The sequence below is a fragment of the Conexibacter sp. JCM 18997 genome (assembly GCF_055391915.1).
In genome coordinates this window covers 3,643,089-3,752,945 of record NZ_AP043885.1, presented here as the reverse complement: position 1 = coordinate 3,752,945, position 109,857 = coordinate 3,643,089, and the positions used below count along the sequence as shown (strand labels likewise).

General features: G+C 73.5%; 113 protein-coding genes (2 of these 113 running past the window's edge). 59 read left to right on the top strand and 54 right to left on the bottom strand.

Translation table 11 applies throughout. The features are described from left to right. The 4 genes in view from ACZ5UI_RS18935 to ACZ5UI_RS18920 are tightly spaced (at most 35 nt apart) and all read right to left on the bottom strand, a layout consistent with a single transcriptional unit that may run on beyond the window. Positions 1-34, bottom strand: the start of a protein-coding gene (locus ACZ5UI_RS18935; protein ID WP_464189805.1) for a glycosyltransferase. The gene continues 1,124 nt to the left of window position 1, outside the view; the window shows 34 of its 1,158 coding nt (coding positions 1-34); its start codon is at positions 32-34; its stop codon lies beyond the left edge, outside the window. Continuing rightward, on the bottom strand, positions 31-390 hold the full coding sequence (locus tag ACZ5UI_RS18930; RefSeq protein ID WP_464189803.1) for a PIN domain-containing protein: 360 nt from the start codon (positions 388-390) through the stop codon (positions 31-33). Before ACZ5UI_RS18930 ends, ACZ5UI_RS18935 begins: the two co-directional genes overlap by 4 nt. A gap of 35 nt (positions 391-425) precedes the next feature. Further along, positions 426-707, bottom strand: a complete 282-nt coding sequence (locus tag ACZ5UI_RS18925) for a type II toxin-antitoxin system Phd/YefM family antitoxin (RefSeq protein ID WP_464189801.1) — start codon at positions 705-707, stop codon at positions 426-428. Positions 708-732: 25 nt separating this feature from the next. Beyond that, positions 733-2,370 (bottom strand): glycosyltransferase family 2 protein, encoded by a 1,638-nt coding sequence (locus tag ACZ5UI_RS18920; protein ID WP_464189799.1) that lies wholly within the window; start codon positions 2,368-2,370, stop codon positions 733-735. A 126-nt stretch (positions 2,371-2,496) separates the two neighbouring features. Here ACZ5UI_RS18920 and ACZ5UI_RS18915 point away from each other — a divergent pair, with 126 nt between their 5' ends. Together ACZ5UI_RS18915 and ACZ5UI_RS18910 are read left to right on the top strand one after the other, a co-directional pair. Continuing rightward, complete coding sequence (locus tag ACZ5UI_RS18915) at positions 2,497-2,679, top strand: hypothetical protein (protein ID WP_464189797.1); 183 nt, start codon at positions 2,497-2,499, stop codon at positions 2,677-2,679. A 26-nt stretch (positions 2,680-2,705) separates the two neighbouring features. After that, the gene (locus ACZ5UI_RS18910) at positions 2,706-3,809 is read left to right on the top strand and encodes a glycosyltransferase family 4 protein (RefSeq protein ID WP_464189795.1); all 1,104 of its coding nucleotides are present in this window, start codon (positions 2,706-2,708) and stop codon (positions 3,807-3,809) included. Here the strand turns inward: ACZ5UI_RS18910 and ACZ5UI_RS18905 are convergent. Beyond that, positions 3,797-4,276, bottom strand: coding sequence for a universal stress protein (locus ACZ5UI_RS18905; protein ID WP_464189793.1), 480 nt, complete (start codon positions 4,274-4,276; stop codon positions 3,797-3,799). The two genes, ACZ5UI_RS18910 and ACZ5UI_RS18905, sit on opposite strands and share 13 nt — an antisense overlap. 43 nt (positions 4,277-4,319) lie before the next feature. Here ACZ5UI_RS18905 and ACZ5UI_RS18900 point away from each other — a divergent pair, with 43 nt between their 5' ends. Then, positions 4,320-5,249, top strand: a complete 930-nt coding sequence (locus tag ACZ5UI_RS18900; protein WP_464189791.1) for a type I phosphomannose isomerase catalytic subunit — start codon at positions 4,320-4,322, stop codon at positions 5,247-5,249. A 6-nt stretch (positions 5,250-5,255) separates the two neighbouring features. On the opposite strand, the gene ACZ5UI_RS18895 is transcribed toward ACZ5UI_RS18900, so the two are convergent. The 6 genes from ACZ5UI_RS18895 to ACZ5UI_RS18870 all read right to left on the bottom strand — a co-directional run bounded on the left by ACZ5UI_RS18895 (position 5,256) and on the right by ACZ5UI_RS18870 (position 9,646). Continuing rightward, a complete protein-coding gene (locus ACZ5UI_RS18895; protein ID WP_464189789.1) occupies positions 5,256-5,492 on the bottom strand; it encodes a hypothetical protein in 237 nt (78 codons plus the stop codon). A 92-nt stretch (positions 5,493-5,584) separates the two neighbouring features. Beyond that, positions 5,585-5,851 carry a hypothetical protein gene (locus tag ACZ5UI_RS18890; RefSeq protein WP_464189787.1) on the bottom strand — a complete coding sequence of 89 codons (267 nt, stop codon included), beginning with the start codon at positions 5,849-5,851 and terminating at the stop codon, positions 5,585-5,587. A 102-nt stretch (positions 5,852-5,953) separates the two neighbouring features. Continuing rightward, positions 5,954-6,271, bottom strand: a complete 318-nt coding sequence (locus ACZ5UI_RS18885; RefSeq protein WP_464189784.1) for a hypothetical protein — start codon at positions 6,269-6,271, stop codon at positions 5,954-5,956. Between the two features lie 135 nt (positions 6,272-6,406). Beyond that, on the bottom strand, positions 6,407-7,108 hold the full coding sequence (locus ACZ5UI_RS18880) for a hypothetical protein (RefSeq protein WP_464189782.1): 702 nt from the start codon (positions 7,106-7,108) through the stop codon (positions 6,407-6,409). 231 nt (positions 7,109-7,339) lie between these two features. Continuing rightward, positions 7,340-8,068: a fibronectin type III domain-containing protein gene (locus ACZ5UI_RS18875; RefSeq protein WP_464189780.1), complete on the bottom strand. Its 729-nt coding sequence runs from the start codon at positions 8,066-8,068 to the stop codon at positions 7,340-7,342. A gap of 111 nt (positions 8,069-8,179) precedes the next feature. Beyond that, positions 8,180-9,646, bottom strand: a complete 1,467-nt coding sequence (locus ACZ5UI_RS18870; protein WP_464189778.1) for a sugar transferase — start codon at positions 9,644-9,646, stop codon at positions 8,180-8,182. A 233-nt stretch (positions 9,647-9,879) separates the two neighbouring features. On the opposite strand from ACZ5UI_RS18870, the gene ACZ5UI_RS18865 reads away from it, so the two are divergent. Next, on the top strand, positions 9,880-10,647 hold the full coding sequence (locus ACZ5UI_RS18865) for a tyrosine-protein phosphatase (protein WP_464189776.1): 768 nt from the start codon (positions 9,880-9,882) through the stop codon (positions 10,645-10,647). Between the two features lie 126 nt (positions 10,648-10,773). After that, positions 10,774-11,529, top strand: a complete 756-nt coding sequence (locus tag ACZ5UI_RS18860; protein ID WP_464189774.1) for a hypothetical protein — start codon at positions 10,774-10,776, stop codon at positions 11,527-11,529. Here the strand turns inward: ACZ5UI_RS18860 and ACZ5UI_RS18855 are convergent. Continuing rightward, positions 11,513-12,619 carry an alcohol dehydrogenase catalytic domain-containing protein gene (locus tag ACZ5UI_RS18855; RefSeq protein ID WP_464189772.1) on the bottom strand — a complete coding sequence of 369 codons (1,107 nt, stop codon included), beginning with the start codon at positions 12,617-12,619 and terminating at the stop codon, positions 11,513-11,515. The two genes, ACZ5UI_RS18860 and ACZ5UI_RS18855, sit on opposite strands and share 17 nt — an antisense overlap. Positions 12,620-12,648: 29 nt before the next feature. On the opposite strand from ACZ5UI_RS18855, the gene ACZ5UI_RS18850 reads away from it, so the two are divergent. Then, positions 12,649-15,204 (top strand): AMP-binding protein, encoded by a 2,556-nt coding sequence (locus ACZ5UI_RS18850; protein WP_464189770.1) that lies wholly within the window; start codon positions 12,649-12,651, stop codon positions 15,202-15,204. Here the strand turns inward: ACZ5UI_RS18850 and ACZ5UI_RS18845 are convergent. The 3 genes from ACZ5UI_RS18845 to ACZ5UI_RS18835 are packed head-to-tail and all read right to left on the bottom strand — an operon-like array spanning position 15,185 to position 18,474. Continuing rightward, complete coding sequence (locus tag ACZ5UI_RS18845) at positions 15,185-16,516, bottom strand: wax ester/triacylglycerol synthase domain-containing protein (protein WP_464189768.1); 1,332 nt, start codon at positions 16,514-16,516, stop codon at positions 15,185-15,187. The two genes, ACZ5UI_RS18850 and ACZ5UI_RS18845, sit on opposite strands and share 20 nt — an antisense overlap. A 4-nt stretch (positions 16,517-16,520) precedes the next feature. Further along, positions 16,521-17,294: a hypothetical protein gene (locus tag ACZ5UI_RS18840; RefSeq protein ID WP_464189766.1), complete on the bottom strand. Its 774-nt coding sequence runs from the start codon at positions 17,292-17,294 to the stop codon at positions 16,521-16,523. Continuing rightward, entirely contained in the window at positions 17,287-18,474 is a 1,188-nt protein-coding gene (locus tag ACZ5UI_RS18835; protein ID WP_464189764.1) for an asparagine synthase-related protein, read from the bottom strand. Before ACZ5UI_RS18835 ends, ACZ5UI_RS18840 begins: the two co-directional genes overlap by 8 nt. Between ACZ5UI_RS18835 and ACZ5UI_RS18830 the strand changes: the two genes are divergently transcribed. After that, positions 18,455-18,724 carry a PqqD family protein gene (locus ACZ5UI_RS18830; protein ID WP_464189762.1) on the top strand — a complete coding sequence of 90 codons (270 nt, stop codon included), beginning with the start codon at positions 18,455-18,457 and terminating at the stop codon, positions 18,722-18,724. The two genes, ACZ5UI_RS18835 and ACZ5UI_RS18830, sit on opposite strands and share 20 nt — an antisense overlap. A 16-nt stretch (positions 18,725-18,740) precedes the next feature. On the opposite strand, the gene ACZ5UI_RS18825 is transcribed toward ACZ5UI_RS18830, so the two are convergent. Further along, on the bottom strand, positions 18,741-18,875 hold the full coding sequence (locus ACZ5UI_RS18825; protein WP_464189760.1) for a lasso RiPP family leader peptide-containing protein: 135 nt from the start codon (positions 18,873-18,875) through the stop codon (positions 18,741-18,743). A 133-nt stretch (positions 18,876-19,008) separates the two neighbouring features. On the opposite strand from ACZ5UI_RS18825, the gene ACZ5UI_RS18820 reads away from it, so the two are divergent. Beyond that, positions 19,009-19,728 carry an ABC transporter ATP-binding protein gene (locus ACZ5UI_RS18820; protein WP_464189757.1) on the top strand — a complete coding sequence of 240 codons (720 nt, stop codon included), beginning with the start codon at positions 19,009-19,011 and terminating at the stop codon, positions 19,726-19,728. Continuing rightward, on the top strand, positions 19,725-20,531 hold the full coding sequence (locus ACZ5UI_RS18815) for an ABC transporter permease (protein WP_464189755.1): 807 nt from the start codon (positions 19,725-19,727) through the stop codon (positions 20,529-20,531). Before ACZ5UI_RS18820 ends, ACZ5UI_RS18815 begins: the two co-directional genes overlap by 4 nt. A gap of 4 nt (positions 20,532-20,535) precedes the next feature. On the opposite strand, the gene ACZ5UI_RS18810 is transcribed toward ACZ5UI_RS18815, so the two are convergent. Then, the gene (locus ACZ5UI_RS18810) at positions 20,536-21,939 is read right to left on the bottom strand and encodes a hypothetical protein (RefSeq protein ID WP_464189753.1); all 1,404 of its coding nucleotides are present in this window, start codon (positions 21,937-21,939) and stop codon (positions 20,536-20,538) included. Between the two features lie 91 nt (positions 21,940-22,030). Between ACZ5UI_RS18810 and ACZ5UI_RS18805 the strand changes: the two genes are divergently transcribed. Genes ACZ5UI_RS18805 through ACZ5UI_RS18795 form a run of 3 tightly spaced genes read left to right on the top strand, consistent with a single transcriptional unit; the run spans position 22,031 to position 24,766 of the window. Next, on the top strand, positions 22,031-22,516 hold the full coding sequence (locus ACZ5UI_RS18805; RefSeq protein ID WP_464189751.1) for a hypothetical protein: 486 nt from the start codon (positions 22,031-22,033) through the stop codon (positions 22,514-22,516). Then, the gene (locus ACZ5UI_RS18800; protein WP_464189749.1) at positions 22,486-24,510 is read left to right on the top strand and encodes an O-antigen ligase family protein; all 2,025 of its coding nucleotides are present in this window, start codon (positions 22,486-22,488) and stop codon (positions 24,508-24,510) included. The genes ACZ5UI_RS18805 and ACZ5UI_RS18800 overlap by 31 nt, the downstream gene beginning before the upstream one ends. Before the next feature lies 1 nt (position 24,511). Further along, positions 24,512-24,766, top strand: a complete 255-nt coding sequence (locus tag ACZ5UI_RS18795) for a hypothetical protein (protein WP_464189747.1) — start codon at positions 24,512-24,514, stop codon at positions 24,764-24,766. On the opposite strand, the gene ACZ5UI_RS18790 is transcribed toward ACZ5UI_RS18795, so the two are convergent. After that, positions 24,767-25,705 (bottom strand): IS481 family transposase, encoded by a 939-nt coding sequence (locus ACZ5UI_RS18790; RefSeq protein ID WP_464189744.1) that lies wholly within the window; start codon positions 25,703-25,705, stop codon positions 24,767-24,769. It abuts the gene before it with no gap. Positions 25,706-25,848: 143 nt separating this feature from the next. Then, entirely contained in the window at positions 25,849-26,361 is a 513-nt protein-coding gene (locus ACZ5UI_RS18785) for an RNA polymerase sigma factor (protein WP_464189742.1), read from the bottom strand. A 29-nt stretch (positions 26,362-26,390) separates the two neighbouring features. Between ACZ5UI_RS18785 and ACZ5UI_RS18780 the strand changes: the two genes are divergently transcribed. Continuing rightward, positions 26,391-27,464, top strand: coding sequence for a glycosyltransferase (locus ACZ5UI_RS18780; RefSeq protein WP_464189739.1), 1,074 nt, complete (start codon positions 26,391-26,393; stop codon positions 27,462-27,464). On the opposite strand, the gene ACZ5UI_RS18775 is transcribed toward ACZ5UI_RS18780, so the two are convergent. The 3 genes from ACZ5UI_RS18775 to ACZ5UI_RS18765 are packed head-to-tail and all read right to left on the bottom strand — an operon-like array spanning position 27,453 to position 30,859. Further along, on the bottom strand, positions 27,453-28,550 hold the full coding sequence (locus ACZ5UI_RS18775; protein WP_464189737.1) for a glycosyltransferase family 4 protein: 1,098 nt from the start codon (positions 28,548-28,550) through the stop codon (positions 27,453-27,455). The genes ACZ5UI_RS18780 and ACZ5UI_RS18775 overlap by 12 nt on opposite strands. A 6-nt stretch (positions 28,551-28,556) precedes the next feature. Further along, positions 28,557-29,744 carry a glycosyltransferase family 4 protein gene (locus tag ACZ5UI_RS18770; RefSeq protein WP_464189735.1) on the bottom strand — a complete coding sequence of 396 codons (1,188 nt, stop codon included), beginning with the start codon at positions 29,742-29,744 and terminating at the stop codon, positions 28,557-28,559. After that, positions 29,741-30,859: a glycosyltransferase family 4 protein gene (locus ACZ5UI_RS18765; protein WP_464189733.1), complete on the bottom strand. Its 1,119-nt coding sequence runs from the start codon at positions 30,857-30,859 to the stop codon at positions 29,741-29,743. The genes ACZ5UI_RS18770 and ACZ5UI_RS18765 overlap by 4 nt, the downstream gene beginning before the upstream one ends. Before the next feature lie 18 nt (positions 30,860-30,877). Here ACZ5UI_RS18765 and ACZ5UI_RS18760 point away from each other — a divergent pair, with 18 nt between their 5' ends. The 4 genes from ACZ5UI_RS18760 to ACZ5UI_RS18745 all read left to right on the top strand — a co-directional run bounded on the left by ACZ5UI_RS18760 (position 30,878) and on the right by ACZ5UI_RS18745 (position 36,395). Further along, positions 30,878-32,071 (top strand): glycosyltransferase, encoded by a 1,194-nt coding sequence (locus ACZ5UI_RS18760; RefSeq protein ID WP_464189731.1) that lies wholly within the window; start codon positions 30,878-30,880, stop codon positions 32,069-32,071. A gap of 199 nt (positions 32,072-32,270) precedes the next feature. Next, positions 32,271-33,857 carry a tyrosine-protein kinase domain-containing protein gene (locus tag ACZ5UI_RS18755; protein ID WP_464189729.1) on the top strand — a complete coding sequence of 529 codons (1,587 nt, stop codon included), beginning with the start codon at positions 32,271-32,273 and terminating at the stop codon, positions 33,855-33,857. Positions 33,858-33,907: 50 nt separating this feature from the next. After that, positions 33,908-35,281 carry an O-antigen ligase family protein gene (locus ACZ5UI_RS18750; RefSeq protein ID WP_464189727.1) on the top strand — a complete coding sequence of 458 codons (1,374 nt, stop codon included), beginning with the start codon at positions 33,908-33,910 and terminating at the stop codon, positions 35,279-35,281. 1 nt (position 35,282) lies between these two features. Beyond that, complete coding sequence (locus tag ACZ5UI_RS18745) at positions 35,283-36,395, top strand: glycosyltransferase family protein (protein WP_464189725.1); 1,113 nt, start codon at positions 35,283-35,285, stop codon at positions 36,393-36,395. Here the strand turns inward: ACZ5UI_RS18745 and ACZ5UI_RS18740 are convergent. Then, positions 36,370-37,551, bottom strand: coding sequence for an acyltransferase family protein (locus tag ACZ5UI_RS18740; protein WP_464189723.1), 1,182 nt, complete (start codon positions 37,549-37,551; stop codon positions 36,370-36,372). The genes ACZ5UI_RS18745 and ACZ5UI_RS18740 overlap by 26 nt on opposite strands. 121 nt (positions 37,552-37,672) lie before the next feature. On the opposite strand from ACZ5UI_RS18740, the gene ACZ5UI_RS18735 reads away from it, so the two are divergent. Both ACZ5UI_RS18735 and ACZ5UI_RS18730 read left to right on the top strand, forming a co-directional pair. Next, complete coding sequence (locus tag ACZ5UI_RS18735; RefSeq protein WP_464189721.1) at positions 37,673-39,409, top strand: ABC transporter ATP-binding protein; 1,737 nt, start codon at positions 37,673-37,675, stop codon at positions 39,407-39,409. Next, positions 39,406-40,563, top strand: coding sequence for a glycosyltransferase family 4 protein (locus tag ACZ5UI_RS18730; protein WP_464189719.1), 1,158 nt, complete (start codon positions 39,406-39,408; stop codon positions 40,561-40,563). The genes ACZ5UI_RS18735 and ACZ5UI_RS18730 overlap by 4 nt, the downstream gene beginning before the upstream one ends. Here the strand turns inward: ACZ5UI_RS18730 and ACZ5UI_RS18725 are convergent. The 4 genes from ACZ5UI_RS18725 to ACZ5UI_RS18710 form a co-directional block, all read right to left on the bottom strand. After that, on the bottom strand, positions 40,551-41,504 hold the full coding sequence (locus ACZ5UI_RS18725) for a sulfotransferase family protein (RefSeq protein ID WP_464189716.1): 954 nt from the start codon (positions 41,502-41,504) through the stop codon (positions 40,551-40,553). The genes ACZ5UI_RS18730 and ACZ5UI_RS18725 overlap by 13 nt on opposite strands. Next, positions 41,501-42,637 carry an acyltransferase family protein gene (locus ACZ5UI_RS18720; protein ID WP_464189714.1) on the bottom strand — a complete coding sequence of 379 codons (1,137 nt, stop codon included), beginning with the start codon at positions 42,635-42,637 and terminating at the stop codon, positions 41,501-41,503. The genes ACZ5UI_RS18725 and ACZ5UI_RS18720 overlap by 4 nt, the downstream gene beginning before the upstream one ends. 5 nt (positions 42,638-42,642) lie before the next feature. Further along, on the bottom strand, positions 42,643-43,467 hold the full coding sequence (locus ACZ5UI_RS18715) for a sulfotransferase family 2 domain-containing protein (RefSeq protein WP_464189712.1): 825 nt from the start codon (positions 43,465-43,467) through the stop codon (positions 42,643-42,645). Positions 43,468-43,555: 88 nt separating this feature from the next. Continuing rightward, positions 43,556-44,176 (bottom strand): serine acetyltransferase, encoded by a 621-nt coding sequence (locus ACZ5UI_RS18710; protein WP_464189710.1) that lies wholly within the window; start codon positions 44,174-44,176, stop codon positions 43,556-43,558. A gap of 57 nt (positions 44,177-44,233) precedes the next feature. Here ACZ5UI_RS18710 and ACZ5UI_RS18705 point away from each other — a divergent pair, with 57 nt between their 5' ends. From ACZ5UI_RS18705 to ACZ5UI_RS18680, 6 genes are read left to right on the top strand one after another with little or no spacing between them, the layout of a single operon-like run. After that, complete coding sequence (locus ACZ5UI_RS18705; RefSeq protein WP_464189708.1) at positions 44,234-44,890, top strand: DapH/DapD/GlmU-related protein; 657 nt, start codon at positions 44,234-44,236, stop codon at positions 44,888-44,890. Positions 44,891-44,894: 4 nt separating this feature from the next. Next, entirely contained in the window at positions 44,895-45,983 is a 1,089-nt protein-coding gene (locus tag ACZ5UI_RS18700; protein WP_464189706.1) for a glycosyltransferase family 4 protein, read from the top strand. Then, positions 45,980-46,651 (top strand): phosphatase PAP2 family protein, encoded by a 672-nt coding sequence (locus ACZ5UI_RS18695; protein WP_464189704.1) that lies wholly within the window; start codon positions 45,980-45,982, stop codon positions 46,649-46,651. Before ACZ5UI_RS18700 ends, ACZ5UI_RS18695 begins: the two co-directional genes overlap by 4 nt. A gap of 10 nt (positions 46,652-46,661) precedes the next feature. Continuing rightward, a complete protein-coding gene (locus tag ACZ5UI_RS18690) occupies positions 46,662-47,192 on the top strand; it encodes an acyltransferase (RefSeq protein WP_464189701.1) in 531 nt (176 codons plus the stop codon). Positions 47,193-47,202: 10 nt separating this feature from the next. After that, positions 47,203-47,649: a serine O-acetyltransferase gene (locus ACZ5UI_RS18685; RefSeq protein WP_464189699.1), complete on the top strand. Its 447-nt coding sequence runs from the start codon at positions 47,203-47,205 to the stop codon at positions 47,647-47,649. Between the two features lie 14 nt (positions 47,650-47,663). Then, on the top strand, positions 47,664-48,611 hold the full coding sequence (locus tag ACZ5UI_RS18680) for an NAD-dependent epimerase/dehydratase family protein (protein ID WP_464189697.1): 948 nt from the start codon (positions 47,664-47,666) through the stop codon (positions 48,609-48,611). On the opposite strand, the gene ACZ5UI_RS18675 is transcribed toward ACZ5UI_RS18680, so the two are convergent. Continuing rightward, a complete protein-coding gene (locus ACZ5UI_RS18675; RefSeq protein ID WP_464189695.1) occupies positions 48,608-49,558 on the bottom strand; it encodes a GDP-L-fucose synthase family protein in 951 nt (316 codons plus the stop codon). The two genes, ACZ5UI_RS18680 and ACZ5UI_RS18675, sit on opposite strands and share 4 nt — an antisense overlap. Further along, entirely contained in the window at positions 49,555-50,562 is a 1,008-nt protein-coding gene (gene gmd, locus ACZ5UI_RS18670; RefSeq protein WP_464189693.1) for a GDP-mannose 4,6-dehydratase, read from the bottom strand. Before gmd ends, ACZ5UI_RS18675 begins: the two co-directional genes overlap by 4 nt. 66 nt (positions 50,563-50,628) lie before the next feature. On the opposite strand from gmd, the gene ACZ5UI_RS18665 reads away from it, so the two are divergent. Next, positions 50,629-51,369 carry an SGNH/GDSL hydrolase family protein gene (locus ACZ5UI_RS18665; protein WP_464189691.1) on the top strand — a complete coding sequence of 247 codons (741 nt, stop codon included), beginning with the start codon at positions 50,629-50,631 and terminating at the stop codon, positions 51,367-51,369. Between the two features lie 9 nt (positions 51,370-51,378). Beyond that, positions 51,379-52,356, top strand: a complete 978-nt coding sequence (locus ACZ5UI_RS18660) for a GDP-mannose 4,6-dehydratase (RefSeq protein ID WP_464189689.1) — start codon at positions 51,379-51,381, stop codon at positions 52,354-52,356. A gap of 30 nt (positions 52,357-52,386) precedes the next feature. Here ACZ5UI_RS18660 and ACZ5UI_RS18655 read toward each other — a convergent pair whose 3' ends face one another. Then, positions 52,387-53,229, bottom strand: a complete 843-nt coding sequence (locus ACZ5UI_RS18655) for a hypothetical protein (RefSeq protein ID WP_464189687.1) — start codon at positions 53,227-53,229, stop codon at positions 52,387-52,389. A gap of 71 nt (positions 53,230-53,300) precedes the next feature. After that, positions 53,301-55,820 (bottom strand): hypothetical protein, encoded by a 2,520-nt coding sequence (locus tag ACZ5UI_RS18650; protein ID WP_464189685.1) that lies wholly within the window; start codon positions 55,818-55,820, stop codon positions 53,301-53,303. Positions 55,821-55,917: 97 nt separating this feature from the next. Here ACZ5UI_RS18650 and ACZ5UI_RS18645 point away from each other — a divergent pair, with 97 nt between their 5' ends. Beyond that, the gene (locus ACZ5UI_RS18645; RefSeq protein WP_464189683.1) at positions 55,918-56,829 is read left to right on the top strand and encodes a nucleotidyltransferase family protein; all 912 of its coding nucleotides are present in this window, start codon (positions 55,918-55,920) and stop codon (positions 56,827-56,829) included. A gap of 4 nt (positions 56,830-56,833) precedes the next feature. On the opposite strand, the gene ACZ5UI_RS18640 is transcribed toward ACZ5UI_RS18645, so the two are convergent. Continuing rightward, complete coding sequence (locus tag ACZ5UI_RS18640; RefSeq protein WP_464189681.1) at positions 56,834-57,250, bottom strand: hypothetical protein; 417 nt, start codon at positions 57,248-57,250, stop codon at positions 56,834-56,836. A gap of 89 nt (positions 57,251-57,339) precedes the next feature. On the opposite strand from ACZ5UI_RS18640, the gene ACZ5UI_RS18635 reads away from it, so the two are divergent. Then, positions 57,340-57,639 (top strand): hypothetical protein, encoded by a 300-nt coding sequence (locus tag ACZ5UI_RS18635; protein ID WP_464189679.1) that lies wholly within the window; start codon positions 57,340-57,342, stop codon positions 57,637-57,639. A gap of 1 nt (position 57,640) precedes the next feature. Here ACZ5UI_RS18635 and ACZ5UI_RS18630 read toward each other — a convergent pair whose 3' ends face one another. From ACZ5UI_RS18630 to ACZ5UI_RS18610, 5 genes are all read right to left on the bottom strand, one after another. Further along, on the bottom strand, positions 57,641-58,594 hold the full coding sequence (locus ACZ5UI_RS18630; protein WP_464189677.1) for an NAD-dependent epimerase/dehydratase family protein: 954 nt from the start codon (positions 58,592-58,594) through the stop codon (positions 57,641-57,643). After that, a complete protein-coding gene (locus ACZ5UI_RS18625; RefSeq protein WP_464189674.1) occupies positions 58,591-59,838 on the bottom strand; it encodes a nucleotide sugar dehydrogenase in 1,248 nt (415 codons plus the stop codon). Before ACZ5UI_RS18625 ends, ACZ5UI_RS18630 begins: the two co-directional genes overlap by 4 nt. A gap of 11 nt (positions 59,839-59,849) precedes the next feature. Next, the gene (locus ACZ5UI_RS18620) at positions 59,850-60,674 is read right to left on the bottom strand and encodes a WecB/TagA/CpsF family glycosyltransferase (RefSeq protein ID WP_464189672.1); all 825 of its coding nucleotides are present in this window, start codon (positions 60,672-60,674) and stop codon (positions 59,850-59,852) included. A 90-nt stretch (positions 60,675-60,764) separates the two neighbouring features. Continuing rightward, positions 60,765-61,163, bottom strand: coding sequence for a type II toxin-antitoxin system VapC family toxin (locus ACZ5UI_RS18615; RefSeq protein WP_464189670.1), 399 nt, complete (start codon positions 61,161-61,163; stop codon positions 60,765-60,767). A 5-nt stretch (positions 61,164-61,168) separates the two neighbouring features. Beyond that, positions 61,169-61,396 carry a FitA-like ribbon-helix-helix domain-containing protein gene (locus tag ACZ5UI_RS18610; protein ID WP_464189668.1) on the bottom strand — a complete coding sequence of 76 codons (228 nt, stop codon included), beginning with the start codon at positions 61,394-61,396 and terminating at the stop codon, positions 61,169-61,171. 59 nt (positions 61,397-61,455) lie between these two features. Here ACZ5UI_RS18610 and ACZ5UI_RS18605 point away from each other — a divergent pair, with 59 nt between their 5' ends. Beyond that, positions 61,456-62,883, top strand: coding sequence for an oligosaccharide flippase family protein (locus ACZ5UI_RS18605; protein WP_464189666.1), 1,428 nt, complete (start codon positions 61,456-61,458; stop codon positions 62,881-62,883). Here the strand turns inward: ACZ5UI_RS18605 and ACZ5UI_RS18600 are convergent. After that, a complete protein-coding gene (locus tag ACZ5UI_RS18600) occupies positions 62,861-63,181 on the bottom strand; it encodes a hypothetical protein (protein WP_464189664.1) in 321 nt (106 codons plus the stop codon). The two genes, ACZ5UI_RS18605 and ACZ5UI_RS18600, sit on opposite strands and share 23 nt — an antisense overlap. Positions 63,182-63,297: 116 nt before the next feature. Here ACZ5UI_RS18600 and ACZ5UI_RS18595 point away from each other — a divergent pair, with 116 nt between their 5' ends. From ACZ5UI_RS18595 to ACZ5UI_RS18575, 5 genes are read left to right on the top strand one after another with little or no spacing between them, the layout of a single operon-like run. Then, positions 63,298-63,837, top strand: a complete 540-nt coding sequence (locus ACZ5UI_RS18595; RefSeq protein WP_464189662.1) for a hypothetical protein — start codon at positions 63,298-63,300, stop codon at positions 63,835-63,837. Between the two features lie 43 nt (positions 63,838-63,880). Further along, on the top strand, positions 63,881-65,542 hold the full coding sequence (locus ACZ5UI_RS18590) for a phosphodiester glycosidase family protein (RefSeq protein WP_464189660.1): 1,662 nt from the start codon (positions 63,881-63,883) through the stop codon (positions 65,540-65,542). Positions 65,543-65,572: 30 nt separating this feature from the next. Next, the gene (locus ACZ5UI_RS18585) at positions 65,573-66,820 is read left to right on the top strand and encodes a nucleotide sugar dehydrogenase (protein WP_464189658.1); all 1,248 of its coding nucleotides are present in this window, start codon (positions 65,573-65,575) and stop codon (positions 66,818-66,820) included. Next, complete coding sequence (locus ACZ5UI_RS18580) at positions 66,817-67,800, top strand: Gfo/Idh/MocA family protein (protein ID WP_464189655.1); 984 nt, start codon at positions 66,817-66,819, stop codon at positions 67,798-67,800. Before ACZ5UI_RS18585 ends, ACZ5UI_RS18580 begins: the two co-directional genes overlap by 4 nt. Next, positions 67,793-68,485, top strand: a complete 693-nt coding sequence (locus ACZ5UI_RS18575; protein ID WP_464189653.1) for an acyltransferase — start codon at positions 67,793-67,795, stop codon at positions 68,483-68,485. Before ACZ5UI_RS18580 ends, ACZ5UI_RS18575 begins: the two co-directional genes overlap by 8 nt. 9 nt (positions 68,486-68,494) lie before the next feature. On the opposite strand, the gene ACZ5UI_RS18570 is transcribed toward ACZ5UI_RS18575, so the two are convergent. Further along, entirely contained in the window at positions 68,495-69,580 is a 1,086-nt protein-coding gene (locus ACZ5UI_RS18570; RefSeq protein ID WP_464189651.1) for a hypothetical protein, read from the bottom strand. Between the two features lie 164 nt (positions 69,581-69,744). Here ACZ5UI_RS18570 and ACZ5UI_RS18565 point away from each other — a divergent pair, with 164 nt between their 5' ends. The 8 genes from ACZ5UI_RS18565 (at position 69,745) to ACZ5UI_RS18530 (ending at position 80,516) form a co-directional block, all read left to right on the top strand. Beyond that, complete coding sequence (locus tag ACZ5UI_RS18565; protein WP_464189648.1) at positions 69,745-71,565, top strand: PKD domain-containing protein; 1,821 nt, start codon at positions 69,745-69,747, stop codon at positions 71,563-71,565. Between the two features lie 87 nt (positions 71,566-71,652). After that, entirely contained in the window at positions 71,653-72,366 is a 714-nt protein-coding gene (locus ACZ5UI_RS18560) for a PASTA domain-containing protein (protein ID WP_464189646.1), read from the top strand. 103 nt (positions 72,367-72,469) lie between these two features. Further along, positions 72,470-73,282, top strand: a complete 813-nt coding sequence (locus ACZ5UI_RS18555) for a hypothetical protein (protein WP_464189644.1) — start codon at positions 72,470-72,472, stop codon at positions 73,280-73,282. Positions 73,283-73,619: 337 nt separating this feature from the next. After that, on the top strand, positions 73,620-75,032 hold the full coding sequence (locus tag ACZ5UI_RS18550) for an amino acid permease (protein ID WP_464197844.1): 1,413 nt from the start codon (positions 73,620-73,622) through the stop codon (positions 75,030-75,032). Between the two features lie 40 nt (positions 75,033-75,072). Beyond that, positions 75,073-75,816: a sulfotransferase family protein gene (locus tag ACZ5UI_RS18545; RefSeq protein ID WP_464189642.1), complete on the top strand. Its 744-nt coding sequence runs from the start codon at positions 75,073-75,075 to the stop codon at positions 75,814-75,816. Continuing rightward, the gene (locus ACZ5UI_RS18540) at positions 75,777-77,336 is read left to right on the top strand and encodes a sulfatase family protein (protein ID WP_464189640.1); all 1,560 of its coding nucleotides are present in this window, start codon (positions 75,777-75,779) and stop codon (positions 77,334-77,336) included. The genes ACZ5UI_RS18545 and ACZ5UI_RS18540 overlap by 40 nt, the downstream gene beginning before the upstream one ends. Next, entirely contained in the window at positions 77,336-78,859 is a 1,524-nt protein-coding gene (locus tag ACZ5UI_RS18535) for a sulfatase-like hydrolase/transferase (RefSeq protein WP_464189638.1), read from the top strand. The genes ACZ5UI_RS18540 and ACZ5UI_RS18535 overlap by 1 nt, the downstream gene beginning before the upstream one ends. Beyond that, positions 78,843-80,516: an MFS transporter gene (locus tag ACZ5UI_RS18530; protein WP_464189636.1), complete on the top strand. Its 1,674-nt coding sequence runs from the start codon at positions 78,843-78,845 to the stop codon at positions 80,514-80,516. Before ACZ5UI_RS18535 ends, ACZ5UI_RS18530 begins: the two co-directional genes overlap by 17 nt. Here the strand turns inward: ACZ5UI_RS18530 and wecB are convergent. Both wecB and ACZ5UI_RS18520 read right to left on the bottom strand, forming a co-directional pair. Next, positions 80,459-81,520 (bottom strand): non-hydrolyzing UDP-N-acetylglucosamine 2-epimerase, encoded by a 1,062-nt coding sequence (gene wecB / locus ACZ5UI_RS18525; protein WP_464189634.1) that lies wholly within the window; start codon positions 81,518-81,520, stop codon positions 80,459-80,461. The genes ACZ5UI_RS18530 and wecB overlap by 58 nt on opposite strands. Before the next feature lie 8 nt (positions 81,521-81,528). Continuing rightward, positions 81,529-82,623, bottom strand: a complete 1,095-nt coding sequence (locus ACZ5UI_RS18520) for a DegT/DnrJ/EryC1/StrS family aminotransferase (RefSeq protein WP_464189631.1) — start codon at positions 82,621-82,623, stop codon at positions 81,529-81,531. Positions 82,624-82,651: 28 nt separating this feature from the next. Here ACZ5UI_RS18520 and ACZ5UI_RS18515 point away from each other — a divergent pair, with 28 nt between their 5' ends. Further along, positions 82,652-84,091: an oligosaccharide flippase family protein gene (locus tag ACZ5UI_RS18515; protein ID WP_464189629.1), complete on the top strand. Its 1,440-nt coding sequence runs from the start codon at positions 82,652-82,654 to the stop codon at positions 84,089-84,091. Here ACZ5UI_RS18515 and ACZ5UI_RS18510 read toward each other — a convergent pair. Beyond that, entirely contained in the window at positions 84,041-85,252 is a 1,212-nt protein-coding gene (locus ACZ5UI_RS18510) for an MFS transporter (protein WP_464189627.1), read from the bottom strand. The two genes, ACZ5UI_RS18515 and ACZ5UI_RS18510, sit on opposite strands and share 51 nt — an antisense overlap. 41 nt (positions 85,253-85,293) lie before the next feature. Here ACZ5UI_RS18510 and ACZ5UI_RS18505 point away from each other — a divergent pair, with 41 nt between their 5' ends. After that, complete coding sequence (locus ACZ5UI_RS18505) at positions 85,294-85,896, top strand: TetR/AcrR family transcriptional regulator (RefSeq protein WP_464189625.1); 603 nt, start codon at positions 85,294-85,296, stop codon at positions 85,894-85,896. Positions 85,897-85,910: 14 nt separating this feature from the next. After that, positions 85,911-86,804 carry a glycosyltransferase family 2 protein gene (locus ACZ5UI_RS18500; RefSeq protein ID WP_464189623.1) on the top strand — a complete coding sequence of 298 codons (894 nt, stop codon included), beginning with the start codon at positions 85,911-85,913 and terminating at the stop codon, positions 86,802-86,804. A gap of 878 nt (positions 86,805-87,682) precedes the next feature. Here the strand turns inward: ACZ5UI_RS18500 and ACZ5UI_RS18495 are convergent. Beyond that, positions 87,683-88,741 carry an NAD-dependent epimerase/dehydratase family protein gene (locus ACZ5UI_RS18495; RefSeq protein WP_464189621.1) on the bottom strand — a complete coding sequence of 353 codons (1,059 nt, stop codon included), beginning with the start codon at positions 88,739-88,741 and terminating at the stop codon, positions 87,683-87,685. Positions 88,742-88,800: 59 nt separating this feature from the next. Between ACZ5UI_RS18495 and ACZ5UI_RS18490 the strand changes: the two genes are divergently transcribed. From ACZ5UI_RS18490 to ACZ5UI_RS18470, 5 genes are read left to right on the top strand one after another with little or no spacing between them, the layout of a single operon-like run. Beyond that, the gene (locus ACZ5UI_RS18490; RefSeq protein ID WP_464189619.1) at positions 88,801-89,445 is read left to right on the top strand and encodes a glycosyltransferase family 2 protein; all 645 of its coding nucleotides are present in this window, start codon (positions 88,801-88,803) and stop codon (positions 89,443-89,445) included. Next, entirely contained in the window at positions 89,442-90,056 is a 615-nt protein-coding gene (locus tag ACZ5UI_RS18485; RefSeq protein ID WP_464189617.1) for a TIGR04282 family arsenosugar biosynthesis glycosyltransferase, read from the top strand. The genes ACZ5UI_RS18490 and ACZ5UI_RS18485 overlap by 4 nt, the downstream gene beginning before the upstream one ends. Next, entirely contained in the window at positions 90,043-90,669 is a 627-nt protein-coding gene (locus tag ACZ5UI_RS18480; RefSeq protein WP_464189615.1) for a class I SAM-dependent methyltransferase, read from the top strand. Before ACZ5UI_RS18485 ends, ACZ5UI_RS18480 begins: the two co-directional genes overlap by 14 nt. Next, positions 90,666-91,916 carry a molybdopterin-dependent oxidoreductase gene (locus ACZ5UI_RS18475; protein ID WP_464189613.1) on the top strand — a complete coding sequence of 417 codons (1,251 nt, stop codon included), beginning with the start codon at positions 90,666-90,668 and terminating at the stop codon, positions 91,914-91,916. Before ACZ5UI_RS18480 ends, ACZ5UI_RS18475 begins: the two co-directional genes overlap by 4 nt. Continuing rightward, a complete protein-coding gene (locus ACZ5UI_RS18470; RefSeq protein ID WP_464189611.1) occupies positions 91,913-92,395 on the top strand; it encodes a hypothetical protein in 483 nt (160 codons plus the stop codon). Before ACZ5UI_RS18475 ends, ACZ5UI_RS18470 begins: the two co-directional genes overlap by 4 nt. Here ACZ5UI_RS18470 and ACZ5UI_RS18465 read toward each other — a convergent pair. Next, positions 92,309-93,322, bottom strand: a complete 1,014-nt coding sequence (locus ACZ5UI_RS18465; RefSeq protein WP_464189609.1) for a YncE family protein — start codon at positions 93,320-93,322, stop codon at positions 92,309-92,311. The genes ACZ5UI_RS18470 and ACZ5UI_RS18465 overlap by 87 nt on opposite strands. 28 nt (positions 93,323-93,350) lie before the next feature. On the opposite strand from ACZ5UI_RS18465, the gene ACZ5UI_RS18460 reads away from it, so the two are divergent. From ACZ5UI_RS18460 to ACZ5UI_RS18450, 3 genes are all read left to right on the top strand, one after another. Next, complete coding sequence (locus ACZ5UI_RS18460) at positions 93,351-94,640, top strand: hypothetical protein (RefSeq protein WP_464189606.1); 1,290 nt, start codon at positions 93,351-93,353, stop codon at positions 94,638-94,640. Between the two features lie 108 nt (positions 94,641-94,748). Further along, positions 94,749-95,423, top strand: coding sequence for a hypothetical protein (locus tag ACZ5UI_RS18455; RefSeq protein WP_464189604.1), 675 nt, complete (start codon positions 94,749-94,751; stop codon positions 95,421-95,423). Positions 95,424-95,477: 54 nt separating this feature from the next. Next, positions 95,478-96,212, top strand: a complete 735-nt coding sequence (locus ACZ5UI_RS18450; protein ID WP_464189602.1) for a class I SAM-dependent methyltransferase — start codon at positions 95,478-95,480, stop codon at positions 96,210-96,212. A 3-nt stretch (positions 96,213-96,215) separates the two neighbouring features. Here the strand turns inward: ACZ5UI_RS18450 and ACZ5UI_RS18445 are convergent, their stop codons facing one another. After that, positions 96,216-96,584 carry a hypothetical protein gene (locus ACZ5UI_RS18445; RefSeq protein ID WP_464189600.1) on the bottom strand — a complete coding sequence of 123 codons (369 nt, stop codon included), beginning with the start codon at positions 96,582-96,584 and terminating at the stop codon, positions 96,216-96,218. Positions 96,585-96,608: 24 nt separating this feature from the next. On the opposite strand from ACZ5UI_RS18445, the gene ACZ5UI_RS18440 reads away from it, so the two are divergent. After that, positions 96,609-97,619, top strand: a complete 1,011-nt coding sequence (locus tag ACZ5UI_RS18440; protein WP_464189598.1) for a glycosyltransferase family 2 protein — start codon at positions 96,609-96,611, stop codon at positions 97,617-97,619. Between the two features lie 3 nt (positions 97,620-97,622). Here ACZ5UI_RS18440 and ACZ5UI_RS18435 read toward each other — a convergent pair whose 3' ends face one another. Next, on the bottom strand, positions 97,623-98,099 hold the full coding sequence (locus ACZ5UI_RS18435; protein WP_464189596.1) for an SRPBCC family protein: 477 nt from the start codon (positions 98,097-98,099) through the stop codon (positions 97,623-97,625). Continuing rightward, positions 98,096-98,449 carry an ArsR/SmtB family transcription factor gene (locus tag ACZ5UI_RS18430; protein ID WP_464189594.1) on the bottom strand — a complete coding sequence of 118 codons (354 nt, stop codon included), beginning with the start codon at positions 98,447-98,449 and terminating at the stop codon, positions 98,096-98,098. The genes ACZ5UI_RS18435 and ACZ5UI_RS18430 overlap by 4 nt, the downstream gene beginning before the upstream one ends. Before the next feature lie 41 nt (positions 98,450-98,490). Between ACZ5UI_RS18430 and asnB the strand changes: the two genes are divergently transcribed. Both asnB and ACZ5UI_RS18420 read left to right on the top strand, forming a co-directional pair. Continuing rightward, entirely contained in the window at positions 98,491-100,290 is a 1,800-nt protein-coding gene (gene asnB / locus ACZ5UI_RS18425; protein WP_464189592.1) for an asparagine synthase (glutamine-hydrolyzing), read from the top strand. Then, positions 100,287-101,333, top strand: a complete 1,047-nt coding sequence (locus ACZ5UI_RS18420; protein WP_464189590.1) for a glycosyltransferase family 4 protein — start codon at positions 100,287-100,289, stop codon at positions 101,331-101,333. The genes asnB and ACZ5UI_RS18420 overlap by 4 nt, the downstream gene beginning before the upstream one ends. Here ACZ5UI_RS18420 and ACZ5UI_RS18415 read toward each other — a convergent pair. Genes ACZ5UI_RS18415 through ACZ5UI_RS18395 form a run of 5 tightly spaced genes read right to left on the bottom strand, consistent with a single transcriptional unit; the run spans position 101,270 to position 105,907 of the window. Beyond that, complete coding sequence (locus ACZ5UI_RS18415; protein ID WP_464189588.1) at positions 101,270-101,812, bottom strand: DoxX family protein; 543 nt, start codon at positions 101,810-101,812, stop codon at positions 101,270-101,272. The genes ACZ5UI_RS18420 and ACZ5UI_RS18415 overlap by 64 nt on opposite strands. A gap of 15 nt (positions 101,813-101,827) precedes the next feature. Next, positions 101,828-102,622: a glycosyltransferase family 2 protein gene (locus ACZ5UI_RS18410; protein ID WP_464189585.1), complete on the bottom strand. Its 795-nt coding sequence runs from the start codon at positions 102,620-102,622 to the stop codon at positions 101,828-101,830. Continuing rightward, a complete protein-coding gene (locus tag ACZ5UI_RS18405; RefSeq protein WP_464189583.1) occupies positions 102,619-103,767 on the bottom strand; it encodes a glycosyltransferase family 4 protein in 1,149 nt (382 codons plus the stop codon). The genes ACZ5UI_RS18410 and ACZ5UI_RS18405 overlap by 4 nt, the downstream gene beginning before the upstream one ends. Before the next feature lie 12 nt (positions 103,768-103,779). Further along, positions 103,780-104,487 (bottom strand): hypothetical protein, encoded by a 708-nt coding sequence (locus ACZ5UI_RS18400; protein WP_464189581.1) that lies wholly within the window; start codon positions 104,485-104,487, stop codon positions 103,780-103,782. Next, complete coding sequence (locus ACZ5UI_RS18395) at positions 104,480-105,907, bottom strand: DUF2142 domain-containing protein (protein WP_464189579.1); 1,428 nt, start codon at positions 105,905-105,907, stop codon at positions 104,480-104,482. The genes ACZ5UI_RS18400 and ACZ5UI_RS18395 overlap by 8 nt, the downstream gene beginning before the upstream one ends. Before the next feature lie 288 nt (positions 105,908-106,195). On the opposite strand from ACZ5UI_RS18395, the gene ACZ5UI_RS18390 reads away from it, so the two are divergent. Then, positions 106,196-107,374, top strand: coding sequence for a glycosyltransferase family 2 protein (locus ACZ5UI_RS18390; RefSeq protein WP_464189577.1), 1,179 nt, complete (start codon positions 106,196-106,198; stop codon positions 107,372-107,374). Between the two features lie 11 nt (positions 107,375-107,385). Further along, entirely contained in the window at positions 107,386-108,153 is a 768-nt protein-coding gene (locus tag ACZ5UI_RS18385) for a class I SAM-dependent methyltransferase (RefSeq protein WP_464189575.1), read from the top strand. On the opposite strand, the gene ACZ5UI_RS18380 is transcribed toward ACZ5UI_RS18385, so the two are convergent. Beyond that, entirely contained in the window at positions 108,135-108,845 is a 711-nt protein-coding gene (locus ACZ5UI_RS18380) for a hypothetical protein (RefSeq protein WP_464189573.1), read from the bottom strand. The genes ACZ5UI_RS18385 and ACZ5UI_RS18380 overlap by 19 nt on opposite strands. Further along, positions 108,842-109,857: the 3' portion of a glycosyltransferase family protein gene (locus ACZ5UI_RS18375; protein WP_464189571.1), read on the bottom strand. It continues 466 nt past the right edge of the window; only the last 1,016 of its 1,482 coding nucleotides appear in the window; its start codon lies beyond the right edge, outside the window; its stop codon occupies positions 108,842-108,844. Before ACZ5UI_RS18375 ends, ACZ5UI_RS18380 begins: the two co-directional genes overlap by 4 nt.

The window sequence follows — 109,857 nt, the reverse complement described above, 5'->3', positions numbered from 1 at the left end:
AGGGGTAGAACTCGGCGACGACGAGCGCCTTCATCCCGGGCTCCGCACGGTCAACCCCGCAGAGGCGGCAGCGGCACCCAGGCGCTCGTCGTAGGTGAACACGACGCCGACCTCGTCGCCCAGGCTCAGCGCGGTGGCCAGATGCAGAGCGTCCAGCGTGCGCAGCTCGCGCGGCTCCAACGCGGCCGCGGTGGCCAGCACCGCGGAGTCGAGCGGGATCAGCGCCACGGCGTCCAGCGCGTCGGCCGCGGCTTGGGCGTAGCTGGGTCCGTACCGCGCGCAGGCGCGCACCGCCTCCACCGAGAGCAGGGCGCTGGAGACGAAACCCTCCCAGGCCGCGAGCTCCTGGCGGAGGGCCTCGTGGCCGTCCTCCTCCAGGGGCAGCTTCACCAGGGCGGACGTATCGAGATACGCGAGCCGGCCGGCTATTGCCGTTCCTCACGCAGTTCGTCGATGACGGTCGCGCTGGGTGGTCCGCCGGCCGGCGTGCCGCCGGGTGCCCGGACGGCGAGCAGGTCGCCACGCGGCAGCGTCGCTCCGCGTTCGGTGACGAGGCGCGCGATCGCGGAGTCCTCCGGCCCGGACGGCGTCAGCCGGGCGACCTCGCGTCCACGCTCTGTGACGATGAACGTCTCGCCCTGCTTGACCTGGTCCAGGTACCGAGAGAGGTTCTGCCGCAGCTCGCGGACACCGACCGAACCAGCCATGTGCGTCAGCGTAGCACCTGGGCTGTCACCAGCGCCAGGTGTGCAACGTGTGGTTGGCGGCGTCCCGGGAGACGTACTCGTGGTCGGCCAGGAAGGCGCGGGCCTCGGCCTCGGCGCCAGCGCGCGAGTAGTTGCTGGCCGCGGGCGCCGCCGCGTGCAGGATCGGCACGGCGTCGACCACGCCCTCGCGCCAGCCGCGGGACCGGGCCACCCATGACCAGTGCACGTCCAGCCCCCAGCCCATGCGCAGCGCCGGGAAGGGCAGCAACACGGGCAGCGCGGCCGCGCCGATCAGCGTGACCGGGCCGATCTCGACGAACGCCGTCTGGCGGGCCAGGGTGGCGGCGCGCCGGTGGGTGACCGTCCAGGCGGCGTGCGAGTGGCGGCGGTGGGCGGGCTGGGCCAGCGTCAGGTCGAAGCGCTCGGCGGCGGCGATCAGGTCGTCCAGGAACCCGCCGGGCAGCACGACGTCGTCGTCGAGCACCAGCAGCCAGTCGACGCCGGCCAGCGCCGCGCGCTCCAACAGCGCGTTGAGGTTCTCGAACTTCCCGCGCTCGCCGGGTGGCCCGCTGACCAGCTCGAGCGCGTGGCGGCTGCGACGCAGCTCGGCGGCCGCCGCGTCGAACAGGGCGCGGTGCTCGTCGCGGACGATGGCCAGCGCCAGCACGCGGCGCCGGGGCGGGCGGCGCGCGGCCGCGCGCAGCCGGGCCCGGGCGGGCAGCGCGAGCACGTCCAGCAGGCGGTCGGTGACCGCGCGCAACGCCCCGCGCCGGCCGCCCACCGTGCCCGACCGGCCGGCCAGGAAGTCGGGCGTCGAGGGATCGGGCGCGCCGCGCCAGGCGACCTCCAGGCGGCCCAGGCTGTGCGCGGCCAGCACCGGACCGTTGGCGCAGCGGTACCGGGGGCCGTGGGCGAGGCAGCCGGCCAGCACGCGCAGCTCGTGGGCCAGCGACGGCGCCCGGCCCTGGTGCACGTCGTAGCGGCGGCTGGCCCGGCCGCGGGCCCGCGCGGCGCGCATCAGCGAGCGCAGCCGCGCGTCGTCGCCGGCCCGCCGGTGATCGAGCCCGGCGCCGGCCAGGTACCGGATGCGCGGCCGGGCCGACGCGCGCAGGCGGTCCTGCCATTCCTGCTCGTCGCCGTACAGCTGGTGGTCGGCGTCGAACGGCCCGATCCGGTCGAAGGCGCTGCGGCGGATGGCCATGTTGGCGCCCCACGCGTGCTGGGCGTCGGCGTCGGCCGCCCCGAGATCGAGCGACGTGATCGGCGCGCCCTCGCGCCCGCACATCGGGAACGCGTGATCCTCGATGCGGGCGACGATCGGGCCGGTGAAGCAGTCGACGTCGGGCGCCGCGTCGGCCCCGGCGGCCAGCGCGGCCAGCCACCCGTCGTGCACGTGCACGTCGTCGTCGAGGAAGGCGACCAGCTCGCCGGACGTGTGCGCCAGCGCGGTGTTGCGCGCGGCGTTGAGCCCGCGCGAGGCGTCGTGCACGACGGTGGGGACGCCCAACCCGTCCGCGACGGCCGCGCTGGCCGGGTCCGGGCCGTCGATGACCACGAGCACCTCGGCGCCCTGGGCCCGCGCCTGGGGCAGCAGCGATTCCAGCGCGACGCGCAGGTAGTCGGGGCGACCGCGGGTGGGGATGACGATCGAGATGCTGGGCAACCCCACGGACGCTACTTGCGTCGGCGGCCTGTCAGGTTCTGGCGCGTCGGCGCGTATGCCTGTGCGGAGCTGGAACACGGGAGGTTCGGCTCGGTCCAGAACCCATACACCTCGGAGCTGACCCCCGTGGCCCGTACCCGCCGTACCCGACGGCACGTCCCGCACCTGCTGCTGGTCGCGCTGAAGCCGTTCTTCCGTCGTAGCTACTCCCGGGACGCCTACGTCCTGCGCCTGGTGGGCAATCGGTTCGGTCCGGTGCTGATCGCGTCGGAGAAGGACGTGGAAAGCGGCGCCGGTCTGTCGCACTGACGTCCGCGGGCCGTAGCGTTCGGCCCGTGATCCTGGTCCTGCACAACCGCTACCGCGTGGTCGGGGGCGAGGAACGCTCGGTGCAGGAGCTGCTGTGGCTGGTGCGCGAGCGGCTCGGCGAGGAGGCCGAGCTGCTCGAACGCCCGCCCACCGAGAGCGGCCTGCGGGCGGCCGCCGGCCTCCTGCGCGGCGGCCTGGACGCCGACGCGGTCGGCGACGCCGTGCGGCGCACCGGCGCGCGCGTGGTGCACGCCCACAACCTGCATCCCACGTTCGGCTGGCGCGCGCTGGCCGCCGCCCGGGCCGCCGGGGCGCGGACCGTGCTGCACCTGCACAACTACCGCCTGGTCTGCGCGGTGGGCACATGCTTCACCGACGGCGCCGACTGCACGCGCTGCCACGGGCGCGACACGCGGCCCGGCCTGCGCCGCAACTGCCGCGGCGCGCGCGGCGAGGCGGCGGTGTACGCGGCGGGGCTGGCCGTCCAGCAGCCGCACATCGTCGAGCTGGCCGACCACGTGGTCGTGCCCAGCGTGTTCGCGCGCGACCGCCTGCTGGCGCTGGGCGCACCGATCGAGCCGGCGCGCGTCAGCGTGATCGGGCACGTGGTGCGCACGGTGGCCGACGCGCCGCGCTTCGACCCGCACGGGCCGGCGCTGGTGGCCGGCCGGCTGGCCCCGGAGAAGGGCTTCGACGTGGCCATCGCCGCCTGCCGCGCGGCGGGCCGGCCGCTGGTCGTGGCCGGCGACGGACCCGAGCGCGGGGTCCTGGAGGCGGTCGCCCGCGGCGCGGACGTGCGGTTCGTCGGGCGCGTGGACGACGCCGAGCTGGCGGCGTTGCGGGCGGCGGCGTCGGTGGCGCTGGTGCCCTCGCGCTCGGCGGAGACGTTCGGGCTGGCGGCGGCCGAGGCGATGGCGGCGGGGCTGCCGGTGATCGCCTCGGCCATCGGCGCGCTGCCCGAGCTGGTCGGCGACGCCGCGGCGCTGGTCGCGCCCGGCGACCCGCGCGCGCTGGCCGCGGCGCTGGCCGCGATCGCGCCCGATGCCGCCCAGCGCGGCCTGGACCGCGTGCGCGCGGTGTGCGACCCCGGCGCGGCGGCCAGCGCGCTGCGGGCGGTCTACGCCGGCTGAGCGGCGGGCACCACGACGACCGGGCAGGGCGCGTGGCTGAGCAGGCGCGTGCTGGTCGAGCCGACCAGGCGCGTGCGCAGCGCGCCGTGCCCGTGCGAGCCGGTGACGATCGCGCAGGCGCCGCGTTCGCGGGCCACCTGGGCCAGCGTCTCGGCCACGCTGAGCGCGTCGGGCATCGTCTGCGCCGCGGCGTCGGCGAAGCCCACCTCCAGGGCCAGGCGCACCCCGGCGGCGGCGATCTCCGCCGAGCGCTTGGTCGAGACGTCGTCCAGCAGCTCGGCGCTCTGCGGATCCAGGGGCATGTCGATGCCGATCACGCCCTCTCCGGCCAGCGGGAGCGTGGCCAGCGCCGGCTCCCACACGGTCACGATCACCGCGCCGGTCGCGTTGACCAGCGCGTGCGCCGTGCGCAGCGCGTGCTCCGAGGAGGGGGAGCCGTCGAAGCCGATCACCACGGGGCCGTGCATGGGCACCATCCTTTCAGCCCGCGGCCATGAGAGGGTGTGCCGCATGTTCGACGCGCCGATCGTCTTCGAGCCCTTGTTCATGGAGCGCGTGTGGGGCGGCCGCTGGCTGGAGGAGGCCTACGGCAAGCCGCTGCCGCCGGGGGCGGTGATCGGGGAGTCGTGGGAGCTCGTCGATCGCCCGGAGGCCGAGAGCGTGGCCGAGGACGGCACCAGCCTGCACACGCTGTGGACCGACCATCGCCAGGCGGTGTTCGGCGCCCGCGGCGTGGCCAACGCCGCGCCGCGGTTCCCGATCCTGATCAAGCTGCTGGACGCCGAGCAGGCGCTGTCGGTCCAGGTGCATCCGCCGGCCGACGTCGCGCCCGGGCTCGGCGGCGAGCCGAAGAACGAGTGCTGGGTGCTGGCCGACGCCCGGCCCGACGGCTACCTGCTGGTCGGCCTGCGCGAAGGCGTCGACCGCGCCGCCTTCGAGGCCGCGCTGACCGCCGGACAGGACGTCTCGCTGATGCTCCAGCGGATCCCGGTCACGCGCGGAGACGCGTTGGACATCCCGTCCGGACGCGTCCACGCGATCGGCGGCGGCTGCCTGATCGCCGAGATCCAGCAGAACAGCGACACCACCTACCGCGTGTACGACTTCAACCGCCCGGGCCTGGACGGCCGGCCGCGCGAGCTGCACGTGCCCCAGTCGCTGGCCTCGATCGACTTCGACGACGTCGAGCCCGAGCTGGTGCCGCGCGACAGCGAGACGATCGCCCACACCGACTTCTTCGCCGTCGACCGCTGGCGCCTGGACGGCGAGCGCGGAGCCGCACCGCAGGGGGAGTGCGCGGTCGTGCAGGTGCTCGAGGGCACGGTGACCACCGCGACGGGCCGCAGCTTCGCCCCGGGCTCGCTGTTCCTGCTGCCCGCGTCGGCCGACGCGACGCTCCGCGGCGACGGCGCGCTGGTCCTGCGGACGCTGCTGCCCTAACGGGCCCTAACGGCTGAGCACGCGCTCGTCGAGGCGCGCGGCCAGCACCAGGGCGACGGCGCCGACGATCACGAAGGCCATCAGGCCGAGCGGCAGAGCCGGTACCAGCCCGAGTTGCGCGGCCGAGAGGGTGAACGCGTGATAGGCCGCGACGAGGGCGACGGCGAACGCCGCGCCGACGCCGAGGAAGGCCTGGCGGACGGACGGAAGGGGTGACCGGGACGGCGGGGTGGGACGAGCCAAGACAGCCATCGCTCCGGTTGTCGTACCCGGCGGCCGATCCTTGAATCCCGCGTTTGGTCGTGCGGAAGACAACCAGCCCGGAGTTTGGGCGATCAGGAGCCGGGCGGAATGACCGTCGGCGCCGAGTCGCGCCGGTGCGTGACCTGATCCACCACCCAGGCGGCCAGCGCCACGACCAGCAGCGCGCCCGCGCTCAGCGCGGCCCCGCGGGCGGCCGACAGGCTCAGCCCCGCGAGGTGGGCCAGGGCCAGGAGCGCGGCAACGAAGGCGAGGGCGTAGGCGCCCAGGGCACAGCTGATCGCCGCCTGGCGAAGCCGGGTACGCCGGCTGCTTGAGCCCATCCATGACCCGTGCTGCATCGATCCCTCGCTCCTCGACCCGCAGGCGCACCCGCCTGCAGGGCGAACGGTAGCGTTCACCGCGCCTCGCGTCGAGGGTTGATCGCGAGAAATCTGAGACAGCTAGTTCGCGATGCGGCGCGGTGTGGCGAGCGACAGCGGAGCGCTCGCACCGCGGGCCCGCAGCGGGGTCACCGTGGCCATCGTCTGGCGGCGGGCGGCGACCGTGTCGACGGCCCACACGGCGCCGGCCAGGCCGAGCAGCAGCGTCCCGACGATCGCGACCACGACGGCGGCCGTCGCGGTGGGCAGCGCCAGCGCCGCCACGGTCAGGGCCCCGGCGGCGAACAACGCCAGATACGCGCCCAGCGCGCAGGCGAAGATCGCCTGGCGACGTGCCGAGCGACGCGCGCGGGGAACGTACGGCGTCACGAGATCCATGCGCTCTTCAGCGGCAGGTCCTCCCGTGCGCGCGAGGCCGGCCACGCGGGTCTGGACGTTTGTTGGAGGGTCGAGAACTGCCGAGGGCCCGCCGGATGGCGGGCCCTCGGGCCAGACGCGGTGCGGAGACGTCCGCTAGCTGAGCGAGTACCCGACCTTGATGGTCTTCGACTTGGCCTTGTTCAGCGAGTCGTTGCCCTCGAAGCGGGCGACGACGTTGACCTTGGAGCCGTCGTCCGTCAGCAGGCGGCGGACGTTCGCGGTGCGGGTGTAGCTGCAGTCAGACTTGACGCGCGCGTTGACCGTCGACACGCGGCTGGAGCCGCGCGAGAACTTGATCTGCACGACGCCGGTGCACTGCGAGTCGTCGGTGACCTCGCCGAGCTTGCCGGAGATCGTGTAGCGGTAGGGCGAGCTGCTGCGGTTCGTCGGCGTCGACTTGATCGAGAGGGTCGGCGTGACCTTCTCGTTGGTCGACGGCGTGCCGCCGGTGCCGCCCGTGCCGCCGCCGCCGCCGGACGCGCCGGTGGCCAGGGTCGTGAAGCCGACCGGGGCGCCGAAGGACTGGCCGCCGATGCCCGTGGCCGTGACCACGTAGCTGTAGGCCGTGCTCGCGGTCAGGCCGGCGGCCACGCCGCTGACGGCGATCGGGCCGGCGTTGTCCGGCGCGACGCCGGTGGCGATCGTGGTCGTGCCACCCGGGCCGGTCAGCACGATCGCCCAGTTGGCGTCGCCGCCGGCGTTCGAGTTGACCGTGCCGGTCAGGACCGCCGTGGTGTCGGTCACCTGCGTGGCCGGACCGGTGACCGCGGTCGGGGCCGGGCAGTAGGGGTTCACACAGGCCGCAGAGGCCGTGCTGGTGAGCCCGAGGAGAGTCGCGACTGCAAGAGCCGCGAGGAGAAGCACCTTCTTCATGCTGTTCCTTCGATCGTGGATGTTCCGCACCTGCGTTGACTTCCTGTACGCGGCAGACGCGGAATCGCTGACGCCGTTTGGAAAATTCTGTGCTCAAACACCGAGAGCCCGCGTTCCCGCGGGCTCTCGGGTTGGAGCTGGTGCTGCTGGTGCCTAGCGGAAGCGCACCTTGATGGTCTCCGACGACGCGGCGTTGAGCGCGTCATTGCCGGCGAACGAGGCGCGGACGTTGATGCGCCCGCTGCGGCGACGCGGCAGCTCGTCGCGCGGCACGCCCACCGTCGCCGTGTAGCCGCAGTCGGCCTCGAGGGTCACGGTCTTGGTCACCAAGGTGCGGCCGCGGGAGAAGCGGATCGTCACGTCGCCACCGGACGCGCACAGCGCGCCGTTGTCGACCTCAACGCCACCGGTGATGGTGTAGCGGAACGGGGCCCGGCGGTCGCGCCGCGGGCTCGCCGAGATCGAGACCTTGTTCGGGTCGACCTTGGTCGGGTTGGTCGACGGCGTGCCGCCACCGCCCGAGGCGCCGGTGGCCAGCGTGGTGAACGTCAGCACGTCGCCGTAGCGCGGGCTGGAGCCGTTGCTGCCGATCAGGCGGTAGCTGTAGGTCGTCGACGGCGCCAGGTTGGTCAGGGTCGTGGACACGACCGAGCCGGCGTTGCCGTCCGGCACCGTGCCGGAGCCGTAGACCACGCTGAAGTCCGGCGACGTGAAGTTCCACTGGACCGGCCCGCCCAGATTGGGGTTGATCGCGCCGGTCAGGGTCGCCGACGTATCGGTGATGTTGATGGCCTGACCCGTCACGATGGTCGGTGCCGGGCAGTACGGCGCGACACAGGCCGCCGAAGCGGTCCCGCCGATGGCCAACATTGAGGCGACCATCGCGGCCGCCAACAGCAATAGTCGCTTCATGCGATCCTTCGCTCGGGGGTGGAAACAGGACTCATGCCGTCACCGTGTACGTGACGGTCCCGCGGTTCCTGACGGACAAGCTCAGAGCCCTCGTCGGGCCAGCATGTACGGCACGGTGCGCACGAGCAGCTTGATGTCGGACCACAGCGTCCAGCCGGCCACGTAGAGGTAGTCGATCTTGACCATCTCCGACAGCGGCACGCGCGACGATCCGAGGATCTGCCAGTGGCCGGTCATGCCGGGCGTCAGCGCCAGGCGCCGACGGTCCCAACCCGTGATCTGCGCGTCCTCGTCGACGACCAGCGGCCGGGGTCCGACCAGGCTCATCTCGGCCAGCAGCACGTTGATCAGCTGGGGCAGCTCGTCCAGCGACGTGCGGCGCAGGAAGCGCCCGACCCGCGTGATGCGCGGATCGTGGGCGATCTTGAACAGACCGTCGGCCTCGTTGTGCTCGAGCAGGTCGGTCTTCATCGCGTCCGCGCCCTGGCACATCGTGCGGAACTTGTAGATGCGGAAGGCCCGACCGCCGCGGCCGATGCGCGTCTGGCGGAAGAACACCGGGCCGGGACTGTCGAGCTTGATGGCCAGCGCGATGGTCAGCATCGCGGGCCCGGCGACCAGCAGCGCCAGCGAGGCGCCCACGAGGTCGAAGCTGCGCTTGAGCAGCCGCGAGGAGCGGCTCAGGCCGAAGCGGCGGATGCCCAGCACCGGCAGGCCGTACAGGTCGTCGTACTCGGTCGAGGAGCCGACGACCTCGAGGATGCGGGGCAGCAGGCTCACGCGCACGCCGAGCGCCTTGGCCGTGCGGATCATCTCCAGCGTGGAGTCGCCCTCGGCCGCGGCCGACGCGATCACGATGCGCTGCACGTCGAGGCGGTCGACCACGTCCTTGACGACCTCGAACTCCGAGCCGGTCGGATGCGCGTGCGGCCAGTCGTTCATCGACACGCGGCCGACGAGCACGGCGCCGACGCCGTTGTCGGTGACCTTGGCCTTCAGTCGCTGGTAGGACGTGGCGTCGCCGACGACGAGCACGCGCTCGGGCGCGAAGATGCGCAGCGCGATGCGGCGGGCGGCGAAGCGGCTGAGCAGCGTCAGCCCGAAGATGGCCATCCACATGACGACGACCTGGCCCTTGCTCAGCGAGCCGTCGACCAAGGTCGTGTCCAGCAGCCAGAAGACGAGCGTGTAGACGGTGGCCAGCTCGAACAGCGTCGGCGCCTCGTCCAGCGTGGTCTTGCGGATCAGCACGTCGTCGCGGTCGTACAGGCCGATGATCTTGCTGGCCAGGACGATGAGCGGGAGGCTCAGGACGCTGGCCAGCCGCAGCTGATCGTCGCCCAGCACGCTGATCACCAGCAGCAGCGCGAGGCCGGCGGCGAACATGTCCGCGACGGCCAGCGCGCGCCGGTAGAAGGCCTCACGCGAGGCGACGCTGGCGTTGACCGTGCGCTCGCTGCGCGTGGAGCGCGCGGGGCGAACCGGCTCGACCGCCGTGGTGGCGGTCTCGACGTCGCTCAGGTGAATGGGAAGGGCCTGGGCTTCCAAGAAGTCCGTTTCTATAACGCGCTGAGGAGAAAAGGGTATGCGCGGCTTGGGGGCCCCAGATGGGTTCCCGGCACCTCCGCGAGAACCAACCTAGCCACCTCGACCGGTACGTGTCCAGATGTGTCACGGCCAATCAACATCGACTATCCGTCCAGGTGGGCTCAAGATCACTCAACGCCGGAGGCCCATGGCCGATCCCGCGGGCGCGTCGCTGACGGTTACGCTGGCCCAGCGTGATCGACCTCCACTGCCACCTGCTGCCCGGGATCGACGACGGCCCGCCGGACGTCGAGGCGGCGATCGCGATGGCCCGCGCGCAGGTCGCCGCGGGTGTGCAGATCGTCGCCTGCACGCCGCACGTGGACTGGTCGATGCCCAACGGATCGGCCGCGATCGCCGCCGGGATCGAGGACCTGCGCGCTGCCCTGGCCGAGGAGCGGATCCCGCTGGAGCTGGTGATGGGCGCCGAGGTCGGTCTGACCCGCGCGGCCGACACGCCCGACAGCGAGCTGCAGGCGCTGCACCTGGCGGGCGGCCCGTGGTTGCTGCTGGAGGCCCCGCTGGACGCGACCGTCGGGATCGACGGGATCGTGCGCAGCATCGCCGACCGCGGCCATCGCATCCTGCTCGCCCATCCTGAGCGCTGCCCCGCGTTCCATCGCGACCGCGCCGCCCTGGCCGGCCTGGTGGCCGAGGGCGTGCGCTGCCAGGTGACCGCGACGGCGCTGACCGGCTCCTTCGGGCGGACGGTGGCCGGCGTGGCCCGCGAGATGATGAGCGAGGGCCTGATCCACGTCGTCTCCTCCGATGCGCACGACGCGGTGCGTCGCCCGCCCGGCCTGGAGGAGCACGTGCAGGAGGCCGGCTTCGGCGTGCTGTCGGGCTGGCTGACGCGCGACGCGCCCGCGGCGATCCTGGCCGGCGAGCGCGTCCCCGGGCCGCCGGCGCTGCCGGCCCCCGCCCCGTCATCGGCGCGCAAGCGCTGGTGGCAGCGCGGCTGAGCGCGACCCCGCTCGATCAAACGGCCAAAGTCCGGCGCAGGACAGCGCGGTCGTGCGCGCGCCTGCCGATGACCTGCTCAGGCGGGGCCATGGAGGCCCCAGCGCAGAGCAAGGAGCGACGGCGCCATGGACGGCGGGCAGGTCATCTCACGGATCAGGACGGCTGCTGGCAGCACGAAGCTGCTGTTGGCGCTCTCGGCGGCGATGATTCCGGCCGCGTTCTTCGCCACCGCCTCGCCGGGCAAGGCCGACGACGTCCCGCCCGCGACGAAGTTCGCGGTGGGCTCGCCGGCCATGCAGATCGCCCAGGGCATCTCGACCGCCAACTGGGGCGTGGACGCCTGTGGCGGCCAGGTCCTGATCGAGTGGGGCACCGACGACGCGAACATCAACGCCCGCTCCTACTGGGCCAACCCGGTCTCCTCCTACGACGCGCCGGCCCAGAACAGCCAATGCCGGATCGTCTTCAACGCCGGCATGTCGTTCACCTGGCCGAAGTTCTGCACGGTGCTCGTCCACGAGTACGGCCACCTGACGGGGCACCCGCACACCGCCGACGGTCCGGACGTGATGTCGCCGATCTACCGCGCGCCGCTGCCGGCCTGCATGACGGCCGATCCGAGCGCCCCGGCGCCGACGCCCGCGCCCGCGCCGGCGGCCACCACACCGGCCGGCACGGCCACGCCGCCCGCGGCGGTGGTCGACGCGCCGACCACCGCGACCAAGCGGGCGACCAAGCGAGCCAAGGCCCGCGACCGGGGCAAGGCCAAGGCCCGCTCGAAGGCCAAGGCGCGCATGGCGGTGGCGCCGCTGAAGTACTACAGCGACGCCGACGCCGAGCTGATGCCCTGGGAGCCCTGGCTGGTCACACGTACTGGATGACGCTGCGGATGCCGTCCTGGTGGTGCATCAGGTCGAAGCCCTTGTTGACCTCGTCCAGCGTGATCCGGTGCGAGATGAAGGACTCCGCGTCGATGTCGCCGTCCAGGTAGCGCTGCACGAGCTGGGGGACGTTGTCGCGCCCCTTGGCGCCGCCGAAGCTCGAGCCGGCCACCCGGCGACCCTGGATCAGCCAGCGGGGGATCACGTCCAGCGTCTCGCCCTTGCCGGCCACGCCGCACACCGTGCACAGGCCCCAGCCCATGCGCGCCGTCTCGACGGCCTGCTGCATGACGCCGACCAGGCCGGTGCACTCGAACGTGTAGTCCGCGCCGTACCCGTCGGTCATCTCGAGGATCGCGTCGGTGGCCTCGGGGCCGCCCTTCATCACGTGCGTGGCGCCGTGGTTGCGGGCCAGCTCGAGACGGTCGTCGCTCATGTCGACGCAGACGATCCGCTCGGCGCCCTGCAGGCGCGCGCCCACGACCGCGCCGAGGCCGACCATGCCGGCGCCGAACACGACGGCGGTCGAGCCCTCCTCGAGCTTGGCCGTGTACATCGCGGCGCCCAGCCCGGTGGTCAGGCCGCAGGCGAACAGCGCGGCGGCCTCCAGCGGGGCCTCGGGCGAGACCTTGGCCAGGGCGATCTCGGGCATGACCGTCGCCTCGGCGAACGTCGAGGTGCCCATGAAGTGGCGGATCGGGTCGCCGCCGCGGGACAGGCGCGTGCTGTGGTCGGGCAGGTAGCCCTGGTTCTGCTCGGCCCGGATGGCCATGCACAGGTTCGTCTTGGGCGACACGCAGTGGATGCACTCGCGGCACTGGGGCGAGAACAGCGTCACGACGTGGTCGCCGGGCTTGACGCTGGTCACGCCCTCGCCGATCGCCTCGACGACGCCGGCGCCCTCGTGGCCGAGCACCGCGGGCGCGTAGCCGGACGGGTCGGCACCGGACGCCGTGTACATGTCGGTGTGGCAGACGCCGCAGGCGTGCAGCCGCACCAGCACCTCCCCGGCCTTGGGCCCAGCGAGGTCGACGTCCTGCACGACCAGCGGCTGACCGAACTCCTCGAGCACTGCTGCACGGATCTGCATGGGCGGGATCCTAATTACGCTCTGCCCCGGTGGATGTGACCGACCCCGAAGCCCCGCTGTCGGCCTCGGGTGCCCTGCGCCTGTTCGCCGCCGACGCCCCCGACCGCGTGGCCCTCGAGGTCGACGACGCCCGCTTCACCTACGCCGAGCTGGACGCCGCCGCCGACGCGGTCGCGGGGCGGCTGCTGCACGAGCTCGGCGATGGCCACCACCACGTGCTGGTGTGCATCGAGTCGACGTGGGAGCTGCTGGTGGCGACGATGGCGCTGGCCCGCGCCGGCGCGGTGTCGGTGCCGGTCGATCCGACGACGCCGCCCGAGCGGCTGGCCGCGCTGGCCGCGCGGGCCGAGTGCGTGTGGGCGCTCAGCGATCTGGACCTGACGCTGGGTGACGTGCCGGTCCGGCGCCCCACGGCCATCGCCGCGGCCGGTCCGGCGGGGGAACCGGTCGACCGCCAGCCGGGCGAGATCGTCTCGATCGCCTTCACGTCCGGCTCCACGGGCGAGCCCAAGGGCATCCTGGTCGGGCGCGCCCAGCGCCCCACGGGCACCAGGACCGCGAACCTGTCCGACGCGCACGAGGTCCCCGAGGCGCCGCGGGCCGGCCTGCTGGCGGCCGGCTCGACCGGGATGGTCGAGCTGACGCTGCAGAACTACGTGCTGATCGGCGCGACGATCGCCGCCTACGAGATCCGCCGGCGGGGCATCGTCGGCTTCGGCGGCTGGCTGCGCGACGCCGGGGTGGCCGGGATCCCGCTGATCCCGACGATCGCCCGCCACCTGGTCGCCGCCTGGCCCGAGGAGCTGGTGGCCACCGGGGTCTACGCGGTGTTCCTGACCGGGGAGACGGCGACGTGGGCGGACGTGGCCGCGCTGCGCGCGCGCCTGGAGCCCGGCGCCACGATCTTCAACTTCTACGGGACGACCGAGACCGGCCCGTGCCTGCAGCTGATGGTCGGCGCGGACGCCCCGCTCGAGGACGGCCCGCTCCCGCTGGGCCGGCCCGTCGCGGGCGCGACGGCGACGATCGTGGGCGACGACGGCGAGGAGCTGCCCGACGGCGAGATCGGCGAGCTGGTGATCGAGAGCGCCCAGACCGCGCTGGGGTACTGGCGGGCGCCCGAGCCGAGCGCGGCGACGTTCGTGGCGGTCGGTGACGGCCGGCGGCGTGTGCGCACCGGCGACCTCGCGCGCCGGTTGCCCGACGGCACGCTGATCCACCACGGCCGCCGCGACCATGTGGTCAAGATCGCCGGCAACCGCGTGGAGCTGGGTGAGGTGGAGAGCGCGCTGCGCGGCCTGGATGGCGTACGCGACGCGGCCGCGACGACGTACGAGGCGGCCGGAGACCTCCGGTTGGCGGCGGCGATCGTGCTCGACCGGCCCGACGCGCTGTCCGGCCCGCGGGCGCGCGCCGAGCTGGCCCGGCGACTGCCTGGGCCGCTGGTGCCCGACACGATCGCCGTGCTCGACGCGCTCCCGCTGCTGCCGGGCGGCAAGGTCGACCGCCGCTCGCTGCCCGTCGACCGCCGTGCCCCCGGCGGGCCGCCGCCGACCCCGCCGCGCACCGAGACCGAGCGCGTCCTGTGCGAGCTGTGGCAGGCGATCCTCGGCGGCGAGGCGGTCGGCGTCGACGACGACTGGTTCCTGATCGGCGGCGACTCGCTGCGTGGCGCGCGCCTGATCGCGGCCGTCGTCCATCGCTTCGGCGTCGAGCTGCCGGTCTCGGCGCTGGTGCAGGCGCCGACCGTCGCGGCGCTGGCCGCGCTGGTAGAGCGCGGCCAGGTCGACTGGTCCCCGCTGGTGTGGGTGCGGCGGGGCGATGCGCGGCCGCCGTTGATCTGCGTCCACGGCGCCGCGGCGGACGTCGTGTGGGCCGAGCTGCTGGCCCGGCACCTGCCCGCCGACCAGCCCGTGCTGGCGCTGCGCGGGCAGGCGCTGGACGGACGCCGGATCGCCGAGACGTCCATCGAAGCGCTGGCCGACCGCTACCTGGAAGCGGTGCGCGCGGACGTGCCGACCGGCCCGTACCGGCTGTACGGCCTGTCGCTGGGCGGGCTGATCGCGCTGGAGATGGCCCGTCGACTACGGGCCGACGGGGAGACCGTCGAGCTGGTCGCGCTGGGCGACACGTCCGAGCCTGGCCGCTACCACCGCGGCGCCCCGGTGACCGCGCCCCGGAGACCGCTCTCGGCGGGGCAGGTGGCGCGATCCGGCGTGCGGCGGGCGCGACGGTTGTGGGCCCGGGCGCGCGGCGACGTTCGCCGCGAGCGCGAACGACGGGCGCAGGCCCAAGCCGAGATCATGCGGGCGCTGGCCGGCGGACCACCGGTGTCGCTCCCGCTGCGCGAGCGCTTCCTGATGGCGCTCTACGGCGGCCTGGCCGCCGCGTACATGCCGGCCGTGCCCTACCCGGGCGACGTCCTGCTGGTGCATTCGCTCAGCGGCTCCTCCAGCGCCGCCGGCTGGGCCCGGCACGTGGCCGGCCGCCTCGACGTGGTCGCGTTCGACGGCCAGCACTGGGAGCTCGGTCGCGAGCCGCAGATCGCCCAGCTGGCCGAGATCCTCAGCGCAGCGGGGCGCTGAGCCGCTCCAGCGCCGGCCCGCAGCGGCGGGCGACGTCCTCGGCCACGGCGGCCAGCGACCCGCAGGCCACGACGCCGATGCACACGCGCTCGCCGACGGTCCATGCCGTCACGTTCAGGCCCATGTTGTCGGTCAGCGTGCTGAGCGAGTGGATCTCCCGGACCTCGGCCCCGCCGAGGCGCAACGGCCCGGGGGGCGCGACGACGGTCGAGACGACGAGCCCGTACGGCGGCCGGCCCAGACGGCCCATGGCCGCCACGATCGCGCCGTACCCGCGCGTGGCGAAGCGGTACAGGTTCCACCAGCCCAGCAGGGCCGCGCCGGCCTCGCCCCCGCGCCGCGCCCGCCCGGCCGCGATCGCCGTGCGCAGCGCGCGCAGCCGGACGACGGGGTCGGGATCGGGCGAGGCCCACACGGTGACGATCACGTTGCGGTTGCCCCACGGCCACTGTCGCGGGCCGGTGGCCAGCGCGATCGGGATCATCACGCTCAGCCGGGGCGATGGGCCGCGGGCGGCCAGGTGTGCGCTCACCGCGTCGCTGATCAGCGCGGTGATCACGTCGGCCGCCGTGGCCTGCGTCGCGGCGCGCACCCGCCGGACGGCCTCCAGCTCCAGGGTCACCGTCGCGAAGGCCCGGCTCGGTTCCAGCGGGCCGCTCCAGGGGAGCGCCGGGCCGGCGAAGGCGCGCGCGGCCGTCGGCCCTCCGGCGGCCGTGACCGCCCGGCCGTGCCGCGCGGCCCGGACGCTGCGGGCGCACCAGCCCGGGAGCGACCGGGCGAGGGCGCGGCGCTCGGCGGCCCGCGAGCGTCGGAGCGCCTGCCGGTCCGGGAGCGGCTCGGGCTCTGGGCCGGGCCCGCCGGCGGCCTGCCCGCCGAGCAGTGCCCCCAGCAGCAAGGGGGTCGCCGGACCGCCGGCCAGCGCGTGGTGCACCTGCAGGATCACCGCGCCGCCGTCGCGGACGCCGCGCAGGAGGACCATCCGCCACAACGGCCGGCGACGGTCGAGCAGCTCGGCGGCCAGCTCCGACATGGCGGCCCGCAGCTCCCCCGGCCCGCCGGGCGCCGGCACGTGGCGCTCGACGACGTGCCAGTCGAGGTCCGGCGGCCCGCGATCGACCCACACGGGCTGGTGGGGCGGTCCGGCCACGATCAGGCGCAGCGGCTCGATCGCGCCGATCCGCTCGGCCACCTGCGCGCGGACGGCGTCCAGCGAGGGCGCCCGATCCAGCGTCACCAGCTTGAGCGTGTGCATCGGCGCCTGTGGGCGCTCCTCGACCAGGAAGAAGGTGTCGACGCCGCGGACCGCCCGCACCGGCTCAGCCCCCGATCGCGTCGAGGAGGACGCGCGCCGCGGTAGCGGCCCCGGCGAGGCGGCGTGGCCGGCGCAGCTCGACCGTGGGCAGCGCGGCCAGCTCCAGGACCGCGGCGGGGTCGCCGGTCGCGCGCTCCTGCGGGGCGGCGGCCAGGCGGCGCAGCCGTTCGGCGGGCGGCAGCGGCACGACCTCGGCCCGCTCGCCCCAGGCCAGGTACACGATGCCCGCCAGCGGCGTCCGCGCGGGCGCCGGCCCCAGGCGCAGCCGCTGCCGCGTCCCGCCGCGCACCGGGTCAGTCGGCGCGGGTAGCGCGGCGGCGCTGTCGGGCCGCAGATCGACGAGCCGCGGGCCGCCCAGGACGTCCCCGTCGCGGACGATCGCGATGTCGTCGCCCAGGACGGTCGCGCCGACCAGCGCCGCCGTGGCCAGCAACGAGCTCTTGCCGGCCTCCTTGGCGCCCAGGATCAGCCAGGCCCCGGCGGCGCCGACCAGGGCGCCGCCGTGGAGCGCCAGATCGCCGCGCGCGCGGGCCAGGCGGATCGCCGCCGTGGCCAGCAGCGGATGGGCGAGCATGTCGGCCGGGGCCAGCGGCAGGTCGGCGTGTGCGCCGTCCGCGGTCAGCGCGGCGCGGACGAGGTGGCCCGGCTGCTCGAACGGCGCCCGATCGGTGGTCCGCGCGACGGTCAGCAGCGGCCAGCCCGCAGCGCCCTCGACGGCCAGCCACGGGTCGCCCTCGGCGCCGTCCACGCGCCAGCCGTAGGCCGCCGCCTCAGGCATCGGCGCCCTGGGTCGCCCACCACGCGGTGGCCAGCAGCAGCGCGCTGCGGAAGTCCGGGCGCGACGGCTGCAGCCACGTCGCGCGCAGGATGTCGGCGTCCACGAGATCGGGATCGAAGGTCTGGCCGTCCCAGTCGCGGGCGAACGCGCGCCAGGGCTCGCCCACGTACACGCCCCAGAACGTGGCCTTCGTGGGCCGCTGTAGCAGCGCATCGGGCACCCCGGCGGGGCCGGCCAGCGCCGCCGTGGCGGCTGCGCGCCCGCCGAAGCCGTTGGCGCCGCCGGCCCGGGCCAGGGCGGTGACGACGCCGGCGTCGAGCAGGGGCGCGTGGAAGCGCACGTCGTGCGGTGCCAGCACCCGCGTGTAGGTGGGAACCTGGTCGCTCGCCGCGCGCAGGCGCGCCTCGCGCCGCACGTGATCGTCGAAGCGGCGCGGCTGCGCGCCGTCGAGCTTCAGGCGCCGCAGCGCGGCCCGCCGGCTCGGCGTGGCGATCCACGGCGGCGGGCCCAACGACGGCCGGTGGCGGGCGCGGCGGAAGGCCAGCGGCGCGTGGGAGAAGGCGGCCGACAGGGCCAGACGCGGGGTGCGGGGGGCACGACGAGCCGCGGCGTCGGCCACCGCCGACCAGCGCCAGCGGCCCAGCAGCTCGTCGCCGCCCACGCCGAGCACCAGCGATCCGCCGGCGGCGTGCGGCGCGAAGGGCAGGGCGAAGCTCGCGTTGGCCGGCGCGAACGGGCCGACGCGGCGGGCCAGCTCGCGCCAGGCATCGCCCAGGACCTGGAGGCCGTCGCCGGGCTCGAGCACCACGTGATCGGCGGGCCGCAGCGCGGCCAGCGCGCGGCCCTGCCAGTCCGTCTCGTCGGTCTCGTCCAGCGCGGGGAAGCGCAGCGTCACCGGGATCGGCTCCGGCAGCCCCTCTCGGCGTGCGGCTTCCAGCGCCACGGCGAGCAGCAGCGTCGAGTCGCGCCCGCCGGAGAACGCGACCACGCATGGTGGTCGGCGCAGGGCGGGCAGCAGCGCGGCGACGAGCGCGTCGTGGGGCGACGGCCCGACAGCGCGGGCGGCGACCGGTGGCCCGGCCGGGCCCAGGGGGAGGCCGAGCGCGACGTCCAGCGCGTCCAGGCCGGGCGGCAGCGAAAGATTCCTAGACTGGCCGCTGATGACGGACGGACGGTTCAAGCTGCGGGCCGAAGATCTCAACTGGCGGGAGGTCGAGGGGGAGCTGCTCGTGCTCGATCGCGCCGCCGGTCGCTACCTGAGCATGAACCCGACGGCGACCGTTCTGTGGCCGTACCTGCAGGTCGGCGCGACGAGGGCGGAGTTGACGAGCGCGCTGGTCGCACGCTGGCCCGAGGCCGAGCCGGCCGCCGGGTCCGACGTGGACGCCTTCCTGGCCTGGCTCGACGAGCGTCAGCTGCTCGAGAGCTAGTGCCCTGATTCGGACACTAGGAGCCGTCGAGCAGGCTGCTGCCGTCGGGACCGGTGCTGACCTTGGTCTGGGTCAGCTCGGCGACGGAGCCGAGGTCGGTGGCCGCCGGAGCCACGTACGGTGCTGCCGTCTCGGCGTGAGGGGTGGTCATCAGTGACTCGCTTTCTGGATGCAACGACGCCGTTCCCGGGCGCCTGGTGGAGGCGATTCTAGTCGGCCGGCGCGCAGCACGCTGGAATTCTTCCCGTGCCGCCGAGCACCGATGACGTGCGAAGATCCGCGCGATGGATCGTGCATCCGTGGCGCTCGACGGTGTGTCCAAGCGCTACGGCCCGACCGAAGCGCTGTGCGACGTCACGCTGGCCGCCGGGCCGGGCGAGATCGTCGCGCTGCTGGGCCAGAACGGGGCGGGCAAGTCGACCCTGCTGCGGATCGCCGCGGCCTCGACGGTGCCCGACACCGGGACCGTCCGGGTCGCGGGGCTGGACGCGGTCGCCGACCCGCGGGCGGCGCGCCGCATCGCCGGGCTCCTGCTGGCCGAGGAGCGCTCGCACTACTGGCGGCTGAGCGGCCGCGCCAACCTGGCCTTCTTCGCCGCGCTGCACGGCCTGGACCGCCGCGCCGCGGCGGTCCGCGCCGACGCGCTGCTCGGCGAGCTGGGCTTGGCCGAGGCCGCCGACCGCCCGGTGTCCGGCTGGTCGACCGGCATGCGCATGCGCCTGGCCCTGGCCCGCGTGCTGCTCGGCGATCCGCGCGTCCTGCTGCTCGACGAGCCCGCCCGCAGCCTCGATCCGACCGCCGCGGTGGAGCTGCGGGCCACGCTCGCGCAGCTCGTCGCCCAGCGCGGGTTGGCCATGATCGTGGCCACCCACGACCTCGAGGACCCGGCGGCGCTGGGAGCCAGCAGCGTGGTCCTGCACCGCGGCGAGGTGCGCGAGCGGCTGGCGGTGGGCGCGCCGGCCGGCGAGCTGGCCGCGCTGCTGGCGGAGCTGGCCGCGGCATGAGCTGGCACGTCCTCGCCGCCTACGTCCGCCGTGACGTGGCGATCGCCCGCTCCTACCGGATCGCCTTCGCGCTGCAGCTGCTGGGCACGCTGATCCTCCTGTTCGTCGTCTTCCAGGTCAGCAAGCTCGTCGCCCCGGCCGGCTTCGCGCAGACGGCCGGCATCGACACGTCCTACTTCGCCTGGGTGGTCATCGCGCTCGCGCTGCTGCGCCCGGTCCAGATCGCCATCACCGGGCCCTCGGCCAGCGTGCGCGGCGAGCAGACGACCGGGACGCTGGAGGCGGTGCTGGCCACGCCGGTGCGGCCTGTGTGGGCGGTGGTGGCCGACGCCGCGTTCGACGTCCTGCTCGCGCTCGTCGCCTGCGTGACGGTGATCCTGCTGGCCTGGTTGGTCTTCGGCGCCGAGCTGTCGACCGGTCCGCTGGCGCTGCTGGTCGCCGTGCTGGGGATCGCGTTGACCGTCGCCGTGATGCTGGCGATCGGGATGATCCTGGCCGCCGGCACGCTGCTGTTCAAGCAGATCCTCGGGGTCATCTCGCTCGTCGTCGGCGGCCTGGTGATCGTCTCCGGCGCGTGGTACCCGCTGGCGCTGGTGGGCGGGTTCCTGGAGGTGCTCGGCTGGTGCAGCCCGATCGCCTGGGGCCTGGAGGTCGAGCGCCAGGCGCTGCTGGCCGACCACGTCGAAGGCGGGCTGCTGGCCGCGCTGGCCGGCGCCGCGGTCATCGGCCTGCCGCTGGCGGCGGTGGTCTACGAGCGGACGCTGGCGCGGGTGCGCCGGACCGGCTCACTGAGCCACTACTGAGGCGCTACTTCGCGCTGGTCGACGCGGGCTTGCCCGACAGCGACACGACGGTGCCCTGCCGGGCCCGCAGCGTCGGCGTGCCGCGCAGCTTCAGCGTGCCCGCGAACGGCGTGGTGATGCTGCTCGCGCGCACGGTGCGCACGGCCTTCCAGCCTGAGCCGACCGCGCGTTCGATGACCACGGATCCGACCGCCGGCGCCATGCCCCAGTAGCGCACGCGCCCCTTGCCCGCCTTCAGCACGACGAACGGGAACCTGTAGGCGGTGGCCGACGGCTTGGCCGTGCCGTCGAGCAGGAACGGCCCGGACTGGTAGGTCGTCGCGTAGCTGGGCGTCGGCGCCTGGTCGCGCAGCCGGTACCAGCCGATGCGCCGCACGCCCTGGCGGGCCAGCTCGTAGAACGCCTGCTGCATCCAGTCGGCCTGCATGGCCGCGGGCACGCCGTCGGGATCCGGCGGGGAGCTGTCCCAGGACACCTCCATGGCCCACAGCTGCTTGGTCGCGCGGGGCAGGGCGGTGCCGTTGCGCACCGCCGCGCTGACCAGCCGGGAGATCTTGCCCATGTCCGGGACGCTGACGTCGTCGGCGTTGGCGGCCGGGGCGAACGGCCCGCGCACCGAGTACGGATGGTGGTCGATCACGTCGAAGTGCGCCGGGTCCGAGCAGCCCGGCGTGCGCTTCAGCGTGGCGCTGACGCACAGCAGGTCGCGGTAGAACAGGACCGGCTGGATGCGCGACCCGCCGGGCTCGGGGTCGCCGAACGGCGCGGTCCCCCCGGCCACGATCAGCGCGCCCGGCGCCTCGGCCTTGACCCCGGCGTAGAACGCGTTGAGCAGGCCCCGGTAGACGTCGGGGCTGGCCGCCTGGAAGGTGCCGTTGCTGGCGCGCGTCCACTGCGGCGTCAGGTACTTGTCGAGGTTGACCTCGTTCCACGGCTCGTAGGCGTCGACGCGCGGCAGCCCGTTGTAGGCGCCGGAGTAGCGCTTGGCCAGCGCGCGGGCGAACTGGCCGTAGGCGTCGGGGTTCGGTCGCCAGGTGCCGTTGGCCGCGGTGGCCGGCTTGTCGGCGCCCTGGGCCCACGTCGGCGCGCCCGTCATGGCCACGACGATGTCCAGACCGCGGGCCGTCGCGGCGATCACGGCGTTGTCGAGGTTCGTCCAGCGATAGGCGGGATCGGCTGGATCCGTGGGGTTGGCCGGCTCCTTGGGCGCGACGCCGGACCAGCCGGAGTCGACGCGGATGAAGTCCGCGCCGGCGATCTTGGCCTGGTCCAGCCACACGTCGCGATCGGCGCTGGCGCCCGAGAACGTGCCATCGACAAAGCCGATCTGCAGGCTCGCGGCGCTCGCGGGACCTACGATGCAGCCGCAGATGAGGAGGGCAAGGGGGAGGGACAGCCAACGGGGCACGGGCTTCAACGTACGCATCCCCGATCAGAACACTGACGATCGCCGTCAGGATCGGTGGCGTCGTTCCGTACCACTGGCCATGCGTCGCGTCGTGTGCGTCCTCCTCCTGCTTGCTCTGATCGCCCCGGCCTCGGCTGTCGCCCAGTCGTCGGTCGCGCCTCCGGGCAACGCCGGGGTCGACGAGTACCAGGAGAGTGTCCCCACCGCCTCGGGCAACAAGCCCACCACCGGCAAGGACGGTGCCGTCACCAACGACGGCTCCGGCGGCGGCGCCAGCGACCCGCTGACCCGCTCGGCCGAGAAGGCGCTCGACGCCCAGGGCGCCGACGGGCAGGCCGCCGCGCAGGTGGCCCGCCAGACCGCGCCGTCGGGCGCGGGCGTCGCGGCCGGCAACGGCACGGGTGGTGCCGCGGTGCAGATCACGCGCGAGCACGAAGCCCCGTCGGCGATCGGCTCGCTGGCCTCGGCGATCGGTGGCAGCGGCGGTGACGGCATGGGTGCCGCGCTGCCCGTGCTGCTGTTGGTGACGGCATTGGGAGGGGTCGCGTGGGTGCTCGTCCGTCGCCGGGCGGTGTGACCTCGCGCGGGCGCTCCTCGCGCTCGCGCTCCGGTTCGCAGGCCCTCACGCTGGCCTGGCTGCCCGAGCCGCTGGTCCTGGCCAGCTGGGTCCTGGGCTTCGCGCCGGTCCTGTATCTGGCGCTGCAGGGCGGCGGCTACGACGCCGTCGTGCGCAACCAGGTGGGCATCGCGGTGTGGTGGATCGTGCTGATCGGCGCCGCCATCGGCGTGCTGCCGCGCCGGCGCATGGGCTGGGCCGCGTTCGCCGGGCTGGGCGTGTTGGCGCTGCTCGTGGTGTGGACGCTGATCGGCACGTCCTGGACCGAGAGCCGCGAGGCGACCGTCGACGACGCGGCCAAGGTCGCGGTCTACGGCGGCGTGTTCGTGCTCGCCCTGGCCATGCAGGGCAAGGCGAGCATCAACCACGTGCTCAACGGCATCGCCGTGGCCATCGGCGTCGTCGCGCTGCTGGCCGTGCTCTACCGCGTGCACCAGCAGTGGTTCGACGTCTCCACGATCGACGCCACGTTCGAGACCAACGCGCGCCGCCTCAGCTACCCGCTGAACTACTGGAACGGCCTGGCCGCGTTCCTGGCCATCGGCCTGCCGCTGGTCGCCCGCGCGGCGATCGGCGCGCGCACGCTCGTGGCCCAGGCGATCGCCGCCGCGACCGTGCCCGTGATGACGCTGGCCGTCTTCTTCACGGTCTCCCGGGGCGGCGTCGCCTTCGTCCTGGTCGCCGCGGTCGTCTTCGTCGTGCTGCTCCCGCGCCGGCTCACCGCGCTGCCCACGCTGGCCCTGATGGCCGCGGGCAGCGCGATCCTGATCGTCGCCGCCGACGGGCAGACGGCGCTCAAGGACGGCCTGCGCACGGCGCTGGCCCGCTCCGAGGGCGACGACCTGCTCGCGCTGATCGTCGTCACCTGCCTGGGGATCGCGCTGGCCCAGGCGGGCTACGGGCTGGCCCTGCGCCACGTCACCGTGCCCGGCTGGCTGCGCCCGAGCCGGCGCGTCACCGCGCTGGCCGCCGGCGGGGCGCTCGTCGTGGCCATCGTGATCGCGCTGGCCGCGGGCGCGCCCGGCAAGATCGACGACGAGTGGCAGCAGTTCAAGAGCCCCGGCGCCGGCGTGGTCAACGAGCGCAACAGCGCCTTCAGCCGTCTGGACAGCCTGTCGGGCAACGGTCGCTACCAGTACTGGCAGTCCGCCGACCGCGCCCACGCCAGCGATCCGCTCAAGGGGATCGGCTCGGGCACCTTCGAGGCCTGGTGGGCCCGCGATCCGGCGCGCTCCGGCGGCTTCGTGCGCGACGCCCACTCGCTGTACGCCGAGACGTGGGGCGAGCTGGGCTGGATCGGCACGCTGCTGATCGGCGGCGGCATGATCGCGCTGCTGGCCATGGGCGTGTGGCGCGCCGTGCGGGCGCGCAGCGAGCAGCACCGGCTGGGCATCGCCGCCGCGACCGCCGGCGTGGCCGCGTTCGCCACCGCCGCCGCGGTCGAGTGGATCTGGGAGATCGCGGTGATCCCCGTCGTGCTCTTCCTGCTCGCCGCGGTGATCCTCGGTCGCGACCCCGGCGCCAAGCTGCGTCGCAACAGCCGCCAGATCCCGGCCCGCGTCGGGCTGGCCGTGCTGTCGGTCGCCGCCGTCGTGCTGATCGCCATCCCGCTGGCCTCGACCAAGGACGTGCGCGACAGCCAGTCGCTGGTGACCCAGGGCGACCTGTCGCTGGCCTACGAGAAGGCCGCCGACGCCGCCGCCGTGCAGCCGTACTCGGCCACCGCGCTGATGCAGCAGGCGCTCGTGGCCGAGACCGCGGGCGACCTGTCCGGCGCTCAGCAGCTGGCCGAGAAGGCCACCCGCGCCGAGCCGATGAACTGGCGCACCTGGCTGATCGCCTCCCGCGTGTCCGCGCGCCGCGGGCAGGCCAAGCGCTCGGTGGCGGAGTTCCGCCACGCGCGCTCCCTGAACCCCGACTCGCCGCTGTTCCGCCAGCGGGTGAAGGAGAACTGACATGAGCGACTGGTCCGCAGACCTCCCGGGCGAGGAGCCCGAGATCATCGTCCTGGCCGAGCGCCTGCAGCGCGACCGGCCGGTGCCCGCGCCCGCGTTCCGCGGAGACCTGCGCCGCCGGCTGGCCGGGACGCGCGCCGGCGCGTCGCGCCCGAAGCTGCTGTGGGGACGCGTCGCCGCGCTGACCGGCAGCGGCGGGGCGCTGCTGGTGATCGCCGGCCTGGGCGCCGCGGGCGCCGGGCCGCTCTCGATGTAGCTAGGTGTCCTGCTCGCGGACTTGCTGAACGCGGGTGATGGGTGGTCGGCCGCCGGCGGCTGAGTGTGGGCGTTGGCGGTTGTAGAAGCGGATGAACGATGACAGGGCGCGGTCGCGTTGGGTGCTGTTGGGCCAAACGCGGCTGTGGGCCCATTCGGTGTCCAGGGTTTGCCAGAAGCGCTCGATCTTGCCGTTCCAGCGGGGGGTGTAGGGCGGCGTGAGGATGTGGCGGGCACCGAGCTGGTGCAGTGTTTGGGCGAACTGGTGGCTCTCGGAGTAGCACTTGGCGTTGTCACTCATCACCGCCTGGACGGGGCCGCAGCCTTGTTCTGCCATCCAGGCCGCGGCGCGCTTGAGCGTGGCTGAGACGGTGTGTTTGTTCTCGGCTGCGTGCAGCTCGCAGTAGGCCAGGCGGGTGTGGTCGTCGATCACTCCGATGACCACCGTCTTGCCCGCCCCGCGCGAGCGCTGGGCCTGGGAGCGATCACCGGTCGCCCAATGCCCGGGCTCATCGAACTTCGCTGCCGAGAACGCGTCGATGTGCAACAAGGCGCCGGCTTGGGTCCACTCATAGCGCTTGCCAACGGTCGCCCGCTCGCTGCGGCGTCGGCGGCTGACGCCGTGGCGCCTGAGCACCTTCCAGTTCGTCGAGCGGTGACGGCCGGTCAAGAACGCCAGGCGCATCGGCCCCCAGTTCGTGCGTTGGCGCGCGTCGAGGATCTCGCGCTCCTGGGCCGCCGTCAGCGCCCAAGGACACGACAGCGGAACCGGCCGCCTCGGCGCCAAGCACGAGAAATCTGCCCTCTCGGCCTCGCTGGCTTGGCCGAACCGGTCACACATCGTCTTGACCGTGGTTGGCGAACACCCGACCGCCGCGGCGATCTGCCGCAACGACTCGCCCGCCTGGCGGCGGCGGACCATCTCGATCCTCGCCGCCATCGCATAGCGACATCTACGGTCTGTCATGTGTCCGGTCCCTTCTTGGGCTGTGGTGGGTCGCACCTCTCAGCCTCCGGTCGGGGCCGGACACATCCATCAAATACGCGGCCCTGCCCTGTTCAGCAGGTCCGTGAGCAGCTCAGCTAGGCCTGGTTGGGGCCGGTCACGCCGGCCGCTTCCAGCTCGGTGCGCATCTTGCGCAGGCTGCGCGACAGGATCTGCTGGACGTTGGCCGCGGTGAGCCCCAGCAGCTCGGCGATCTCGACCGTGGTCAGATCGCCGCCGAAGCGCAGCGCGACGACCTCGCGGTCGCGGTCGCTCAGGCCGGCCAGCGAGGTGGCCAGCGCCGGATCGAGCCCCAGGTCGGGCTGGGCCAGCTCGCTGCCCAGCTCGTGCTCGGTGCGGTCGTCGATCGAGTCCTGCTGGCCGGACCGATCGCTGCGGTAGTGGTCGATCAGCAGGTTGCGGGCGATGGCCAGCAGCCACGTGGATGCCGATGCGCGCTGCGGATCGAAGCGCGACCAGGCGCGCAGGGCCCGTTCGAAGGTGACCTGCGTGAGGTCCTCGGCGTCGGTCCGGGACCGCACCCGATAGGCGAAGAAGCCGTAGACGGTCCACACGTGGTCGTCGTAGGCGGCGAGAAAATCGGGGTGCATCCGGGGGGTATCATGGTGCATCTCGGACTGTGCCATCTCCGCGCGTCGCCATCGTCCACGACTACCTCAACCAGCGGGGCGGAGCCGAGCGGGTCGTCGCCGCACTGGCTGACATCTGGCCGCAGGCCCCGATCTACACGGCGCTGTACCGGCCGCAATCGACGTTCTCGAGCTTCGCCGGACACGACGTGCGCACGAGCTTCCTGCAGCGCGCGCCGGTCGACAAGCGCTTCCGCGCGCTGCTGCCGCTGTACCCGCTGGCCTTCGCCCAACTGGGCCCTCTGGACCACGACGTGGTGATCTCCAGCTCGACCGGCTGGGCCCACGGGATCCGCACCGCGCCGCACACCCGCCACGTCGTCTACTGCCACGCGCCGGCGCGCTGGCTGTACTCGCCCGACGCCTACCTGGGCCACTCCGCCGGGCAGCGGCTGGCCGCGCCGCTGATGGGCGCCCTGCGCCGGTGGGACCAGGCGGCCGCCCGCCGCCCGGACGTCTACCTGGCCAACTCGCACAACACCAGCCGGCAGATCGCGCAGGCCTACGGCCGCCAGGCCGCCGTCGTGCCCCCGCCCGTCCAGGTCGACCGCTTCACGCCCCGGCCGCGGGGCGAGCGGCTGCTCGTCGTCTCGCGGCTGCTGGACTACAAGCGCGTCGACGCGGTGGTGCGCGCGGCCAACCGGGCCGGCCTGGCCCTCGACGTGGTGGGCACCGGCCCCAGCGAGCAGGAGCTGCGCGCGCTGGCCGGGCCGACGGTCACGTTCCACGGGCGCCTGGACGACGACGCCGTCACCGAGCTGATGGAGACCTGCCGCGCGTTCGTGCTGCCCGGCGAGGAGGACTTCGGGATCACGCCCGTCGAGGCGCAGGCGGCGGGCAAGCCGGTCGTCGCGCTGGCCGCCGGCGGCGCGCTGGAGACGATCCAGGACGGCGTCACCGGCGTGTTCTTCGCCGACCACGGCGAGGAGAGCCTGCTCGACGCGATCGCCCGGGCCGACGCGCTGGACACCACGCCGGAGGCGATCGCCGCCTGGGCGGCGCAGTTCTCCACCAGCGCCTTCCGCGAGCGGATGCTCGCGGTGGTCGACGGATCAGCCGGCTAGCGCGGCCCGCATCGCCGCATCGAGATCGCGCGCGGCGGCCTCGATCGTGAACCGCTCGGCCACCTGCTGGCGGCCGGCCGCGGCCAGCTCGTCGCGCAGGGCCGGGTCGTCGCGCAGGCGCTCCAGCGCGGCGCGCAGCGCGTCGGCGTCGCCCTCGGGGAAGACCAGCCCGCCGCCCGTCGTGCGGATCACCCACGGGATCTCACCCGAGTCCGAGCCGACGACCGGCACGCCGCACCACATCGCCTCGACCAGCACGCGGCCGAACTGCTCGGCCCAGGTCGGCGTCGTGCGCGAGGGCAGCACGAGCACGTCGAACCCGGCGTAGGCGCGCGGCATGTCGGCGTGGCCGATGTCGGTGATCAGCTCGACCGTGCCGCCGGGGATCGTCGCGGCGCGCAGCTCGTCGGCCAGCTCGCCGTTGCCGACCAGGCGCAGCGTGACGCCGCCCATCGCCTGGGCCGCGGCCAGCAGGTCGTGCAGGCCCTTCTGGGGCACCAGGCGCCCGGCGAAGCCGATCGTGAACGGCCGGTCGCCGGGATCCCGCGGCGCGACCTCCCACAGCGGCACGGGATGGGGCACCAGCGGCGCCGGCCCGGTGTAGCCCCAGCGCTGGGCGATCGCCGCGGCGGCGGGCGAGCGGGAGGCCAGGAAGGCCATCCGCGGGAGCGTCCAGCCCCGGATCGCCTTGGCCACCCGGTGGTAGGGACGGTCGAGGTTCTCGTCGATCTGCATCCCGAACGGGATGCCGGCGCGGTGGCAGGCCCAGGCCCACTGGGCGCCGGCCAGCGAGGTCGGCTCCTCCTCGATGAACACGACGTCGGGCTGGACGCGGCGCAGCAGGTCGCCGGGCGGGCGCACGTACACGTGGCGCTGCACGAGGCCGGGGTTGACCACCTTCAGGCCGGCGACGCGGCCCTCCAGCTCGGGCAGCGTCTCGTGGTCGAACAGGCCGTCGGAGTAGTCGTTGAACCAGCGGTCGGGCACGGCCAGGAACACGTCCCAGCCCAGCTCGCGCAACCGCGCGTGGGGCAGCTGGTTGACGCCGATGACGCTCGGGTGGCTGACGATCAGGACTCGGGGCATCGGGGTTCAGGCCGCCTTGGTCGTGGCGGCCCGCGCCGCCCGTCGGTACACGTCGACCATCGCGCGTGCGTGGACGCCGACGGTGAAGTCCTGGCTGCGCTGCCGGCCGGCCGCGGCCAGCGCGCCCCGCAGCTGCGCGTCGTCGGCCAGGCGCTGGACGGCGGCCGCCCAGGCCGCCGGGTCCTGCGGGGGCACGAGCAGGCCGTCGACGCCGTCGCGGATGATCTCGGCCGGGCCGCCCACGGCGGTGGCGATCACCGGGGTGCCGCTGGCCATCGCCTCGACCACCACGCGGCCGAACGGCTCCTCCCAGGACGGCACCAGCAGCACGTCCAGCGCCGGCATCAGCGTGCCCATGTCCTCGCGCTCGCCCAGGAAGGCCACGCGACCCTGGAGCGCGGGCTGCTCGGCCAGCGCGTGCAGCCCGGCCAGGTAGGTGCGGTTGTCGAAGCGCGTGGCGGCGCTGACGAACTTCGCCTCGCCGACGAGCAGCAGCCGGTCGGTCGGGCGCCGGTCGGCCAGCAGCGCCAGCGCCTCGATCGCCGTGTCCTGGCCCTTCCACGGGGTGATCTGGCCGACGACGCCCAGCGTGAAGTGGTCGGGCGTCAGGTCCAGCGCGGCGCGGGCGGCCGCGCGGTCGGCCTCGGCCAGCGGGCGGAACAGCGACGTGTCGATCGGGTTGTGGACGACGATCGCCTCGCGCTCGATGCCGGCGGTGGCCAGTCCCTCGGCGGTGTAGCGCGAGTTGGCCACGATCTCCGTGCACGTCGCGCCGACCAGCCGCAGGCTCGCCGTGGAGGCCGCGCCCGGCGGCAGGCGGTCGCGCAGATGGGCCACGGCGGCGGCGTGGCTGACCCGGGCGGCGGGGCCGGCGACCATGCTGGCCCGGATCGAGTTGGCGTGGATCACCTGCGCGCCGAAGGCCCGGGCCCGCCGGGCGACCTGCCAGCCGGCGGCGGTCATCTCGCCCAGCGCCACCGGGGTGCGCACCGGGTGGGGCTTGAGGCTGCCGGCGGTGCCGACGATCGGAACGGTGACCACGCCGCGATCGCGGGCCAGCCCGCCCAGCGGCCCGTCGTCGGGGCAGGCCAGCTGGCACTCGACGTCGGTCTGGGCCAGGCCGTCGATCAGGGACAGCAACGAGCGCTCGCCGCCGCTGACGTGGGCGGTGTGGTTGACCAGCAGGACCCTCATGCCGCGGCGCGGGCCGCGTCGGGGACGAGCTCGAGGATCTCGTCCTCGACGCGCCGGGCGACCAGCGGCCAGGCGAACTCGTGCGAGCGGGCCAGGCCGGCCGCGCCCATGCGCTCGGCCAGCGGCCGGTCGCTGAGCAGGCGGATCAAGGCATCGGCCACCGCGGTCGGATCGGTCGGATCGACCAGCAGGCCGGTCTCGCCGTCGACGACCGCGTCGAGCGCGCCGCCGACCCCGCCGGCCACGACCGGCATGCCGTGCGCGCCGCCTTCCAGGAACACGATGCCGAAGCCCTCACCGGACATCGAGTCCGGCGGCACCCGCGAAGGCATCGAGAAGACCCAGCCGCGATCCAGCCAGGCGTCGCGCTCGGCGTCGCTGACCGAGCCCTCGAAGCGCACGGCGTCGCCCAGGCCCAGCTCGGCGGCGCGCGCCTCCAGCGCCGGGCGCAGCGGGCCGTCGCCCACCACCACCCACTGAACGTCGGGTATCGCTTGCCGGATGGGGGTCATCGCCTCCAGCATCACGTCATGGCCCTTGTACTCGTCGCGCAGACGCGAGACGGTCACGATCGTCGGGCGCTGTGCGCGCTGCACCGTGGCCGGCGGCGCCGCGTCGACGCCGGGCAGGATCACCGACAGGCGCGCGTCCTGGGCCCCGAGGCTGCGGGCCAGCTGCGCGGTGTAGGCGCTGATCGCGATCACCTTGTCGGCGCCGCCGATCGCGCGGCGGGCCAGGCCGGGCCGGTTGTCGAGCTCCTTGGCGTACAGGTACTGCGCGTAGGGCACGCCGCCCAGGCGCCGGATCGCCTCCGCGCTGGGAGCGGTCACGACGTGGCCGCACAGGACCACGTCGGCCCGACGCAGGAGGCCGAGCGACGCGGCGTAGGCGTTCAGGCCGGCGATCGCGGCGGCGCGCGGGCCGGGCGGATCCACGACGCGGTGGATGCGGTAGGGCTGGGTCGCGTCGAAGGCCGCGGCGTCGGGCTGGGCGAGCGTCACGACGACCGGCTGCAGGCGGGTCCAGCCCGCCACGACGCGCTGCAGGAGCAGCTGAATGCCGCCGCGGGCGGGAGGGAAGTCCGGGGTGATCACGAGGACTCTGGTCCGCGGCAAGGCTGCGATGATACCCCCGTGCGCGTCCTGTTCGTCACCCCCCATCCGTGGGTGCGGACGCTTGGAGCGGTGCGCCAGCAGCTCGAGCTGGCCGAGGCGCTGGAGGCGCTGGGGCACGAGGTCGACCACCTCGCGGGACCGGACATGGGCTACGTCCCGCCGCGCAATCCGCTCGAGGTGCTGGTGCGCAACCGGCCCGTGGCGCGCACCGCGCTGCCCGCGGTGCGGCGCATCGCCGACCGCTACGACGTGATCGAGGCGCACCCCGGAGCGCTGCCGGTGACCCGTCACGCGCTGGGCCTGCGCGGCACGCTGGCCGTGCGCTCCAGCGGGCTGGCCACGACGTACGCCGCGTACCGCGTGCAGGAGCGCGAGCGCAACCCGCAGTCGCGCGGCCACCCGCTGATGCGCGCCCCGCGGCGGGCGCTGACGTGGCGCGAGGACCGCGACGAGATGCAGAGCTTCGCCCTGTGCGACATCGCCTTCACGCTCAACGGCGACGAGACCGTTGACGTCGAGCACGCGCGCGGCACCAGCGACGGCGTGGTGCAGACGACGATCGGGCTGCCCGACGCCCACCTGGAGGCGCTGGCCGCGGCGGCCGGCGCGCCGGCGCAGCGGCTGGCCCAGCGCCGCGCCGTGTTCGTCGGCTACTGGTCGCGGCGCAAGGGCGGCGATGACTTCGCCGCGATCGTGCGCGAGACGTGGGCGCGCGACGGCGAGGTGCGCTTCCGCTTCGCGGGCACCGGGCTGGACGACGCGCAGCTGCACGCCGCGCTGGGCCTCGACGGGCCCGACGCACGCGTCGAGCACGTCGCGCGCTTCGATCCGACCGAGCTGCCGGCGCTGCTGGCCGACGCGACCGTGGCGCTGCTGCCGTCCTACGTCGAGGGCTATCCGACCGGCGTCGTCGAGGCCGCCGCGGCGGGCCTGGCGACCCTCGCCTACGACACGGTGGGGACGCGCGAGCTGCCCCGTCGCCTGCCCGGAGACTGGCTGGCCCCGGCCGGCGACGCGCACGGTTTCGCCGCGCGGATCGTGGCCGCCGTGGCCATGGATCCGGACGACTACGCGGCCCTGGACGCGAGCTGCAAGGCGATCGCGATGGAGCATGGATGGAAGACGCTGGCCCCCACGATCGTCTCCGCTTACGAGCAGCCTTTGGACGCGGAGGTCCATTGGCGCCCTGGAAAATCAGCGAACGGTCGATAGTGGGAGCAGGCGAATCGTCTCTACACTGCGTGCTCCCACTGGGCAAGACGAAGGATCTTTGGGGCCATGCGCGGGGCATGATGCCGCCGAGGAAGGGCTCCAGGGGAGAGAGGTTGACCGGTCCGATCGACGGATACGGCACCCCGTGTAGCGCGAGACGAGCAATGACAGCAGATCTGGCCACCGAGAAAAGCAGACCGTGAACGAGACGACGGCACAAGACACGATCGACATCCGGGCGTACTGGGAGCCGATCTGGAAGCGCAAGTGGTGGATCCTCATCTTCGTGGTGGCGGTCACCGCGGCGACGTACTTCTACGTCGCCAGCAAGGCGAAGGAGTACGCGGCATCGACGACGGTGCTCGTCACCCACTCCAACGCGGAAGAGCTCCTCAGCGGGCGCGACCTCCCGTTGACGGTGCGCGACACGCAGAACGTCGTGGTGCTCACCCAGTCGCGCCGGATCGCCAGCCTCGTGCGCCAGGAGCTCAACCAGCACGGGTTCGCCAACGTCAAGGTGTCCTCCCTGAACACGGGTGCGGCGACCGACAGCGACGTCGTCACGATCAACGTGCGGGCCAACTCGGCCGCCGGTGCCGCCGCGGCCGCCAACGCCTACGCCGACGCGCTGACCCAGGAGCGCACCCGGACGCTGCGCCAGGAGCTGGCCGACGCCAACCAGCAGACCCAGGCGCGCCTGGACGCGATCGAGGGCAACAGCCTGGACAAGCAGCGTCAGCGCGACTCGCTGGAGACGCGCATCCGCCAGACCGAAGCGGTCTCGGCCTCGCTCGATCCCGGCCTGGCCCAGCTCGACGTCGCCGTGGCCAACCCCAAGGCCGTCGCGCCGAACCCGCGCCGGGCCTCCGGCTTCGCCCTGATCCTGTCGCTGCTGTTCGCGATGGTCGTCGCCTACACGGTCAGCCTGGTCGATCGCCGCGTGCGCACCCCGGACGACCTCGAGCAGCTGTACGGGCTGCCGGTGCTGGGCACCGTGCCGCGCGTCGGCGACCCGTCGCCGGTGGGCACCACGGGCGCCGCGTTCGCGCCCGAGCTGCGCGAGCCGATGCGGCTGCTGCGCCTGCAGCTGTCGCTGCAGGGCGCCGACTCGCCGATCCGCACGTTGCTGGTCACCAGCGCGATGCCGTCGGAGGGCAAGTCGACGATCGTGCGCAACCTGGCGCTGGCCATGTACGAGGCGGGCTCGCGCGTCGTGATCGTCGAAGCCGACCTGCGCGCGCCCTCGCTGGCGCCGCGCCTGGGCATCGACGGCCGCTACGGCCTGACCGACGTGATCGCCGGCGAGGTCCGCCTCGACGAGGCGCTCGTCGAGGTGCCGATGCCGCAGATCGACCAGGAGCTGCCGCCCGGCCAGCTGTTCGTGCTGCCCGCGGGCACGCCCGCCAGCAACGCGCCGGCCGTGCTCGGCTCGGGCCGCATGAGCGACACGCTGGCCCAGCTGTCGGAGCGCTTCGACATCCTGCTCGTCGATTCGCCGCCGCTGCTGGCCGTCGCCGACACGCTGTCGCTGCTGCCCGCCGTCAACGGCGTGCTGCTCGTCGGCCGCGTCGGCCTGACCAGCCGTGAGGCGATCCGCCGCGTGCGTGAGCTGCTCGAGCGCTCGCCCGGGGGCCCGGTGCTCGGCCTCGTCGTCGACGACGTCAACGCCCAGCAGCAAGGCTACGGCTACGGGTACGGGTACGGCTACGGGAAGTACGGCGCGTCCAACCCGCCGTCGTCCAACGGGGCCAGCGCGGGCTCGAAGAAGGAACGCACCAGCGCCTGATGAGCGCAGTGCTCGCCCGCCCCGTCGCCACGACGCGCAGCGGGCCTCGCATGCCGAAGCTGGACAGCGTGCTCTACGCGGGCCTGCTGATCTCGTTCGCGTACATGCTGCTCCTGGACGGCTTCCTGCGCCTGTCCACGGGGCAGCGCTCGATCGGCCTGCTCCGCGACGTGCTGCCGCTGGCGCTGTTCGTGCTGATGCTGCTGGACGCCGCGCGCCGGCGCACGACCCGGATCCCGAAGCTGCCGATGCTCGGCCTGGTCGTCGCCTGGGTCGTGCTGATGGCGATGCAGGTGGCCAACCCCTACGCGGTGTCGGTCGGCGGCGCGCTGCAGGGTCTGCGCCCGCACCTGGAGTTCGTGCCGCTGTTCTTCGTCGCCGCGGCCTGCCTGACCAGCCTGGAGCGCGTGCGCGGTCTGCTGGTGATGCTGGCCGTGTGCGGCGCGATCAACGGCGGCGTCAGCCTCGTGCAGTCGGGGATGAGCCCCAGCTCGCTGGCCTCGTGGGGGCCGGGCTACGAGCGCCTGCTGGCCGACAACAACCCGCGCTTCTTCACCAACACCGAGGGCGTGCAGACCGTGCGCCCGCCGGCGCTGGGCGGTGACGCCAGCTTCGGCGGCATCCTGGGCATGATCGCGCTGCCCGCGGCCCTGGCCGTGCTGGCCATCCCCGGGCCGCGCCGGTGGCGCTTCCTGGCCGCCTTCTGCGTCCCGTGGATCATCATCGCCGTGTTCACCTCACAGACGCGCGCGGGCGTCGTCGGGGCGTGTATCGCCTTCGGTGTCTTCGCGATCCTGGGCGGCGGCGGCCGCGGTGGATTGCGGGTGATGCTGGTGCTGCTGGCCCTGGCGGTCGGGGGCGTGTTAGCCGGCGGCCCGCTGCTGAGCGGGATCACGCTGGATCGCTACGCCTCGATCACGCCCACGCAGTTGACCTCGACGTTCCAGGAGGACCGCGGGGGCGGCTTCACGCTGATCTCGCGCTATGCCGCCGTCTACCCGCTCGGGGCCGGCCTGGGCAGCGCGGGGCCGGCGACGTCGAGCGCCTCCAGCGTCCATGCGGGACGGGTCAGCGGGGAGAACATGTTCGTGTTCCTGCTCGTCGAGGGCGGGATACCGGCGTTGGTCGTGATGTTCCTGATCTTCGTGTCGGGCGTCTACTACGGCACCCGACTGGCTCGACGCGCGCCGCCGGCGCTCCGATTGTCGTTCGCGGCGCTCGATGCCGCGATGGTCACGCTCGCGATCCTCTGGCTCGGTGGACCGGAGACGGCCGGCACGCCGTTGAGCCCGTTCATCTGGACGACCCTCGGCTGCTTCTCGATCTGGACGCTGCGGATGCGCCGTGACGCCCGGTCGCGTGTCGCAGCGCCCACCGTCAGGAGTCCGGCCATGCGCGGGCCGCTCGCGCTCGCACCACGCTGACATGCGGATCACGTTCCTGTATCGCACCCAGGGCCAAGCGGCCGACGGCATCTTGGACTACTCCCGCTGTCTGATCGACGCGCTCGGCGAGCTGCCCGGCGTCGACGCGACGCTCCTGACCATCCAGCCCAACGGCAAGGTCCTGTCGCGCCGCAAGGCGGCGGAAGGCACGGTCGGCCTGCGGGCGGCGATCGCGCGACTGCGCGCCAGCGACGCGATCGTCGTCCAGTACCAGCCCTTCTCCTTCGGCCGGTGGGGCTTCGCCCCTTGGCTGCCTGTGGTGGCCGGGTTGCTGCGCCGGCGGCGGGTCGTCACGGTCATGGTCCACGAGCCGTACCTGCGCAACCAGCGCGGCCGGCGCGTGATCATGGCGGTCTGGCAGCGCCTGCAGCTGCGTGTGCTCATGCGCCGCAGCGACGTGGTGTTCGTGTCGACCCAGCCGTGGCTGGCGTTGATGGCCCGCGATGCGCCGCGGATCCCGATGGTTCATCTACCGGTCGGGTCGAACCTGCCGGACCGCCGCGTCGACCGCGAGGTGGTGCGGGACCGGCTCGGCGTGGGTGACACCCTGATCGTCTCGCTGATCTGGAGTGGGCATGAAGGAACGTTGCTGCCGCTGATCGACGCTGCCCTGCAAGGACTGGCGGACGAGGGCCTGCCGTTCGTCCTGATGCAGCTGGGCACCGGGGTCCCGCTCGACGTTCCGCCATCCGCGACGTTGCTGCGTCCCGGCTGGCTGCCCGCCGAGGAGATCGCCGGTCACCTGGCCGCCTCGGACATCTTCCTGGCGCCGTACATCGACGGGGTCTCGACCCGCCGCACCGCGGTGGCCGCCGCGGCCTGCAACGGCGTGGCGGTGGCGACGACCTCAGGCAGCTCGACCGGTGAGCCCGCCGACTGGGCCTCGAGCGGGCTGTCCATGGTCGACGCCGAGGACAGCGACGCCTTCCGGTCGATGGTCCTGCAGCTGGCGAGCGACGAGGGCCGACGCGCCCAGGCGGCACGCGAGGCCCACGCCTACTTCACCCGGGAGCGCGACTGGCGGGTGATCGCCACCCGCCTGTACGAGCACGTGGCCCGCGCAGCCGCTAGACGCTCGTCGTCTCCGGGGTAGTGCCCGACGCGCCGGCGGCCCGGCGCGACTCTGCCGGGTCGGGCTCCCAGCGGCCCTTCAGCCGCAGGAACCGCTGCTCGACGAGGTGGTAGGAGGCCATCGACAGCGCCAGCGTGACCAGCACCCGGATGACGATCGAGGTGGTGCGCCCGGTGCCCAGCGCCTCGGCGGTGAGCGCGTGGAACACGACGAAGTGCCACAGGTAGATCGAGTACGACAGCTTGCCCACGTAGACGAACGGCGCCGTCGACAGCAGCGCCAGCGGTCCGGTCACCGGTCCGGTGGCCAGCCACACGATCAACACCGCGGCCGACACGTAGATGGCCACGTAGCCGCCGTGGGCCAGCAGCGCGCGCGACGGGTGGGCGACCACGACGAGCGCGATGACCGCGGCACCGGCCAGCGCCAGCGCGCCCAGCAGCGCGCGCCGCTCACGCAGGTGGACGATGGCCAGGGGAACCAGCACGGCGGCCAGGCAGCCGGCCACGAGCTGGTCGGGCTGCAGGTCGTAGCCGTAGATCACCTCGCGCACGGAGCGGCTGGCGTGGTAGCCGATCAGCCGCCACACGAAGATCGCCACGAGCAGCCCGATCAGCACCTGGACCAGCCGCTTGCGCGTCCAGCCGGCGCGCAGCGCCAGCACCAGCAGCGGGGGCCAGATCAGGTAGAAGTGCTCCTCGACGGCCAGCGACCAGGTGTGGAAGAACGGACCCACGTCGATCGAGGTGAAGGCCAGCACCAGGTCGGTCGTGTAGGTGAAGGCGACCGCCGCGCCGCCCAGCACCTCGCCGGTGTCGAACCCGTGGGGCAGGGCGAACGGCCGGATGATCGACAGCAGCAGCGTGACCAGCAGCAGCAGCGCCAGCGCCGGGAACAGGCGCAGCGCGCGGCGGATGTAGAAGCGCTTGAGGCCGATGTGCTGGTGGCGATCCCACTCCTGCAGCAGCAGCGACGTGATCAGAAAGCCCGACAGGACGAAGAAGACGTCGACGCCGACCTGGCCACCCCGCCCGAAGCTCAGGCCGGCGTGGAGCATCACCACGGCGGCGACGGCGCAGGCGCGCAGGCCGTCGAGCGCCGGGACGTAGCCCAGACGCCAGCGCTGGGGTTCGGGGTCCGCGTCGGTGGCCGGAGGTGTGGTCGAGACGGAGGCCAACGGGGGTTCCGCGCGGCATTTTAGCCAGCCCTGCCCCCTGGCGAACATCGCCCAAAGGTCCAAACATCACCACCGAAACGATGGGGAATGGGGGTGGGCGTTCGATATCCTCCGCAGGCCAATGCCGGTGATCGCCCGTTCAAAGAAGCTGGCCGGCAAGGCCCCGATGCCCGCACTGCTGCGTGAGGCGCTGCTGCTGATCGCGGGCCAGCGCCGCCTGTTGATCGGCGCGACCATCCTGTCGTTCATCTCGGGCGTGCTCGAGGTGGCGTTCCTCTTCCTGCTGGGCACGCTCGCGGTCGGGCTGACCAACGGCGACAAGCACGTCGACATCTCGCTCGGGCCGATCGACTTCACCGCCTCAGTGATCGGCGCGGTGCTGATCGCCGGGGTCTTCGTGGTCGCGCTGGTGCTGCTGGCCATTCCCGTGTCGGCGATGTTGGCCACGCTCGGCGCCCGCGCGGCCCGGCAGCTGCGGCGCGAGACCATCGCCGCCTACCTGGAGAGCTCGATCGAGTACCGGCTGGGGCTGCGCGAGGGCTACATGGAGCAGCTGATGGGCGAGTACGTGTCGCGTTGCGAGGCGCTCGTCCAGCAGTCGGCCACCGTGCTGGTCGCGGGCTGCGCGCTGGTCACGCTGCTGATCGGCGCCGTGGTCATCAGCCCGGTGGCCACCGGCGCAGCGCTGCTCGTGCTGGTCCTGCTGATGGTCGGCCTGCGGCCCTACACCCAGCGCACCAACCGCTTCGCCCACAAGCAGCTGCTGGCCAGCCGCGCGGTCGTGCGTCGGGTGTCGGAGACGACGCGCATGACCTCCGAGATCACCGCCTTCGACGTCGGACGCCAGCTGACCGGCGTCGTCGAGGCCGACGTTGACCGCAGCTCGGCGGCGCTGCGCCAGGTGCGCTTCGACGGGCGCATGGTCGTGGCGATCTACCAATACGGCGCGCTGGCCGCGATCCTGGTGGTCATCGGCGGTGTGGCCGCGATCGACTCGGGCTCGCTGTCCAGCCTGGGGCCGATGCTCCTGATGCTGCTGCGCATCCTCATGTACATGCGCCAGCTGGTCACGTCCGAGCGGGCCGCGGCCGAGCTGACCCCGTACACGCGCACCGTCCGGCACGAGATCGCCGCGCTGCGCGAGCACCGCGCCCAGCGCGGCGGCCACGACCTCGACGGCTTCGACAACTTCGTCCTGCGCGACGTGGGCTACTGGTATGTCGAGGATCAGCCGGTCTTCCAGCACGTCAACCTGACCATCGCCCAGGGCGAGATGGTCGGCGTGATCGGGCCGTCCGGCGCGGGGAAGAGCACGCTGTCGCAGCTGCTGCTGCGCCTGCGCCGGCCGCGAGAGGGCGAGATCGAGATCAACGGCATCGACCTGCAGCAGGTCTCGGCCGCATCGTGGTCGCGCACCACCGCGTACGTCCCGCAGGACTGCCGCCTGATCCTCGGGACCGTGGCGGCCAACATCGCCTTCTACCGCGAGGGCTTCAGCGCGGCCGACATCGAGCGCGCGGCCCACGGCGCGCACCTGCACGACGAGATCATGGAGCTGCCCGACGGGTACGAGACGGAGATCGGCCCGGGCGCGCGCGACCTGTCCGGCGGTCAGCGCCAGCGCCTGGCCATCGCCCGCGCGCTGCTCGCCGATCCCGAGGTGATCCTTCTGGACGAGCCGACCAGCGCCCTGGACGCCCGCTCCGAGCAGCTGATCGGGCGCACGCTGGACGAGCTCAAGGGCACGCGCACGATCATCCTGATCGCGCACCGCCCGGCCACGCTGGAGCTGTGCGATCGCACGTTCCGCGTCGCCAACCACCGGGTCACCGAGGTCACCCAGGCGACCACCGCGTGAGCGAGCGGTCAGCGGCCCCGGGCGGCCCCGTCGTCATCGTCGCCCACGACATCGAGCAGATCGGCGGCATGGAGCGCCAGCTGCGCGAGCTGATCGGGGGCCTGCTGGCCGCGGGCGATCGCGTGACCGTGGTGGCGCGCAACTGCACGCTGGCACCGCATCCGAACCTGCGGCTGATCCGCATCCGCGGGCCGCGCCGGCCGTTCGCGCTGGCCTACCCCTGGTTCCTCGTCTGGGCCAGCCTGCGCCTATGGCTGCGCCGTCCCCCGGGCGTGATGCAGATGACCGGCGCGATCGCGCTCAACCGCACCGACGCGATCGCCGTGCACCTGCTGCACCTCGAGGTCGCCGCGTCGACCGACTACGTGCGGGTCAGCAGCGACACGCGCGTGCACCGGCTCAACGCGCGCGTGGCCGACGTGATGAACCGCTGGTCCGAGCGCGCGCTGTTCCGGCCCGGCCGCACGCGCGCGCTGATCGCCGTCTCCAGCGGCCTGGGCCGCGAGATCGCCCAGCAGCTGCCCATCGCCGAGCCGATCATCGAGGTGATCCCCAACGGGGTCGACGCCCAGGCCTTCCGCCCCGATCCCGAACGTCGCGCCGCCGCGCGCGCCGAGCTGGGCCTGGCCGACGACGCGCTCGTGGCGCTGTTCGTCGGCGGCGAGTGGCGGCGCAAGGGCGTCGACGTGGCGATCGACGCGGTCGGCGCGCGCCCGGCCTGGCGGCTGCTGGTGGTGGGCGCGGGCGACGCCGCCGAGCAGGAGGCCGCGGTGCAGGCGGCCGGCGCCGGCGGGCGCGTGCAGTTCCTCGGCCCCCGGCCCGACGTCGAGCGGCTGTTCGCGGCGGCCGACGCGTTCCTGCTGCCCACGTCGTACGAGACGTTCTCGCTGGTCACCTACGAGGCGGCGGCCAGCGGCCTGCCGCTGCTGGTCACCCGCGTGAGCGGGGTCGAGGACGTGCTCGAGGACGGCGTCAACGGCTGGTTCATCGAGCGCGACGCGGCGCAGGTGGCGGGCCGCCTGGCCGCGCTGGAGGACCCTGACGCGCGCGCGGCGATGGGCGCCGCGGCGCGCACGGCGGCCGAACGGCACGACTGGGCCGCGCACGTGGCTGCCCACCGCGCGCTGTACGCGCGGCTGCGTCAGTCGCGATAGCCCCAGGCGGTCAGCACGTCGCGGTCGAGGTACTCGGCCAGCCGCTCGACCTCGGGGCGGTAGCGGCGGCGCACCTCGGCCAGCAGCGCCTCGTCGACCGGCGGGGGCGGCTTGTGCAGCGTGCCGTAGGCGCGTTGCAGCAGCAGGCGGCGCAGGCGCTGGCTGGACACGGCCTTGACCGCCCGCTTGGCCACCCGCACGGCCGGGCCGCCGCGGCCGGTGGAGAGCTTGTAGATCGTGTCGTCGGCCGCCCCGGACACCACCGCCATCGTCGTGTTGACCACCTCGGCCTGCAGCGCGGCGGGCTGCTCGAGGCCGAGGAAGTCGATCGCCTCGCGGGCCAGCGCCTCGTTGTCGGCCTGGAAGTCGTCGTACAGGCGCAGGAACATCCGCTCGCGCCCGAAGTGCGCCTCGAAGCGCTGCAGCTGGTCGACGTAGCGGACCTGCTCGGAGTACTGCAGCAGCTGGGGCCGGGCCGAGCCCTTGGGGATCTTGCGGCCCTGGCGGCGCGCGCCCTCCAGCGCCAGCGCCTGGCCGAAGTCGCGCTCGGTCTCCGTGCGCGTCTGCAGCAGCTGCAGGTGCAGCGAGCGCAGCAGGCCGGCGGGCTCGCGCAGCACGGCCAGGATGCGCGCGTCGGCGTCGAACGCGGCGATCCGCTGGGCCGCCTCGTGGGAGCGCAGGTAGATGATCGACGCCTCGCCGACCAGGTCGCCGGCCTGCGCGGGCGCGAACACCGCCAGGTACTCGTCCATCGTGCGCGGGTCGCGCACGCCGCTGCGCGGATCCAGGCGCGGCCACAGGTCGGGCGCGAAGAAGTTGGGCTCCTTCATCTCCGGCATGAAGACGCGCGGGTGCTGGCGCAGGAGCTCGAACAACGCCGTCGTGCCGCTCTTGGGCTGGCCGACGATGAAGAAGCTCGGACAGGGTGCGGCGTCGGTCATCGTCGGGCTCCGTCGCCGCCACCGCGGCGGGTCGAGAGGATCGTCGGCATGTCGCCGTGGCGGATCCGCTTCTCCAGCGGGTACTCGATGAAGCGGAACAGCGCGTAGGCCACGACGGTGGCCGCGATGTAGGCCAGCGCGATCAGCGCGAAGCTGGCCACCAGGTCCTCGTGGTCGGGCGCGACCAGCGTCAGCAGCCGGATGACCATCTGGTGGACGAGGTAGAACGCGAACGACCACTGGCCCAGGCGGATCAGCCACGGGCGGTGCAGCAGGGTGGCCGGGCGCCGCGTGATGTCGGCCTGCGCGCACACGAAGATGGCCAGGCAGAAGGGGATCACCGTGATGAAGTGCGAGCGCGTCCAGGCCGGCGTCCACCCGCACACGAACCAGGCCGCGACGGCCAGGCCCAGCGCCCAGGTCTTGGGGATCGGGACCCGCCGGCCCTGTTGCAGCAGCACCGCCATGCAGGCTCCGGCCAGGAACTCGGGCAGGCGGGCCAGCGGGAAGATGTTCGTGGCCCAGAAGACCGTGGAGGTGTGCTCGTCGGGGTGCAGCAGCAGCGGAATGGCCAGCGCGATGGCCACGAACAGCGCCAGCAGCCACTCCGGGCGCTTGGACCGCAGCACGAGGACGATGGCGATCGGGAACAGCGCGTAGAAGAACGCCTCGTCCGACAGCGACCAGGCCACGCCGTTGACCGCGTAGTAGACGCGGGCGTCGGGCACCCAGGCCTGCAGGAAGGTCAGCGAGAACGCGCCGGTGAGGATCTTCGACTTCGTCAGGAACCCGTCCACGGCCAGCGTGACGAACACGCCGGCGACGATCGACACCCAGTAGGCGGGCGCGATGCGGGCCACGCGGCGGCGGTAGAAGTTGCGCGCCTGGTCGCCCGGCCGCCAGGCCCAGGCCAGCACGAAGCCCGACAGGATGTAGAAGAACGACACGCCGGCCGAGCCGTGGTTGGCGATCCGCGTCCACCACTCGGGCGGGTCGCCGAAGAACAGCACCTGCGTGTGGGTCAGGAACACGAGGCTGGCCGCGAACCAGCGCAGGCTGGTCAGCGTGCGCAGGTGCTCACGCGCGCTCAGGTGCTCGGTCGCGCCCGCGGTGGGTTGCGTGGTGGCCGACACCCCGGTCAGCGGCGGGCCAGGGCGCGGGCGACGGGATAGACGCGGCCGTAGACCCGATTGGCCAGACGCAGCTGGCGCAGGCGTCCGGGGACGCCGCCGACGTGGGACGCCAGGTCGGCGCCGAAGCGCTCCTCGGCGAGCCCGTAGATGTAGCGGTCGATCTCCGTGGCGGCGACCACGCGCGCCAGGTCGGCCTCGCTGACCGCGCCGCCGCGTTCGGCGCGCAGCTGGCCGACGTTCGCGCTCTGGCTGGAGACGATCCGGCTGAAGGACCAGCCGTAGACCGCGCGCAGCAGCAGGACGCTGGCGTCGAACTCCTCGGTGATGCAGACCGCCTCGTACTGGGACAGGTGGCGCTCGGCGGTGGCGACGAGCTCGTCGTCGAACAGGTCGCGGGTGATCTCCAGGTCGTCGAAGTGGCGGTCGGCCTGCAGGCCGACCAGGAACGACGTCTGGTGGTTGTAGGTGCGCGCGACGTCGCCCTCCAGCCAGTCGGCCAGCGTCAGGTCGGGGTCGATGCCCTTCTGCTGGATCCGGTAGTAGTAGGCCGAGATGACGCGCTGGACGGGGTCGCGCAACATCGTGAAGCGGCGGTAGGTGTGCTGCTGGGGCAGCCGCTCGGCCAGACCCCAGCCCGCGTGCGAGATGACGCAGGCGATCTTCGGGTCGGGCCGGTCGAGCAGGTCCTGCAGCTCGGCCAGACGCGTCGGGTACGTCCCGTGGTCGGTGATCATGTAGACGCGATCACCGCCGTAGACCCGGAAGAGGATCTTGCGCAGCGTGCTGCCTGCGGCCTTGGGAATGTGGTCGAACAGGCAGATCTCAGCCATCGCAGTCGCGCGCCAGTCTAGGTCGCTAGCACGCGCCTTGCGATCTCCCCGAACTCCATGGCCATATGTTGGACCGCGAAGCGTGCGCTCACGCCGGGGTGTGCGCCCCGATCGGCCGCGCGGGCACGCCGACGACCGTCACGCCGGGCGCGACGTCGTGCAGGACCACCGCCCCGGCGCCGATCGTGGCGTCGTCGCCGATGGTGATCGAGCCCAGGACGATCGCCCCGGCACCGACCGTCACGCGATCGCCCAGCACCGGGTAGTGCCGGCGCTCCTCGAGGTCGCGCACGCCGATCGTCACCTGCTGGCGGATCGTGCAGTCGCGGCCGATGCGCTCGGCCCAGATGACCGAGGCGAAGCCGTGGGGCAGGCGCAGGCCGGGGCCGAGGTCGCGGCAGTGCTCGATCTGCAGCGTCGGCGCGCCGGGAAGCAGGCGCTCCAGGATCTTGGCCAGCAGCTGCTCGCGCGCCGGGCCCTGCGACCAGCGGTAGTACAGGATCGAGCGCACCTCGCGCTGCTGCAGCGCCCGCGCGGCCTCGAAGCGCAGGCGGGTGGCGGCGTCCGGCCCGTCGGGATCGACCTCGCGGTTGCGCAGGGCGTCGCGCTCGAAGGCGGCGCGGACGGACGTGCGCTGCACCCCGGCCAGGAGGAGCTCGTAGAACGCGAGCCGGGCCCTGGTCAGGACGCGAAGCAGGAGGGACGCCACCGCGCGGAACCTTAGCGAGGACCGGCCCTGCAGATGGTCCGGGCCTATCCTGCCCGCATGTCGATCTCCAAGGCCGTCACCGTCCGTGCGCGGACCTGGTCCGCCAAGGCCAAGCGGCGCTACCGGATCGAGCAGCTGTCGCGCTTCAACAAGTACCCGGTCGACGTCGATCCCTCCTGCCGGGTGGCCATGAACGCCCGGCTGTGGACGCCGACGACGATCGGCGCGCACTCGGCGATCGACGAGGGGGCGTTGTTCAAGGGCAACGGCCCGGTGACCATCGGCCGCTACGTCGTCGGCGGGCGCGACCTGCTGGCCATCACCAGCAACCATCGCGCGACCAGCGCGAGCGCCTACTACCCGATGTACACGGCGCGCGGCTGGGAGGTGCCCTCGGTCGTCGACGCGGTGACGATCGGCGACGCGGTGTGGCTGGGCGACCGCGTGACGATCCTGCCCGGGGTGACGATCGGCGACGGGGCGATCGTGGCCGCCGGGGCCGTCGTGGTCTCCGACATCGCGCCGTGGACGATCGTCGGCGGCGTGCCGGCCAAGGCGATCCGCCCACGCTTTGCCGCCGACGTCGTCGACCTCCTGTCGCAGCTGCGCTGGTGGGAGTGGCCCGAGGACCGGATCGACCGCAACCGGCGCTTCTTCGAGGCCGATCTCGACGGGCTGTCGGCCGACGACGTCCGCGCGCTGGTCGTGGAGTAGCCGCGTGGCGCCCGCTTCGCGCGTGCAGCGCGCCGTCGTCGTCGCGCCCGCCTTCGCGGGCGCCGGCGGCCTGGGCCGGTCGTCCCAGGACATCCTCCACGGCTTCCAGCACAACGGCATCCCCGCGGCGTTCGTGGGCACGCAGCCCGCGCTGCCCCTGCAGCGTGCGGCGGCCTCCAAGATCGGCCGGCGGATCGCCCCGTTCGCCGGCGTGATGCTGCAGACCGAGCGCGTCCGCCGCGCCGTGCCGCGCGACGGCTGGCAGCTGGCCTTCGCGATCTGCGGCGTGGCGCCCCCGCCGCGCGCCGATCGCGTCGTCTGCATCCACCAGGCCACCTGCCATCCCGACGTCGAGCGCGCCCGCGTGGCCGAGTCCGAGCGGGCCACCGGCGGCACCGGCGACTACTTCGAGCCCCAGCGCCGCCAGCGCCTGGCCGAGATCGAGCGGGTCGACCTGATCCGCGTGACCACCGAGACCGTGCGCCAGCAGTTCCTGCAGCGCGGCGTGCCCGCCGAGAAGCTGCTGCACCTGTACCCGGGCGTCGATCTCGAGCGCTACCGGCCCGGACCCAAGGGCGACGGGCCGATTCGCGTCGCGTTCGTCGGCCCGCTGTCGCTGCGCAAGGGCATCGACGTGGTCGACGAGCTCAACCGCCGCCTGCCCGATGGCGTGGTGCTGGAGGCGGTCGGGGGCCCGTCGGACCCGTGGTCGCGCCGCGTGGCGGCGCGCGCCGGCCTGACGATCAGCGACTCGGTGCCCGAGCTGCTGGCCCGCGCGCACGTCTTCATCCTGCCCTCGCGCTCCGACGCGTTCGCCTACACCGTGCTGGAGGCGATGGCCTGCGGGGCCGTGCCGATCGTCTCCGACCGCGTCGGCGCCGGTGAGCTGGCCGCGCAGCTGGACCCGCGGCTGGTGATCGACTTCGAGCGCTTCGCCGACGGCTTCCTGGAGCTCCTGCCCCAGCTCGACCTGCCCACGCTGTCGCAGCGCGGTCGGGAGCTGGCCGCCGGCTTCGAGCGCGTCGGCCGCGCGCGCGAGAACGCCGCGGCCATCGCCGCCGCGGCCGACCGCATCCTGGCCGCGCGCGCGTGACGCCGCTGGCCGACCCGCAGCCGCCGCTGGCCGGGCTGGGTCAGTGGGCGGCGCGCCACCGCGCGCGCCTGCTGATCGTCGCCCTCGCGCTGTTCGCCTTCGTCTTCGCCCTGGACGGGTTCCTGCACGAGGTCGGCCCGCTGCCGGGCGAGCAGTGGCTGGCCGACCGCTACGACACCTGGAAGCCCTACTACGACTTCCCCAGCCAGGTGTGGTTCGGGTTCCAGTTCCTGGGCTACGCCACGTCGGACGTCGTCGCCCCGTGCCTGGTCGTGGCCGTCGGCCTGGTCCTGGCCGACAACTACGGCCGGCGCTGGGGGCTGCTGGTGCTGGTGGCCGGGGCCGTGACCGGCGTCAACGAGCTGCTCAAGCACCTGTTCGGGCCGACGCCGCTGTGGCGCGAGGTCGAGGGCGCCGGCCTCAACTACCCCAGCGGCCATGCCGCCTTCGCGATCGCCGTGCTCGGCTACGTGGCGCTCGTGACCTGGCCGGTGCGCCAGCGGGCGATCGCGATCATCGCGCTGCTGCTGATCGTCGTGATGGCCCTCACGCGGGTGGTCTCCGGCGCGCACATGCCCAGCGACGTGATCGCCGGCCTGGCGCTCGGCGCGGCCTGGCTGGCGGCGCTGGTGGCCCTCGGCGTGCCCTGGGCGGCCAGGGCGAAATAGGATGGCGTCCGTGCTCCAACGCCCGCCGCGCGAAGCGCTCGTCAACGAGCTGGCCAGCCGCATCCCGCTGGTGCAGCCGCGCTTGGCCGCCTACCGCAAGCTGGGCGTGCGCTTCACCGACATCGCCACGGCGAACATCATGATGCACACCGAGGTCAACGGTCCCAAGGGGATCGTCATCGGTGGCCACACGATCATCGGACGCCACTGCCTGCTCGACGGGCGCGGCGGGCTGGAGATCGCCGAGAACGTCAACATCTCCAGCTACACGCGCCTGATCACCGCCTCCCACGACGTGCGCTCGCCCGACTTCGCCGGCACCGAGGCGCCCGTCACGGTCGAGACCTACGCCTGGCTGGCCACCGGCGTGACCGTGCTCCCGGGCGTGACGATCGGCGAGGGTGCCGTGGTCGGCGCCGGCTCGGTGGTGACGAAGGACGTCGCGCCCTACACGCTCGTGGCGGGCGTTCCCGCCCGGCCGCTGGGCGAGCGCCCGCGCGACCTGCGCTACCAGCTCGACTACCGCCGCGAGTGGATGTAGCGCGGCCGCGATGGGCCCCGTCGAGCTCTACCGCCTCAGCGCGCGCCTGCACCGGCGCGGCTTCCGGCGCGCGGCCCGCGTCGTCAAGGCGCTGAACCTCGTCATCTACAGCGCGGTCATCCCGCCCGAGCTGATCGCCGGCGACAACCTCAAGGTCGGCCATCACGGCGTCGGCCTGGTCATCCACCCCAACACGACGGTGGGCGACGACGTCTTCATCTACCACGGCGTGACGCTGGCCGCCGACATCGCCACGGCCGACCCGCGGCGTCAGGTGATCGGCTCCAACGTGACGATCGGCGCCGGCGCGATCGTGCTCGGCCCGATCACCGTCGGGGACAACGCGACGATCGGTGCGGGCGCGGTGGTGACCAAGGACGTGCCCGACGATGCCGTCGTCGCGGGCGTTCCTGCGCAGATCCTCAGCCTCGACGGAGCTCGCCACCAGAAACGCTGACTACGCTGCGGACCATGCGAACGTTGGTCACCGGCGGCGCCGGCTTCATCGGATCGAACCTCGTCGACGCGCTGCTCGAGGAGGGCCACGAGGTCTCCGTGCTCGACGACCTGTCCTCCGGCAAGGAGGTCAACCTCGAGGCCGCGCTGGCCAACGGAGCGGTGCTGCACCGCGCCGACATCCGCGACGCCGAGGCGGCCAAGCGGGTGGCCACCGACGTCCAGCCCGAGGTGATCTTCCACCTCGCGGCCCAGATCGACGTGCGCCGCTCGGTCGCCGACCCGGCCTACGACGCCCGCACGAACGTCGAGGGCACGATCAACGTCCTCAACGCGGCACGCGAGGTCGGCGCCCGCGTGATCAACGTCTCCACCGGCGGCGCCATCTACGGCGAGGCCGAGGTGATCCCCACGCCCGAGACGGTCGAGCCGCTGCCCGAGGCGCCCTACGGCCAGTCGAAGTTCTGCGCCGAGCGCTACATCGGGCTCTACGGCCGCCTGTTCGACCTGCGCGGCGCGACGGTGCGCCTGGGCAACGTCTACGGCCCGCGCCAGGACCCGCTCGGCGAGGCCGGGGTCATCGCCATCTTCTGCGGCAAGCTCGAGGCCGGCGAGCGGCCGACGATCTACGGGACGGGCAGGCAGACCCGCGACTACGTCTACGTCGGCGACGTCGTGCGCGCGCTGCTGGCCGTGCTCGCCCACCCTGACGCCCACGGCGAGTACAACGTCGGCACCGGCCAGGAGAGCTCCGTGCTGGACATCGTCGGCGCGCTGGCCCCGCACGCCAAGGGCGACTTCGAGCCGCAGCTCGCGCCCGCTCGCCAAGGCGAGATGGAGCGCAGCTGCCTGGACGTCGGCCGTGCGCGGCGCGAGCTGGACTGGGCGCCCGAGGTCGATCTGACCGAGGGCCTGCGCCGGACCATGGAGTGGGCCCGCAGCACCGCGGGCGACCGCGCCTAGCGGTTCGTCAGCGCGGTCTCGAAGCTGGCGATCGTCTCGCGCAGCCCGTCGCGCAGCGGCGTGCGCGCCTCGAAGCCCATCAGCTCGCGGGCCCGGCGCACGTCGAGGAAGCGCGTCGGCTGGCCGTCGGGGCGCGACGGGTCCCACACGGTCTCACCCTGGTAGCCGGTCAGCTCGCAGATCAGCGCGGCCAGGTCGCGGATGCGCGTCTCGATGCCCGTGCCGATGTTCACCGGCTGCGAGGTCTGCAGCCGCTCGGCGGCCAGCAGCATCGCCCGGGCGGCGTCCTCGACGTAGAGGAACTCGCGCGACGGGCGGCCGGTGCCCCACAGGACGACCTGCTCCTCGCCGGCGTCGCGGGCCTCCACGTACTTGCGGATCATCGCCGCGATCACGTGGCTGTCCTCGAGGTCGAAGTTGTCCTCGGGGCCGTACAGGTTGGCCGGGATCGGCACCACCGAGTCGAAGCCGTACTGGCGCCGGTAGGTGTCCGACAGCACGAGCATCATCTTCTTGGCCAGCCCGTAGGGCGCGTTGGTCTCCTCCGGATAGCCGGCCCAGAGGTCGTCCTCGTTGAACGGCGTCGGCACGATCTTCGGGTACGCGCAGACGGTGCAGGCGGCGACGAGCTTGCGCACGCCGGCCTGCCGCGACTGCTCGAAGACGTTGCCGGCCATCATCAGGTTGTCGTAGGTCAGCGGCGCCGGGTTGCGGCGGTTGTAGCCGATGCCCCCGACGCGGGCGGCCAGGTGGATGACGGTGTCGGCGCCGTCCACCGCCGCCCGGCAGGCGGCGGCGTCGCGCAGGTCGTACTCGCGGGTCAGCGGGACCGACACCTCGGCGCCCAGGCCCTCGAGCTGGCCGACGACGAAGCGGCCCAGGAAGCCGGCGCCGCCGGTGACCACCGTCCGTCGGCCGTCCCAGAAGCTGGCGGCCGGCTCGGTCAACTCAGGCGCACTCCACGGCCCGACAGCTGATCGTCCAGCGCCTTGACGTCGGCGTCGATCATGATCTGCACGAGCTCCTTGAAGGTGACGGTGGGCGTCCAGCCCAGCTTCTCCTTGGCCTTGCTGTAGTCGCCGCACAGCGCGTCGACCTCCGACGGGCGCTCGTAGCGCTTGTCGAGCTCGACGACGTCCTGCCAGTTCAGGCCCAGGTGGGCGCCGGCGACGTCGAGGAACTCGCGCACCGAGTGCATCTCGCCGGTGGCCACGACGTAGTCCTCGGCCTCGTCGGCCTGCAGCATCCGCCACATCGCGTCGGTGTAGTCCGGGGCGTAGCCCCAGTCGCGCTGCGCGTCGAGGTTGCCCAGGTACAGCTTGGCCTGCACGCCGGCCTGGATGCGGGCCAGCGCTCGCGTGATCTTGCGGGTCACGAACGTCTCGCCGCGGCGTGGGCTCTCGTGGTTGAACAGGATCCCGTTGCAGGCGAACATCCCGTACGCCTCGCGGTAGTTGACCGTGATCCAGTACGCGGCGACCTTGGCCACGGCGTAGGGCGAACGCGGGTGGAACGGCGTGTCCTCGCCCTGCGGGGGCGGGGTGGAGCCGAACATCTCCGAGGAGGACGCCTGGTAGAAGCGCGGGTTGGCGCCGGCGTCGCGGATCGCCTCGAGCAGGCGGACCGTTCCCATCCCCGTGATGTCGCTGGTGTACTCGGGGATGTCGAAGCTGACCCGCACGTGGGACTGCGCGCCGAGGTGGTAGACCTCGTCGGGTTGCAGCTCGTAGATGAGGCGCACGAGGCGCGATGAGTCGCTCAGGTCGCCGTGGTGCAGCGTCAGCTTGACCTGCTCCTCGTGCGGATCGCGGTACAGCTGGTCGATCCGCTCGGTGTTGAACGACGACGACCGGCGGATGAGGCCGTGGACCTCATAGCCCTTCTCCAGGAGCTGTTCCGCCAGATAGGACCCGTCTTGTCCGGTGATCCCGGTGATCAGAGCCTTGGGCACCGCGTGGATCTTAGCGGCGGCCACCGCGCTGGCGACCCCTGGGTCGATTGTTAGATTGCCACGCCCATGGTTGACGACGATCGGGCACGTCTGGCGGTACTCGGGGATTCGATTGCCGCCGGTCTCGGGGCTCAGGGCCGGCAGTTCCCGATCCTGATCGCCGAGGACCTCGATCTCGATCTGATCGACCTGAGCGGGACGGCCAAGAAGATCAGCCGGCGGGACGTCCCGGCCGCCACGGAGGCTGACGTCGTCCTGATCGCCCACGGCATCACGGAGGCGATCCTCCGCCCCACGGCGAGCGCGTTGCGCTGGGTGCCGCCGCGGTGGCGCCGGCCGGGGTGGCTCGATCCGCGCCCGTACTTCAGCCAGCGGCCGACGCGTCGCGTCGGGCAGCGGGTCGAGTCCGCGCTGCGCTGGCGGACGAAGACGGCGATCATGCGGGTGTCCGGCCGCGAGCAGTGGCTGGGGCCTCAGGCCTATGAGGAGACCCTGCGGGAGATGGTGCAGGAGATCGGCCCGGAGCGGGTGATCCTGATCGGCGGATTCGCCATCGACGATCGGTTCTTTCCGGGTTCGGCGCAGGAGCTGGCCCGGTACGCGGACATCTCCCGGAGCGTCGCGGCGGCCAGCGGCGCCCGCTTCGTCGACGTCGACTCGGCGTGTCGTCCGTGGGAGGACTACTTCGCCGACCACTTCCATCCGAACGGAACCGGCCACCGCCGAATCGCCGATGTCGTGGGGGTCGCGGTCGGTGAGGTCCTCGGGCGGGCCGGCGCAACGGACCGAGATGGACGTCGGCTGTAGAATCGCGCCATGCCTCGCGCCCTGATCACCGGCATCTCGGGCCAGGATGGCTCCTATCTCGCAGAGCTGCTCTTGGAGAAGGGCTACGAGGTGTGGGGAATGGTCCGGCGCTCGCCGACCTCTCGGTTTCACCTGATCGAGCACCTGCGCTCCGACATCACCCTGGTCCAGGGCGATTTCCTGGATCAGATGACGCTCCTGGACGCCGTCAGCACGGCGCGCCCCCACGAGCTCTACAACCTGGCCGCGTTCTCGTTCGTGCCCGCGTCCTGGAAGCAGCCGGTGATGACGGCGCAGTTCACCGCGGTCGGCGTGACCTCGATGCTCGAGGCGATCCGCATCTTCGACCCGCACATCCGCCTCTACCAGGCGTCGTCGTCGGAGATCTTCGGCGCCACCAGCGAGAGCCCCCAGTCGGAGAACACCCCGTTCCGGCCGCACACGCCCTACGGCGTGGCCAAGCTCTACGGACACCTGATGGTCTCCACCTACCGCGAGCGCTACCGCATGCACGCGTCCAGCGGGATCCTCTTCAACCACGAGTCGCCGCGCCGGCCGCCCGACTTCGTCACCCGCAAGGTCACGCGCACGGCGGCCGAGATCAAGCTCGGGCTGGCCAACGAGCTGCGCCTGGGCGACCTCAGCGCGACCCGCGACTGGGCCCACGCCCGCGATGTCGTCGAGGCCATGTGGCTGATGCTCCAGCAGCACGAGGGCGACGACTACGTCGTCTGCACCGGCGTCAGTCGTACGGTGCGCGAGCTCGTCGACGCCGCCTTCGCGGTCGTCGACATCGATCCCGAGCCCTATGTCGTGGTCGATCCGACGTTCGTGCGCCCGCCCGATCCGGTGCCGCTGGTCGGCGACCCGTCCAAGGCCATGCGTGAGCTCGGCTGGACCCCGCGGACGTCCTTCGAGGACATGATCCGCGAGATGGTCGAGGCGGACCTGGCGGCGCTGGAGCCGCAGGCCGCCGCGGCCCGTTAGCCCGGCGTCAGCGCGACGCGGCCGGCGCGCTCACGCCGGGGGTGCGGTCTGCGCGGTGAACGTGACCGCGACCTTGTAGGCGGCCTCGGCGGGCGTCTGGCTGCCGCCCGACGTGAGCACGTACAGGCCGACCCAGGCGGTGCCGACGCACCAACCCTGCATCTGGCGCCCGTTGGCGGCCGTGGTCACCGGGGTCAGGACGGACGTGGCCGGATAGGGCGGGCGCTGGAGGCGGACCGTGTTGTAGCGGCCGCAGTTGGTCAGCGCGTTGCCCCACGGCCGCACCTGCAGGCTGTAGGTCGTGCCCGCGGGCGCCGCGGGCAGGTCGTTGTAGAAGATGGTCAGCGGCTCGCGCTGGCCCAGCGTCGTGGCCGACACGCCGAACGGCCCGTCGGCGGCCACCTGGGTCGGCGTCGGGGTCGACGGCGTCGTCGGTGGCGTCGGCGTGATCGGGGGCGGCAGGACGACGGGTGCGGTCACCGTCACCGGCCCGGACGCGGCCTTGCAGCTGGAGGCGACGCAGACGGTCACGGTGTAGGTCCCGGCCGCGAGCGCCGCGGGCAGCGCGCCGGACAGGCGGTAGGCCGTCTTGTTGTGCGGCTTGATCTTCGTGACCTTCGCGGTCACGACCGTCGTGGGCGTGGTGCCCGACGTGAACACCAGGCGCACGTCGGCGCTGGCCATCCGGTTGCCCGTGTTAGCGATCTTGCCGCCGGCCGCGACCGTGCCGCCGGTCTGCACGCTGCTGGTGCTCAGGCCCAGCGAGGCGACCGTCAGCTTCGGCGGGGCGGCGCCCGCGCCCGCGATCAGCGGCGACGCGAGGAGCGCGACGGCGCTGCACAGGGAGACGGCGAGCGTGCGGCGGCGGTTCATTGTCGACCTTGACTGTCGGGAATGCTGGGGCGGGCCAGGCTAGCAAGCGATGCGCGGCCCGCCCGGACGGTTCACGCGGCGATCACCTCGCTGGGATCGGACCGGGCCGGCAGCGCGCTGCCCGCGGCGTTGGTCGCGCCGACCTCCAGGCGCAGCCGGTGCCCGGCGTCGGCGGCCACCGGCTTGTGCGTCGTCGCCGTGGCCCCGGTGATCGGCGCGCAGTCGTCGGGGTCGGCGGCGCCACAGCGCAGCCAGCGCACGGTCAGCGTCGTCGGCTCACCGGTCCAGCGCCCGGTCGTGCCCACCCAGCTGGTCGCGGCGCCGCTGGTCCGGGGCGTGATCTTCGGCGCGGCCGCGTTGACCGGCGCGAGCAGCTCCACCACGGCGCTGGCGGCCGAGCGCGCGGTGGTCGCGCCCGCGCCGTTGGTCGCGGTCACCGCGACGCGGACGCGCCGGCCCGCGTCGGCGGTCGTGAGCTTGTAGTTGCCCTGGGTCGCGCCGGCGATGGCCACGCAGTCCTCCGCCGTCGCGGCGTCGCAGCGCAGCCACTGTTGCGTGTAGCCCACGGGCTCGCCGCCCCACGGGCCGACGCTGCGCCGGGCCACCGCGCTGACCGCGGGGGCGTCCAGCGCGAAGGTGGGCGGGCCCAGGGACGCCGGCGCCGTCAGCTGGACGGGCGGGTCCGGGATCGAGCGCGCGGTGGTCGATCCCGTCGGGTTGGCGGCGGTCACGTCGACGCGCAGGACGGCTCCGGCGTCGGCCAGCGCCATGCGGTAGGTCGGCTTCACGGCGCCCGGGATCGGCGTGCACGCGTCCGGGTCGGCGGCGGCGCAGCGCAGCCACTGCTGCGTGAAGGCGGTCGGCTCGCCGGTCCACGCGCCGCGGACGGCCACCGCGCTGGTGCCGGCGGTCCCGACGCGCAGCTCGACCCCCGGCGGGGCGCTGGCGCCGGGCGCGGCCAGCGTGACCGGTTCGGTCGGGGTCGAGCGGGCCGGGTCGGAGACGCCCTGGGCGTTGGTGGCCACGATCTGCAGACGCACGCGCGCACCGACGTCGGCGCCGGACAGCGTGTAGGTGGTGCGGGTGGCGCCGGTGATCGGGGCGCAGCGGTCGGGCGCGTCGGCCGCGCAGCGCAGCCACTGGTAGTCGTAGGACGTCGGGCGCTGCGTCCAGCGGCCGGCGCTGGCGGTGAGCGTCGCGCTGACCGTGCTCGCGCTGGTGGGCTGCAGCGACGGCGCGGTGGTGTTCTCCGGCACCGGGCCCGGCTCGGGTGCGCTGATGCGCTCCTGCGCGGCGACGGCCGCGGCCTCCACGGCCGTGCGCGACGCGCCCAGCAGGAACACCTGATGGGTGGTGACCGGCGCGTGCGACGGGACGTCGACGAGCTGCCGGGTGGCCAGGCGGTTGGCGATCGAGCCGACGACGCTGCCGGGCAGGAAGCGCACGTCCTCGGGCGCGGGCGCCAACACGATCGCGCCCTGGGGAGCGATCGTGCTGGGGCTGGCCGCGCCGGCGGCGTAGATCGTCGCCGCGGCGCTGTCGCCGCCCGGCCCGGGCACCGTGCGGGGAGCCTGGGTGGCCGAGAACGGCTCGCCGTCCCAGCCTCGCTTGATGCGCGGCGTGTCGGGTGCGAGCGTCTGGCGCCAGTCGAGATCGAGCGTGTGGGGGCGGCCGTCGGTCGCGGTCCACCGGTCGGCGATGTCGATCTGGGTCGCGGTCGGGTCGATCGTCACCGTCCGGCGCACCTGGACGCCGGTGGGTGCGAGCGCGGCGCACGAGGGGCCGTCGAGCGCGTCCGGGTCGCCCGAGCAGCGCATCAGCGCCTGCGTCTCGACGCTCGTGCGGGTGCCGTCGGGCGCCGTGCTCGTCGTCCACTGCAACGGGGCGAAGCCCGGCAGGGCGTTCAGGCCCCACGGCGCGAACACCACGCCGATCGCCGCCGGGCCCGGGGCGATCGAGCCGGGCGCGTACGCGCGCACGCCGTCCACCAGCGCGCCTGCGCGCGCCGGGCCGTCGTCCTCCTCCAGGCCGGGCAGGACGCCCGTGCCGGCCCACAGCTGGCCGCCCAGCTGCCCGATCGAGGCGTCGTTGACCAGCGCCGACGCGCACACGGCGCACGAGCCCATCGAGGCCAGCGTCACCGCGGCGGCGTCGAGCTCGTCGATCACGAAGTCGGTCAGCAGCGCGGCCCCGGTCGCGGTGTCGTGGACGGGCGCCTGGCGCGAGCCCACGCGCACGCGGGTGGCGGCGTACGGCGTGACGTCGTCGGCGAACCAGGAGAGCGGGACGGCGCGCAGGTCGCAGAACCCGGTCGGGAGGTCGGCGCCGTCGACGCTGGCCGTCCAGTCGCCGCCGGCGCCGACCGTGCCCACCGCGAAGGCGGTGCTCTCGATCGGGAAGTCCGGGCGGAAGCAGCGCAGGGCGACCTCGTCGCCGGGCGCGCCGTCGCTGGTGCCGGTGAACGTGATCGGCGTTCCGGCCACGCCGTCGAGGGCTGCTCCGGCGGTCGGGTTGCTGACGGAGGTGGCGGTGACGGCGGCGGCGGCGGGTGCGGCGCCCGCCAGGAGCGCGAACAAGGAGAGGGCGGCCACGGCCCTGGACTTCCGTGACATGCGCGCGACCGTATCGTGCTGATGACGAGCAGTCAATAACGCGCTGTCAGCAGTGTTCGTGGCACTATCCGGCGCGATGGAAGGGGCTCCCCGACAGCACGTCCTCGAGCTGCTGCGCGTCGACGCCGAGGCGCTGGCCGTCTGGCGGCTGCTGGACGAGGCGGGGGTCGACGCGGTCCTGCTGAAGGGCGCGACGCTGGAGCGCTGGCTGTACCCCGACGGCGGGCGCGCCTACGGCGACGTGGACCTGGCCGTCGACCCCGGCCGCTTCGCCGAGGCCGAGGCGGTGCTGGCGGCCACCGGGCGCGCGCGCGACAAGGAGGCGCCCGACGAGCACTCGGTGCACTGGACCGCCGACGGCGCGGTGACCGTCGACCTGCATCGCAGCTACGCCTACGTGACGGCGGGGGCGCCGGCGTTCTGGGCGGCGCTGTGGCGCGAGCGCGAGCCGTTCACGCTGGCGGCGGGCGAGCTGCGGGCGCCGTCGATCCCGTTCCGGGCGCTGCTGGCCGCGCTGCACTACCCGGTCCACGCGGCGCACCGGCACGTGGCCGAGGACCTGCGCCGGGTGATCGCGCAGCTGCCCGACGCGCAGTGGGCGCAGGTCGGCGAGCTGGCCGACGAGCTGGGCGCGCGCGACGGGCTGACCACCGCGCTGCGGGGGATCGACGGCGGCGCGGCGATCGCCGATCGCCTCGCCCTGCCGGCGCGAGGCGGCCGGGCCATCGAGCTCGATCTGGTGGCCGCTCCGGCCGTGGCCCAGCGCCTGCAGGAGATCGAGGACGCGCCGGACACGACGTCGCGGCTGGCCATCCTGGCCCGCCGCGTGCTGCCGCCGGCCGACGAGCTGCGCCGTCACCACGCGCTGGCCCGGCGCGGGCGGCGTGGGCTGATCGCCACCTACGCGCTGCGGCCGCTGCGGCTGCTGCGCGACGCGCCCGAGGGGGTCGCCGCCTGGCGCGACGACGACCCTCCACCGGCGGTGTAGCGCGCTACTTCGGCGTGTCGCCGCTCACGTCTGCGTCCCCATGGGGCGGCGTGGTCCCCGACGCGATGGGTGGCGCGTATGGGGCGGCGGGGTCGGGCTGCGGCGCGCTGCCGTTGATCGCCGAGCCGGCCGCGGGTTGTCCGGGATCGGGAACGGGGGTCGTGTCCGGAAAGGGCGCGGGCTGGGCCGCGTCCCCCTTTCCGCCCACCTTGGAGCGGATCGCCTGCAGCGTGACGATCGCCACGATCGCCACGGCGGCGCCCTTGACGATCTTGCCGCTGCGCTTGCCGGCCCACACGGCGGCCGCGGTCTTAGGCGCCTGCTGCACGGCCTTGGCCTTCGTCACCTTCTTGCCCGCCTTGCCGGCCGCGCGTACGGCCTTCTGCTTCTTGCTCTTGCTGCGTCCGGGGATGAGGCCCATGGAAGTCGCTCCTGTGTTCGAAGTCTTCCCACACGGCTACCCGATCCAGCGGACGATCAACGTCCGGCGTGTCGGGCAGGCTCGCGCCCATGGCTCAAGAGATGCTCGTCGACCACCTGTACCTGCGCCTCGACGGGCGGGTCTTCGAGGTGCTGTCGGACCAATCCGACTACGCCAAGCGCATCCACGTCGACTCGCTGATGGTGCGCGTCAAGGGGCCCGAGCGCGACGGCGGCTACAAGGTCCAGATCGGCATGGAGAAGGACGGCGAGTGGTTCCCGGCCGGCGGCGCGGTGCGCGCCAGCCTCGATGCGACCGAGTTCGAGCGCTTCGAGCGGCTGGTCGCGGCGGCCGAGGCCGCCCGGGCGGCCGGACCGGAGCCCTGGTGAGTCAGTCGACCTGGCGCAGCCAGGCGACGGTCTGCGCGATGCCCTCGTGCACGCCGATGCGCGACTCCCAGCCCAGCAGGCGCTTGGCCTTCTCGACCGAGGGCCAGCGGCGCACGACGTCGACCGGGAAGCTGGGCAGGTGCTCGAAGCGCAGCGCGGCGGGATCGTTGCCGCACTCCTCCCAGATGACCGCGGCGATCTCGGCCACGGTCATCTCCTCCGCGGCGGAGATGTTGAAGTCCTCGTGCAGGCCCGCCGGGCTGGCCATCGCGGCGACGATCCCGTCGGCGATGTCGTCGGCGTGGGTGATCGTCCGCGTCTGCGTGCCGTCGCCGAAGATCGGCAGGGGATCCGCGCCGGCCAGCACCTTGCGGATCACGTCGGGGACCATGTGCGCGATGCCCGGCTCGTCCTCGGGCATCTCGCCCGGGCCGTAGGCGTTGAACGGGCGGCAGATCGTGAAGGGCAGGCCGTGCTCCTCGTGGGCGGCGCGCACCCACACCTCGCCGGCCAGCTTGCTGAACCCGTAGGCGCTGCGCGGCATCGGCACCGACCACACGTGCTCCTCGGTGGTCGGGTACTCGGTCGCGCGCTCGAAGACCATGCTGCTGGACACGTAGACGAAGCGCTCCACGCCGGCGTCGATGGCCGCGCCGACGACGCCGTTGTACAGCGAGCTGTTCACGTCGGTCAGCGTGTAGGGCAGCTTGTGGAAGTTGGCGATGCCGCCGACGATCGCCGCCAGGTGGATGACGTGCGTGCAGCCGTCGATCGCCGTGCGCGCCTGCGCGCGGTCGCGCAGGTCGCCGGTGTGGACCTCGCAGCCCTCGCGCACCCACTGCGGCGGCGTGCGCTGGTCGGACACGCGCACGTCCCAGGCGGGGTCGCCGAGCAGGCGGCGCACCACGGCCTGGCCGATCGTGCCGGCGCCGCCGGTGACGAGAACGCGGCTCACGCTGAGGGAGAGAGCGCCTGGATCTCGGCCGCGTAGGAGAAGACCTGCGCGGCGCCGAAGCCGTTCCAGGGATCGACGACCAGCGCGTTCTCGCGGGCCTGGCTGCGGATCGCCCGCAGGGCCGCCGGGCTGCAGAACTCGGGGTGGTTGGTGGCCATGATCACCACGTCGGCGGCGTCGATCGCCTCGTCGAAGCTCGACGTCGGCGTGGCCACGTGCGGGTCGTGCACGGTCACGTCGGCCAGCTCGCGCTCGAGCAGGCGCACGAGCTTGTGGGCCAGCGAGTCGCGCTCGTCGTCGGTGCCGGCCTTGAAGGCCAGGCCGAGCACGGCGACCTTCTTGCCGCGCAGCTTGCCGATCCGCCGCTTGATGCCCTCGACCAGGAAGCGGGGCACGGTCTCGTTCACGCGGTGGACGGCCAGCAGCATGCCCGGCGCGGGCGAGCGCTCCTCGGAGAAGGCGAAGTCCTTGCGCAGGCAGGTGCCGGCGGTCAGGCCCGGCATCGCCATCCCGCCGCGCGGGTAGTCGCGGTTGATCAGGTCGATGACCTCGAAGACGTTCGCGCCGTGCTGCTCGCAGTCCATCATCAGCAGGTTGGGCAGCGCGAAGTTCGCGTAGCGCAGGATGTTCGTCCAGATCTTGGCCAGCTCGGCCTGCACCGGCGTGGTCTGCACGATCGGCGCGCCCAGCACCGCGAACAGCGTGGCCGCGACCTCGCCGGAGCGCTCGCCCACCCCGCCGATGATGCAGGGCAGCGTGCGCGCCTCCTCGAAGAAGCGTCCGGCGGCGATGCGCTCGGGCACGTGCGCGACGAACACGTCCTCGCCGACCGTGAAGCCGCGGTGCTTCTCCAGGTACCCGGCCACGAACTCGGTCGTCTCGGGCGCCACCGTGGAGCGCAGGTGCAGCGCGTGGCCCTCGCTGAGCACCGGCAGCAGGTCGTCCAGCGCGGAGCGGATGTCGCGCATGTCGATCTCGATGTGGCTGAAGGCCGGCGTCCCCAGCGTGAGCACGATGTGCTCGGCCTGCGCGGCGTCGGAGACGCGGTCGCTGAGGCCCAGCTCGACGCGCTGGAGGATCTCCTGGGCGCCGGGCTCGTCGAACGGCATGCGCTGCTCGCGCAACGCGGCCAGGCGCTCGGGGTCGTTGTCGATGCCCAGCACCCGCAGGCCCGCGTCGGCGAAGGAGAGGGCGAGCGGCAGGCCGATGCGGCCCAGGCCGACGATGGAGACGTCGTAGCGCACGACGACTCAGGCTATCGGTGGCGTTGCGCGTTCCACTGACGCGCGAAGGCGGCCACGAAGAGCGGGTTGTACCGGGCGTAGCGCCGCCACAGCCGCTTGGGCTCGTGGGCCAGGCGGTAGACCCACTCCAGCCCGCTGGCCTGCATCCAGCCCGGCGCCTGCGGCACGAGGCCGGCGTGGAAGTCGAAGGCGGCGCCGACGCCGGCCAGGATCGGCGCGTCGAGGCGGTCGCGGAAGGCGTACATCCACTGCTCCTGCTTGGGCTGCCCGGTGCCCACCCACACGACGTCGGCGCCGGAGCGCGCGATGTCGTCGACGACGAACCGCTCCTCCTCGGGCGTCAGCGCGCGGAACGGCGGCGAGTAGCCGCCGACGATCTGCAGCCCGGGGTAGCGGCGCCGCAGCTCGTTGACCAGCTGCACGAGCGCGCCCTGGTTGCGGCCGCCGTACAGGTAGTGGCGGGTGCCGGTGCGCGTCGAGCGCTCCAGGTAGGCGGCCATCAGGCTGGGCCCGTACACGCGCGAGGCGTCGGCGTGGCCGAGCGCCTTCAAGGCCCACACCAGCGGCTGCCCGTCGGGCACGGCGAGCACGCGCGGGTCGGCGATCGCCGTGCGCGTCGCCTCGTCCTCGCGGGCGACCATCACCAGGTGCACGGCGGCGGCGGTGACCATCGCCTTCTCGCCCTCGGCCACGACGGCGTCCATCCAGTCCATCGTGCGCTCGTAGTCGGTCAGCGCGAGCGGCACGCCGACCACGGGCTGCGCGGGCGGGCGCAGCGCGGCGGCCCCGGGCGGCGCCGGGTTCGGGGAGTGCTCTGGGTCGAGGGAAGAGGTCATCGGACGGGGGACAGTCCGTAGCTCAGACGGGCGACGCACCCGAAGGTGTCGCAGTTTGCCCGTCTTCGGGCTCGGGTCGATCTGTCCACCCTACTGCGTGCGGGTGTCGTAGAGCTCGACGTTTGCGGCGTGTCCGGGTGCGTGGGCGAGTCGCGCATCGCAGGTCACCAGCGGGACGTCGAGCGCCTCGGCCAGCGCGACGAACACGGCGTCGTACGCGGTCAGGTTGGCGCGCAGCTGCCAGACGCGGTCGTTGAGCGGCTCATGCGGATAGCGCACAAGCGCCAAGGTCGCGAAGTCGCTGCGCAGGTCCTGGGCCCGATCGGCCGAGATCGCACCGCGTTGGATCAGACGGCGCAGCGCGTGCAGCAGCTCGATGTCGACGAGGTGCGGCGCGTGCAGGTCGCCGTCGGCGCCCAGCCGCCGGCGCAGCGCCTCGCTCGGGCTGAGCAGGGCGGCGGCGATCGCCGACGTGTCGACGACGAGCACGCGCCTCAGGGCCGGTCGCGACCGTCGCGGACGGCGGCGACGATCGCCTCGACGTCCACGGTGCCCGACCGCCCGGCGGCGCGCGACAGGACGTCGGCGGCCGGCGGGCGCCGGGCGACGCGCGCGAGCTCCTCGAGCACGTAGTCCGACAGCGACGTGCCGGCGGCGGTCGCGCGGGTGCGCAGCTCGCGGTGGACGTCATCCGGGACGTTGCGGACCTGGATCGTCTTCACCGCGCCGATGCTACCAATCTGGGTGCGCCGCACCCAAAATGCATGTAGCCTCGGCCCCGATGGAGTCGTCCGACGCGCGCGAGGGCCAGGCGGCGGCGCGCGGCGGCGCGCTGCGGGCCGGCGGCTTCCTGGCCGGCCAGCTGCTGACCGTTGGCGCCGTGGCGCTGCTGTTCCGCCACCTCGGCGTCGACGACACCGGCCGCTACGTGACGGTGCTCTCGTTGGTGGCGATCGTCCAGGGGCTGACCGACCTCGGGCTGACCACGCTCGGCGTGCGCGAGCTGTCGACCGCCCCGGAGGGCGCGCGGCGGCCGCTGCTGGCCGACCTGCTCGGCCTGCGCCTGGCCGCGACCGTGGCCGGCGTGGCGCTGGTCGTGGCCTTCGCCGCGGCCGCGGGCTACGGGTGGACGATGGTCGCGGGCGCGGCGCTGGCCGGGATGGGGCTCGTCGTGCAGAACGTCGGCACGACGCTGGGCATGGACCTGCTCGTGCGTCTGCGCGCGGGCCGCATCGCGCTGGCCGATCTCGTGCGCCAGGCCACCGCCGCGGCGCTGATCGTCCTGGGCGTCGAGCTCGGCGCCGACCTGCTGGCCTTCTTCGCGGTGCTAGTGCCCGCGGCGCTGGCCGGCTTCGTGGTCGTGGCGCTGGGCGCCCGGCGCGTGGCGCCGGGGCGCGAGCCCCGCCGGTGGGCGCCGCTGCTGCGCGCGACGATCCCGTTCGCGATCGCCGCGGCGGCCAGCGCGCTGTTCTTCCGCGTCGCCGTGGTCGAGATGTCGCTGCTGGCCAGCGAGCGCGACACCGGCCTGTTCGGCGCCTCGTTCCGCGTGGTCGAGGTGCTGTCGACGCTGCCCGCGCTGGCGGTCAGCGCGATCTTCCCGGTGTTCTCGCGGCGCGCCGCCGTGTTCGAGCAGGAGGAGGGCCTGGCCTCGGCGGTGAGCACGACGACGCTGGCCTGCGCGGCGGCCGGCGTGGGGCTGGCGCTCGGCCTGGCGCTGGGGGCGCCGGCGGTGATCGAGGTCGTGGCCGGACCGGACTTCGACGGCGCGATCCCCGTGCTGCGCATCCAGGGGCTGGCGCTGGCCGCCTCCTTCGTGGCCGCGCCCTGGGGGTTCGCGCTGCTGTCGCTGGGCCGCGAGCGGACGCTGATGTGGGTCAACGTGGTCGGCGTGGGCGTGGCTGCCGCGGTCGGCGCGGTGCTGATCACCGCGGACGGCGCGCGCGGCGGCGCGATCGCCACGGTCGTCGGCGAGCTGGGCCTGCTGATCGCGTTCGGCGTCGCGCTGGCGCTGGTGCGGCCGGCGCTGCGGCCGGCGTGGTGGCCGCTGGCGCGTCCGTTGATCGCGGCCGGCGTCGGGGCGCTGGCCTTCCTGCTGCCGGTGCCCGCGGTGCCGATGGCCATCGCCGGCCTCGTCGCCTACACGGTGGTGCTGGCGCTGCTCGGCGGCCTGCCGAGCGCGCGCATGTTCAGGCCGGCTCGCGCTGCCTGAGCGGCTCGGGTGCGCCGACCGCGGTGCGATCCAGCCACACCGGATCCGCGCGCCGGTCGATGCGCCGGCGCTCGGCGCCGCGCCGTTCGGTGCCCTGGAAGCGCGCCGCGACGCGCGCGTCGTCGCTGCGCCGCTCGGCGTGCCGGCGTCGGCGATGTCGCCGCCCGACCCGGACCCGACGCGTCAGCACCCGCCGCTCCATCGCGTTGTCTTCCAGCTTCGCGGCCCGCCCGATCATCGCCAGCATCCCGACGACGATCACGGCAAGGCCGACCCACCCAAGCAGGACCCAGCCCATCACTCCCATGCCGGGCACCTTGGCAGACGAAGCGCCAATAAGCCGCCGATCTGGCGCGAACGGGCCATGTCGTGTCACACCCAAAACACGACGCCGTCGCATAGGCTCGCGTCCGTATGAGGACGAGCGACGCTTCCGGCCTGGCCCGTGAATGGCTGGAGGAGATCGAACGGGAGTGGTCGCGCTACTGCCCGCAGCCGGCCACGCCGGATCTGCGCGAGCGGCTGCAGGCCGCCGCCGGCGCGCACCTGGCCCGCAACGTCCCCGACATCGGGCGCAACCAGACGGCGATCGTCCGGGCCACGTTCCTGCCCACCGACACGCCCGTCGTGGCCGTGGCGCTGACCGCGGTCGAGCTGTACGCGACGTGGATGGGCGGCCTGGCCGCCGGGCCGGCGGGCGCGTTCACCATGCGCACCGAGTGGCTGCCGCTGGAGCGCATCCGCCGGGTGACCACCGCGTCGGTCGATCCCGGCGTCGCCGCGCCCGAGGGCACGCCCACGGGCACGATCTGGACCTTCACGCTCGATCGCGACGGCCCGCTGGTCGTGCGCGGCGAGCACAACGAGCTGCGCCCGGACTTCGGGCAGCGGTTGTTCAGCGCGCTGCGCCAGCCGGACGGCGACCGGCCGCGCAGCTCCTGGCCCCACCGCTGACGCTCGTTCAGCTCCGCGGCCTCGCGGCCGATGAACCGGTTCGATGCGTATCGCCATTGCCGTCCTCGCCGCCGCGCTGCTGACCGCGCCCGCCGCCGATGCGGCGGTCCAGCGCGCCCCGATCTCCAAGAAGCGCTACCCCGGCGGGATCGTCGTCCGTCACGAGCGCGTGACGATCGCCGATCGCACGTCGAACGTCACCACGGTGACCATGCCCAAGCCCGGCCGCGGCCGTGTGCTGGAGCCGATCCTGCCCGGCGCGGTCGTCTCCAAGGGGACGATGACCACGAGCAAGGCCTCCAAGGAGCTGGGCCGCTACGGCACCGCCGTGGCCATCAACGCGGACCTGTTCGAGTACGCCTCCGGCCAGTCCAGCGGGATGCTGATGATCGACGGCGAGCTCTACAACCAGCCCCAGGGCGGGCGCCCCGCGCTGTCGATCGACTACGACGGCCGGATCACGCTCTCGACCCCGCGGGCGCGCGGCTCGCTGACGCTGCCCGGCGGCCGGAAGGTGCCCTTCGAGGTCAACGTCAAGCGGCCCGACTCGCTCGTCACCTACGACACCGGCTGGGGTCCCAGCGCACCGGCCGGCGGCGACGCCGGCGTCGTGCTGCGCGTCGGCCCCGGCTCCAGCCTGAAGCACAAGCCGACGGCGATCCTGGCCACCGCGCCGCAGATGCGCGTGGTCAAGACGGGCCGCGGGACCCTGCGGATCCCCACCGCGTCCAGCAGCGACATGCTCTTCCAGGCCTACGGCTCGGCGGCCAAGCAGCTCAAGCGCCTGCGCCGGGGTCAGCGGGTCGGGATGCGCTACACCGTCGGCCCGCTGACGGCCAAGACGCGCTACGCGATCGGCGGCGGGCCCGTCCTGATCCGCGACGGCCGGATCGTCTACCGGCGCGCGGCCAACCGCGAGTTCAGCGACGGCCAGCTCGTGCCGCCCGACGCGCGCACCGCCGTCGGGCAGACCAAGGACGGCCACGTCATCTACTACGTCGTCGACCAGGGCGCCGGCTCGGCCGGCTTCACCGTGCCCGAGATCGCCCAGGACCTCAAGAGCCGCGGCGCCGATCGCGCCATGGCCTTCGACTCGGGCGGCTCGACCGCGGTCTCGATCAACGGCCAGGTCCTCAACCAGCCGTCCGACGGCTACGAGCGTCCGGTCGGCACCGTCCTCACGTACCTGGTCACGAAGAAGAGCAACCGCAAGCCGATCGGCGCCGTGCGCGTGGCCAAGCCGGCGGCCGGCGACGTCGTGCCGCAGCTGTCCTACACGCTCAAGCGCCGCGCGCGGGTCGACGTGCGCCTGCTGGACCCCTCGGGCGAGACCTACCTGGTCACGGACGGCGTCGAGCGCGCGGGCACGCACGCGATCGCCACCCCCGCCAAGCCGCGCGCGGGCCGCTGGACGGTGGAGGTCCGGGCCCCCGACTCCGACGACCGGGTCGTCCACCCGTTCACGGTGGCCCGCAAGCCCGGCCCGACGACGGGGGCGGCAGCCGCCGGCGCGCCCACCGTCGGCGCGCCGCTGGTCGAGCAGCCGGTGCGCCAGGCCGCGACGACCACGCCGGCGGCGGCCACGCCCGCCGTCGCGGCGGCCGCCGACGGCTCGACCTCGCCGTGGGCATGGATCGCGGCCGGTGCCGGCGCGCTGGCCCTCGCCGCCGTCGCGCTGCTGGTGGTGCGCCGCCGCCGCTCGTAGCGACACCCCCGGCGGCTACCCTCCGCTCGCATGAGCATCGGGATCGTCGGCCTGGGCTACGTCGGCCTGCCTCTGGCGGTGGCTTTCGCCGAGGTCGGTCACGACGTCGTCGGACTCGACGTCGATCAGCGCAAGATCGCCGCCCTGCGCGCGGGCGACTCCTACGTGGAGGACATCACCTCTGACCGCTTGCGCAGCGTCGACGGCCGCATCAAGGCGACCACCCGCCACGCCGACCTGGCCGGCACCGAGGCGATCGTCATCGCCGTTCCGACGCCGCTGACCCACAACCGCGAGCCGGACCTGGGGCCGCTGCTGGACTCCGCGCGCGCCGTGGCCGGCGTGCTGCAGCAGGGGCAGCTGGTCGTGCTGGAGTCGACGACCTATCCCGGCACCACGCGCGAGCAGCTGGTGCCGCTGCTGGAGGAGTCGGGCCTGAAGGCGGGGCGCGACTTCCACCTGGCCTTCAGCCCCGAGCGCGTCGATCCCGGCCGCACCGACTTCACGCTGCGCACGACGCCCAAGGTGGTCGGCGGCCTGACCGACGCCTGCCGCGACCGCGCGCTGGACCTGTACGGGCGGGTGTGCGACACGCTGGTGCCGGTCTCCACGCCCGAGGTGGCCGAGCTGACCAAGCTGCTGGAGAACATCTTCCGCAGCGTGAACATCGCGCTGGTCAACGAGCTGGCCATGCTGACCGACCGGATGGGCATCGACATCTGGGAGGTCGTCGACGCGGCGTCGACCAAGCCCTACGGGTTCATGCGCTTCGAGCCGGGCCCGGGCATGGGCGGCCACTGCCTGCCGGTGGATCCGTTCTACCTGAGCTGGCGCGCGCGCGAGTTCGACATGACGACCGAGTTCATCGAGCTGGCGGGCAAGATCAACCAGCAGATGCCCTACCACTGCGTGGCCCGCGTCGAACGCGCGCTCAACGACCAGGGCAAGGCGGTCAACGGCGCGAAGATCGGCCTGCTCGGCGTGGCCTACAAGGCGGGTACGGCGGACACGCGCGAGTCACCGGCGCTGAAGATCGTCGCGCTGCTGAAGGCGCTCGGCGCCGATCTGCACTACCACGACGCGTTCGTGCCCGAGCTGCGCGAGCACGGCCTGCACAACGAGCCGCTGGACGACGTCGTCGACGGTGCCGACCTCGTGGTGATCGTCACCGCGCATCCCGGCATCGACCACGCCGAGGTCGCCGGCCGCGTCCCCGCCCTCCTGGACCTGCGCGGCGTCACCCGCGGGGTCACCACCGGAAACGTGATCCGCCTGTGAGCCTGCGCATCGGGGTCGTCGGCCTCGGCTACTGGGGCCCCAACCTGGCCCGCAACTTCGACGCGATGGCCGGCAGCGAGCTGGCCTGGCTGTGTGACGGCCGCGAGGAGGTGCGCGCGAAGTTCGCCGCGACCTACCCCAACGCGCGGCTGACCGCCGACCTGGAGGACCTGCTGGGCGACGACACGCTCGACGCGATCGTCCTGGCCACGCCGGTCCCCACCCACGCCGACCTGGCCGTGCGCGTGCTCGACGCGGGCAAGCACTGCTTCGTCGAGAAGCCGCTGGCGCTGACCGTGGTCGACGCCGAGCGCGCGCTGGACGCCGCGCAGCGGGCGGGCAAGGTGCTGATGGTCGGGCACCTGCTGCAGTACCACCCGGGCGTCAACAAGCTCAAGGAGCTGGTCGACTCCGGCGAGCTGGGCGAGATCCGCTACATCTACGGCAACCGGCTCAACCTCGGGCAGATCCGCACCGAGGAGAACGCGCTGTGGTCGCTGGGCGCGCACGACATCTCGGTGCTGCTGCACCTGGCCGGCAACGAGGAGCCCTACGAGTTCTCCTGCCGGGGCGAGAGCTACATGACGCCGGGCGTCGAGGACGTGGTGTTCGGGTTCATGCGCTTCCCCTCGGGGATCGCCGCGCACCTGCACCTGAGCTGGCTGGATCCGCACAAGGAGCGCCGCTTCACCGTCGTCGGCTCGCAGAAGATGGCCACGTTCGACGACATGGACCTCGAGCGCAAGGTGACGATCTACGACAAGGGCTTCGACGACTTCGTCATGCGCTCTCGCGACATCTGGTCGCCCAGCGTGCCCAAGGCCGAGCCGCTGCGCCTGGAGTGCCAGCACTTCCTGGACTGCATCGAGAACGGGACCACGCCGGTCTCCGACGGCGCCTCCGGCCTGCGCGTCGTGCGCGTGCTCGAGCGCCTGCAGGACGAGCTCGAGCTGACCCGGCGCGAGGTGACCCATGGGTGAGCCGGCGCTCGGCGAGGGCGTGGTCGTCGGCGAGGGCGTGTCCTTCGGCGAGAACGTCGTCGTGCACGGCGGCACGATCATCGGCGCCGGCTGCGTGATCGAGGACAACGTCGTGCTCGGCAAGGTGCCCAAGCTGGCCCGCTCCAGCGCCGCCGCCGGCCGGCCGGCCCCGCCGCCGCTGGAGATCGGCGAGCGCGTCACCGTGTGCAGCGGCGCGATCCTGTTCGCCGGCGCGCGCATCGGCGACCGGGCGATCATCGGCGACCAGACCTACGTGCGCGAGCGCGCCCAGATCGGCGCGGACACGGTCATCGGCCGCGGCACGTGCGTCGACAACGACGTCACCGTCGGCGCCCGCTGCAAGGTCCAGACGATGGTCTACCTGACCGCCCACTCGCTGCTGGAGGACGACGTCTTCGTCGGTCCCTGCGCGATGACCACCAACGACGACACGATGAGCCGCCACGGCAAGGAGTACGTCCTGCGCGGCGCGACGCTGCGCCGGGCCAGCCGCATCGGCGGCGGCGCGGTGCTGACCCCCGGCGTCGAGGTCGGCGAAGAGGGCTTCGTGGCGGCCGGCGCGCTGGTCACGCGCGACGTGCCGGCTCGAGGCGTGGCGCTCGGCGTGCCCGCGCGGGTGATCCGCGACGTGCCCGACGAGGACCTGCTCGAGCACTGGCGCTAGTGCCCCGAGTCAGCTGCCGCCCACGCGGCGCAGCGCGGCGAGGGTCACCGGGCCGGGCAGCGGATCGTCGTCGCCGGCCAGCATCAGCACCTGCGCGTGGCGGCCGCTGGCCTGGGCGATGATGTCCAGGTAGTCGGTGCTGTCGCCGCGCTTGATGCGCAGTCGGCGTCCCGAGGCGTCGTCGCCCAGGAGCCGGTCGGGCACGCTCTGCAGCGACACGTCGGACCGCGGGTCGCCGGAGGCCAGCAGCTGCGACAGGCAGCTCATGCTCTTGGCCGACAGGACGTCGCGCACGGCCGCGGCGGCGTCGGCGGCGTTGGCCTGCAGCTGGTCGACCGCGCCGACGCCCTCGGCTCCGCCGTGGCGGGTCAGCAGCGACGCGCGCACGACCGACGGCGCCAGCAGGTCACCGGTGTCCGAGCAGCCCGCCGGCGGGTCGCCCTCCATCATCAGCTGACCGGCGCGGCCCAGGTCGGTGGGGTCCTGGCTGGTCACCCAGTCGTCGCCCGGGAGCTCGCTCGGGCGCAGCGCGGGCGGCTGCGTGGCGGGATCGAGCGTGGGTGGCGCGTGGCTGTCGCTGTCCCCGTCCCCGTCGGCGTCGGTGGTGGGGTCGATCGGGTCCGGCGCCCCGAAGCCGAACCGCACCTCGCCGACGATGTCGTCGTCGTCCTTGGTGATCGTGACCTTGGCCGTGCCGTTGCAGTCGAAGTGGTTGGCCCCCGTGGTCGGCGCGTTGTAGGCGCAGGAGACGTTGACGCCGGGGTTGATGAACTGCATCAGCGTGTGGCAGCCGTAGGTGGGGACGGGAATGCCGAAGTTCGAGAACGTCGTGCCCTCGTTGGTGGGCAGGCCGACGGCGGCGAAGGCGACGAACACGGCCATCGCCGTCGGGCTGGGCAGCAGGGGCGTGTAGAGCACGGGACGCACCGAGCTCTGCGTGCCGGTCTGGTTGAAGCCGATCAGGATGCAGGTGTCCTTCCAGGCCCAGGCGTCGGCTCGTGGCGGGTGGGCGGCCTGCACCGCCAGGAGCGTCGCGCACACCAGCGCGGCGGCGGTGACCAGTCGCGTTGCCCGTCCAACCCGTGCTGCGTTCATCGGTGGCCTCTCCTTGCCAGCTGTGATGATCGGCGTAACTCAACCGAGCGATGTTCAGTAAGTCAAGTGCTGGTCCGCACGCGAACATCCGTGAGCGCAGCCCCAGAATCTGGACGATCGTTCGAGCGGGAATCCGGATCTGAGGCAGTAGCGTCGCGGACCGCATGCTGACCCGTCTGTGCCGTACCACGCTCGCCGTTGCCGCTGCGGCCGCCCTCGTCCCCGCTGTCGCCGACGCCGCACCGCGCGCGCTGTACGCGATCAGCACCGCCACCGCGCCGCCGTCCGTGGAGGCCTACGCGGTCGGCAGCGACGGCGAGCTGACGGCCATCGGCAACACCAGCACCGGCACCGACACCCCGACGGACCTGGCCCTCTCGCCCGACGGGCGCTTCGCGTTCATCGCGCTGGACAGCCGGGCCGGCGGCGGCGTCGAGGTCCTGCGCGTCCGCGACGACGGGCTGCTCGAGCACGACACGCGGGTCGCGGCCGGCAGCTCGTCAACCGCCGTGGCGGTCAGCCCGGACGGGCGGTTCCTGTACCTCGGTGACTACGGCGGGACGGTGCGGACGTTCTCCATCGACGCCGACGGGCAGCTCGCCGCGGTCGGCGGTCCGGTGGCCGGCCCGGCCGACGTGACCGACATCGCGGTCAGCCCCGACGGCGGCCACCTGTACGTCGCCTATCCCGACTTCGTCGACCCCGTCATCGGGACGTTCGCGCTGGGCGCCGACGGCACGCCGAGCGGGCGCGTCGACACGTCGGTGTCCGGCGGGTTCGGCTCGCCCCAGGCCCTGACGATCACCACCGCGCCGCTGCGCCTGATCGTGCAGGACGCGGCATGGATCGAAGCGCCCGCCTACCCGATCGCCGCCGACGGTTCGCTCGGCGCGCCGAGCGCGCTGTCGCTCGGCGGTTTCGCCGGCGGTCCGGTGGCGGCCAGCCCGGTCGGGCCGTTCACCTTCGCCGTGCGCGACAACGGCGCCCGCACCTCGATCAAGACCTTCGCCAACGGCGCGTCGATGACCGACGTGGCCACCTTCGGGTTCGGCTCGCGGATCGCCTACGGCGGGCTGGCGGTCAGCACCGACGCGGGCACGCTCTACGTCCGCGACCGCGACGCGAACCTGATCCGCCGCTTCACCGTCGACGACACCGGGGCGCTCGCGGAGGCCGACGGCGGCGTCGCCGTCGGCCCGACGAACTACCTGACCGGCGCGGTGGTCCTCTCGCCCGACCAGCCGCCGGCCGCCAGCTTCACCGCCGAGCCGGTGAACAAGACCGTCGCGCTCGACGCCACCGGCTCGACCGATCCCGACGGCGACATCGTCCGCTACGACTGGGACTTCGGCGACGGCACGACGCTGGCCGACGGCGGGCCGATCACCGCGCACGACTACGCCGACTACGGCACCTACACGGTCACGGTCACCGAGACCGACGACCAGGGCTGCTCCACGCAGCGCACCTACACGGGCGCGACCGTGTCCTGCAACGGCGGTGCCGGGGCCGGGGCGACGCGCACGGTGACGGTCGCGCCGCCGTTCGTCCCGCTGCCGGCCGCGCCCGTCGCGCCGACCAGCCCGAGCGTCGATCCGCTGCCGGTCACGCCCGCCGCTTCCAGGGTCGCGCCCGAGCTCACCGGCCGGGGCGCCGGCGTGGTGCGCGCGACCCGTGCGGGCCGCGTCACCCTGCCCGAGCTGACCGCCGTGTGCACGGCCGGGGCCGGCCCGTGCGACGACGCCGCGGTGGCGGTCAACGCGACGGTCCGCGGCCGGAAGGTCACGCTCGGGAAGGGAACCTTCTCGCTGGCCGACGGGCAGAGCGGGCGGATCGCGCTCACGCTGCCCCGATCGGGCCGCCGGCTGCTGGCCGGAGCGCGCCGGCTCGAGGTCCAGGCGGTCGTCGTGCTGCGCAACGCCGCGACGACCTCGGAGGCCCGGCGCACGACGACCTTCACGCTGCTGGCGCCGCGTCGGCGCTGACCGCGGGCGAAATCGGCCGCTCGATGCGGCGCGATCGCGTTCCACCGGAATGCAGGGCGTCGGGCCGATGCGATATGTGATGCACCAATGCCACGGATCGCCCTCCTCCTCGCCCTGGCCGCCATCGTTCTGGCCGGCTGCGGCACCAGCGATCCGGACCCCTCCGCGAGCGCCTCGGCCGGCTACCTGCCGGTGCCCGACGTCGTTGGTCTGGACGCGCGCGACGCGGCCGAGCAGGTGCGCAACAAGCTGATGGACCCGGTCTTCCGCAACCGCCCCGACCGCACGTCGCTGGGCGACTGCACGGTGGCCGAGCAGACGCCGACCTCGGAGGAGTGGGGCTCCCAGCACGACGAGGTCACGCTGCAGCTGACCTGCGCGCACAGCGCGGCGTCCAGCTCGCCCAAGCGCCCGACCACCACCGACGCTCCGAGCGCTCCGAGCGCCCCGACGACCACCACCGAGAGCGACGCCGCCACCACGCCGACCGTGCCCGCGGACCCCGAGGGCTTCGACGCCGCCTACGCGGCCGGCTTCGCCAAGGGCTGCCGGCAGCTGTTCGCCGCCACGCCCGACGGCCAGCTGTTCGCCTCCAACCAGGCCTACACCGCCGACGACTGCGCCGCGCTGGCCCCGACCGACCTGAGCACGGTGGCCGACCTGCCCACCGAGCGGACCACCAAGAGCGGCACCAAGGCGGGCAAGCGCGACGGCTGCCTGGCCCTGTTCGAGGCCGAGAACGTCAACGGCTTCGGGGCCGGCTCGCTGGTCGTGACCCGCGGCGACTGCCCGACGGCGTAGGCCGCAACTCCGTCGGCCCGACCGTGCTTGAGCGGTCGTGGGCCGTTTGGAAGATCTCGCCCAGCCGTTCAGACCGCGGGGCACCCGGTCGATACTCCGGGGCGTGCGCCGGGGGCTCGTGGTGATCGGGATGCTGGCCGCTGTGTTCGCGGCGGCTGCGCCGGCCCATGCCGCCAAGGTCGGGCTGCGCACCCTGATTCCCGGGGCCAAGGGCTCCGACGTGCGCACCGTCCAGGTGCTGCTGCGCCGCGTGGTGGCCGAGCGCATCACCGTCGACGGCATCTACGGCCCGCAGACCACGCGTGCGGCGCTGCAGTTCGAGACGGCCAACGCGCTGGGCATGAACGGCCGCCTGACCCGCGGCGAGCAGAACCTCCTGCGCCACTTCTCCGACGAGACGCTGGCCGAGCGGCGCACCGCCGCCGCCCTGCCGACGACGGCCGAGTCGGCCCCCGAGCCGACCGCGGCCCCCGTCCCGACCGTGACGCCGGCCGCCGCGCCAGCGGCCCCGACCGCGACCGCCACGCTGAACCCCGACGGCACCGCGACGGCGCCGGTGGGCGCCCCGCCGGTGGTCGCCGCGATCATCGCCGCCGGCAACCAGATCGCCTCGACGCCCTACCGCTACGGCGGCGGCCATCGCGACTGGGTCGACACCGGCTACGACTGCTCCGGCTCGGTCTCCTACGCGCTGCACGGCGCCGGGCTGCTGACCGCCTCGGCCCCGTCGGGCGCGTTCATGACCTGGGGCGACGCGGGTCCGGGCACGTGGGTGACGATCTACGCCCACGGAAGCCACATGTACATGGTCGTCGCCGGCCTGCGCTTCGACACCTCCGGCGCCAAGCCGTCGCGCTGGCAGACCGCTCCGCGCTCGGCCGCGGGCTTCACGGTCCGCCACCCGCCCGGGCTCTAACCCGGCGCGATCGTCCGCAGCCCGGCCAGGCGCGCCACCGCACCCTGTCGCTCGTCGTAGGTGACGAACCCGTCCAGTGGTGACAGGTCGACAGCCGCGATCAGATGGATCGCGTCCAGCGAACGCAGTGCTGGCTCGTCGATCGCTCCTGCCGTCAGCGGTCAGAGCGCAGCTCGTCGAGCGCGCGGCTGAGCGCTCGGACGTCTGCGTCGAGGTGCAGCGGCTCGGGCAGACCCACGCGCGCTGGGCGGGCCACCCGGCCTTCGGCGACCAGGCGATCCAGGTCCGCTCCGGTCGATCCGGTTTATCTGACCTTGAGATCCGGGGAGACCGCGCCATGGCCATCGACGCGCCCTCCGGGGTCTTCGCCTCCAAGCCGGTCGAGCAGCTCGTCGAGGAGGCCGACAACGAGCACGGCCTGAAGCGGGCGGTCGGCGCGCTCGACCTGACCGCGCTGGGCATCGGCGCGGTGATCGGCACCGGCATCTTCGTGATCATCGGCGAGGCGATCGGCGACTCCGGTCCGGCGATCGTCCTGTCGTTCGTGCTGGCCGGGCTGACCTGCATGTTCAGCGCGCTGTCCTACGCCGAGCTGGCCTCGGCGATCCCGGTCTCCGGCTCGGCCTACAGCTACTCCTACGCGACGATGGGCGAGCTGATCGCCTGGATCATCGGCTGGGACCTGATCATCGAGTACGGGTTCTCGGTGGCCACGATCGCCGTCGGCTGGGGCGGGTACCTGCAGGACCTGCTCAGCTCACTGTTCGGCGTCAACCTGCCGGACGCGATCGCCTCGCCGCCGGGCGACGGGGGGACGGTCAACCTGACCGCGGCGTTCCTCGTCGCCGCCGTCACGCTGCTGCTCGTGGTCGGCGTGCGCGAGAGCGCGCGGGCCAACACGTTCATGGTCGTCTTCAAGATCGTCGTGCTGCTGTTCTTCGTGGCCGTCGGCATCAGCGCGTTCAACGGCAGCCACTTCTCCGACTTCGCGCCCAACGGCTTCGACGGGATCGCCAACGCGGCCGCGCTGATCTTCTTCGCCTACATCGGCTTCGACGCGATCTCCACCGCGGGCGGTGAGGCCAAGAAGCCGGGCCGCGACCTGCCGATCGCCATCCTGGCCGCGTTGGGCATCGCCACGCTGCTCTACATCCTGGTCGCGCTGGCCGCCGTCGGCCTGGCCCCGGTCGACAAGCTGGCCGGCTCCGACGCCCCGCTGACCACGGCGATCCGCGCCTCCGGCGTCGGGGCCTGGGCGGGCGACCTGCTGTCGGCCGGCGCGCTGGTGGCGATCACCTCGGTCGTGCTGACGATCCTCTACGGCCAGACGCGGATCTTCTTCACGATGTCCCAGGACGGCCTGGTCCCCTCGTGGTTCGCCAAGCTGACCAGCCGCCGCACGCCGGCGCGCATCACGCTGATGTTCGGCGGGCTGATCACGGTCATGGCCGCGTTCGTCCCGCTCAGCGCGCTGGCCGAGCTGGTCAACATCGGCACGCTGTTCGCGTTCGTGCTGGTCAACATCGGGGTGATCGTGCTGCGCCGCACCAAGCCCGACCTGGAGCGTCGTTTCCGCACGCCGCTGGTGCCGCTGGTGCCGATCATCGGCGTGCTGCTGTGCGTGTACCTGATGACCAAGCTCGAGGCCGCGACCTGGTGGCGGTTCGGCATCTGGATGCTCGTCGGCCTGGTCGTCTACTTCGCCTACGGGCGGCGCCATTCGCGCCTGCGCCACCCCGCGGAGACCTGAGCCCGGGCGCGAAATTCGAGGCTTTTAGGTTCCACGTGGCATGCTGCTTCGTCTTGACGGCGAAGGAGACCACATGAAGGTGATCGGCGCGGGCCTTCCGCGGACCGCAACGACCACGCAGATGATCGCGTTCGAGATGCTGGGCCTGGGGCCTTGCTACCACATGCGCGACCTGATGGCCGACCTGGACGGTCAGCTCGGTTACTGGGAGTCGGCGATCGACGGCAACGGCAGCTGGGAGGCCGTCTTCGACGGGTATCAGTCCGTGGCCGACTGGCCGGGCTCGTACCACTGGCGCGAGCTGATGGACGTCTATCCCGACGCCAAGGTGCTGCTCAGCGTGCGCGACGGCGTCTCGTGGGAGCGCTCGATGCGCGACACGATCTGGCCGATGTACCACGCCGACACGCTCCTGCACCACATGTCCCGGGCCCGCTACCACGTGGATCCGCTGTGGCGCCGCTGGGTCGACCTGATGGTCAGCATGACCTGGACCGGCGAGGCGCCGTTCGCCGGCTCCTACGGTGACAGCCATCAGATGATCGACGCGATGGAGCGCTGGAACGACGAGGTCATGAGCACCGTGCCCGCCGACCGCCTGCTGGTGTGGCGGCCGGAGGAGGGCTGGGAGCCGCTGTGCGCGTTCCTCGAGGTGCCCGTGCCCGACGAGCCGCTGCCCAACGTCAACGACACGCGGATGTTCCGCGACGGCATCGTCGCGGGTGCGCTCCAGGCGATTCAGGCGTGGCACGACGCAGAGACCGCCCCCAAGCCGGCGGCCTGACGCGCCGCGGGGCGTTCGCCGTCGGCGGCGCGGGTGCGCTGGCGGCGGCGCTGGGTGGTTGGGGCTGCGGTGACCGGGACGACGATCCGGACCTGGCCCGCGCGCAGGACCCACCCAACGTCCTGCTGATCGTCACCGACTCGACCCGCGCCGACTACGTCGGCGCCTACAACCCCAACGCGCTGGCGCGCACGCCGAGCATCGACGCCCTGGCCCGCGAGTCGCTGCGCTTCACCCACGCGGTGCCCGAGGCGATGCCCACCGGGCTGGTCCGGCGCGCGCTGCTCAGCGGCGTGCGCACGTTCCCGATGCGCGACTGGACCGCGACCGAGCACCTGCCGCCCACGCCGGGCTGGTCGGGCATCCCGTCCTGGCATCCGCTGCTCACGCGCGTGCTCGGCGACGCCGGGGTGACGACCGGCTACGCGACCGACAACCCGTTCCTGGTCGGACCCGTCTACGAGGAGTTCCGGCGCACGCTGGACCTGTCGGCCGCGGTGCTCTCGCAGGCCTCCTACCGCGACTACAACACGCCGTTCACGCGCCCGGCCGCGCGCAGCGCGATCGAGCGCTACCTGCTGCCCGAGCTGTCGGACACCGTCGAGGTCAACCGGCTGCGCAGCTACGTGGGCTGGAACAGCCTGTACCGGACCAGCACGCGCCGCTACTCGTCGGCCCGCGTGATGGCCTCGGGCATGGCGATGCTCGACGAGATGCGCGACCGCCAGCCGTTCTTCCTCGGCGTCGACGCCTTCGACCCGCACGAGCCCTTCGATCCGCCCGAGTCGGAGTACGTCGAGCTGTTCGGCCGCGAGCGCAAGGGCATCGAGAAGCAGGGCATCGAGCCGATCCAGCCGTTCAACACGCCGGCCAGCTACGTCGACAAGCTGGGCATCGACGAGGACACGATCGAGGTCGTGCGCCAGCTGTACGCGGCCGAGCTGACCTTCACGGACGCGTGGATCGGCCGGTTGCTCAACCACCTCGACAGCCTGGGCCTGGCCGACAACACGCTCGTCTTCTACCTGTCGGACCACGGCGTGATGCTGGGCGAGCACAACGTGCTGGGCAAGGCGGCGGCGATGCCGTTCCGCCCGATCTACCAGGTGCCGTTCCTGATCCGCGACCCCGAGGGGCGCCGGGCCGGGGACACGAGCGACTACTTCGCCTCCACCCACGACGTGCCCCGCACGATCCTGTCGGCCATGGGGATGCGCATCCCGGGGGCCATGGACGGCGAGGACCTGTCGGTCCTGCTGCGCGACGCCAATCCCGCGCCCCGGCCGATCTTCACCTCGTGCTATCAGGACACGTGGATCGCCGGCGACGGGCGCTGGCTGCTGCTGGGCCCCGACAGCGGCGAGACGATCGAGCTGTACGACGGCGAGACCGACCCCGACCAGCTCGTCGACGTCGCCCACCGCCATCCCGAGAAGGTCAAGGAGCTGTGGCAGGCGCTGGTCGACGCGGCCGGCGGCACGCTGCCGGTGTTCGGGCACGGCCAGGTGATCGGCGGCTGATGCGCGACTCCGGCCGCCTCAACCGACGCGGGCTGCTCGGGGCCGGGCTGGTCGGCGCGGCGGCGCTGTCGGGCCTGGCGCCGGCCGCGGGCGAGGCGGCCGAGGACGTCGCCGACAGCGGGCCGTTGGCGCCCGGCGAGCGGCCCAACGTGCTGGTCGTGGTGATGGACCGGATGCGGGCCGACGCCGTCGGCGCCTACGACGACGACGGCCGGACGCCGGCGTTGGACAAGCTGGCCGACCACGCGCTGCGCTTCGAGCGGGTGATCCCCGAGGGCCTGCCCGCGGTGCCCGTGCGCCGGGCGCTGCTGACCGGCATGCGCAGCTACCCGTTCCGCGACTGGCGCGCGGTGGAGGGCGTGCCGGCCATCCCCGGGTGGAACCCGATCTGGCCCGGTCAGCCGCTGCTGCCCGAGCGCCTGGCCGCCGACGGCCTCAACGCGGTGCTGATCAGCGACGACCCGCTGCTGGGCGGCGACCGCATCGAGCCCTACCTGCGCCGCACCACCGCGGTGCCCTCGCTGGAGGGCTGCGACACCGCCGACGCCGATCCGTGCGGCGCCTGCCTGAACTGCCTGAGCGCCGACACCGACCGCGTGCCCGGCTACCTGGTGCCGCTGAAGGCCGGGCTGCGCGCCGCCACCGATCCGACCGAGCGGGTCATGACCAAGGCGATCGCCGAGCTGGACCAGCTGCGCTCCCAGCAGCCGTTCTTCCTGGCCGTCGACGTGTTCGACCCCGCGACCGTCGCCGCGCCGCCGGTGGCCTTCGTCGACGGCGAGCGCACGGTCAGCGACGTGTTCACGCCGGGGCGCCTGGACCTGTGGCGCCGCGTCGACGTGACGGTCAGCGACGACACCGCCCGCGAGGTGCGCCGCCGCTATCGCGACCAGCAGACCGCCAACGACCGGCAGCTGGGCCGGCTGCTGGACCGTCTGGACGAGCTCGGGCTGACCGAGCGCACCTTCGTGATCGTCATCAGCGACGGCGCGGTGGCGCTGGGCGAGCACGGTGTGTGGGGCTATCCGGAGGGCGTCGGCATGCACGAGCCGTTCGAGGTGCCGTTCCTGATGCGCGACCCGCGCGGGCGGCGCAGCGGCGACAGCAGCGACTACCTGGCCACCACCCACGACGTCGCGCCGACCGTGCTCAGCCGCCTCGGCCTGGGCCGGCCGGGGCGCATGGAGGGCGAGGACCTGACCGCGCTGCTGGACGACGAGGACCCGCCGGCGCGCTCGGTCTTCACCACGCTGATCGGCACGACCGTCCTGTCGGGCGACGACGACGACTACATCCTGGTGGCCGACATCGAGGCGCAGACGCGGCAGGTGTTCGACGACGACGGCGACGACGAGACGTCGGGCGAGGGCAGCCGGCTGGAGCACCTGTGGTCCCAGGCGCTGATCGCCGCCGGCGGCACGATGCCCGAGTTCGGCGACGACGCCCCGCTGCGGCCGGGCTACACGGCCGACGACCAAGAGCAGCTGCGCGACCTGGGCAAGGACCGTGCCGACACCGACTGACGCCCCCGCGGAGCTGCCGGCCCGCAAGCAGCGCAACCCGCCGCCGGAGTGGCTCTACGCGCACCGCCGGACGATCTTCGGCGTGATGCTCGTCGCCTGGGTGATGACGATGCTCGACGCGTCGATCGTCAACATCGCGATCCCCGACCTGCAGAACGAGCTCGACACCGACGTGTCGACCGCGACCTGGGTGATCAACGCCTACAACCTGGCCTTCGCGGTGCTGCTGGTGCCGATGGGCAAGCTGGCCGACCAGTTCGGCCGGCGGCGCATGTTCGTGGCGGGGATGGCGGTCTTCACGCTGGCCTCGGCGCTGTGCGCGGCGTCGCCGACGATCGGCACGCTGATCGTCGCGCGGGCGATCCAGGGCGTCGGCGCGGGCATGCTGGCGCCGCTGGGCTTCTCGATGGCCGTGCTCGTGTTCCCGCCCGCGCGGCGTGGGTTCGCGCTGACCTTGATCGCCGGCGCCGCGCTCGTGGCCAACGCCTCGGGCCCGCTGCTGGGCGGCACGCTGATCCAGCTGCTGGGCTGGCCGGCGATCTTCCTGGTCAACGTCCCGATCGGGATCGTCGTGATCGTCCTGGCCCGGCGCTGGTGGCCGGAGACGGTCGACCCGCGCGCGTTCGGCCAGAAGGTCGACTGGCTGGGCATGGTCCTGCTGGCCGGCGGGGTGTGCGCGCTCGTGCTGACCCTCAACCAGGGCAACCGTCAGGGCTGGGGGAGCCTCAACGTCCTGTGGATGGCTCAGCTGACGGTGCTGCTGGCCGCCGGCTTCTGGGCCTCGCAGCGCTTCGGCCGCGCGCCGATGCTGCCCCGCGACCTGGCCGCCAACCGCGTCTTCCGCACCGCCAACCTGGCCATGCTGCTGTTCGGCGCCGCGCTGCTCGGGGCGCTGCTGATGCTGTCGCTGGTGTTCGTCGACCTGTGGGGCTACTCGCCGATCGAGGCCGGCCTGGCGCTCACGCCGGTGCCGCTGGCCGGCTTCCTGACCTGGCCGATCGCCGCGCGCAACGCCGGCAAGGTGCCCGCGCGCACGCTGGCCGTGCCCGCGCTGGCCGCGGTGGCCGTCGGCCTGCTGTGGCTGTCGGGTCTGCGCGCCGTGGCCGACGGCCCGGGGGACTACCTGCTGCTGCTGCCCGGCCTGCTGCTGGTCGGCGGCGGGATGGGCGTCGCCTTCCCCACGCTCAACGTCGGCGCGATGAGCGCGGTCCCGCCCGCGGGCTCCGGGGTCGCCTCGGGGATCCTCAACACGTCACGCCAGCTGGGCGGCGCGCTGGGCGTGGCCATCCTCGTCGCGGTGGTCGTCGCGGTCGCGTCGATGGGGCTGGACTCGATGCACGACGACGTCCACGACATCGCCCGCGACTACGCGATCAGCGAGCAGTCGGTCGACGCCACGGCGGGCAGCTACCTGGCCGGCTTCAGCGGCGCCGGTGATCGCCGGCACGACCTGATGGGCTACGACCAGCGGATCGCCGATCGGGCCGCCGTGACCGCGCGCGACGGGTTCGCGTGGGCCTTCCGCGTGGGCGCGCTGGCCGTGCTCGGCGCGCTGCTGCTGGCTCGGCGGCTGGGACCGCCGAAGCCGAAGGAGGAGCCTCAGGCCAGCGAGTCGAGCGCGTCGACGACGCGCTCGGCCGCCTTGCCGTCGCCGTAGGGCTGCGGGTGCTCGTCGGGCAGCGGGCGGTCCAGCGCGGCCACCGCGGCGGCGGCGTCCAGGTCGACGAGCACGTTCCAGCCCGAGTCGACGGTCTCGACCCACTCGGTCGTGTCGCGCATCGTCACGCAGCGCGTGCGGGCCAGGAAGGCCTCCTTCTGCACGCCGCCCGAGTCGGTCAGCGCGGCGTGCGCGTGCACGAGCAGCGCGGTGAAGTCCAGGTAGCCCAGCGGCGGGGTCAGCGTGACCTTGGCGGCCAGCTCGTCCAGCCAGCCCGCCTCGGTCAGCCGGGCGCGCGTGCGCGGGTGCAGCGGCAGCACGAGCGGATAGGGCACGGCCAGCAGCAGGTCCACGAGCCGGCGCAGGCGCGCGGGGTCGTCGACGTTGGCGGCCCGGTGCGTGGTGCAGATCACGTAGCCGTCGGGCTGCAGGCCGTACTGCTCCAGCAGCGCGGTGTTCTCGCGCGCCTTGGGCCGGAACAGGTCGGCCACGTCGACCATCACGTCGCCGACGTAGACGATCCGCCCGCGCGGGTGCTCGCGCTCGAGGTTGGCCTGCGCGGTGCGCGACGGCACCAGCAGCAGGTCGCTGAGCGCGTCGGTCAGCACGCGGTTCTGCTCCTCGGGCATGGCCCAGTCCCACGAGCGCATCCCGGCCTCCACGTGCGCGACGGGGATGCCGGCCTGGACGGCGGCGATCCCGCCGGTCAGCGTGGAGTTCGTGTCGCCGTAGACCAGCACCACGTCGGGGCGCTGCTCGGCCACCAGCGGACCGAGCGCCGCGAGCTGCTTGGCCGTCTGCTCGGTGTTGGAGCCGCCGCCCAGCCCGAGCTGGATCTCCGGCTTGGGCACGCCCAGCTCGCGCTCGAAGATCGTCGACAGCTCGTCGTCGAAGTGCTGGCCGGTGTGCACCAGCACCTCCTCGTGGCGGGCGCGCAGGACGCGCGAGACCGCCGCCGCCTTGACGGACTGGGGGCGGTTGCCCAGGACGGTGAGGACGCGCATCGCGTCGGTCAGACCGCGGCGCCGGTGAAGGCGCGCACGGCCTCGGTCACCTCGACGGCCTGCTCGGCCGTCAGCACCGCGCTCATCGGGATGGCCAGGTGGGTGCGGGCGACCTCGGTGGTGGCGGGCAGCTCCACGCCGGCGCCGAACGCGGCCATCGCGGGCTGGAGGTGGATCGGCACGCGGTAGTAGGCCTTCTGGCCGATGCCGGCGTCCTTCAGCGCGGAGGCCAGCTCGTCGGCGCGGTCGTGCTTGATCACGTACAGGTGCCAGGCGGGGTCGGCGCCGTCGGTGCGGACCGGCAGCGCGGCCACGTCACCCAGACCGGCGGCCTCGTAGTGGCGCCCGGCGGCGCGGCGCCCGTCGGCCCAGCCGTCCAGCTCGGGGAGCAGCACGCGCAGGATCGCCGCCTGCAGCTCGTCCAGGCGCGAGTTGTAGCCCACGTGCTCGAAGGTCGTCTTGTCGTAGGAGCCGTGGAAGCGCAGCATCTTCGCGCGCTCGGCGACCTCGGGATCGTTGGTGGTGATCGCGCCGCCGTCGCCGAAGGCGCCGAGGTTCTTGGACGGGAAGAAGCTCCAGGTGGCCGCCGTGCCCAGCGACCCCGGTCGGCCGCCCGCGTAGGTCGAGCCCGCGGCCTGGGCGGCGTCCTCGAGGACCGGGACGCCGAGCGCCTCGATCTCGGCCACCGGCGCGATGTTGCCGAACAGGTGGACGACCATGACCGCCTTGGTGCGCGGCGTCATGACCGCCTTGACCGTCTCGGCGGTGACGCAGAACGTGTCGGGGTCGATGTCGCAGAACACCGGCGTGGCACCGGTCGGCGGGATCGCCTCGGCCGACGCGTAGAACGTGAACGACGGGACGATCACCTCGTCGCCGGGGCCCACGCCCATCGCCCGCAGCGCGATCGTCAGCGCGTCGGTGCCGTTGCCGACGCCGATCGCCTGGCTCGCGCCGCAGTAGGCGGCGAACTCCTGCTCGAAGGCGGTGACGTTGGGCCCGAGGATGAAGCGCTTGTCGTCGACCACCTGCGTGATCGTCTCCAGCAGGCGGTCGCGCAGGGGCTCCAGGGGGGTGGAGGTGTCGAACAAGGGGACGCTCATAGCTGGCGCAAACCCTAGTGTCCGAGCCGTGAGCGACGTCCTCGACAGCCGCGAGGCGGGGCCTGCCGCTCTGCGCGGGAGCGCCCTGCGCAGCGGGGCGTACTTCATCGGGATCGCGCTGTCGGTGGCCTCGACGCCGCTGCTCATCCGCCACCTGGGCGTGGCCGAGTACGGGCGCTACGTGACGATCGCCTCGCTGATGAACCTCGTCGCCGGCGTGACCGAGGCGGGGCTCAACGCGATCGCGCTGCGCGAGTACTCCACGCTGGACGGCCAGGCCCGCCGGTCGGCGATGCGGGCGCTGATGGGCCTGCGCTACACGCTGTCGATCACCGGCGTGCTGATCGGCCTGGCCTTCGCGCTGGTGGCGGGCTACGACTCGCCGCTGGTCATCGGCGCGATCGGCGCCGGCGTGGCGATCTTCTTCCAGGCCGTCCAGCAGCTGGTGGCCACGCCGCTGCAGTGCGAGCTGCGCTTCGGCTGGCTGGCGATCCTGTCGCTGGCCGGCCAGGCGATGCAGGTCGTGGGCATCGTGATCCTGGTGCTGGCCGGCGCGGGGCTGGTGCCCTTCCTGTGGCTGGGCGTGCCGCTGTGCATCCTGATGCTGATCGCCACCGTCGCGCTGGTCGGGCGCAAGATGCCGCTGACCCCGTCGCTGCGCTGGGCCGAGGTGTGGCCGCTGCTGCGCGACACGCTGCCCTACACCGTCGCGGTCGCCCTCAACGTCGTCTACTTCCGGGTGACGATCCTGGTGATGTCGCTGGAGGCCTCCGAGCTGCAGACCGGCTACTTCGCCACCTCGTTCCGCGTCGTCGAGGTGCTGCTGGGGATCCCCGCGCTGGTCATCGGCGCGGCCTATCCGATCCTGGCCCGGGCCGAGCGCGACGACGACGACCGCTTCGTCTACGCGATGCGGCGGATCCTCGAGCTGTCGCTGATCCTGGGCACGTGGATGGCCATGTGCGTGGTGGTCGGCGCGCAGGTGGCGATCGACGTGCTGGCCGGCTCGGAGGGTCAGCCGGCTGTCGACGTGCTGCGCATCCAGGGCATCACGCTCGTCTCGACGGGCATCGCGGTGGCCTGCGGCTACGGGCTGCTGACCCTGCGCCGCTACCGGGCGATGCTGTGGATCAACGCGGCGGCGCTGGTCGGCTCGGTGGCGCTGACGCTGGCGCTGGTCGATCCGCTCGGCGCCCAGGGCGCGGCGGTGGCCACGGTGGGCGCCGAGACCGTGCTGGCCATCGGGGTGCTGTTCGCGCTGCTGCGCTACCGCCCGGGCCTGGTCGGCGGGATCACCGGTGCGCCGCTGATCGTCGGCCTGGGCGCGGTGGGCGTGGCCGCGGGCTGGCTCACCGGGGTGCCGGCCATCCCCGGGCTGGTGATCGCCAACGTCGTGTTCGTCGGCGGGCTGGTGGTCCTACGCCGCTTCCCGCCCGAGGTGCGCGACGTCCTGCGCCGGCGCGCGTGAGACCGAGCGCAGCCAGATGACCAGGGCGGTGGCGGGCAGCGCGGCGGCGAACAGCGCGACGGCGCTCCAGCCGCCCGCGTCGTACAGCCAGCCGGCCAGCGCGCTGCAGATCGCGCCCGACAGGAAGATCGAGCTCATGAACACCGTGTTGACGCGGGCGCGGGCGTCGGGGCGCAGGCCGTAGATCTCCTGCTGGCTGAGCACCTGGTGGCCCTGCACGGCGAGGTCCAGCGCGACGGCGGCGACCGCGAGCAGGAGCAGGCTGGAGCCCGCGGTGGCGGCCAGCACGAGCGCGCCGACGGCGACGACCAGGGCGATGCCGCTGGCGGTGCGGCCGTGACCGCGGTCCCCGAGGCGGCCGGCCACCGGCGCGGCCAGGGCGCCCGCGGCGCCGACCAGCGCGAAGAGCCCCACGCCGGCCTGCGACAGGCCGTGGTGGTCGGTGAGCTCGAAGGCGATCGCCGTCCAGAAGGCGGTGAACGCGCCGAACATCAGGGCCTGCGTGGCCGCCCGGCGGCGCAGCGCCGGCTCCTGGCGGGCGATCGTGACGATCGAGCGCAGCAGGGTGCCGTAGGGCTCGGGCTCGGCGGGGACGCGGCGGGGCAGCGTCCGGGCCAGCACGACGGAGACGCCGATCATGGCCACGGCGGAGATCGCGTACACGGCCTGCCAGCCGAACTGGGCGGCCACCAGGCTGGACAGCGTGCGGGCCAGCAGGATGCCCAGCAGCAGGCCGGTCATCACGCGCCCGACGAACTGCCCGCGCTGCTCCGGCGGCGCCAGGTGGGCGGCCAGCGGGATCAGGATCTGGGCGACCACCGAGGTGATGCCCACGAGCGCGGCCAGCGCGATGAACACGCCGAAGCTGGGGGCGAAGGCGGCGCCGGCCAGGGCCAGCGCGGTGAGGATCAGCAGGCGCGAGGCCAGCGCGCGGTTCTCCAGCAGGTCGCCGAGCGGCAGCAGCAGCGCCAGGCCGAGCGCGTAGCCCAGCTGGGTGACGGTCACGACGAGCGCCGCGGTGCCCTCGCTGACGGCGAACGCGTCGGCGATGGAGCCGAGCAGCGGCTGCGCGTAGTAGAGATTGGCCACCGTCAGGCCACAGGCGATCGCCAGCACGATGGTGATCAGTCGGAGTCGGCGGTCGTCCATGGCTTCGGGCATATAATGAACGTAGCGTTTCGAAATTACAATCCCCCGTCCAGGTGACCGATCGCACAGATGACCACGCGCCCCGCCGGGGGCGCCCCCGCAGCGAGAAGACGCGCGCCGCGATCGTCGGCGCCGCGCGCGACCTGCTGGCCGAGGGCGGGATGACCGGCGCCACGATGGAGGCGATCGCCGCGCGGGCCGGCTGCAGCAAGGCGACGATCTACAAGTGGTGGCCGTCGCGCGCGGCCGTGCTGCTCGAGGGCCTGTTCGACCTGACGCGCGCGACGATCGCGATCCCCGAGGGCGCCAGCACCGAGGAGGCGCTGCGCGGGCACCTGAGCGCGACGGTGGAGATCTTCCGCGACGGCGCCGCCGGTCCGCTGCTGCGCACGCTGGCCGGTGAGGCGGTGTCGGACCCGGCGGTCGCCGCCGCCCTGCGCGACCAGTGGATCGGGCCTCGGCGGCTCGTCTCGCTGAAGATCCTCGGCGATGCCGTGGCCTCGGGCGAGCTGCGCGCCGACACCGATCTGGAGGCGGCCTCCGACCAGCTGTTCGGGCCGATCTACCACCGCCTCGTCTTCGGCCACGCCCCGCTGGAGGACGAGCTGCCCGGCCGTCTGGTCGACCAGCTGCTGCGCGGCCTGCGCGCCCCGTAGGGTTCCACGGCTCCATGGCCACCGTCGACGTCGTCATCGTCACCTTCGACACGCGCGAGATCACGCTCGACTGCGCGTCGCGGATCGCCGAGCGCCAGGCCCGGGTGATCGTCGTCGACAACGGCTCGACCGACGGGACCGCGGAGGCCTTCGAGGCGCGTGGCGTGACCGTCGTGCGCTTCGGCGAGGGCGTCGGGTTCGCCCAGGCCTGCAACGCCGGGGCCGCGGTGGGCGACAGCCCGCTGGTGCTCTTCCTCAACTCCGACGTGCTCGCTCGGCCGGGCGCGCTGGACGTGCTGTTGGGCGCGCTGGACGGACGGGTCGACGCGGTCGCCGCCGGCGGCCGGCTCGTCGACCCCGGCACCGACGACACGCAGCCCGCCTACGCGCCACAGCGCTATCCGGGACTGCGCACGCTCGTCGCGCGCGTCACCGGGCTGGAGGCCTTCGGCGGCGGGGACGTGGATCCGGCGCTGCTGGCCGAGCGGGGGACGATCGAGTGCGAGCAGCCCGCGGGTGCCTGCCTGCTGGTCCGCCGCGACGTGTTCCAGGCGATCGGCGGCTTCGACGAGCACTTCTGGTTCTGGTACGAGGACGTGGACCTGGCCCGGCGGCTGCACGAGCGCGGCGTCCTGCTGCACGTGGGTGGCGCGATCTTCGAGCACCTTGGCGGCGGCACGTTCGCGGCCTGGGGGCGCGAACGCGGGCTGCGCTCACGGCTGCTGGGCATCCAGCGGTATGCCGTCGTGCACCTGGATGGGCCGTCGCGCTTCGTGCTCGGGGCCGCGCTGGCGCTGTCGGGGCTCGGGCGTGTGGTCGCGTTCCGCGTGTTGGGGCGCGAGGCGCTCGCGGGCGCGTGGCGCGAGGGTGCGGGGCGGGGCGTGGCCTTGATGCGCTCGGCGTTCTAGGGCGGGGACGGCGGGCAGCGAAGGAGAGCGAGCGCGGGGGCGACGCCGCTCTCCACGACGACCGTTGTCGGCCTTGCGTCGCCATGCGACGCCAACCTGACAACGGTCCGGGCGGAGAGTGCGGACGTGCCAAGACCCGCGGCGGTGTGCGGCGCGCGAACGGCCCCTCGCGCCTTCGGTGCCTGCCGTTCAGCCCGCCGCGGGCGTGCGGGGCCGGGCGGAGCGTGGCCTTGGTGCGCCGCGGCGTTCTGCAGCGGGTACGGCGGGCAACGAAGGAGAGCGAGCGGCACCGGCGACGCCGCCCGCCGAGCGAAGTGGCACGTCCCCGCTCTCCACGACGACCGTTGTCGGCCTTGCGTCGCCATGCGACGCCAACCCGACAACGGTCCGGGCGGAGCGGGTGAACGTGCCAAGACCCGCGGCGGTCTGCGGCGCGCGAACGGCCCTCGCGCCCTCGGTGCCTGCCGTTCAGCCCGCCGCGGCGTGCGGGGCCGGGCGGAGCGTGGTCTTGGTGCGCCGCGGCGTTCTGGAGCGGGTACGGCGGGCAACGAAGGAGAGCGAGCGGCACCGGCGACGCCACTCGCGGCGCGAAGTGGCACGTCCCCGCTCTCCACGACGACCGTTGTCGGCCTTGCGTCGCCATGCGACGCCAACCTGACAACGGTCCGGGCGGAGAGCGCGGACGTGCCAAGGCCCGTGGCGGTGGGCGGCGCGCGAACAGCCCCGCGCCTTCGCTGTCGTCGTTCGCCGCCGCGCGCGGTTGTCCGCTTCGACCCGGTGGGCGGGTCGGAGCGGACAACGGGCGGAGCGGGCGGACGGGTCGGGTCGCGGGCGGTGGGCGGCGCGCGAACGGCCCTCGCGCCTTCGCTGCCCGTCGTTCAGCCCGCCGCGGGCGCTCGCAGCTCGGCGGTGGCGAACTCGCGCATGCCGTCCTCCAACCCGACCTCGGCGCGGAAGCCGAGCACGGAACGTGCGCGCTCCACGGAGGCGAACACGTGCCGCACGTCGCCGCGGCGGAACTGGCCCGTGACGATCGGCTCGACGCGCCCCTCGCTCAACGCCGCGGCCATCTCGCCCACCGTCCGGGGCGTCCCAGAGGCGACGTTGAACGCGCCGGTCGCGGGCTCGTCGCGGGTCAGCGCGAGCACGTTGGCCCGGGCCACGTCGGCCACGTGGACGAAGTCGCGCCGCTGCGCGCCGTCCTCGAACACGCGCGGCGCCTCGCCGCGCTCCAGCGCCGAGCGGAAGATCGAGGCCACCCCGGCGTAGGGCGTGTCGCGGGGCATCCGCGGGCCGTACACGTTGTGGTAGCGCAGAGCGGTCGCGTCGATGCCGTCGAACTCGCGGGCGAACGAAGACAGCAGGTGCTCCTGGTGCAGCTTCGTCGCCGCGTAGACGTTGCGCGGGTCCAGCGGCGCGTCCTCGGGCACCGACTCCGGCGCCAGCGCTTCGCCGCACACCGGGCAGCGCGGCTCGAAGCGGCCGGCCTCCAGGTCGGCCAGCGCCCGCGGCGGCGGGGCCACGATGCCGTGCGTCGCGCACCGGTAGCGGCCCTCGCCGTAGACCACCATCGACGAGGCCAGCACGACCCGCCCGCGGAAGCCGGCCGCGGCCAACTGGCGCAGCAGCACCGCCGTGGCCAGGTCGTTGTGGGCCACGTAGTCGGCGATGTCGTCGACGTCCGCGCCGAGCCCGACCATCGCCGCCTGGTGGCAGACCGCGCTGACCCCACGCACGGCCGCGCGGGCGACGTCGGGATCGCGCAGGTCGCCCCACACGAGCTCGGCGCCGTCGGGGTGCCACGGCGGCGGCCCGTCGTGCGCGGTGGGCAGCAGCGCGTCGACCACGCGCACCGCATGGCCGGCGGCCAGCAGCTGGTCGGCGATGTGTGAGCCGATGAAGCCGGCGCCGCCGGTGATGAGGACTGGACCGGTCATGGAGTGGGCAACTGTAGGCCCCGATGATCCAGCAAGGGACCTGGCGCGAAGAAGCTCACATGCACACGGATGTGGTCCTGCCCGTGCTGGACGAGGCGCGAGCACTCCCGTGGGTCCTCGGCCGCATGCCCGACGGCTACCGGGCGATCGTCGCCGACAACGGCTCGACGGACGGCTCCGGCGAGGTCGCGCGAGCGCACGGCGCGACCGTCGTGCACGAGTCGCGCCGCGGGTTCGGCGCCGCCTGCTTCGCCGGGCTGAGCGCGGCCACCGCCGACGTCGTCTGCTTCATCGACGCCGACGGCTCGATGGACCCCGCCCAGCTGCCCCGCGTCGCGGACCCCGTGATCGCCGGCGAGGCCGACATGGTGCTCGGCGCGCGCCTGGCCGGCCGCGGCGCCTGGCCGCTGCACGCGCGCATCGCCAACCGCGTGCTCGTGCGCGAGCTGGCCCGGCGTGGCGGCCCCTCACTGTCCGACCTGGGCCCGATGCGCGCCGCCCGCCGCCAGGACCTGCTCGACCTGGGCATCGCCGACCGACGCTTCGGCTGGCCGCTGGAGATGGTCGTGCGGGCCGACCGCGCCGGATGGCGGATCGCCGAGGTCGGCACCGACTACCGCGAGCGCACCGGGCGCTCGAAGGTCACCGGCACGGTCCGCGGCACGCTGCGCACGGTCAAGGACATGGCCGCGGTGCTCGCGTGACCACGCTCGCCGTGATCGCCAAGGCGCCGATCCCCGGGCGCGTCAAGACGCGCCTGTGCCCGCCCTGCACGCCCGAGCAGGCCGCGGTGCTGGCCGAGGCCTCGCTGCGCGACACGCTGGCCGCGATGGCCGCCGTCGCCGGCCCGCGCCGGGCGATCGTGCTCGACGGCGACCCCGGCACCTGGATCACCGACGAGGTCGTCGTGCCCCAACGCGGCGACGGCCTGGACGAGCGGCTGGCCCACGCGTTCTCCGACCTGGGTCCCGCGCTGATCGTCGGCATGGACACCCCGCAGGTGACGCCAGGGCAACTGCGACGCGCGCTGACCGCGATGGATCACCATGGCGCCGTGCTCGGTCCCGCCACCGACGGTGGCTACTGGTGCATCGGGCTGACCGAGCCCGATCCACGACTGCTGAAGGGCGTGCCGATGAGCGTCACCCACACGCTGGCCGCGCAGCGCACCCGCCTGCGCGCGCACGGCGTGGCCTGGGGCGAGGTCGACGAGCTGCTCGACATCGACACGATCGAGGATGCCCGCGCGGTGGCCGAGCTGGCCCCCGACACGCGCTTCGCCCGCATGCTCCAGGTGACCAATGACGCTCGCTGAGCCCCAGGCGCTGTACCAGCGCGCGCTCAACGGCGGTCGACTGCGCGTGCGCCTGGACGGCGGCCCGTCGCTGCCGCTGGACGTCGAGCGCTGGCTGGGCCCGGTCACCGCCGCCGACGAGGACGTGCTCGACCGGGCCATCGGACCGGTGCTCGACGTGGGCTGCGGCCCCGGCCGTCACGTCGGCGCGCTGGCCGCCCGCGGCGTCCACGCGCTCGGCGTCGACGCCTCGCCCGACGCGGTCCGCCTGGCCCGCTGCCGCGGCGCGACCGCGCTGCACGGCTCCGTCTTCGACCACGTCCCCGCGGCCGGCTCCTGGGCCACCGCGCTGCTGCTCGACGGCAACGTCGGCATCGAGGGCGATCCGCAGCGGATGCTCGTGCGCATGCGCGAGCTGCTGGCGCCCAACGGCCGCGTGCTGGTCGAGACCGCCGCGCCCGGGAGCCCGACGCGCACCGTCGACCTGCGCCTGGAGGACGACGACGACCACACCGACCCGTTCCCGTGGGCGCTGGTCGGCCACGACGGGCTGCCCGCCGTCGCCCACGCCGCCGGCCTGCGCTGCGTCGATCGCTGGTCGCACTCCGGCCGCTGGTTCGCGGAGCTCTCATGAGCATCTGGGACCGGTTGCCCACGCCGCCCGGTCCGTTCCGCCCGACCTTCTGGCGCTCGCCGCTGCGCGGCCCGTGGATGACCACGATCATCGGGTCGATCCTGCTGGTCGGCGTGACGATCGTCGCCGTCACCGGCTTCCTGTCGCACGCCGCCTACATGCCCAACCTCGGGCGCAACGCGATCATCCCCGTGGGCAACGACCTGCCGCTGACCTTCAGCTGGCCGACCTCGCCCAGCTGGCTCTACGCGTTCACCCAGGGCTCGCACGTCAACGTCGGCCTGGTCGTCATCCCGCTGCTGCTGGTGAAGCTGTGGTCGGTCATCCCCAAGCTGTTCACCTGGCCGCCGGCCGCCAACCCGGCGCAGGCGATCGAGCGGCTGTCGATCGCCCTGCTCGTGGGCAGCGCGATCTTCGAGCTGGCCACGGGCGTCTGCAACATGCAGAACTACTACCCGTTCGGCTTCAACTTCGTGGTCGCGCACTACTACGGCGCGGTCATCTTCGTGGGCGCGCTGCTCACCCACGTGCTGATCAAGATCCCGGTCATGCGCCGCGCCTGGCGCGAGCGCAAGGGCCTGGCGCCGCTGCGCGAGGACCTGGCGCACTTCACGCCCGAGCCCTACGAGCCCGGCGGCCTGGCCCCGCAGGCGCCCGCCGCGCCGACGCTCACGCGCCGCGGCGTGCTGGCCATCGCGGGCGCCGGCTCGCTGACGCTGCTGCTCTCCAACGTCGGCGAGACGATCGGCGGGCCGCTGCGCAAGACCGCCCTGCTGGCGCCCCGGCGGGAGGACTTCCCGGTCAACAAGACGGCCCGCGCCGCGCGCATCAAGGTGGCCGACACGGGTCCCAGCTGGCGCCTGGAGCTGGTCAGCGACGGCCGCACCCAGCGGTTCAGCCGCAACGACCTGCTGGCCATGGAGCTGCAGACCGAGTCGCTGCCGATCGCCTGCGTGGAGGGCTGGACCACGACCCAGCACTGGGAGGGCGTCCCGCTGCCGGTGCTGGCGCAGCTGGCCGGCCGGCCCGACGCCGACACGGTGCTGGTCGAGTCGCTGCAGGCCAAGGGCGTGCTCCGCCAGGTCACCCTCAGCCACGGCCAGCTCTCCGACGACCGCGCGCTGCTGGCGCTGCGGGTCAACGGCGACGACCTGTCGCTCGACCACGGCTTCCCCGCGCGCATCATCGTGCCCGCGCTCCCGGGCGTGCACAACACGAAGTGGGTCTCGAGGATGACGTTCCAGTGAAGAAGCTGACCCGGGCCTACGGCGCCTCGCCGCTGCACCTGATGGCCCACGTGATCGTGTTCGCCGCGGCCGGCTGGGCCATCTCCCACCTGATCGACATCCGCAGCGCCTTCGACGTCCTCAAGTGGTTCATCGCCGCGCTGATCCTCCACGACCTCGTGCTGCTGCCCGCCTACTCGGCGCTGGATCGCCTCGACCAGAACGTGCGCCTGCGGGGCATCCCGCTGGTCAACCACATCCGCGTCCCGGCCATCCTCAGCGGCCTGACCTTCCTCGTCTTCTTCCCGCTGATCCTGGGCAAGAGCGACGGCAACCTGCACTACGTCAGCGGCATCACGCCCAGCGGCTACCTGGGCCGCTGGCTGGCGATGGTCGCCGCGTTCTGGCTGGTGTCAGCCGCCATCCTCGCCGTACGCCTCGTCCGCGCCGATCAGCTGCACCACCCCGGCCGACCGGCCAGTGACGCCGACGGTGCCTGAGGCCGAGTCGACGGCGACCGCGTCGGGCTGCTGGACGGTGGCCAGGCGCGCCACCTCCGGCGCCGTGCGGTCCGCGGTCAGGCCGACGAGCTCGTTGCGGGCGGTCAGCGTCACCCACACGCGCCGCCGGGCCGGGTCCAGCGCCAGCCCGTACGGGCTGCCGGGCAGGCTCACCCGCCGGGTCAGGGTCAGCTCAGGGTCCAGGTGGTAGATCAGCAGCGCCCCGCCCTGCGTGTCGGCCACGTAGATGCGGTTGCCGAAGGCGACGACGTGCGTGGGGCCGACGCCGGCCGGGACCGAGGCAACGCGCTCCAATGTGCGGGTGTCGTAGAGCTCGAGCAGGCGCTCGCGCACGGACACCACGGCCAGCAGGCGGCCTTCGTCGGCCGCGGCCAGGCCGCCCGGCTGGGTGGCCACCTTGAACGTGTCCACGACGTGATCGCCCTCCAGCACCGACACGGTGTTCGAGCGCTCGTTGCCCACGAACACGCGCCCGCTCGCGGCGGCCGAGTCGTGCGGGTGCTCGCCGACCGCCACGTCGACCGCGACGGCGCCGTCGGGCGCGTCGACCTCGAGCATGCGCCCGGCGCTCTCCGCGGGCACCAGATAGCGGTCGGTCGACCCGTCGAAGCCGAGATGGCGGGGCGCACCGGGCAGCGCGACGCGTTCGGTGACCGTGCCGCCGGCGGCGTCCAGCAGGGCCAGCTGGTCGGGATCGCGCAGCGCCACCGCGAACTGGGCCGCGCGCGGATCGGCGGCGATGCCCTCGGGCGCGGATCCGACGTCGACCACCCGGCCGACGGGCTCGCGCTGCAGCGGCGGGGCGGCGGCCGGCTCGGCGGCGGGCGGGAGGTCGTGGACCGTGGCCGAGCCACAGCCGGTGAGTGCCGCGGCGGCCAGGACGGCGGCGATGACGGCGCGGCGCACGGCCGTAGGGTGCCATAGCGTGGCGGTCGTGTCCCGTTCCGAGCGCCGCCTGCTGGCGATCGCCGCGGCCGTCGCGGTCGTCGTCATCGCGATCGGCGTCGGCGTGCGCGCGTTCGGGCATTCGATGGGCACCAAGACCTCGCCGTTCGTCATCACCTGGCTTCCGCGAGCGGACGCCTGGTGGATCATCGCCGCGGTCGCGGCGCTGGGCGCGCTCGTGGTGCTCGGGCCGGCGCTGCTGCGCGTGCGGCTGCCCGTGTACCTGCTCGGCCTGGTCGGGCTGACCGTCGCCGCGGGGCTGACCGTCAACGCCGCCCGTCAGGGCACCTACGGGTGGGATGCGGTCTTCGACCTCGGGCCGGGCGGCTCGTTCGAGGCCAAGAACGAGTACCTGCCCGCGCTGCCCGCGCTGTCCTACGGCGACCGCTTCTTCCTCGACCACTTCGCCGAGCTCGTGCCCGCGCTGCCGATCAACGCGGGCGGCCACCCGCCCGGGTTGCTGCTGTTCGTCCACTGGACCGGCCTGACCACGGCGCCGCGCTTCGCCGCCCTGTGCATCGTGGCCACGGTGGTCACCGCGCCGCTGACCTACGCGCTGGCCCGCGGCTGCGGCGTGTCCGACGAGCGCGCGCGGGTGGCCGGCCTGCTCGCCGCGGGGGCGCCGTCGCTGCTGCTGTTCGGGATGACCTCGGCCGACGCGGTGTTCGCGGCGTTGGGCACCGCGACCGCGGCGCTGCTCGTGCGCCGTTCGTGGTGGTCGCGGGGGGCGGGCACGCTCCTGCTCGCCGCGGGCGGCTTCAGCGCCTGGTCGCTGCTGGCCGTGGGCGCGTTCGCCGCGCTGGTCACCTGGCGGCGCGACGGCTGGCGCGCCGCGCTGGTGCTGGCGGTGGCCTGCGCGATCCCGTTCCTGGCCCTCAACGCGATCCTGGCCGCGACGACCGGGTACGACCCGATCGCCGTCTTCCACGCCACGTCGGATCTGTACGACCGCTCGCTGGCCCGCGTGCGCCCGTACGCCTACTGGTGGATCGGCTCGCCCGTCGCGTGGGCGGTGATGCTGGGCCTGCCCACCGCGGGCGCGTGGCTGATCGCCACCAAGCGGCGTGACACCGCCGCGATCGCCCTGGCCGTGGTGATCGTGATCGCCGCGCTGGCCGGCTTCACCAAGGCCGAGGTCGAGCGCATCTGGCTGTTCCTCGTGCCGCCCGCGTGTGTGGCCGCGGCCACCGTGCTGCCGCCCGGCCGGCTGCGCACCGCGCTGGGCGCGCTGGCCGTCCAGACGCTGGCCGTCGAGGTGCTGTTCCAGACGATCTGGTGAGGCCGCCTAGCGAAACCTGTGAGCGGCGGGGCGCCACGTAGGCATCCAAGAGGGGGGCCGGGCCGCATACCCACCACTTCCTCTTTCCGACCTACCGGGAGACACAGAATGAAGCTTCACCGGACCCTCACCGCGTTCGCGACCGTTGGCGTGCTCGCATTCGGCGCCGCCGCCTGCGGCAGCGACGACAGCAGCAGCTCCACCTCTGGCACCAGCGCTGCTGCTCTGCCCAAGCCGGTCGCCCAGATCGACAGTCTGCAGGGCAAGTCCACCGCCGTCGCCCTCGACGCTGGTTTCGTCGACGCGCTCGGCACCCTCAAGCTCACGCCGGCCCCCGTCGGCTCGGCCTCGATCTCGAAGGCCGGCGTCGCCGACTTCCCGATCACCGGCGGCAACGTCACGTACTACAAGCCCGGCAGCGTCAGCCCGTACGTCCAGGGCTCGATCGACCACAACGGCTCGGGCCTGAGCCTGACCAGCGCCGACGGCAAGAAGGTCGAACTGACGAACTTCGTCGTCGACCCCGGCACCTCGACGCTGACCGGCACCGTCACCGTCGACGGCAAGGTCGCCGCCGAGTCGGCCCCGCTGTTCTTCCTCGACGGCCGCACGCTCAAGCCGCTGGAGGCCAAGGACGACGGCACCGCCGTGCTCGAGGGCACGACCGTCAAGCTCAAGCAGGACGCCGCTGACCTGCTGAACACGACCTTCGGCACCGACGCGCTGAAGGGCGGCCTCGTCATCGGCGTGGCCAAGATCACGGTCGACACGCAGTCCGCGTAAGACCTCAGCACCACCTCGGGACCACGCGGCGCGCAGCTAGGCTGCGCGCCGCTCGTGGTTCCTGAACGCTTCGACATCACGCCGTGGAACATCGACCCGGCGCTGCGCTACGCGACCGTCATCGACCAGCTGCGAGACATCTGGCGCGATGACATCGCCATTGCCGAGATCGGCTCCGGCGCCGCCGGCATCACCGAGTTCCTCGACCACCCGGTCACCGGCGTCGACAGCGCCTTCGAGCGCACCGACGACAAGGCGAACCCGCGCCTGACCCAGGTCGTCGGCACCGCCACCGACCTGCCCTTCGCCGACGCCTCCTACGACGTCGTGCTGAGCCTCGAGATGATGGAGCACCTCCCCGACGACGAGGTGCGCGCCGCGGCTCTGACGGAGATGCTCCGGGTGACCAAGCCCGGCGGACGCCTGGTCGTCACCTTTCCCGCGGGCGCCACCGCGGCCCGGCTGGACGCCTGGCTGAACGCGGCCTACCGCCGCCGCCACGGCAAGGATCATCCGTGGGCCGTCGAGCACCTGCAGAACGGTCTCCCCGACGCGGAGGCGATCGCGCGCCTGGCCGCCTCCGTCGGCCCCCGCCGGGTGCGTCTGCGCCGGCACGCGTGGGCGCCCGCCTGGCAGCTGCAGCAGCTGCTGTTCAGCGTCGAGTGGGGCTACCCGTGGACGCGCGCGGTCGGCATCCACACGACGCCGACCGCACGACTGCTGTTCGCAGCGATGCGCGGGCTGAACCGCGGCGATTGCTACCGCGCGGTCCTGCTCGTCGACCGCTAGGCACTAGGCGCAGTTCGTTCCGCCGAACAGCTCCCGCATGATCGACTTGGGCATGCCGATGCCGCACTGCACCTGCGCGGTGCCCAGGTTCTTCAGCGACCACTTGCCGCCGGTCTTCTTCAACGCGCCGAAGGCGTCGTCGGCGTTCTTGGCGCTGACCTTGGCGATCGCCCAGCTGCCGTTCTTCGTCGAGATGCGGATGCCGGAGACCTTCGCCGTCTTGGCCGCCGGGGACCCGGAGTCCTTCAGCGAGTTCGTGATCGCCTCGGTGATCGCCAACTTCTCACTGGCGCTCGGTGCGCGCGAGGCCAGGGCCGGGGCGGCGATAGCCAGCACGGTGAGCAGCGCCAGCACGCCACAAAGTCGTCTCATGAGCGCGACCCTACCCTCCTCCGGATGCCTCGTGTCACCGCTGTCGTCCTGAACCTGGATGGCCGTGAGCTGCTGGAGCGGATGCTGCCCACGCTCGTGGACCAGGATGCGCGGCTGGTCGTCCTTGACGACGGGAGCACCGACGGGTCCGATGACTGGGTCGCCGAGGCCTATCCCTCGATCGAGGTGGTGCGCAACCCGGAGAACCTCGGCGTCGCGCGCTCGTTCAACCGCGCGGTCGAGCTGGCCGCGGGCAGCGACTACCTGGCGCTGCTGAACAACGACCTCGAGCTCGAGGACGGCTACCTGACCACGTTGGCCGCCGTGCTGGACGCCCATCCGGAGGCGGCGTCGGTGGCGGGCAAGATGCGCTCGGTCCGCGATCCCGCCAAGCTCGACGGCGCCGGCGACGCGTTCCTGTGGTCCAGCGCGGCCACGCGCCGCGGCTATGGCGAGACCGACACGGGCCAGTACGACGCGCCGGCCGAGGTGTTCAGCGCCTGCGGCGGCGCCGCCGTCTACCGGATGGCCGCGTTCGCCGACGTCGGCCTGTTCGACGGCGACTTCTTCGCCTACCTGGAGGACATCGACTGGGGCTTTCGCGCGCAGCTGCGGGGCTGGACCGCCCGCTACGAGCCCAGCGCGGTCGTGCACCACGTCGGGGGCGCGACCACCAGCCGCCGGGCCGGCTTCTTCGGGATGCTCCAGCGCCGCAACCAGCTGCTGCTGGTGATCAAGGACTACCCGACGCGTGCGCTCGTGTTGCACGCGCCGAAGATCGTCCTGCACCACGTTGGCTGGCTGGCGGCCAGCGCGCGCGATGGCGTGCTGCCCGACCACTTCCGCGCGCTGGGCCAGGTGGTGACGATGCTGCCCGCCACCCTGCGCAAGCGGCGGGCCATCCAGCGTGGCCGCCGCGTGCCGCTCGAGCGCCTGGACGCGGTCATGAGCCCCGAGCCGTACGCCGGCGACACGCTGGGCGAGCGCGCACGCTCGATGGCGGCCGCCGCCGCACCGCTGTTCCGCCGCCGCTAGGGGTCAGAGCAGCGCGTCCATCTGCCCGACGGCCTGGCGCAGACCCTCCTCCATGCCCATCGCCAGCACCTCCTCCATCTGCTCGCGGCTGGGGAACTGGTCCAGCAGCTCCATCCGCGTGCCGCCCTCGTGCTCGAACAGGCGCATCCGCAGCTGGCCGACCTTGTCGGTCAGCGGCGTGCCGTCGGCGTCGCCGAAGCCGTCCTGCATGGTCAGCTCACGCGGCGCATCGACCGTGCCGATCCGCCACCAGCCGTAGTACTTGTCGCCCTCGGGGCTGGTCATGAAGTAGGTGACCAGCGCCCCGGGCGTGAGGTCGTGCTCGACGAACGTGGCCGGGTGGGTCGGCGGGCCCCACCAGCGCTCGAGCTTGCGCGGATCGGCGAACAGCTGCCAGACCGCGTCGACCGGCGCGGCGAAGTCGGCGACGAGGGTGAGGGTCAGCGCCTCGGTGTCCTTGTCGATCGTGGTGACGGTCATCGGGGGTCTCCTTCGGTGGTGGGGATGTCCAGCAGGTCGGACATGCGGCTCACGCGCTCGCGCCAGGTGGCCTCGAGCGCGTCCAACGCCCGGCGGGCGCGGGCGACGGCGACGGGGTCGGTGCGGACGAGCTGCTCGCGGCCGTGACGGGCCTTGGTCACCAGGCCGGCGCGCTCGAGCACGGCGACGTGCTTCTGCACGGCGGCGAAGCTCATGTCGTAGCCGTCGGCCAGTCGTGACACCGACAGCTCGCCGCCGGCCGCGCGGCGCAGCAGGTCGCGCCGCGTCGCGTCGGCCAGGGCGTGGAACACCCGGTCGATCTCGGCTTCGGTCAGCTCAGCTACAACCATCTGGTTGTACGTTAGCACGCCGGGCTAGATTCGTCCACGCCATGTGCGGGATCGCCGCCATCGTCGGCGGCCCGCCGCCCGACACCCCCACGCTCGAAGCGATGGCCGCGCGCCTGGCCCATCGCGGCCCCGACGGCCAGGCCACCTGGCGCGACGACACCGCCGGCCTGGCCTTCGCCCGCCTGGCCATCATCGACCTGGCCGAGCGCTCGATGCAGCCGATGGCCTTGGGAGACCTGCACCTCGTCTTCAACGGCGAGATCTACGACTACCGCGAGCGGCGCGAGGAGCTGCGCGCGCTCGGGCACACGTTCGTCACCGAGGGCGACGCCGAGGTGCTGCTGCACGCCTGGGCGCAGTGGGGCGAGGGCGCGCTGAACCGCCTCAACGGGATGTTCGCTTTCGCGATCTGGGACGCCGCCACCCAGACGTTGACCGCCGCGGTCGATCCCTTCGGCGAGAAGCCGCTGCTCTACGGACGCGATCCCACCCACCCCGCGCGCCTGCTGCTGGCCTCCGACGTGCGCGCGCTGGTCGAAGCCGCGCCCGCGCTGGCCGCGCCCGACGAGCGCGCCCTGGCGCCCTACCTGGCGCTGGGCGCGATGCCCTACGGCGGCGACACCTTCTTCGCGGGCGTGCGCCGGCTGCCCGGCGCGCACCTGCTGCGCTTCCGCGACGGCCGCGTGGAGACCGCGCGCTACTGGACGCCCGGCCACGTCGACACGCCCCGCGCGATGGCGCCCGCGGCGGCGGCGCTGCGCGAGCTGCTGCTGGACGCGATCCGCCTGCGCCTGCGCGCGGACGTGCCCGTCGGCACCTCGCTGAGCGGCGGCGTCGACTCCTCCGGCGTGGTCGGGCTCAGCGCGCAGCTGGCCGGCGACCACCGCCGTCACGCGTTCACCGCCACGTTCCCCGGCTTCGAGCGCGACGAGTGGGCCTACGCCGCGCTGACCGCGCAGGCCGCGGGCGTCGTCGAGCACCACGCGGTCACGCCCACCGCGGCCGACCTGCTGCGCGACCTCGACGCGCTGGTGGGCGATCAGGAGGAGCCGGCGGCCAGCGCATCGGTCTACGCGCAGTGGCGCGTCTCGCAGGCTGCGCGCCAGGCCGGCGTGACGGTGATGCTCGACGGCCAAGGCGCCGACGAGCTGTTCGCCGGCTACCCGGCGCTGATCGGCTGGACGCTGCGCTCGCAGGGCGCGACCCTGCGCTCCCTGCGCGGGCCCGACCGCGACCGGGTCATCCGCGCGCTGGGCGCCGAGCGCCTGCCGGAGCCGCTGGCCCGGCGCCATCGCCGCGGGCTGGCCACGCCCTACGCGACCGTCGCGGTGGCCGACGCCGGGGCCGCGGCCACGCGCCCGCCCGACCTCGGCGGCGGGGACCCGCTGCGCCGCGAGCTGCTGCGCCAGGCCTTCGCCACGCGGCTGCCCGAGCTGCTGCGCTACGCCGACCGCGACTCGATGGCCCACGCCCGCGAGGTGCGCCTGCCCTTCCTCGATCGGCGCGTGGCCGAGTTCGCGCTGAGCGTCGATCCGGCCCTGCTGTACGCCGGGGGCGAGACGAAGGCGGTGCTGCGCGAGGCGCTGCGCGACGTCGTGCCCCCGGCCGTGCTGGAGCGCCGTGAGAAGGTCGGCTTCGAGCCGCCACAGGACCGCTGGCTGGCCGAGCCGGAGCTGTTCGCCTACGCCCGCGAGCGGCTGCTGGACCGCGCCGCGCGGACCGCTGGGCTCGTCGACCGCGCGGCGCTGGAGGCCGACGCCGCGGCCGGGCGCTGGCGCGATCCCGCCGGGCTGTGGCGCGCGCTCAACCTCGAGCTGTGGCTTGCGGGCGTCGAGCGATGACCCACGTCCTGCACATCCTCCCGCACCCCGGCGGCGGCGCCGAGACGCACATCGACCTGCTCGAGCGCCTGCCCGGCACCACGCACGAGCGCCTGGCCTTGTCGACCGGCCGCACGCCGATCCAGGGCGCGCTGTCGATCCCGCGCAACTGGCCGCGGATCCTGCGCGCCGCCCGCGCCGCCGATCTGGTCAACGTCCACGGCGACCTGCCGGCGATGCTGTCGGTGCCGATGCTGCGCGCGGGCCCGTCGCTGTGGACGACGCACGGGCTGCACTTCAGCCGCCGCTCGCACGACGCCCGCGGCGCGCTGGTCACCCGCTGGCTGGGCGCCGCCTGCGCCGCCGCCGACACGACGGTCTGCACGAGCGCCGCCGAGCGCGACGAGCTGCTGGCCCGGGTCCCCGCCGCGCGCGGCGCCCGGCTGGAGATCGTCCACAACGGGGTGGCCGCGCCCCCGCCGGTCGATCGCGACGCGGTGCGGGCCGAGCTCGGGCTGGCGCCCGACGCGGTCGCCGTGCTCTACCTGGGCCAGCTGGAGGCGCGCAAAGACCCGCTGCTGGCCGTGCGCGCGGCCGCGGGCCTCGACCACGTCGTGATGCTGGTCGCCGGGGACGGGCCCCAGCGCGACGAGCTCGGCGCGGCCGGCGCGCGCATGCTCGGCTTCCGGCGCGATCCGCAGCGGCTGCTGGCCGCGGCGGACATCCTGGTCATGCCCTCGCGCCACGAGGGCCTGTCGTTCGCGGTGCTGGAGGCGATGGCCGCGGGCGTGGCCTGCGTCGTCTCCGACGGGCCGGGGAACCCCGAGGCGGTGGCCGACGCGGGCCTCGTCTTCCCGGCCGGGGACCAGGCCGCGCTGCGCGCGGCGCTGACCGAGCTGGCCGCCGATCCCGCGCGACGGGCGCGGCTGGCGGCGGCGGCGCAGGCGCGCGCCGCCGCGGCGTTCTCGATCGACCGGTTCCTGGACCGGATGGCCGCCGTCTACGCCGGCGTGCTGGACGGCTCGGCCGCGGCGTCGGCCGCGGGCGCGCCGCCGTTGGACTGAGCCTGCGCGGCGGGCTTGGCCGCCTGGATCTTCTCGTACTCGCGCCGGCCCAGCTCCATCGCGCCGAACGCGCCGACCGTGCCCGCGACGGCGGTGAACACCGCGGCGGCGGGGCCGGACTCCTCCTCGGCGACGACCAGCAGCGCGGCGATCAGGAGCGCGTTGAGCTCCCACCCGCCGTCCTGGGCGAAGAAGCCCTTGTCCTTGTGGACCTTCCAGATCGCGGTGACCATCGTCGAGGTCAACGTCGTCGTGGCGATCGGCGTGGCCAGCCCGGAGGCCAGCAGCAGCCCGCCGCCGAACTCCGACGCGCCGGCCGCGGCGGCGTTGCGCTTGCCCGGGGCCATCTGCAGGTTGTTCTCGAAGAACTGGCCGGTGCCCTCGAGGCCGTGGCCGCCGAACCAGCCGAACAACTTCTGCGCGCCGTGGGCGGCGAACGCCGCGCCCACCCCGACGCGCAACAAGGTCTTGAAGCTCATCCCTCTCGTATCCCCCTACGGCGCCTGACCCAACCGCTTCCGGCGGGCGCGCTTGAGCGCCATCGGCGTGAAGTAGGAGACCGTCGGGGCGAGCAGGCCGGTGGCGCCGCGCAGCGTGTGGCGCCGCGACAGCGCGCGCAGGCGGATCTCGATCGCCTCGCGCGTCTGGGCCCGCTCGGCCCGGGCGGCGACGTTGGCGCTGCCCATCACGCGCGTGGCCAGCGGCGCATCGATCGTGACCAGGCGCCAGCGCTCGGCCAGCCGCAGCCACAGGTCGTACTCCATCGCGTAGCGGTAGCGCGGGTCGTAGCCGCCGGCGTCCAGCACCGCGTCGCGGCGGAACATGGCCGAGGTGTTGGGGATCGGGTTGAAGCGCATCAGCGCGTCGCCCACGTCCCCGGCGACGAACGAGGTGCGCGGGGCCAGCGGCGCGCCGGCCTCGTCGACCTCGTGCATGCGCACCCCGACGACCGCGACGCCGGGGTCGCCCTCCAGGACGGCCAGCTGGCGCTCCAGGCGCGTGGGATCGGAGTAGTCGTCGGCGTCCTGGACGGCGACGAACGGCGCCTGCGCCGCCGCCACGCCGGCGCTCAGCGAGCGCGCGATGCCGACGTTGCGGCCCATCGACAGCAGGCGCACGCGCGGGTCGGCCGCGGCCGCCGCGCGAGCCAGGTCGGCCGACGCGTCGCTGGAGCCGTCGTCGACGACGATCAGCTCGAGGTCGGCGACCGTCTGGGTCAGGATCGCGTCGATCGCCCGCGGCAGCGTCGCGGCGCTGTTGTAGGCCCCGATGAGGACCGTCGCCCTCACGGCCGGCGCGCGTAGATCTCCGCGACCTGCTCGACCGAGCGCGACAGCGCGACGCGTGGCGCGTTGCGCTGGAACCAGGAGGAGGTCGAGGTGCGCAGCGCCTTGCCCTGCTGGGCGATCTCCAGGATCGCCGCCGACAGGTCCTCGGGCGAGGTGGACGCGGCGACGATGCCGTTGATGCCGTCGTCGACAAGCTCGGTCGCGGCGTTGTCGGGGTCGGCGACGACGATGCTCGGGGTGCCCCAGGAGGCCGCCTCGACGACGACCATCCCGTAGCCCTCGCGCCGCGAGGGCAGCACCATGCACAGGGCGTGGGCCATCGTCGCGTCGATGCGCTCGCCGTCGACGAAGCCGGGCAGCTCGATCACGTCGCCCAGCCCGCGCTCGGCCACCAGCGCCTCGACCGCGGTGCGCTCGGGGCCGTCGCCGAAGATCACGCAGCGCAGCTCGGGCATCGACTCGCGGGCGCGCTCGATCGCCGGCACCAGGTCGGGCACGCGCTTCTCGGGGATGTGGCGCCCGGCGAACATCACCAGCGGGATCGAGTCGGTCAGCTCGCTGCGCTCGTGCGAGCCGGTGTACAGGCCGCTGAGCACGGTCACGGGATCGCGCATGCCCTCCTCGCGGCAGCGCTCGGCGGTCATCCGGGCAAAGCAGAACGCGCGCTGGCGGATCTTCAGGCACAGGCGCTGGACCAGCCACCCGACCCCGCCGAGCACGCGGCCCAGGTACTCGTTCCAGTAGCTGCGCGTCCACACCTCGTGCCAGTCGACGAACAGCGAGAAGCCGTGCACGCGGCGGCCCAGCGCCGCCGCGATCACGCTGAAGTACGGGAACGCGGCGGTGTGGACGATGTCGTAGTCGCGCCCGCGGCGCAGCAGGTGCATCAGGACGCCGAGGCCGAAGACGATCGGCGGGAGGATCTTGCGCCGCCCGCCCTCGGTGTAGAGCGCCATCTCGCCGGTGACCGCGACGACGCGCACGCCGGGCACGCCGGCGTCGGTGCCCTGCGGCCACTGGCGGCGCGTCAGGTAGGTCACCTCGTGGCCGGCCTCGGCCAGGCGCTCACCGAGGTTGCGGTACCAGCGCTCGGCCCCGCCGATGGTGTGCGGGTAGATGCAGTCGTAGACCAGGCAGATGCGCATGCCGCCCGCAGGCTATTCGCCGCTGGCCCGCGGGTCGTCGCGCAGCGAGCGCAGGACCGCGTACACCGCGAGGGCGGGCACGCCGAGGCCGACGATCACCAGGAGCAGCCCCAGCGTCACCCAGCCCAGCCAGCCCGGCTGGAACGTGGCGGCGCGGTCCAGCACGGTGTCGGCCTGCGACAGCGGCGAGCGCGGGCCGCCGGCCAGCACGCTCAGCGCGACGCGCGTGTCGATCGGCTCGCCGTCGAGCGTGGCCTGCGAGCGCGAGTTGATGCGGTCCTCGTCGGAGCCCGCCAGGATCGCCGCCTGGTCGGCCGAGGCGCTGCGGATGCAGACCGTGGCGATCACCGAGCGCGGCGGGGGCGGGATGCGCGTGTCGTAGATGCCGTCGGCGCCGCCGCCCGCCTGGCCGGTCTCGGGCGACAGGGCGGTCGCCTCCCAGCCGTCGCCCCGCACCGTGACGCGCAGGCGCGGGACGTCGGGTGTGGGCGAGCCGTTGAACACGCGGATGACGCGCGCGTCGGTGTCCAGCGCGACGTCGTCCTCGCACAGGACGCGGCCGGGCTCGATGGTGACCGGCGTCGCCGTCAGCTCCGGGGGCGGGGTGGCGACCGCGGTGATGTCGTCGCGGTCGTTGGTGGCCAGCTGGGCCAGCGCGTAGGCGCCGATGACGAACACCACCGCCATGCACAGCCAGGCCACGGTGCGCGGGCTACGCATTGAACCGCACCACCGTCATGGCGATCCCGGCCACGCTCAGCACGGCGCCGCTGGCCAGCACGGTCGCGCCCAGCGCCACGCCGAGCCGCCGGGGCAGCACCGCGACGACGAACGCGACGGCGGCGCCGAAGACGACGGCCACCGGGAGCAGGTACCGGCCGGCCATCAGCGTCGCGCCGGCCTCGCTGAGGTCCTGCCAGGCGGCCACGTGCAGCAGGCCCAGCGTGCAGAGCAGGAAGGCGGCCAGCACGCCCACCTGGGCCAGGCGGCTGCGGACCAGCGGCCAGCGCGCGACGATCGCGCCCAGCAGCACGAGCAGGCCGATGCTCTGGGCGATCCCCAGCGCGCGGTACACGGCCACCGGCTGGCGCACCTCCAGCGAGCCGAACGTGCCGCCCAGGAACTGCTCGACGAAGATCTGGCGGTAGCCGATGTCGCCGCCCGGGGCGGGCTTCATGTCGGTCAGCGGCGAGAGGTAGAACTGCCACACGTAGTCGAACAGCCCCGACGCGTCCGACAGGCCGCTGTCGCCGGACCCGGTCAGCTCGCCGCTCAGGCTCGTGCCCGACGCGTGCGCGTTGGAGTAGGCGATCGCCACCAGCAGCCCGGCGGCCATCAGCCCGAAGGCACCGGTCGCGGCCAGGGCGCGGGTGCGCGCGCGGACCGGTCCGCCGCGGCCGCGCCAGAGCAGCAGCGCGATGACGATCGCGATCGCCGGGATCAGCGCCAGCCCACGACCGTGGACGAGCACGCCGAGCAGGCCCAGGACGCCCAGGCCGAGGAGCACCTCCGCGCGTGGTCCGACGCGCAGCGCGACGAGGCTCAGCGCGATCGCCCCGGTGGACACCGCGGTCAGTGCGATGTCCGGGTTCACCACCCCGGACATGAACGTCAGCATCGGCAGCAGCGCGACCGCGCCGGTGCCGACGGTCTGCGCGAACGGCCGCCGGCGGAACAGCTCGCCCAGCGCGATCCACGCGGCGCCGATCGTCAGCCACAGGAAGGGCAGGTTGGCCAGGCGCATCAGCAGCAGCCGGGTCGGCAGCTGCCAGCCGGACCCGACGCGATAGGCGACGGCGTCGTAGACGTAGTAGGCGGGCGGGTTCTGGGCCAGCGCGTTGGGCCCCTGGCCGTCGCCGCGCTCGGCGTCGCGCTGCGCGCGCTCCCAGCCGCGCTGCTCGGCGGCGCTCCAGCCGGGCCGGGCGGTGTCGATCCCCAGGACCGCCTGCAGGTTGTGCCAGAAGATCAGCGCCTGCAGCTCGGCGGACTGGCTCCCGCCGGGGGTCTCGCCGGTGGTCGGTCCGTGGCCGGTCTCGGCCAGGTACTGCACGTACGCGACGTGGCCGGTCTCGTCCGGGCCTTGGAGCGCGGGCGTGAAGAGGATCCACCCCAGTGACAGCAGCGTCGCGGCCCCGAGCAATGCGGCGAGCGGGCGTGGAAACGGTCTGCGGCGTCCCGGCATCGACGGGCACGGAGGCTAGTGGGCCACCCGGTCCACTCGAACGCGCGATACGGGGCGCCGATCACCGTCATGCGGCGTCCTCGACCGCTCGAAATCCCAGGGGGATTCCTTCGGGTCTGCGTCCTTGCCTGACGGCGCCGGCATCCCCGTCTCCCGCATCCGAGCGGGCCGGATGACCCACTAGAGTGTCCGCGGTCAGGGCAAACAGCGCGACTATCCGCGCGGTCCCGCGTTGACCAATTTCGGATGAGCACCATCGAAAGCCCCGAGATGCGTCCTCCTGACGCAGTGGTCCAGACCCCGATCGTCTCGGTGGTCATTCCCTGCCTCAACGAGGCGGAGAACATCGAGGAGTGCGTGCGCCGCGCGCTCAACGCGATGGAGACGGCCGGGATCCCCGGTGAGGTCGTCGTGGCCGACAACGACTCCGAGGACGGTTCGCCGGAGCTGGCCGCCGCCGCCGGCGCGCGCGTCGTGCACGAGCCGCGCCGCGGCTACGGGTCGGCCTACCTGGCCGGGTTCGCCGCCGCCCGCGGCGAGTACATCGTCATGGGCGACGCCGACCTGACCTACGACTTCAACGAGATCCCGCACTTCGTCGAGGAGCTCGACAAGGGCGCGCAGCTGGTCATGGGCGACCGCATGGACAACATCCATCCGGGCGCGATGCCGTGGCTGCACCGCTATGTGGGCAACCCGATCCTCACGGGCATCCTCAACCTCTTCTTCCGCACCGGCGTGAGCGACGCGCACTGCGGCATGCGCGGCTTCCGCCGCGACATCCTGCCCACGCTGGACCTGCGCACGACCGGCATGGAGTTCGCGTCGGAGATGGTCATCCGGGCTTCGAAGGAGAAGCTCGTGATCACCGAGTTCCCGATCGAGTACCACCCGCGCGGCGGCGAGTCCAAGCTCTCCAGCTTCCGCGACGGCTGGCGCCATCTGCGCTTCCTGCTGGTGCACTCGCCGACGCACCTGTTCGTGATCCCGGGCCTGGTCATGCTGGCCATCGGCGCGATCGTCATGGCCATCGTGCTCTCCGAGGTCTCGATCTTCGGCCGCGTGTGGGGCATCCACGCCGAGCTGGCCGGCGCGATGCTGGTCATCGCCGGCGTCCAGGTCGTCTCGCTCGGCCTCGCCGCGCACGCCTACGGCGCCTACTTCATGGGCGAGAAGGACGCGTGGTTCGACCGCATGCGCGCCCGCTTCCGCCTCGAGCACGGCCTGATGCTCGGCGGCGCCGTCCTCGCGCTCGGGCTCGTGCTCTGCCTGATCATCTTCATCGCCTGGGCCCACCGCGGCTTCGCGGACCTGGGCAACGGCGCCACCGCGGTGGTGGCCACCGTGCTGGTCATCCTCGGCCTGCAGGTCGTCTTCTCGTCGTTCCTGCTGTCGATCCTCGGTCTGCGCCGGACCGACCGCTGAAGGCGTCGCCGGTGGACGCCGAGCGCGCCCGCCGTGAGCGGGAGGCCTACGACGAGGGTCAGGTCATGGAGGTCTCCTACGCCTGGCACATGCGGGTGGCCCACGTGCTCGAGGGACCGAACACGATGTACCACGAGCAGCGCTGGCAGGACCTGCTGCGCCGGCACGCCGCCGGTGGCCGCGTGCTCGACGTCGGCTGCGCCGAGGGCCTCAGCTCGCTGGAGCTGCTGGACTGCGGGCCGGCCTACGTGCGCGGGATCGACAACTCGACCCGGTTCATCGAGTCGGCCCGCCGTCACGAGGTGCCCGGCGAGGTCGAGTTCGTCGTCGGCGACGTGACGCTGCCCATCGAAGGCCGCTACGACCTGATCTTCGGTCGCTCGATCCTGCACCACATCGACTGGCGCCCGTTCCTGGAGCGCGCCTACACGGACAACCTCAACCCGGGCGGCGCGCTGGCCTTCATGGAGCCGGTCGGCTCCAACCTGCTCAGCAAGGGCTTCCACGCGCTGGTGCGCGAGGCGCACACGCCGGACGAGCGGCCGTTCATGCTCGACGACCAGCGCTGGCTGCGCGACACGTTCCCGGATCTGACGCTGATCCCCATCAACTACGTGTCGTTCCCGGTGGGGATCGCCTCGTCGTTCGTCTACGGGGATCCCGACAACGCGCTGATGCGCGGCGCCGATCGCGTCGACCGCTGGTTGGAGCGCCGCCTGCCGCCGCGCGCGGCGACCGCGCAGGCGCGCCAGCTGATCGCCTACGTGCGCAAGCCCTGATCGTCCTCGTCGGGATCGGGGGCGGCGATGCCGCGCCAGATCGCGTAGAGGACGGCGACGGGCGCGCCGACGATCACCAGCACGAACAGGATGGCCAGGGAGACCTGGCCGACGATCGGCGGCTTGAACGCGCTGATGCGGTCGAGGATCTCGCCCGGGCGGTCGGCCACCGAGCTGTCGGTGCCCTCGGTCAGCAGCAGCGACATCTTGGCCGGGATCACCACGTCGTCGACCGAGGTGGCCGAGCGGTTCTGGATGCGGCCTTCGGTCGTGCCCTGCAGCTGCGTGGGCTTCGTGCCCTCGTTGGTCACGCAGACGGTGCCGATCGCGTCGCGCGCGGGCGGCTCGATCGCCGCCGACAGCGGCTCCAGGCCGCGGTAGCCGCCGGTGATCTGCGAGGTGGACACGTAGCCGGGCGCGCTGGCCACGACCTTCAGCGGCGGGCCGGTGCCCTCGAACTTCGCGCTCAGCACCACGGCCACCCGCGTGTCGGTGGCCAGCGCGACGAAGTTCTCACAGGCCTTGGCGCCGGGCTTGAGCACGATCGGCGTGATCGTCGAGAACGCGGGCGGGGTCGGCGTCGAGGTGGTGTCGGCGTGGTCGCGCGTCAGCCACGGGATGCCCCAGGCGACGGCGGCCAGCACCATCAGCAGCGCCGACAGCGCGGGCAGGATCCAGCGCCGGCCGGTCACGTGTAGAAGCGCGTCACGGTCAGCGCCAGGCCGGTGAAGGACAGGATCGTGAAGACGGTCAGCACGAGGGTGCCCAGCAGCGCACCCGCCCGGGGCGGGATCGAGCGGCACACGAAGCCGATGGCCAGGCCCATCGCGGTGATCAGCGGCAGCAGGTAGCGGCCGACCAGCAGCGGGTCGTACGGCGGGCCCTGCAGGTCGCGGTAGGCCGACACGTGCAGCACGACGAGCATGCAGCCGATCAGCGCCGCGACCACCGCCACCTGCGCCCAGCGCTCCGCCACGACCTCCCAGCGGCGCACCACGCACAGCACCAGCAGCAGGATGCCGATCCCGGCGGCCAACTGCAGGGCGTCGTAGACCCACAGCGGGTAGGTGATCTCCAGCGACCCGAAGGTGCCGCCCAGCCCCTCCACGTAGACCTGCCGGTAGCCGTAGGGCGGCCCTTGGGCGGTCATCGTGCGCAGCGGCGGCAGGTAGAACTGCCACAGGTAGGACAGGAAGCCCTTGATCGAGCCGGCGCCGGTCGTGGAGCCGACCTCGCCACCGATCGACGCGCCGCCGCCGTGGGCGCCCGAGTAGGCCACCGCGCCGCCGACGCCGATCACCAGCAGGCCGATCGCGCCCGCGCCCCAGGCCACCGCCCGGCGGGTCAGCGGCCGCCATTTCCACAGCACGATGGCCAGCACGAGCACCAGCGCGGGGATCGCGGCCAGGCCGCGCCCGTGCGACAGCGCCGACAGCGCCGCGGTCAGGCCCAGGCCGAGCACGACCTTCGGCGTCGGCCCGGTGCGCACGGCCAGCAGCGACAGGTAGAACAGCGCCGCCCACACCGTCGACAGCAGGATGTCCGGGTTGATCACCCCCGACATGAACGCCAGCTGGGGCAGCAGCCCGACGCTGCCCGCGACGATCGTCTGCAGGCGCCGGCGGCGACCGAACACCTCGCCGGCCGACAGCCAGGCGAAGACGACGATCAGCAGGTACAGCGGCACGTTGGCCAGGCGCATGA

Coding starts and splice junctions, on each gene's coding strand:
- ACZ5UI_RS18925 (WP_464189801.1), bottom strand. CDS start 707: ATGGCTGGTTCGGTCGGTGTCCGCGAGCTGCGGCAGAACCTCTCTCGG.
- ACZ5UI_RS18905 (WP_464189793.1), bottom strand. CDS start 4,276: ATGCACGGCCCCGTGGTGATCGGCTTCGACGGCTCCCCCTCCTCGGAG.
- ACZ5UI_RS18900 (WP_464189791.1), top strand. CDS start 4,320: ATGTTCGACGCGCCGATCGTCTTCGAGCCCTTGTTCATGGAGCGCGTG.
- ACZ5UI_RS18890 (WP_464189787.1), bottom strand. CDS start 5,851: ATGCAGCACGGGTCATGGATGGGCTCAAGCAGCCGGCGTACCCGGCTT.
- ACZ5UI_RS18885 (WP_464189784.1), bottom strand. CDS start 6,271: ATGGATCTCGTGACGCCGTACGTTCCCCGCGCGCGTCGCTCGGCACGT.
- ACZ5UI_RS18875 (WP_464189780.1), bottom strand. CDS start 8,068: ATGGTCGCCTCAATGTTGGCCATCGGCGGGACCGCTTCGGCGGCCTGT.
- ACZ5UI_RS18860 (WP_464189774.1), top strand. CDS start 10,774: ATGGACGGCGGGCAGGTCATCTCACGGATCAGGACGGCTGCTGGCAGC.
- ACZ5UI_RS18855 (WP_464189772.1), bottom strand. CDS start 12,619: ATGCAGATCCGTGCAGCAGTGCTCGAGGAGTTCGGTCAGCCGCTGGTC.
- ACZ5UI_RS18840 (WP_464189766.1), bottom strand. CDS start 17,294: ATGCCTGAGGCGGCGGCCTACGGCTGGCGCGTGGACGGCGCCGAGGGC.
- ACZ5UI_RS18830 (WP_464189762.1), top strand. CDS start 18,455: ATGACGGACGGACGGTTCAAGCTGCGGGCCGAAGATCTCAACTGGCGG.
- ACZ5UI_RS18825 (WP_464189760.1), bottom strand. CDS start 18,875: ATGACCACCCCTCACGCCGAGACGGCAGCACCGTACGTGGCTCCGGCG.
- ACZ5UI_RS18820 (WP_464189757.1), top strand. CDS start 19,009: ATGGATCGTGCATCCGTGGCGCTCGACGGTGTGTCCAAGCGCTACGGC.
- ACZ5UI_RS18815 (WP_464189755.1), top strand. CDS start 19,725: ATGAGCTGGCACGTCCTCGCCGCCTACGTCCGCCGTGACGTGGCGATC.
- ACZ5UI_RS18795 (WP_464189747.1), top strand. CDS start 24,512: ATGAGCGACTGGTCCGCAGACCTCCCGGGCGAGGAGCCCGAGATCATC.
- ACZ5UI_RS18790 (WP_464189744.1), bottom strand. CDS start 25,705: ATGGCGGCGAGGATCGAGATGGTCCGCCGCCGCCAGGCGGGCGAGTCG.
- ACZ5UI_RS18785 (WP_464189742.1), bottom strand. CDS start 26,361: ATGCACCCCGATTTTCTCGCCGCCTACGACGACCACGTGTGGACCGTC.
- ACZ5UI_RS18775 (WP_464189737.1), bottom strand. CDS start 28,550: ATGCCCCGAGTCCTGATCGTCAGCCACCCGAGCGTCATCGGCGTCAAC.
- ACZ5UI_RS18770 (WP_464189735.1), bottom strand. CDS start 29,744: ATGAGGGTCCTGCTGGTCAACCACACCGCCCACGTCAGCGGCGGCGAG.
- ACZ5UI_RS18750 (WP_464189727.1), top strand. CDS start 33,908: ATGCCGAAGCTGGACAGCGTGCTCTACGCGGGCCTGCTGATCTCGTTC.
- ACZ5UI_RS18745 (WP_464189725.1), top strand. CDS start 35,283: ATGCGGATCACGTTCCTGTATCGCACCCAGGGCCAAGCGGCCGACGGC.
- ACZ5UI_RS18735 (WP_464189721.1), top strand. CDS start 37,673: ATGCCGGTGATCGCCCGTTCAAAGAAGCTGGCCGGCAAGGCCCCGATG.
- ACZ5UI_RS18725 (WP_464189716.1), bottom strand. CDS start 41,504: ATGACCGACGCCGCACCCTGTCCGAGCTTCTTCATCGTCGGCCAGCCC.
- ACZ5UI_RS18715 (WP_464189712.1), bottom strand. CDS start 43,467: ATGGCTGAGATCTGCCTGTTCGACCACATTCCCAAGGCCGCAGGCAGC.
- ACZ5UI_RS18705 (WP_464189708.1), top strand. CDS start 44,234: ATGTCGATCTCCAAGGCCGTCACCGTCCGTGCGCGGACCTGGTCCGCC.
- ACZ5UI_RS18685 (WP_464189699.1), top strand. CDS start 47,203: ATGGGCCCCGTCGAGCTCTACCGCCTCAGCGCGCGCCTGCACCGGCGC.
- ACZ5UI_RS18680 (WP_464189697.1), top strand. CDS start 47,664: ATGCGAACGTTGGTCACCGGCGGCGCCGGCTTCATCGGATCGAACCTC.
- ACZ5UI_RS18665 (WP_464189691.1), top strand. CDS start 50,629: ATGGTTGACGACGATCGGGCACGTCTGGCGGTACTCGGGGATTCGATT.
- ACZ5UI_RS18660 (WP_464189689.1), top strand. CDS start 51,379: ATGCCTCGCGCCCTGATCACCGGCATCTCGGGCCAGGATGGCTCCTAT.
- ACZ5UI_RS18655 (WP_464189687.1), bottom strand. CDS start 53,229: ATGAACCGCCGCCGCACGCTCGCCGTCTCCCTGTGCAGCGCCGTCGCG.
- ACZ5UI_RS18645 (WP_464189683.1), top strand. CDS start 55,918: ATGGAAGGGGCTCCCCGACAGCACGTCCTCGAGCTGCTGCGCGTCGAC.
- ACZ5UI_RS18640 (WP_464189681.1), bottom strand. CDS start 57,250: ATGGGCCTCATCCCCGGACGCAGCAAGAGCAAGAAGCAGAAGGCCGTA.
- ACZ5UI_RS18635 (WP_464189679.1), top strand. CDS start 57,340: ATGGCTCAAGAGATGCTCGTCGACCACCTGTACCTGCGCCTCGACGGG.
- ACZ5UI_RS18620 (WP_464189672.1), bottom strand. CDS start 60,674: ATGACCTCTTCCCTCGACCCAGAGCACTCCCCGAACCCGGCGCCGCCC.
- ACZ5UI_RS18605 (WP_464189666.1), top strand. CDS start 61,456: ATGGAGTCGTCCGACGCGCGCGAGGGCCAGGCGGCGGCGCGCGGCGGC.
- ACZ5UI_RS18600 (WP_464189664.1), bottom strand. CDS start 63,181: ATGGGCTGGGTCCTGCTTGGGTGGGTCGGCCTTGCCGTGATCGTCGTC.
- ACZ5UI_RS18595 (WP_464189662.1), top strand. CDS start 63,298: ATGAGGACGAGCGACGCTTCCGGCCTGGCCCGTGAATGGCTGGAGGAG.
- ACZ5UI_RS18590 (WP_464189660.1), top strand. CDS start 63,881: ATGCGTATCGCCATTGCCGTCCTCGCCGCCGCGCTGCTGACCGCGCCC.
- ACZ5UI_RS18585 (WP_464189658.1), top strand. CDS start 65,573: ATGAGCATCGGGATCGTCGGCCTGGGCTACGTCGGCCTGCCTCTGGCG.
- ACZ5UI_RS18575 (WP_464189653.1), top strand. CDS start 67,793: ATGGGTGAGCCGGCGCTCGGCGAGGGCGTGGTCGTCGGCGAGGGCGTG.
- ACZ5UI_RS18570 (WP_464189651.1), bottom strand. CDS start 69,580: ATGAACGCAGCACGGGTTGGACGGGCAACGCGACTGGTCACCGCCGCC.
- ACZ5UI_RS18565 (WP_464189648.1), top strand. CDS start 69,745: ATGCTGACCCGTCTGTGCCGTACCACGCTCGCCGTTGCCGCTGCGGCC.
- ACZ5UI_RS18560 (WP_464189646.1), top strand. CDS start 71,653: ATGCCACGGATCGCCCTCCTCCTCGCCCTGGCCGCCATCGTTCTGGCC.
- ACZ5UI_RS18550 (WP_464197844.1), top strand. CDS start 73,620: ATGGCCATCGACGCGCCCTCCGGGGTCTTCGCCTCCAAGCCGGTCGAG.
- ACZ5UI_RS18545 (WP_464189642.1), top strand. CDS start 75,073: ATGCTGCTTCGTCTTGACGGCGAAGGAGACCACATGAAGGTGATCGGC.
- ACZ5UI_RS18535 (WP_464189638.1), top strand. CDS start 77,336: ATGCGCGACTCCGGCCGCCTCAACCGACGCGGGCTGCTCGGGGCCGGG.
- wecB (WP_464189634.1), bottom strand. CDS start 81,520: ATGCGCGTCCTCACCGTCCTGGGCAACCGCCCCCAGTCCGTCAAGGCG.
- ACZ5UI_RS18520 (WP_464189631.1), bottom strand. CDS start 82,623: ATGAGCGTCCCCTTGTTCGACACCTCCACCCCCCTGGAGCCCCTGCGC.
- ACZ5UI_RS18510 (WP_464189627.1), bottom strand. CDS start 85,252: ATGCCCGAAGCCATGGACGACCGCCGACTCCGACTGATCACCATCGTG.
- ACZ5UI_RS18500 (WP_464189623.1), top strand. CDS start 85,911: ATGGCCACCGTCGACGTCGTCATCGTCACCTTCGACACGCGCGAGATC.
- ACZ5UI_RS18495 (WP_464189621.1), bottom strand. CDS start 88,741: ATGACCGGTCCAGTCCTCATCACCGGCGGCGCCGGCTTCATCGGCTCA.
- ACZ5UI_RS18490 (WP_464189619.1), top strand. CDS start 88,801: ATGCACACGGATGTGGTCCTGCCCGTGCTGGACGAGGCGCGAGCACTC.
- ACZ5UI_RS18480 (WP_464189615.1), top strand. CDS start 90,043: ATGACGCTCGCTGAGCCCCAGGCGCTGTACCAGCGCGCGCTCAACGGC.
- ACZ5UI_RS18475 (WP_464189613.1), top strand. CDS start 90,666: ATGAGCATCTGGGACCGGTTGCCCACGCCGCCCGGTCCGTTCCGCCCG.
- ACZ5UI_RS18455 (WP_464189604.1), top strand. CDS start 94,749: ATGAAGCTTCACCGGACCCTCACCGCGTTCGCGACCGTTGGCGTGCTC.
- ACZ5UI_RS18445 (WP_464189600.1), bottom strand. CDS start 96,584: ATGAGACGACTTTGTGGCGTGCTGGCGCTGCTCACCGTGCTGGCTATC.
- ACZ5UI_RS18440 (WP_464189598.1), top strand. CDS start 96,609: ATGCCTCGTGTCACCGCTGTCGTCCTGAACCTGGATGGCCGTGAGCTG.
- ACZ5UI_RS18435 (WP_464189596.1), bottom strand. CDS start 98,099: ATGACCGTCACCACGATCGACAAGGACACCGAGGCGCTGACCCTCACC.
- ACZ5UI_RS18430 (WP_464189594.1), bottom strand. CDS start 98,449: ATGGTTGTAGCTGAGCTGACCGAAGCCGAGATCGACCGGGTGTTCCAC.
- asnB (WP_464189592.1), top strand. CDS start 98,491: ATGTGCGGGATCGCCGCCATCGTCGGCGGCCCGCCGCCCGACACCCCC.
- ACZ5UI_RS18420 (WP_464189590.1), top strand. CDS start 100,287: ATGACCCACGTCCTGCACATCCTCCCGCACCCCGGCGGCGGCGCCGAG.
- ACZ5UI_RS18415 (WP_464189588.1), bottom strand. CDS start 101,812: ATGAGCTTCAAGACCTTGTTGCGCGTCGGGGTGGGCGCGGCGTTCGCC.
- ACZ5UI_RS18405 (WP_464189583.1), bottom strand. CDS start 103,767: ATGCGCATCTGCCTGGTCTACGACTGCATCTACCCGCACACCATCGGC.
- ACZ5UI_RS18400 (WP_464189581.1), bottom strand. CDS start 104,487: ATGCGTAGCCCGCGCACCGTGGCCTGGCTGTGCATGGCGGTGGTGTTC.
- ACZ5UI_RS18390 (WP_464189577.1), top strand. CDS start 106,196: ATGAGCACCATCGAAAGCCCCGAGATGCGTCCTCCTGACGCAGTGGTC.